Genomic DNA, 115,343 nt, shown 5'->3' with positions numbered 1-115,343 from the left:
ACTAGCCCGGGCAGATATTGTCGATTAGGTTGGAGTTATTTGATAACCGTACCCTGAAAAGTCAGTCAGGAGAACATCGATACGGCTTCTCTGTGCGGACTGAGACTGTTTCCAGAATACGGTCGCTTCAGTGCGTTATCATCGACTCAAAAATGGTACTTAATACCGATAGTTGCCGAGGTATCACTGTAGCTCTTCGTTCCAACCTGATGTGCAAGGTTTGTCCAGAGAGTGAGGGTGTCCGTCACCCGGCCCTCAAGACCCAGTTTCACTTCCCCGACATTGCGACTTCCAGCCTGTTCAACCCTGACGTTGTCCAGCGTGGCATTGACATTCCGGGTGTTGTGCAGCCAATTGACCTCACCGTAAACGGTAAACTGCTTACCCCTGGTTTGCGCATTCAGCGTGTCGTACGAAAGATTCAGACCAAGACGTGTTTGGGTGCCGGCGCTACCGTCAACTCGCGTACCGTTCACTTCCTGATGAGGATCGGCTTTAATGCCACTCCAGATGACCTGTGCCTGCGGGGTGATGAAAAGCGAGCCATTAGCGCTCTGGTGCAGCGGTTGACGATAGCCACTCTCCAGTGAACCGCTCAGACCACTGATGTTATAACTTTCGCTCGCCACTCCATCGCCATTCACCGATGCGCGAAACGCACTGTATTGCAACCAGCTATCGATATACAGGCCGTTGCGGGACTCTGAATTTTGATACCAGGTGGCGTAAGTGCCCACGCTGTAGCCATGGAGGCTATTTTTGGCGTCATAATGTGTTTTTGTGGATTGCGTATTCCCGCGGCTGTAGCCATAACCCGCCATGATGCCTACACCGAGTCTATCCTGTTCGCTGAATTGACCACTCCACAGTTCACCGCCTCCCTGAATGACATAGCTGTTTCCGCGCATCTGCAACTGACCGCTGCCGTCTTGTGATTTACTACGGAACGCCTGTTGCCGTAACCATATACTGGAATCTTGTGCCCGACCTTCACGATCTTTCAGGGTATGGCTGAAAAGACGATTTGCCGCTGCCATGTTGGCGAGATAGGCCCCGGCTTCCGGGCGATAAATTTGCGGTTTCTGCTCGGTTTCCGCAGCGGGCGATGAAGGTGCAACTGGCGTGTCATTGCCCGGTATTTCTGGTGATTCTGGTTCTTCAGGATCGTTGACCGGTATTTCCGGTTCCACAGGGTCCTCTGGCTCTGGTTCTGGAGCCAGTGCAGAGCGCAAATACCAGTCACCCTCATCCTGATGCAGGAAATATTCGTATGCCCCGGCCAGAGCGCGATTTTCAAGCGTAAACAGGCCATCTGATTGCCCGCCCACGCTTATCACTTCTATACCATCTACCGTTGTGGTGCCGGACCCATGGAAATTGTTTACATACAGTCTGGTGGTTCCGGCAGTATCACCTGTCACGACCAGTTTGTCGGTTGCTGAGCTATCATCGCCCAGCGCAGTATTCATGATTAACGTACCGCCACCCAGATAATTTCCGACAGTAATGGTTTTGAAGACGCCGTTCTCCCCAGGTGGAGTAAATGCCAATGTGCCTGTATTCGTCAGGCTCGTAATGTCGGAATCCCCTGTCACATTCCAGCGGCTGGTCTCATCCAGCGCCATACTGTACCCGCGAACAATACGACCGGTCATTGTTGATGAACCATTCAGGGCGATATTCAGCGCCGTGGCATTAGCAGAACGCGAAACCGCATCACCAAAAATGTGCGAATTGTCGTTGGCAGCGACGTTCACCACACCGGACTGGTACGCGCCGTTGTCTTCGACACTGACCGCTGTACCTGCCTCTCCGCCGCTACGTCCCGTCAGCGTCGAGCGGGTTAAATCAAGATTAAGGTCGGTATTAATCGTTCGCACTGCGTAGCCATCCCGGGTTTCAATATGGCTTTCAACCATCGGTAACGCGCTGCTGGAGCTTATTGTCTGGTAGCCGACCAGCAAACCATGACTATTATTACCTGTCATGTTTATGCTGTTCTGATTGAATCTGATATCCGGGCTTCCGCCGAGAAACATCCCCGTCGAGTTATTGCCTGAAACTTGTGCTGTCAGGTTGTCAATATGGGCTGTGGCCTCATAAATATACGCACCAACACTGACGGCCGTAGAGTTATCACCTCTAAGCGTGAGTCGAATATCATTCAGGTAGGTTTTAGACCGGGTATTTTCCACACCGATACTGTCTTTACCATTCATGGTAATATCGATGTCTGTGGCGGTCAGGATTGTTGTCTGGGGTAAACCGCTCCCCCTCTGGGCAGCGATAATCCCGGTTGAGCGGTATCCGTGAGATGTGATATCGATGTTATCCAGTGTCAACTCTGTATTATCTATGACTTGCGCCCCTACGCCGGAGTAACCAAACGTCTCAATGGAAGAATTGGAGAGTGAAGAGGCAACATTTGCAGTTGCATCAATATAAAGTCCATGTGATCCCAGACCGCGTGTGACAATAGTGAGATTGTTCATCGCTGCGGAGACATTTCCGTGAGTGACAGTCACGGCATTTGACTGATAACCTCTTGTTTCAATCGAGAGGTTATTTAATGTGGCTCTGGTTGCAAGATCGCTCGGGGCCAGAGCATTCGAGACGGTAATGGCTGCCGGATTCGGCGGTAATGATGAGCTTGAATCATCCCCGTTATCCAGAACAGTAATCCGACTGTTCTCAATATTCAGCGTGGCGCCGCCGGTGACCTTAATTCCTGTATCATCTAAACCGTAGCTATCTCCACGAATGGTGATATCAGAATCATTGTTTATATCCAGGTGCGAGCCGGTGCCAGTAACCTTCACGCCTCGCCCAGTGGAGACTGTACTGTTGCTGATAACCGCAGATGCACCATTACTTACTTCGCCAAGATAGGCATAACTCCATAGTGATGTATTGGCAATATTTAATAGACTTCCAGCATCCTGAGCCAAAAAAAGCCGATCGTGATAAGAGCCTGACTGTGTGGTTGAAGTCAGACTGGCTGTCGAATTCGACAATCGAATTTCCCCACCTCCATATGCTCTCAAAAGCGTATATGTCGCACCATAAAGCGTACGGTCAGCATAAATCTCCACGTTGTTACCGCTGATGATACCTCCGGTGCGGTAAGCGTCCAGAACAACAGTGGAGGCGGTATTCGTATATTGTCCACCTGGCGTTAAGGTTATTGTCTGGTTCGCGCCAGCCATAACGGTACCATCGTTGACCGCGATAGCCTTCCACGGTGCTAACGCCATCATGATCGTTATAGTAAGCATTTTTATTTTCAGACAATTATTTTCATTATAACTATACATAAGCAACATCCTTTTGCTTCTTCATTAACAATTGATTCAGATAATTACCAAATTGGTTTAATCTTCATCGTTTATGAAAAGAATATCGAGGATGACTTTTTGAGTGCAAATATAAAAATCCGAAAATCAGCGTTGAAGAACAATTTTCATTAGTTACGAGGTGAATGAAATACAGGATAAATAAAAATTCGCTCAATTGGGAATAGAATAATATTATTATCAATAATCCCAGGAGTGCTTTTTTGCTGTTACATTCTGATGTGTAGAAATCCTCTACTATATCCAGCAGATATCATTAATAAGTTATGCTCCATGGGATTGCACTTATCTGGCATAGATAAAAAAGGCCGCTTTCGCGGCCTTCATTTAATTATCAAATCGTTACTTCGCTTTGTTTTCCAGGTTTTCAACCTGGGGCAAACCAGTAGCCGAAGAGGCAGAAAGCAGCCCTGACTGTGCATAGCCGAACAGCTTCTCCCGGGTATCGGTGATGTCCAGGTTACGCATGGTCAACTGCCCAATACGATCGTCCGGTGAGAACACGGAGTCACCTTTCTCCATTGTCAGACGCTCTGGCTTGTAGGTCAGGTTGTCGGACACGGTATTGAGGATCGAATAGTCGTTGCCGCGACGCAGTTCCAGCGTCACTTCACCGGTAATCTGGCTGGCGACCCAACGCTGCAGACTATCACGCAACATCAGCGCCTGAGAGTCGAACCAACGACCCTGATAGAGCAGGCGACCTAACTGACGGCCGTGGGCGTGGTACTGCTCAATGGTGTCTTCGTTGTGGATACCAGTCAGCAGACGCTCATAGGCGATATGCAGCAGCGCCATCCCAGGGGCTTCGTAAATACCGCGGCTTTTGGCTTCAATAATACGGTTTTCAATCTGGTCACTCATTCCCAGTCCGTGACGCCCGCCGATGCGGTTCGCTTCCAGCATCATTTCCACATCGTCACTGAAGGTCTTACCATTCAGCGCGACCGGATGACCCTGTTCGAAGCGAATGGTGACTTCTTCCGCGGCGATCTTCACGTTCTCATCCCAGAACTTCACGCCCATGATTGGGTTGACGATCTTAACGCTTGAGTTCAGAAACTCGAGGTCTTTGGCTTCGTGCGTCGCGCCGAGCATGTTGGAGTCCGTGGAGTAGGCCTTTTCGACGGACATTTTGTAGTCGAAACCGCAGGCGATCATAAACTCAGACATCTCATGACGACCGCCCAGTTCATCGATAAAGTCCGTATCCAGCCACGGTTTGTAGATCTGTAGTTCAGCGTTGGTCAGCAGGCCATAGCGATAGAAACGCTCGATGTCGTTTCCTTTATAGGTACTGCCGTCGCCCCAGATATTGACGCCGTCTTCTTTCATCGCTGCAACCAGCATAGTGCCGGTGACTGCACGACCGAGCGGCGTAGTATTGAAATAGGTGAGCCCGCCAGTGGTGTTATGGAATGCCCCACACTGAATCGCGGCGATACCTTCAGCAACCAGTTGTTTACGGCAGTCGATCAGTCGAGCGTTCTCTGCACCGTATTCCATTGCACGACGAGGGATCTCATCATAGTCCTCCTCGTCTGGCTGACCCAGGTTCGCAGTATATGCATATGGGACAGCCCCTTTTTGTCGCATCCACAGCAGTGCCGCGCTGGTGTCCAGGCCGCCGGAAAAAGCGATACCAATACGTTGACCTACCGGAAGATGCTTGAGAATCGTCGTCATAAAATAAAACCCTGCTTGATAGACTGATGGTGAGATCGGCTTTCTGCTCTCAGTGCATGTTTATGCAAAATAAATGAGTTTTCATTTAATCATCTTTTTACGGAGACAGGAAGAGTTTCGTGTTTATTTCCGTAAATTACGCTGATGACGGCATGTCAGGTTATGTCGTTAACAAGGTTGACACAATGGGGGGGTAATCAATATAATACGCGCAGATTTTACGTCCCGTCCTCGGTACCAAATCCCAGCAGTATTTGCATCTTTTACCCAAAACGAGTAAAATTTGCCACGTTTCAGGCGCGGGGTGGAGCAGCCTGGTAGCTCGTCGGGCTCATAACCCGAAGGTCGTCGGTTCAAATCCGGCCCCCGCAACCACTTTCCCTTAGAGTTCTTTTTCAAATATACTGTGAAGACCATGGCCTTCGTAGCTGGATTTGAAAAAAATTCTTTCGGAAGGTTCTCCAGACCGCAGTTGCGGTTATAGGGTTCAGTTATCTAAAGCCCCGATTTTTCGGGGTTTTTTGTTATCTGACTACAGAATAACTGGGCTTTAGGCCCTTTTTTTATGTCTTGGGGGTGGGCTTGTCCACATTAGAGCAAAAATTAACAGAGATGATTACAGCGCCAGTTGAGGCCTTAGGTTACGAACTGGTCGGCATCGAATTTATTCGCGGTCGCACATCCACACTGCGCATCTATATTGATAGTGAAGATGGCATCAATGTTGATGATTGTGCTGATGTGAGCCACCAGGTGAGCGCAGTTCTGGACGTTGAAGATCCTATTACTGTGGCTTACAACCTGGAAGTCTCCTCACCGGGTCTCGACCGCCCAATGTTCACTGCTGAACACTATGTGCGTTTCCTGGGTGAAGATGTTTCGCTGGTACTCCGCATGGCGGTACAGAACCGCCGTAAATGGCAGGGCGTTATCAAAGCGGTAGATGGTGAAATGATCACCGTCACAGTCGAAGGAAAAGATGAAGTGTTCGCGCTGAGTAATATCCAGAAGGCGAACCTGGTTCCCCACTTTTAACAGTCTGGATGAGGTGAAAAGCCCGCGATGAACAAAGAAATTTTGGCTGTTGTTGAAGCCGTATCCAATGAAAAGGCGCTGCCACGCGAGAAAATTTTTGAAGCGTTGGAAAGTGCGCTGGCTACAGCGACAAAGAAAAAATATGAACAAGAGATTGACGTTCGCGTAGAAATCGATCGTAAAAGCGGTGATTTTGACACTTTCCGTCGTTGGGTGATTGTTGAAGAAGTGACCCAGCCGACGAAAGAAATCACGCTGGAAGCCGCACGTTTTGAAGACGAAAGCCTGAACCTGGGCGATTACGTTGAAGATCAGATTGAATCTGTGACCTTTGACCGTATCACTACCCAGACCGCAAAACAGGTTATCGTACAGAAGGTTCGTGAAGCTGAACGCGCGATGGTTGTTGATCAGTTCCGTGAACACGAAGGTGAAATCATCACCGGCGTGGTGAAGAAAGTGAACCGCGATAATATCTCTTTGGATCTGGGCAGCAATGCTGAAGCGGTGATCCTGCGCGAAGACATGCTGCCGCGTGAAAACTTCCGCCCTGGCGACCGTATTCGTGGCGTTCTTTACTCTGTTCGCCCGGAAGCACGCGGCGCGCAACTGTTCGTGACCCGTTCCAAGCCGGAAATGCTGATTGAACTGTTCCGCATTGAAGTGCCGGAAATTGGCGAAGAAGTGATTGAAATTAAGGCCGCAGCTCGCGATCCGGGTTCCCGTGCGAAAATCGCGGTGAAAACCAACGACAAGCGTATCGACCCGGTCGGCGCGTGTGTTGGTATGCGTGGCGCACGCGTTCAGGCGGTTTCGACCGAGCTGGGCGGCGAGCGCATCGATATCGTCCTGTGGGATGATAACCCGGCGCAGTTCGTGATTAACGCTATGGCACCGGCTGACGTTGCGTCTATCGTGGTGGATGAAGATAAACACACCATGGATATCGCCGTTGAAGCCGGTAACCTGGCGCAAGCAATTGGACGTAATGGTCAGAACGTCCGCCTGGCTTCGCAATTAAGCGGTTGGGAACTCAACGTGATGACCGTTGATGACCTCCAGGCTAAACATCAGGCTGAAGCACATGCCGCGATCGATACCTTCACCAAATATCTCGATATTGATGAAGAGTTCGCCACTGTTCTGGTTGAAGAAGGGTTTGCCACTCTGGAAGAACTGGCCTACGTGCCAATGAAAGAACTGCTGGAAATCGATGGCCTTGATGAGCCGACCGTTGAAGCACTGCGCGAGCGTGCTAAAAACGCACTGACCACTCTGGCACTGGCCCAGGAAGAAAGCCTCGGTGATAACAAGCCGGCTGACGATCTGCTGAATCTGGAAGGATTAGATCGCGATATGGCCTTCAAACTGGCTGCCCGTGGTGTTTGTACGCTGGAAGATCTCGCCGAACAGGGCATTGATGATCTGGCTGATATCGAAGGGTTGACCGACGAAAAAGCCGGTGAGCTGATTATGGCTGCCCGTAATATTTGCTGGTTCGGCGACGAAGCGTAATAAACTGTAGCAGGAAGGAACAGCATGACAGATGTAACCGTAAAAACGCTGGCCGCAGAGATACAGACCTCCGTGGATCGCCTGGTACAGCAATTTGCTGATGCCGGTATCCCGAAGTCTGCTGATGACTCTGTGTCCGCACAAGAAAAACAGACTTTACTGGCGCACCTGAACCGTGAAAATGGTTCTGGCCCGGATAAGCTGACGCTGCAGCGTAAAACGCGTAGCACCCTGAACATTCCAGGTACCGGTGGAAAAAGCAAATCGGTACAAATCGAAGTCCGCAAGAAGCGCACCTTTGTGAAACGTGATCCGCAAGAGGCCGAACGCCTTGCCGCGGAAGAGCAAGCGCAGCGTGAAGCGGAAGAGCAGGCCCGTCGTGAGGCAGAAGAAATGGCCAAACGCGAGGCGCAACAAAAAGCTGACCGTGAGGCCGCAGAACAAGCTAAGCGTGACGCCGCTGATAAAGCGAAACGCGAAGCTGCGGAAAAAGACAAAGTGAGCAATCAACAGACTGACGATATGACCAAAACCGCCCAGGCCGAGAAAGCCCGCCGTGAGAATGAAGCTGCAGAGCTGAAGCGTAAAGCGGAAGAAGAAGCACGCCGCAAGCTTGAAGAAGAAGCGCGCCGCGTAGCGGAAGAAGCTCGCCGTATGGCGGAAGAGAATGCAGGCGTGTGGGCTGAGCAGGAAAAAGTGGAAGAAGATAAGAGCGATTATCATGTCACCACTTCTCAGCACGCTCGCCAGGCCGAAGACGAAAACGATCGTGAAGTGGAAGGCGGTCGTGGCCGTGGCCGCAACACGAAAGCGGCGCGTCCGGCGAAGAAAGGCAACAAACACGCTGAATCCAAAGCCGACCGTGAAGAAGCGCGTGCCGCGGTTCGCGGTGGTAAAGGCGGCAAACAGCGTAAAGGTTCCGCACTGCAGCAGGGCTTCCAGAAGCCAGCGCAGGCTGTTAACCGTGACGTTGTGATTGGCGAAACCATCACCGTTGGCGATCTGGCGAACAAGATGGCGGTTAAAGGCTCTCAGGTCATCAAAGCGATGATGAAGCTGGGTGCAATGGCGACCATCAACCAGGTGATCGACCAGGAAACCGCACAGCTGGTTGCCGAGGAAATGGGCCACAAAGTTATCCTGCGTCGTGAGAACGAGCTGGAAGAAGCCGTAATGAGCGACCGTGATACGGGTGCTGCGGCTGAACCGCGCGCACCGGTGGTGACCATCATGGGTCACGTTGACCACGGTAAAACGTCTCTGCTGGACTACATTCGTTCAACGAAAGTGGCCTCTGGCGAAGCGGGCGGTATTACCCAGCACATCGGTGCTTACCACGTTGAAACCGACAACGGTATGATCACCTTCCTGGACACCCCGGGCCACGCCGCGTTTACCTCCATGCGTGCTCGTGGTGCACAGGCAACGGATATCGTGGTTCTGGTTGTTGCAGCAGACGACGGCGTGATGCCGCAGACCATCGAAGCTATCCAGCACGCGAAAGCGGCGGGTGTGCCGGTTGTGGTTGCAGTAAACAAAATCGATAAGCCGGAAGCCGATCCGGATCGCGTTAAAAACGAACTGTCCCAGTACGGCATTCTGCCGGAAGAGTGGGGCGGTGAGAGCCAGTTCGTCCACGTTTCTGCAAAAGCAGGTACTGGTATCGACGAACTGCTGGATGCGATCCTGCTGCAGGCCGAAGTTCTCGAACTGAAAGCGGTCCGTAAAGGGATGGCGAGCGGTGCGGTTATCGAATCCTTCCTGGATAAAGGTCGTGGTCCGGTTGCTACCGTACTGGTGCGCGAAGGTACGCTGCATAAAGGCGATATCGTACTGTGCGGCTTCGAATACGGTCGCGTTCGTGCGATGCGTAACGAACTGGGTCAGGAAGTTCTGGAAGCAGGTCCGTCCATTCCGGTGGAAATCCTGGGTCTGTCCGGTGTTCCGGCAGCCGGTGACGAAGTGACCGTGGTACGTGACGAGAAGAAAGCACGTGAAGTTGCACTGTATCGTCAGGGCAAATTCCGTGAAGTGAAACTGGCACGTCAGCAGAAATCTAAACTCGAGAACATGTTCGCCAACATGACCGAAGGCGAAGTTCACGAAGTGAACATCGTGCTGAAGGCCGACGTTCAGGGTTCTGTGGAAGCGATCTCCGACTCCTTGCTGAAACTGTCTACCGACGAAGTGAAAGTGAAGATCATCGGTTCTGGTGTCGGTGGTATCACCGAAACCGACGCAACCCTGGCCGCAGCGTCCAACGCGATTCTGGTTGGCTTCAACGTTCGTGCGGATGCCTCTGCGCGTAAAGTGATTGAATCCGAAAGCCTGGATCTGCGCTACTACTCCGTCATCTATAACCTGATCGATGAAGTGAAAGCGGCGATGAGCGGTATGCTGTCTCCGGAACTGAAACAGCAGATCATCGGTCTGGCTGAAGTTCGTGATGTGTTCAAATCACCGAAATTTGGTGCCATCGCGGGCTGTATGGTTACCGAAGGGACGATCAAACGTCACAACCCAATCCGCGTCCTGCGTGACAACGTGGTTATCTACGAAGGCGAGCTGGAATCCCTGCGCCGCTTCAAAGATGACGTTAACGAAGTCCGTAACGGTATGGAATGTGGTATCGGCGTGAAGAACTACAACGACGTTCGCGTTGGCGATATGATCGAAGTGTTCGAGATCATCGAGATTCAACGTACCATCGCATAATCTTCGTCGTCTTTTGGGCCGCCACTGCGTTGGCTACGAGCGTTCACCCCGGTCACATAGTTATATGCTCCGGGGATTCACGCCCTTGTTGCCTTGTTGCAACCCAAAATACTTAGAAGATGGTTTTGCGTAGCCCGGGGAAGCGAAGCGCCACCCGGCAATAATTTTTAAAAGGGGCTTAGGGCCCCTTTTTTGTCTGGAGAATTTATTATGGCGAAAGAATTTGGTCGCCCGCAGCGCGTGGGACAGGAGATGCAAAAAGAGATCGCAATCATCCTGCAGCGCGAAATTAAAGACCCGCGTCTGGGCATGATGACCACCGTTTCCGGTGTCGAAATGTCTCGCGATCTGGCGTATGCCAAAGTGTATGTCACCTTCCTGAATGACAAAGATGAAGACGCTATCAAGGCAGGCATCAAAGCGTTACAGGAAGCGTCCGGCTTCATCCGTAGCCTACTGGGTAAAGCGATGCGACTGCGTATCGTGCCGGAACTGACCTTCTTCTACGATAATTCGCTGGTGGAAGGGATGCGCATGTCCAACCTGGTGACCAACGTGGTTAAACATGACGAAGAACGTCGTGTAAACCCGGACGACAGCAAGGAGGACTAATGAGTCGTCCTCGTCGTCGTGGTCGCGACATTCACGGTGTCCTGCTGCTGGATAAGCCGCAGGGCATGTCCAGCAATGACGTACTGCAAAAAGTTAAACGCATTTATAACGCCAATCGCGCCGGGCATACCGGGGCGCTGGATCCGTTAGCGACCGGCATGCTGCCGATTTGCCTCGGGGAAGCGACCAAGTTTTCGCAGTATCTGCTGGATTCTGACAAGCGTTATCGGGTGATTGCCCGTCTGGGACAGCGTACAGACACGTCCGATGCCGATGGGCAAATCGTACAGGAGCGCCCGGTCGCCTTCACCCCCGAGCAACTGGCGGCCGCGCTGGACACGTTCCGCGGTGATATCGAGCAGGTGCCATCGATGTATTCGGCGCTGAAGTATCAGGGTAAAAAACTGTACGAATACGCGCGTCAGGGCATTGAAGTGCCGCGTGAAGCCCGACCGATTACCGTTTACGAGCTGTTGTTTATCCGTCATGAAGGGGATGAACTGGAGCTGGAAGTGCACTGTTCGAAAGGCACTTATATTCGTACTATTATTGACGATCTGGGTGAGAAGCTGGGATGTGGCGCGCATGTGATCTTCCTGCGTCGTCTGACGGTCAGCAAATATCCGGTGGATCGTATGGTCACGCTGGAGCGTCTGCGTGAAATGGTCGAACAGGCGGAGCAACAGGGGATCCCGGCAGCACAGTTGCTTGATCCGCTGTTGATGCCGATGGACAGTCCGGCATCGGACTACCCTGTCGTTAATTTGCCGCTAACATCATCGGTTTACTTCAAAAACGGTAACCCGGTTCGCACGAACGGCGCCCCGCAGGAAGGGTTAGTCCGTGTCACGGAAGGTGATGACGGTAAATTTATCGGTATGGGCGAGATCGACGACGAAGGTCGCGTGGCGCCTCGCCGATTAGTGGTGGAGTATCCGGCGTAGCACGGGTTCGTCTTGCGATAAGAAGGCGCTACGAGTAGAATACTGCCGCTTAACGTCGCGTGAATTTTTTAACAGTTCACCTGGCGTACACTGGGAACGCTGAATTAGAGATCGGCGTCCTTTCATACTTAATACTTTGGAGTTTTAAAATGTCTCTAAGTACTGAAGCTACAGCTAAAATCGTTTCTGAGTTTGGTCGTGATGCAAACGACACCGGTTCTACCGATGTTCAGGTTGCACTGTTGACTGCACAGATTAACCACCTGCAGGGCCACTTTGCAGAGCACAAAAAAGATCACCACAGCCGTCGTGGTCTGCTGCGCATGGTTTCTCAGCGTCGTAAACTGCTCGACTACCTGAAACGTAAAGATGTTGCACGCTACACCGCGCTGATCGAGCGTCTGGGTCTGCGTCGCTAATTCTTGCGAGTTTCGTAAAAGGGGGCCTTCATGGCCCCTTTTTTCAAGCAGATGGCAGCAATTCACTGGAAACTATTGTATTGTTGCTATGAATGATCTTCCGTTGCAGAGGTTCGCGCGGCTAATGAGAGGCTTTACCCAATTTCGTATGGGTTAGGGTTGTCATTAGTCGCGAGGATGCGCAGAAGATCGGGTATTAACGGCGATTCAGTCTGTGTCGCCAAAAAATTGGAAAGGATATTATTTTGCTTAATCCGATCGTTCGTAAATTCCAGTACGGTCAGCATACCGTTACGCTGGAAACCGGCATGATGGCCCGTCAGGCCACTGCCGCTGTTATGGTTAGCATGGATGACACGGCGGTATTCGTGACCGTTGTCGGCCAGAAAAAAGCGAAGCCGGGTCAGGACTTCTTCCCGCTGACCGTTAACTATCAGGAGCGTACCTACGCTGCTGGCCGCATCCCAGGTAGCTTCTTCCGTCGTGAAGGCCGTCCAAGCGAAGGCGAAACTCTGATCGCGCGTCTGATTGACCGCCCGGTTCGTCCGCTGTTCCCGGAAGGTTTCGTGAACGAAGTTCAGGTTATCGCAACCGTCGTTTCCGTTAACCCGCAGGTTAACCCGGATATCGTCGCGATGATCGGTGCCTCTGCTGCACTGTCTCTGTCTGGTATTCCGTTCAACGGCCCAATCGGTGCGGCACGTGTGGGTTATATCAATGACCAGTACGTACTGAACCCGACTCAGGACGAGCTGAAAGAGAGCAAACTGGATCTGGTCGTTGCCGGTACGGAAGCCGCCGTACTGATGGTTGAATCCGAAGCAGAACTGCTGAGTGAAGACCAGATGCTGGGTGCTGTCGTGTTTGGTCACGAACAGCAGCAGGTGGTTATCAAAGAAATCAACGAACTGGTGAAAGAAGCCGGTAAACCACGTTGGGACTGGCAGCCGGAAGCGGTGAACGAAGCGCTGAACGCGCGCGTTGCAGCCCTGGCAGAATCTCGCCTGAGCGACGCTTACCGTATCACCGACAAACAAGAGCGTTATGCTCAGGTTGACGTGATCAAGTCTGAAACCATCGCAACGCTGGTTGCAGAAGATGAGTCCCTGGACGCTAACGAACTGGGTGAAATCCTGCACGCAATCGAGAAAAACGTGGTGCGTAGCCGTGTACTGGCCGGCGAACCGCGTATTGATGGCCGCGAAAAAGACATGATCCGTGGTCTGGACGTGCGTACTGGCGTACTGCCACGTACCCACGGTTCCGCACTGTTCACTCGTGGCGAAACTCAGGCGCTGGTTACCGCAACCCTGGGTACCACCCGTGATGCGCAGAGCCTCGACGAACTGATGGGCGAGCGTACTGACAACTTCCTGTTCCACTACAACTTCCCTCCGTACTGCGTCGGCGAAACCGGCATGGTCGGTTCTCCGAAGCGTCGTGAAATTGGTCACGGTCGTCTGGCTAAGCGCGGCGTGCTGGCAGTGATGCCGGATCTGGATAAATTCCCGTACACCGTGCGTGTGGTTTCTGAAATCACCGAATCCAACGGTTCTTCTTCCATGGCTTCCGTGTGTGGTGCCTCTCTGGCGCTGATGGACGCAGGCGTGCCGATCAAAGCGGCCGTTGCGGGTATCGCGATGGGTCTGGTGAAAGAAGGCGACAACTACGTTGTTCTGTCTGACATCCTGGGCGACGAAGATCACCTGGGCGATATGGACTTCAAAGTTGCGGGCTCCCGCGACGGTATCTCTGCGCTGCAGATGGATATCAAAATTGAAGGTATCACCAAAGAGATCATGCAGGTTGCTCTGAACCAGGCTAAAGGTGCGCGTCTGCATATCCTGGGCGTGATGGAACAGGCGATTAACGCGCCACGCGGCGACATTTCTCAGTTTGCACCGCGTATCCACACCATTAAGATCAGCCCGGACAAAATCAAAGATGTGATCGGTAAAGGCGGTTCTGTGATCCGTGCGCTGACCGAAGAGACTGGCACCACCATCGAAATCGAAGATGACGGTACCGTGAAAATCGCAGCAACCGACGGTGAAAAAGCGAAATACGCAATTCGCCGTATCGAAGAGATCACCGCAGAAATCGAAGTGGGCCGTATCTACAACGGTAAAGTGACCCGTATCGTTGACTTTGGTGCGTTCGTTGCCATCGGCGGCGGTAAAGAAGGCTTGGTACACATCTCGCAGATCGCAGATAAGCGCGTTGAGAAAGTGACCGATTACCTGCAGATGGGCCAGGAAGTACCGGTTAAAGTTCTGGAAGTTGACCGCCAGGGCCGTGTACGTCTGAGCATTAAAGAAGCAACTGAACAATCTCAGCCTGCCGCCGCACCGGAAGCTCCGGTAAGCGAACAGGGCGAGTAAGGTTGCCATTTGCCCTCCGCCGTTGCGGAGGGCTTTTAACCTGGCAGGACGCCTTGTTAGCAACCGGGGAACAGGACGTTCAATTAATCGTTGTCTTCGGGAGTGGGAAATGAAGCCTTTTTTGCGCTGGTGTTTCGTGGCAACAGCACTCACGCTGGCTGGATGCAGTAACTCCACCTGGCGTAAGAGTGAAGTCCTCGCAGTACCATTGCAACCGACTTTGCAGCAGGAAGTGATTCTGGCACGCATGGAACAAATTCTTGCCAGTCGGGCTTTAACCGATGACGAACGCGCACAGCTTTTATATGAGCGCGGAGTGTTGTATGATAGTCTCGGTCTGAGGGCATTGGCGCGAAATGATTTTTCACAAGCGCTGGCAATCCGACCTGATATGCCTGAAGTATTCAATTACTTAGGCATTTATTTAACGCAGGCAGGCAATTTTGATGCTGCCTATGAAGCGTTTGATTCTGTACTTGAGCTTGATCCAACTTACAACTACGCGCACTTAAATCGCGGTATCGCATTGTATTACGGCGGTCGCGATAAGTTAGCGCAAGATGATCTGCTGGCGTTTTATCAAGACGATCCCAATGATCCTTTCCGCAGCCTGTGGCTTTATCTCGCCGAGCAGAAGCTCGATGAGAAGCAGGCAAAAGTCGCGCTGAAACAGCGCTTCGAGAAATCGGATAAAGAACAATGGGGATGGAACATTGTCGAGTTCTACCTGGGCAACATTAGCGAAGCAACGCTGATGGATAGGCTCAAGGCGGACGCAACGGATAACACCTCGCTCGCTGAGCATCTCAGTGAAACCAACTTCTATTTAGGTAAGTACTACCTAAGTCTGGGGGATTTGGACAACGCTACGGCATTGTTCAAACTGGCGGTGGCTAACAACGTTCATAACTTTGTTGAGCACCGATATGCATTGTTGGAATTATCGCTCCTGGGCCAGGACCAAGATGACCTGGCAGAATCGGACCAGCAATAGCTGACGTACACATCAGCCCGTAATCTTTTTGATTGCCATCACCTTCGCGGGTGAGGGCGTTGTTGTTCGTTAATACACCTACTTTGAGCCGGTTCACACTTTTCAATGAAAATTGCAGATCAATTTCATGATGAGTTATGTAGACTGGCCGCCATTAATTTTGAGGCACACGTACTACATGGCTGAATTCGAAACCACTTTTGCAGATCTGGGCCTGAAGGCTCCTATCCTTGAAGCCCTTAACGATCTGGGTTACGAAAAACCATCTCCAATCCAGGCAGAGTGCATTCCGCATCTGCTGGGCGGTCGCGATGTTCTGGGTATGGCCCAGACCGGTAGCGGCAAAACGGCAGCGTTCTCTTTACCGCTGCTCAACAATCTTGATCCTGAGCTGAAGGCACCTCAGATTCTGGTGCTGGCACCGACCCGCGAACTGGCGGTTCAGGTAGCCGAAGCGATGACGGATTTCTCTAAACACATGCGCGGCGTGAACGTGGTTGCCCTGTACGGCGGCCAGCGTTATGACGTGCAGTTACGCGCCCTGCGTCAAGGGCCGCAGATCGTCGTCGGTACGCCGGGTCGTCTGCTTGATCACTTAAAACGCGGTACCCTGGATTTGTCTCGTCTGAGCGGTTTGGTACTGGACGAAGCCGATGAAATGCTGCGTATGGGCTTCATCGAAGACGTTGAAACCATCATGGCGCAGATCCCGGAAGGTCATCAGACCGCTCTGTTCTCTGCCACCATGCCGGAAGCGATTCGTCGCATTACCCGCCGCTTCATGAAAGAGCCGCAGGAAGTGCGTATTCAGTCCAGCGTCACTACCCGTCCGGACATCAGCCAGAGTTACTGGACTGTCTGGGGCATGCGTAAAAACGAAGCGCTGGTGCGTTTCCTGGAAGCGGAAGATTTTGATGCGGCGATTATCTTCGTTCGTACCAAAAACGCGACTCTGGAAGTGGCTGAAGCGCTGGAGCGTAGCGGCTATAACAGCGCCGCGCTGAACGGCGACATGAACCAGGCGCTGCGTGAGCAGACCCTGGAACGTCTGAAAGACGGTCGTCTGGATATCCTGATTGCAACCGACGTTGCGGCCCGTGGCCTGGACGTTGAGCGTATCAGCCTGGTCGTAAACTACGATATCCCAATGGATTCCGAGTCTTACGTTCACCGTATCGGTCGTACCGGTCGTGCGGGTCGTGCAGGCCGTGCGCTGCTGTTCGTTGAGAACCGCGAGCGTCGTCTGCTGCGTAACATTGAACGCACGATGAAGCTGACCATTCCGGAAGTTGAACTGCCGAACGCTGAACTGTTGGGCAAACGTCGTCTGGAAAAATTTGCGGCTAAAGTACAGCAGCAGCTGGAAAGCAGCGATCTGGATCAGTACCGTGCGCTGTTGGCGAAACTGCAGCCGACGGCCGAAGACGAAGAGCTGGATATCGAAACTCTGGCTGCCGCTCTGCTTAAGATGGCGCAGGGCGAACGTCCGCTGATTCTGCCGCCAGATGCGCCGATGCGTCCGAAGCGTGAGTTCCGCGACCGTGACGATCGTGGTCCGCGTGACCGTAACGATCGTGGCCCGCGTGGCGACCGTGAAGACCGTCCGCGTCGTGAACGTCGTGACGTTGGCGATATGCAGCTGTACCGCATTGAAGTGGGCCGTGATGATGGCGTTGAAGTTCGTCATATTGTTGGCGCGATTGCAAACGAAGGCGACATCAGCAGCCGTTACATTGGTAACATCAAGCTGTTCGCTTCGCACTCCACCATCGAACTGCCGAAAGGTATGCCGGGTGAAGTCCTGCAGCACTTTACGCGCACTCGCATCCTGAACAAGCCGATGAACATGCAGCTGCTGGGCGATGCGCAGCCGCACACTGAACGTCGTGGCGGTGGTCGTAGCTTTGGTGGCGAGCGTCGTGAAGGTGGTCGTGGCTTCGGCGGTGAGCGTCGTGAAGGTGGTCGTGGTGATGGGCGTCGTTTCAGCGGCGAACGTCGCGAAGGTAGCCGTGCACCACGTCGTGAAGAAGGCTCCAGCCGTCGTCGTGACGCGTAAACATCTTGCTTACTGACGTAAAGTAATAGATACAGCCCCGGTAAAACTATCGGGGCTTTTTTTATTTCATTTGTACTATTGTACTGGTACAGTGCAACACATTAAAATGCCGTCACAACATTATTCGCTGGAGAAATCGCTAAATGGCAACACTAACCACCACCCAGACATCACCTTCGCTGCTCGGCGGCGTGGTGATCATCGGCGGCACCATTATCGGCGCAGGGATGTTCTCTCTGCCGGTGGTCATGTCCGGGGCGTGGTTTTTCTGGTCAATGGCGGCGCTGGTCTTTACCTGGTTCTGCATGCTGCATTCCGGTTTGATGATCCTCGAAGCCAACCTCAACTATCGTATCGGTTCAAGCTTCGACACCATCACCAAAGATCTGCTGGGCAAAGGCTGGAACGTCGTCAACGGTATTTCTATTGCCTTCGTGCTCTATATCCTGACCTACGCCTATATTTCGGCGAGCGGTTCGATTTTGCACCATACCTTCAGCGAAATGTCGCTGAAGGTGCCTGCGCGTGCGGCAGGGTTTGGCTTTGCCCTGTTGGTGGCGTTTGTGGTGTGGTTGAGCACCAAAGCGGTGAGTCGCATGACGGCGATCGTGCTGGGTGCGAAAGTCATTACTTTTTTCCTGACCTTCGGCAGTCTGCTCGGGCACGTCACGCCGACCACGCTGTTTAACGTCTCGGAAAGTCACGCCTCTTATACGCCGTACCTGTTGATGACGCTGCCATTCTGTCTGGCGTCCTTTGGTTACCACGGTAACGTCCCGAGCCTGATGAAATACTACGGCAAAGATCCGCGCACTATTGTGAAGTGCCTGGTCTACGGTACGCTGCTGGCGCTGGTGCTCTACTCCGTCTGGTTGCTGGGAACGATGGGAAACATTCCGCGTCCAGAGTTTATCGGTATCGCGCAGAAGGGCGGCAATATTGATGTGTTGGTTCAGGCGCTAAGCGGCGTGCTGAACAGTCGCAGTCTGGACCTGTTGCTGGTGGTGTTCTCCAACTTTGCGGTGGCGAGTTCATTCCTCGGCGTGACGCTGGGACTGTTTGACTATCTGGCGGATCTGTTTGGTTTCGATGATTCGGCGCTGGGGCGCTTCAAAACGGCGCTGCTTACCTTTGTGCCGCCAATCGCCGGTGGGTTGCTGTGGCCGAACGGTTTCCTGTATGCCATTGGTTATGCAGGACTGGCGGCGACCATCTGGGCCGCGATTGTACCGGCGTTGCTGGCACGTAAATCGCGTCAGCGCTTTGGTAGCCCGAAATTCCGTGTCTGGGGTGGTAAGCCGATGATTGTCCTGATTCTGGTTTTTGGTGTCGGTAACGCGCTGGTACATATCCTGTCGAGCTTTAATTTATTGCCTGTGTACCAGTAAGTCTTTTGTGCCGGATGGCGGCTACACCTTATCCGGCCTACGCGATCTCGTAGGCCAGGTAAGTGGAAGCGCCACCGGGCAAAAACTACCCCACCAACTCTTCTTTCACATCCATCGCCAGATCAAACGAGTGCAGACGCGCCTGATGGTCAAAAATCTGCCCGTTAACCATGATCTCGTCCGCCTGGGTTTCACGCAGAATAGACTCCAGTCCGTGGCGTACTTTCGTTTTATCACCCACCAGCGACATGCTCAGCGCCTGTTGCACACCATACTGTTCTGACGGCGACCAGAACTGATCCATATTTTGAATCGGCGCCGGGAGTTGGCCCGTTTCGCCACGCCGCAACTTGACGAAAGCCTGCTGCATCGAGGTGAAAAGATACTCTGCATCACGGTTACTGTCGGCGGCAATGATGTTGATGCACACCATTGCATACGGTTTTTCCAGCCGCGCGGATGGCCGGAACTGCGTGCGGTACAGATGCAGCGCCTGGAACAGCATATCCGGTGCGAAGTGGGAGGCAAAAGCGAACGGCAGGCCAAGCTGTGCGGCTAACTGCGCGCTATAGAGGCTGGAACCTAACAGCCAGACCGGGATCTTCTCGCCGTAGCCAGGCACCGGGCGCACCTGCGGATTTGGATCGCGTGCGTCAAACCAGTCCACCAGCTCAGCGACGTCGCGAGGGAAGTTATCGATATCGCCGCCCATATGGCGACGCAGGGCTCGCATTGTCGGCTGGTCGCTGCCCGGCGCGCGGCCCAGGCCGAGATCAATGCGTCCCGGATAGAGCGTATTCAACGTACCGAACTGCTCGGCAATGACCAGAGGTGAGTGATTGGGAAGCATGACGCCGCCGGAACCGAGGTGCAAAGTCCGGGTGTTGGCGGCCAGATAGCCAATCAGTACCGACGTTGCTGCACTGGCGATACCGGTCATGTTGTGGTGTTCCGCCAGCCAGTAGCGGTGGTAGCCTCGTTTTTCCGCGAGGCGGGCGAGATCCAGCGAGTGCGAGAACGCCTCTTTTGCTGAAGATCCGTCAGGAATCGGTGCCAGATCCAGCACCGAGAAAGGAATGGTTTTGTCAGTCATAACGGCTCACTTTGTTACCAGTTAATCTTTTCATACTGCATTAAAGATTAGTTAATGTTGTTAACAAAGTGAGCTATTTATCAGGACTGCAGTTCGAGACCCGCCAGCCGTTTCCAGTAGCCATTGCAGTCGCTATGCGCGGTAAGCGGCAACGGCGCGTGCCCCGTTTCGTTGGCGCGGAAGGCGTCAAGCATCGCGAATGTCTCGGTTCCCAGCGGTGACAGACGCACAATATCCACCAGCCCCTGCATTGACGTCAGTTCGTTCCCCAGATTGTAGATATAGCCGCTCATGGTCTGAATGCCATTGAGGATGAACACCTGTTGATTCTCCTGGGAGAGCACGTCGCGGCCATTCGGGTACTTGATGCAGCAGGTTTCGCATTCATCTTTCGGCCGGTCTTCCGAACGAGCGGTAAAACAGCGAGCGGAGTAAGCCAGCGGCAGATGCCCGTAGCTCAGAACTTCCACTTCAAACTGCTGGCGAATCCCCAGTTCATCACACTGATTGAGCAGGTTCACCAGCCAGTCGCGGGACAGTTCTACCGGCATGCACCAGCGCACCATTCCGTGTTTGAGCAGCAGGCGCAGCGTGACCGCGTTGTAGCAGTTCAGCGCGTGTCCGGCGACAAACGGGAGTTTGCGGTCGGCGCACATATTCACCACGCCAAGATCGCTGGCCTCCAGCAAAAAGTCGCCGTTTTCGACATAACGCTTCAGCTCATTCAGCTCAGAAGAGGCTTGTACCAGCGCCAGCGTTGAAAGTACCACCTGCTTACCGCTACCGGCGAGCGACTTCGCCATATCCAGCCAGTCGCCGACTTTCGTGGCGCGGCGTTTGCTGCACACCGCTTCGCCAAGATAGATAACATCCGCGCTGCTGGCGGCGGCCTGCTGATAAAAATCTTCCAGCGTCTCTTTCGGCCAGTAATAAAGCACCGGCCCTAAGGAATATTTCATTGCTTTTCTCACTGCCATTTACGGTGATACGCGCCAAGCGTCGTCTGGGTGCCTTCGGACATTGCGCCGAGCGTTTCCATCCACGCGGGCTGCGGCGCATAGTGCTGTGGGTCGGCGATGCAGCGGTCAATCGCCTGACGCCACACTTTCGCCACCTGGCTGACATAGGCCGGGCTGCGCTGACGACCTTCAATTTTCACCGAGGCAATATTCGCCGCCAGTAGTTCCGGCAGCAGTTCCAGCGTGTTCAGGCTGGTTGGTTCTTCCAGTGCGTGGTAACGCTCACCGTCAACCAGGTAACGCCCTTTACACAGCGTCGGATAACCGGCGTTTTCCCCATCCTGATAGCGGTCGATCAACACTTCATTCAGACGAGATTCCAGCCCCTGTGGCGTCTGCTGCCAGCGTACAAAGCGGGCAGGGGAACAGGCGCCTACCGTATTAGGAGATTCACCGGTTAACCAGGACGAGAGATAACAGCGACCTTCCGCCATAATGCATAGACTGCCGAAAGCAAAAACTTCCAGCGGCACCGGCGTCACGCGGGCAAGCTGTTTCACCTGATGAATCGAGAGCACGCGTGGCAGGACGACGCGGGCAACGTCAAAATTGCGATGATAAAAGTTGATCGCTTCTTCATTTGTTGCCGAAGCCTGAACAGAGACATGGCGCTCAATATGCGGATAACGAACTGCGGCATACTCAAGCATCGCGAGATCGGCAAGGATCAGCGCATCCGCACCCAGTTGCGCGGCCATATCCACCGCGCGCTGCCAGCGGGCATAACCATCTGGATGCGCAAAGGTGTTAATGGCGATGTGCAATTTGCGGCGGTGTTGATGGACAAAACTCACCGCTTCCTGCAATTTCTTCTCGGTAAAGTTAAGGCCGGCGAAGTGGCGGGCGTTGGTATCATCTTTAAGCCCGATATAAACAGCATCAGCGCCGTTTTCGATGGCCGCCTTAAGCGCCGGGAGATTTCCGGCAGGGCAGAGCAGCTCCATAATTTATCCTGAAGATTGCGCCGCTTGGGACGCATAATTGTTAACGAACAAGGATTTTAGTTAACCTTGCTGCGACAATTTTTGATTTAAGGCAGTTAAAGTCGTATTGATATCAGTAATAAAGAGGTAGAGATTTCGTACGCAATTGTTGATTTACGCCGCTATGTCGTTTATCTGATATGGCAAAATAGCAGGATAATTGAAACAGGGAGTAAAGCTCGTGTTAGATAAGCTGCGTTCACGCTTAGTACATTTCGGTCCGTCTCTGATGAGTGTGCCAGTTAAACTGACGCCCTTTGCACTGCAACGCCAGGTTCTGCAACAGGTCCTGAGCTGGCAGTTTCGCCAGGCCCTGGCAGACGGTGAACTGGAATTCCTGGAAGGCCGTTGGTTAAGCATTACGGTTCGCGATATCGGCCTGAAGTGGTATACCTCGGTCGAGAATGACAAACTGATCGTCTGCGAGGATGCGCAAGCCGACGTGAGTTTTAGCGCTGATGCCAGCGATCTGTTGATGATCGCCGCACGTAAGCAGGATCCGGATACGCTCTTCTTCCAGCGCCGTCTGGTGATCGAAGGGGATACGGAGTTAGGGTTGTATGTGAAAAACCTGATGGATGCCATTGACCTGGAGCAGATGCCCAAAGCGTTGCGTGTTATGCTGCTGCAACTGGCGGATTTTGTTGAGGCGGGCATGAAATACTCGCCAGAAACCAAACAAACATCGGTAGGTGAACCATGCTGATTCGAGTAGAAATTCCCATTGACGCCCCCGGCATTGATGCCCTGCTGCGTCGTTCATTCGAAAGCGATGCGGAAGCGAAACTGGTTCACGACCTACGTGAAGATGGTTTTCTGACGCTCGGTCTGGTCGCCACCGACGATGAAGGTCAGGTGGTGGGTTATGTGGCATTCAGCCCCGTCGACGTGCAGGGCGAAGATCTGCAGTGGGTTGGTATGGCACCGCTGGCGGTAGACGAAAACTATCGTGGACAAGGTCTGGCCCGCCAACTGGTTTATGAAGGACTGGATTCACTCAATGAATTTGGCTATGCCGCCGTGGTCACCCTGGGCGATCCGGCACTGTACAGCCGTTTTGGTTTCGAACTGGCCGCCCACCACGATCTGCATTGCCGCTGGCCAGGCACGGAAAGTGCGTTCCAGGTGCATCGCTTAGCGGATGATGCATTAAGCGGCGTCACGGGACTGGTCGAGTATCACGATCACTTTAATCGTTTTTAAGCGTCGGGGTTTGCAGATCATGCAGTAATGCTGCAAACCCTTCGCCTTCTGCGACGAGCCGTTCTTTCTGCCGCTTAGTGAGTTTTTTGACCCGGTATTCTGCGCGCAGCGCCAGTGAGCGATCGCCAACCGGCGCGGAAAACGCCAGCGTCAGTTCTCCTTTTCCCCGCAGCGCTTTTGCCCCTTTTCCTTGTTGATGTTGTTGATAGCGGCGCGCTACATCGGTGGTGATCCCGGTGTACAGGGCGTTGTCGGCGGTGCGAATCAGATAGAGATACCAGGGTGTCATCGTGGCCTTCGGCGTGTTACGTTTCTGGCATCCAGTATAAAAGAGAACCAAGATGGAAACACTTACTGCGATCAGTCGTTGGCTGGCGAAACAACACGTTGTGACCTGGTGTGTGCATCGCGAAGGTGAACTGTGGTGTGCAAATGCGTTTTACCTTTTCGACGCCAAAAAGGTCGTTTTTTATGTGCTGACGGAAGAGAAAACGCGTCATGCGCAGATGTCCGGACCGCGTTCACCCGTTGCCGGAACGGTAAATGGGCAACCGAAAACGGTCGCATTGATTCGCGGCGTGCAGTTTAAAGGGGAGATTCGCCAGCTGGTTGGAGAGGAAAGCGACGCGGCGCGACAGGCCTATCTTCGCCGCTTCCCGGTTGCCAGAATGCTGTCCGCGCCGGTATGGGAAATCCGCCTTGATGAACTCAAGTTCACCGACAACACCCTGGGTTTTGGCAAAAAATTAGTGTGGTTACGTCAGTCAGGCACCGAGAATGCGTAAGGCTTCACGATTGAACGCCGGCAGATCGTCAGGGGTACGACTGGTCACCAGTTGGTCTTTATCAACCACCACTTCCTGATCGTAAAATTCTGCACCGGCGTTTTTCACGTCGATAATGATCGGTTTAACGGCGGTCAGTTTACGCCCGCGAATCACATCGGCGCTGATCAGCAACTGTGGTCCGTGACAGATGGCGAAGACCGGTTTACCCGTGTTCACGAAATCGCGCGTAAAGGTGACGAAACGGTCATCACCGCGAAGGTAATCCGGTGAATGGCCGCCAGGTAACAGCAATGCATCGAAATCGGCCGGACGCACTTCATCAATCGCTTTATCAATCGTGACGCTGGCTTCGCCTTTTTTCCCTTTTACGGTTTTATCTGCCTGTTTTTCAATCGTAATAACCTCATGCCCGGCCTGACGAAACTCTGCTGCGGGTGAGGTGAATTCTGAGTCCTCAAACTCGTCAGTGATTAAAACGGCAATCTTCTTACTCATGCTTCCTCCGCTGGATCTGCATTGGATAAGGCAATTTTTCCCTGATGATGGATAATTACCTTGTGAACTACTAAGCCTGGTCGATAGGGCTGAGGGTGCAAGGCGGACAATTCTGGAAAGGAGCGAGGATGAGTCAGGTACTGATTACCGGGGCGACCGGGTTGGTTGGCGGACATTTACTGCGGATGTTGCTTAATGAACCGAAGATCCATTCCATTGCCGCGCCAACGCGACGTCCGCTGGCGGATATGCCTGGCGTCTATAATCCCCACGATCCGCAACTGACCGATGCGCTGGCGCAGGTCACCGATCCTGTCGATATTGTTTTTTGCTGCCTGGGCACGACCCGCCGTGAAGCGGGCAGTAAAGAGGCGTTTATCCATGCCGACTATACGCTGGTGGTCGACACCGCGTTGACCGGTCTCCGCCTGGGGGCGCAGCATATGCTGGTGGTGAGTTCGATGGGGGCCAATGCCCATTCGCCGTTTTTCTATAACCGCGTAAAAGGGGAAATGGAGGAGGCGCTGATTGCGCAAGATTGGCCAACGCTGACGATTGCGCGTCCGTCGATGCTGCTCGGCGATCGGTCAAAGCAGCGGATGAACGAAACCCTGTTTGCACCGTTGTTCCGGTTGCTGCCGGGCAACTGGAAATCGATTGAGGCGCGGGACGTGGCGCGCGCGATGCTGGCGGAAGCGCTTGCGCCTGAACATGACGGGGTAACAATCCTGACATCGTCTCAACTGCGGGAAAAGGCGGCGTCAATATAGCATTTCCAAACATTTCCCAAAGGCGTAGTATTCACCGGCAAAATTATCTAACACTCCCTGGGGAATGCTATGGCTGGTCAGTCTTCGTCTCAGGCGGCAACACCGTTTCAATGGTGGAAACCCGCTCTTTTCTTTCTCGTCGTCATTGTTGGTCTCTGGTATGTGAAATGGCAACCTTACTACGGTAAAGCCTTCACCGCCGCAGAAACACACAGTATCGGAAAATCTATTCTGGCGCAGGCCGATGCGAACCCCTGGCAGGCAGCTTGGGACTATGCGATGGTCTATTTCATTGCGGTCTGGAAGGCAGCGGTATTGGGGGTGATCCTCGGCTCGCTGATTCAGGTTCTGATCCCGCGTGATTGGCTGTTACGCACGCTTGGACAGGCACGTTTTCGCGGCACGCTGTTCGGTACGCTTTTCTCTCTGCCCGGCATGATGTGTACCTGTTGTGCTGCACCGGTGGCGGCGGGGATGCGTCGCCAGCAGGTTTCGATGGGCGGTGCGCTGGCATTCTGGATGGGGAATCCACTGTTAAACCCGGCGACGCTGGTGTTTATGGGCTTTGTCCTTGGCTGGCATTTCGCGGCGATCCGTCTGGTCGCTGGACTGGCGATGGTGCTGGTAGTGGCGACGCTGGTACAAAAATGGGTGAAAGAGCCTCCGCAGACTGAATTGCCGGTGGAAATCACGCAGCCGGACGAGCAGGGCGGGTTCTTTGTTCGCTGGGGTAAAGCGCTATGGATGCTGTTCTGGAGCACCATCCCGGTCTATATTCTGGCAGTGTTGGTACTGGGTGCGGCGCGCGTCTGGCTGTTCCCTCATGCCGATGGCGCTATTGATAACAGCCTGCTGTGGGTGATTGCGCTGGCGGTAGCCGGTTGTCTGTTTGTGATCCCAACTGCCGCAGAAATCCCGATTGTGCAGACCATGATGCTGGCAGGAATGGGAACTGCGCCTGCGCTGGCACTGCTGATGACATTACCCGCCGTCAGCCTGCCGTCGCTGATTATGCTACGTAAAGCGTTTCCGGCAAAAGCGCTGTGGATGACCGGTGCGCTGGTGGCGATTTCGGGTGTGATGGTGGGAAGTATTGCGTTGATATAAAACAGCAATGCCGGGGGCGCTTCGCTTGCCCGGCCTACGGTCGTACATTCTGTAGGCCGGATAAGGCGCTTACGCCGTCATCCGGCACACAACGACTTACTTGATAAACGTAAACGCCGTGGTGACGCGCTTCACGCCGCTGACCCGGCTGGCGATATCCGCCGCGGCTTTGGCTTCACGTTCGGTCACCAGGCCTAACAGGAACACTTCACCGTTTTCGGTTGTCACCTTCACGTTGGAAGATTTAACTTGGTCGCTGGTCAATAACTGAGAGCGTACTTTGGTGGTGATCCAGGTGTCGTTTGAGGCGGTGCCCATACCAATCGGCTCACCCTGACGGATCTCGTTATAGACTTCGGTGGTACCATCGACGCCCATTGCAATCTGTTTGGCGCGTGAGGAGAGCTCGCTATTCGGCGACTGGCCGACCAGCAACACTTTACCTTGATAAGCCGTCACGTTAATTCGCGTTTCTTTCTTGATCTGTGCATCTTTCGACAGCGCACTGTTGACGCGCAGTTCCAGGGTTCCATCGTCCACCTGAGTGCCTACGCTACGTGGATCTGTTGCTGCTTTGGTACCAACGGCGGCGGTTCCGACAACAGCGGCGGCCACACAACCTTGCAACAGCAGAGCAGAAATAAGGACTGCGATTGGCGATAAAGCCTTCATGTGTACTCCTTAATCATCCTGGTGGGGGAAAAGCGTGTTATCGATCAGATCGCACAGGCAGTTTACCGTCAGCATATGCATTTCCTGAATGCGTGCGCTGTGATGCGAAGGGATGCGGATCTCAACATCCTGTGGCCCTAACAGTCCAGCCAGTTCACCCCCGTCATATCCGGTCAATGCCACAATCGTCATGTCTCGCGTGACCGCTGCTTCCACGGCCTTCACGATATCGCGGCTGTTACCGCGCGTCGAGATGGCCAGTAAGACATCACCCGCATGACCCAACGCCCGAACCTGTTTTGCATACACTTCGTCATGCAGGCGGTCGTTGGCAATCGCTGTTAAGACCACATTATCCGTATTTAGTGCAATCGCAGGTAAACTAGGACGTTCTGTTTCAAAACGGTTGATCATGCTGGCAGCAAAATGCTGTGCGTTGGCAGCGGATGTCCCATTACCACAACAGAGAATTTTGTTGCCATTGAGCAGTGAATGAACCAGCGTCATGGCGGCACGAGAGATAGCATCCGGGAGGGCTTCTGCCGCGGCAATTTGCGTTTGAATGCTTTCGGTAAAGCAGACTTTGATTCTGTCTAACACGCTAATCCTTAAGAGCTAATCCATCAGGCTATTTTATTTGCCATTTGGACCTGGGCGGTGCTCCCACTCTTCACGTACGACATGTACGCGCCGGTGGTTCCGCGCTGTCCGTGTCCAAACTGGCTGCAACAATATATGCCCAATGGGTCTGCTCTGAATCTTCAATTATGAGCAGTCGGTAAAGGCATTTCTCAACCACTCAACGTCATTTCCGGTGAAGGCTAACACATCGAACCGGCAATCCACAGTATCAAAACTCCCATTGTGGCGCGCGAGCCACAAACGGGCGGCCTGTAATACTTTGCGTTGCTTGCTGTGCGTCACACTGGCAGCGGCGCCACCGAATGCCGCAGAGCGTCGGTAGCGGACCTCAATAAAGACGGTTGTCTTGCCATCACGCATAATCAGATCAATTTCGCCGCCGCGTTCACGCACGTTGGCGGCGATAAAATGCAGTCCCTTGCGCTCAAGCCAGCGACGCGCGGTGGTTTCCCACGTGTCACCAGTCTGCTTGCTCGTTAACTGGCTGGGACGATCTGCCCTTGCTGGTACTGGAGCCATGATAACTTCCTGTTAATCACACAGTCCTGACTGGCGGTCAGCGCGCCGGTATTCCCATTAATTTCAAAACCCTGCACCTGACGCATCTGGGAGAAATGGTTGGCCAGCGACCAGGCATCGACGCCCATTGCATACATGCGCGCCAGCGAATAGTCGTTATGCACGGCACCGAGTGCCTGCTGCATCAGCGACGGGTTCGCGCCTGCCAGCATTGGGATCTCGCTGTACTGCAGGCCATCCATTTCCAGACGGAAGTCTGGGCCGGCATTCCCTTGCGCGCTGCGTGAGCTGGCGTACAGCGTTGCACCGCTCTGGCTACCGTTGCGCATGGCGATCATAGGCTTGATGAAGGCTATCTCATTCGGGGTTGCCAGAATATAGACGGCGTCCACGCGACCTCCGTTACCGCTGATTTGCGCATCCGTTGGTGGGGCCGGGATGGTTAAATTGCCAATAGTGACGCCAGGTTGAGACGGCGTGCTCGCGGCAACCGGGCTACCGGTTAAGGCAATGCCGGAACCGCCGTTAACGCCCATACGCAGTTCCGCCGTTGAGCCAAATTTCTGCTGCAGCACCGTACCGCCTCCCAGTTTTTGCCACTCCTGGGCAAAGGCGTTAGCAACACGATCGCCAAGCGCGCTACGCGGGATCAGTAGCAGCGGTGACTGTTTACCCTGTTCATGAATATGGCGCGCGGCATCACGCGCTTCATCTTCCGGTGAGAGAGCGAAGTAACAGATGTTTGCCCGACTCTGTACCGATTCCGGCTGGTTAAGCGCCAGTACGTTCAGCGGGGTGTTGCTTTTGACCAGTTCGTCGACATTGTTTTTCAGCAGCGGACCGACCACGATGCTCGCGCCATCCTGCTGAACCTGCGCCAGGATCTGATCGAGCGGTTGGGCGCTGGTATCATAAATTTTCAGTTCTGCGGAAGGATTTGCCGCCGCGCTTGCGGTGGCTGGCTGCGCTGGCGTAGCCTGCGGCGCGCTGACCGGAGCAGGCTGATCGGCCTGCTGTTCGTCGGTCAAATCACTCACTGACGCCTGAGAAGGGCTGGCGACGCCATCTGTCAGCTGCGGCTGCGGGTCTGCTAGCGTTGTGGCCGCAACCGGAGTCGGTTGCGCGGTGGGCTGCGTATCGACCGGTTGCGTGCCGAGATTTTTGGCGGCTTCAAAGCCTTGTTGAATGGTGCGACCAAACACCGCAGCCTGACCATTTAGCGGCAGCAACAGGGCGATTTTGCTAGTGGACGCGGGCTTAAAGCTCTGTACGTTAACCAGTTGGGTTGGCAGCATTTTTGCGCCTGGATTCTGCGGATAGCGTTTTTGCCAGTCGGCAATACCTGCTTTCATCATGTCCGGATCGCTGCGGTTATCAAACCAGACGCGTTGCAGATCCAGCCAGCCCTGCAATACGTTTTCATCGGCATTGATCACCAGAGCCTGGGCCTGCTCTGGCGTCATTGACGACAGCGCCTGCCAGGTGGCGTCGATGTTTTTCTGCTTATCCTTCTCGCTAAGCAGCGGTTCCTGAGCAATCAAGGCGCGCAGCAGTGAGAGTGACGGACGGCCCTGGCTGGCGTCAATCTGCGCCTGCCAGTAACGAGCCTGTTGATTTTGCTCAAAATCAGACGGGGTAAGCTTTTCCAGCAGCGACTGCGCGCCGGTAAAATCTTTCTGTGCCAGTTTGATTTCAACGGCTAACAGCGACTGTTCCCGGCGCTGGGAATCATTCAGATCCTGCGGCAACTGATTAAACAGTTCGATAGCCTGCTGGCTTTTGCCTTCTTTCAGCAGTGCACGAATGGCGAGTAATTGCCAGTTGGTCTTGCTATCATTTGCGCTTTGCTGCATCTGTTGCAGATAAAAGCCGGAATCAGCTTGCGCTGTGCCCTGCATATGGGCAGTGCTCTGATCGGGCGCCTGGGTGCCACAGCCGACGAAAATCAGGGCTGCCAGAACGATGGGCAGACAGCGCGCGGCTTTTAAACGAGAGAATGTTAAGGGTACCATACTGTATCCAGTGATATTTTTTATACGCAATGCTCAATATTAAATCGGCAATACGGACGACACAATGACACAACACGAATCGGCGGAGAATTCTCGCGGCCAACTCTTTATTGTACCTACTCCAATTGGGAATTTGTCTGATATTACCCAGCGTGCGCTCGAAGTGTTACAAGCCGTTGATTTAATTGCCGCGGAAGATACTCGTCATACCGGATTATTATTGCAGCATTTTGCGATTAATGCCCGACTGTTCGCCCTTCACGATCATAACGAACAGCAAAAAGCAGAAACGCTGGTAGCGAAGTTGAAAGAGGGGCAAAACATCGCGCTGGTTTCTGATGCCGGGACGCCGCTGATCAACGATCCGGGTTATCACCTGGTGCGTACCTGTCGTGAGCAAGGCATCCGTGTGGTGCCGTTGCCGGGTCCCTGTGCGGCGATTGCCGCGTTAAGCGCGGCGGGGTTGCCGTCCGACCGCTTCTGCTATGAAGGTTTTTTACCAGCGAAATCAAAGGGACGTCGTGACGCGCTGAAAGCTATTGAAACCGAACCGCGTACGCTGATTTTCTATGAATCCACCCATCGCCTGTTAGACAGTCTGGAAGATATGGTCGCAGTCTGGGGCGAATCCCGTTATGTGGTGCTGGCGCGCGAGCTGACCAAAACCTGGGAGACGATCCACGGCGCACCGGTAGGTGAACTGCTGGCGTGGGTGAAAGAAGATGAGAACCGGCGCAAAGGCGAGATGGTGCTGATTGTGGAGGGGCACAAGGCGCAGGAAGATGACCTGCCCGCCGATGCTTTGCGCACTCTCGCACTCTTACAGACCGAGCTGCCACTAAAAAAAGCGGCAGCGCTGACGGCAGAAATCCACGGCGTGAAGAAGAACGCGCTGTATAAGTACGCGCTGGAGCAGCAGGGGGAGTAAATTCAGCAGACACGCTGCAAAGTTGTAGCGTGTCTGCTGAGATGAGTGGCTACCGATCAGAATAACGCGAGCCATCCAGTAAGCATGTCGTATTGTCATGCAGCCACAAAAACGAGGCCGGAACAGCCGTCGTCACGGTAGCGGTCAGGTATTTTTCGACAGCGGCCTGCTTGCCATCCCCGGCAATCAGCAGCAAAATTTCTTTTGCATTGAGGATCTCCTTCAGTCCCAGCGTGATACCGTGTGTCACCGGACGACCGGCCGTTTTCAGCATGTCATGATGGCGCGTTTGGTCATCAAGCCTGCTGATATGGCAACACGGCTCCAGCGCGGTTCCCGGCTCGTTCAGCCCCAGATGACCATTTTTGCCGATACCCAGTACGCATAAATCAAGGCCACCCCGATGGGCAATCAAATCCGTCACGCGTTCGCACTCTTTCTCATCGATATTTTCCGACTGAAAGCCGATCAACTGTTCCGGGCGCAGGCCAAGCGGTTGTACGATGTGCTGTTGCAGGAACGATTCACAGGTACCCGGTGTGTGTAAGGGAATCCCCACCCATTCATCGAGCTTCACGAAGGTCACGTTTCGGATATCAACTTGATTCTTTTGTATTTTCTCGACAAAGAAACGATAGGTCAGTTCAGGTGTGGCACCGGTCGCCAGGCAAATCGTCGCGTCAGGTTTGTCCTGTATAACCTGAATCAATCGTTCGCTGGCGCGATCGCTGAGCGCATCGTAGTGGTCGCAGTACTGTATGCATTGCATTGGTCAGTCATCCTTTTGACGAGGGGCGCACGTACTGTCGCGCCCCGTTCAGTTTACAAAATGCCGAGTGCGGAAGAGACGATAGAAAGCACGAAGGTGACACCGATTAGCAATACCGGATGTGCTTTTTTCACCCGCAGCAGGTAGTACATCAACAGCGTGTAGCCCATGGGTAAAATGTTCGGGAAGACCTTATCAAAGAAGTCCTTTTGTAGTGCCACATTGTGCGTGCTGTCGATGGCAAAAGAGGTCACGACATTAATATGGACGTAAGACGCGATCAGACCGCCAATCACCGTGATCCCGAGGATGGTTGCCGAGCGGGCGATCATCTGCGAGTTTTCCCTCACCTTATCAATGGCTTTTACCCCAACCGAATAGCCGACGTGAGTCCAGCCGACGCGCAGGAAAAAGATCATCAGATAAACGGCGAAGAACAGAATCGGCCCCAGCAAATTGCCCTGGCTGGCGAAAGAGGAGCAGATCCCCGCCATGATCGGCAGCAAAGTGAACCAGAAAATGGCATCACCAATCCCGGCAATAGGGCCAAACAGCGCCACTTTCAGGCCTTTAATGGTGTCGCGGTTTTCTCCTTTCTCTTCCATGGAGATAAGCAGCCCCATCAGAAAACCGACGAGGTTTGGGTGGGTATTGATAAATTCCAGATGATCTTTCATGGCCGCACTCAGGCCCGGCTTATCATCTTTATAGATTTTTTTCAGAATCGGCAGCATCGCCCAGGTAAAGCCGCCCGCCTGCATCCTTTCATAGTTAAAGCTCGCCTGCAGAAGCGAAGAGCGGAAGCCAAGACGGGTAATGTCTTTTTTACTGATTTCAGATCCCATTGCTGTAATCCTCTTCATCATCATTTTTATGGGCGGCAGGCTGGGGTTGCGCCTGCTGTTTAGCTTTGGCATTGAAAAACTCGTACACGGCGAAGCCCGCGCCGAGGACAGCGACCGGGAGAAGGTTGTTGACCTGGATGTAGCAGACAAAAAGGAAGCCGGCGATCAGATAAGGAATGTACTGTGCTTTGAACATCACGCGCAGCAGCAGACCAAAACCAACGGCAGGCAGAATACCGCCCGCGACTTCAAAACCATGAGTAAGCCAGGCGGGCATGGCTTTCACCAGCGCCTGCATGGCACCCTGCGCCAGATAGGTACACAGAAACGCGATAATCGCGTAAGAGCAGGCGACAATCAGCGTCGTTAGCCAGTTCAGACGGGAAAATGCGCGGGTGTTGGCTTCTTTTGCGCAGTTGTCGGCTCTGGACATAAACAGGGAAAAAGCGGAATAGAAGAACAGAATCACATATTGCATCAGCAGACTGAACGGCAGGCCAAGGCCGATGGCGGTTTTGGCATCCACGCCGGTAGACCAGGCGATCACCGTTGTCATCAATCCTGCCATGATGGGGTTTGGCGGTTGTACGCCGCCGGCGGGCGTCAAACCAGCAAAAGCCAGTTCGGTCAGACCGCCGGTGATCAAACCAATATGAATGTCGCCAAGAATGGCGCCAGTGAGCGTACAGACAATAATTGGTCTGAATAAAAACAAGGCTTCCAGCCAAAAATCGATTCCCAGAAAGAAGACTAGTGCCGCGAGGGATATCCCTTGTAAAAGCGTTATTTCATTCATTGTAAACACCTCATATAAATAAGTCCCTTTACTATGAAAACGTTGGCTTGTTATTTACTCCGGGATCGCTTCTTTTTGATCGCCAGGGACATCCTGAATAAAAATGTTTACGCCATGTTTCTTAATGAACTGCAGATCATTAAGGTCCTGCTCATTGACATAAACTTTACTGCTGATCTGCTTTTTGCCTTCTGAGAAGTGCATATTGCCGACGTTCACGTCGTTAAGCGTGATACCGCCTTCGAGCAGCTTTCTGACTGTTTGCGGGGTGCGGCAAATCAGGAAGATCTTCTGATGCGGCGCTGCTTTACCGATGACATTGATAGTTTTTTCTATAGAGAAGAAGCGGATACCGAAACCGTAGGTTTCTGCGGTGATGCTCATTAATTTCTGCTGAATCTCATCCTGAGCGACATCATCATCCACGACGACCAGCAGATTGGCACCGATCGTTGATGTCCAGGTGACACCCACCTGACCATGCACCAGTCGGTTATCAATACGCGTTAACAGGATATTTGGACTGCTCATACTTAAATCCTCACCATAAAATAATTGAATGACTGAACTTGTTGAAATATATTATTCTTACCGTATCGCATTCATTAATTAATTCAGCGTGATGTAATCTCGTTATTCTCCTCCGCTATTTGGCCAGAAAGCGCTACCTGATATTAATCAGATAGCGCTTTTGTGTAGTGATGATAAAGCCGACTCGCTTACGATAACTCGTGGTCGACTAAAAGTTTATTGGCCGATCCACAGACATTGATTTTACTTCTCACGACTTCTTTCATTGCATCCATACCGACGCGCATGTAGTAGCGCGGATCGTTGCCCTGTGGGTTGTCGGCAAACCACGCTTTCACGGCATCGGCAAAGGCAATTTTCAGTTCAGTGGCGACGTTAACCTTACAGACGCCCAGTTCTATCGTGCGGCGCACGTACTCGTCAGGCACATCGCTCGCGCCATGTAGCACCAGCGGAATATCCACCACTTCACGAATTTCAGCCAGACGCTGGAAATCGATTTTCGGCTTTTTGGTGTACAGGCCGTGCGCGGTACCGATCGCGACGGCAAGGCTGTCGACGCCGGTCAGCTCAACAAAGCGTTTGGCCTCCTGCGGATCGGTCAGAAAGGCGCTTTCTGCGTCAACGCTCATGTCATCTTCGACGCCACCCAGTCGCCCCAGCTCCGCTTCGACGCTGCAATCGCGGGCGTGGCAGAAATCCACCACCGATTTCACCAGCTTCACGTTTTCTTCAAACGGAAAATGGCTACCGTCGATCATGGCGCTGCGCACTCCGGCGTTCACTTTATGGCGAATGTCGTCCAGCGATTCATGATGATCGAGATGCAGCGCCAGCGGCATGCCGTAGGTGGTGGAGTAGGCGGTGCACAGCGCGTAAAGCTCTTCCAGCGCGATATGTTTAAAGGTGCCAGGCGTACCGGCGAGGATCACCGGTGATTGCATTTCGCTACACACTTCGAGGATCGCCTGGATCGTCTCGGCATTATGGATGTTGAAGGCCGGAACGGCGTAGCCTTTTGCCTGGGCATCCTGCAAGAGATACTTCGTGGAAATGATACTCATGATCGGATCCTCTTAAGCCTGCCACGGGTGAATAACGACGCCCTGCACCACGCGGTTGACCGTACCGCTGCGGGAAGGGGTATCCGGCGTATTACCGACTGCAATGGACTGGGTGAGCGCAAAGACCTGGGCATACATCAGGTAGCAGAACGCCAGTTCGGTATCGATGAAATGACGCGCAGACGGCAGCAAAATGTGCGGGCCGGCTTCGATAATGGAATCGCTTTCGGCTGCAATGGCAACAACGCGCATGGCCTGATCATCGCGACGCAGCTCTGCCAGCAGATCGAGATCGTACTGCCGGGTGTAAGGGTGGCTGGAGATATACACCACGATCAGCGTTTCGTTATCCACCAGTGATTTCGGTCCATGACGGAAACCGGTTGGAGAATCGTAAAATGCCGCCAGCTTACCGGCGGTCAGTTCCAGGACTTTCAGGGCCGATTCACGCGCGGCACCCTGCAATCCGCCGCTGCCGAGGTAGACGATCCGTTTCCAGTTTTCATTGCCAAACACGCCGTGGCTGAAATCACCTAGTGAGGACAGGATCGTCTGGCAGCGATCCGCGACGTCGCGGAAGGTCTGGCTGTTGATGAGTTTCGGTGCGAACACCGCCAGGCAACTGGCCATCATGGTGGTAATACTGCTGGTCATCGCAAAACCGCGATCGTGTGTTTCTGCCGGCATCAGCAGAGCAAAAGCGTTATCGCTTGCCACCGCGTTCTGGTACAGGCTGCCCGCTTCATTGCAGGTGATCGAAAGGTGATAGCACTCAGGGACGAACTGGTTTGCCAGTTCCACTGCGGCGACGCTTTCCGGGCTATTGCCGGAACGGGCAAACGAGACCAGCAGCAGCGGATGCGCCGGATTCAGATAATCCATCGGATTGGTGACCAGATCGGTGGTCGGAACGGCGCTGATGTTTTGCCCCGTGTGGCTGGCAAGCCAGGGAGAGATGATCTCGCCAATGAATGCCGAGGTACCTGCCCCGGTCAGCACGATCCGCAGATCGTCTTTACGCAGTAGTGGCGCAAGAAAGTTGTCGATCGTGGTACGTATCGCGTCAATGTTCGTCAGCGATCGGATCCAACTGGCAGGCTGCTGGCGGATCTCTTCTTCAGTCCAGGTTCCGGTGGTTGCCGCTGCAGGGGTATAGGTTTCTGGCATATCGTAAGTCCTTAGTCTTGTGAATTCCACATCAGACGCTGGCAAAATGTCGCTATCTTTCGTTTCGTTTCACTTGTTCACATGATCGATTGATTAAAATCTATAGGAAAGAAATCGAAAGTTCAATGATGCGAAATGAAATAAAACGAAAAGTGTGATCGATTGTACGGAGAGCGTTTTTATCTTATTGATCTGTAATAATTCTCTCTGAAAGTTCTGAGGTGAGGGTTTTCTTAAGCGAAAGGAAAAGAAAGGCCTTACGATTCATGATCGAAGGCCCTGGAGAAAAAAAGGGTCAAAGGGGGAGGCGCTGACCCTGAATCCAGATCTGTTGTAAATGCAGTCCGCCATTGAGAGCGATCATGTTGGCACGTTTGCCCACGGCTAACGATCCTAAGTGGCTGTCGATCCCCAGCAGTTGCGCTGGATGGAGCGAGGCCATATGGATCGCCTCCTCAGGGGCGATTCCTGTCAGTTCAACCATATTGCGCACTGCCGCATCTACCGACAACGTACTGCCTGCCAGGCTACCCGATGCGGTTCGCACGATTCCGCCATGCATGTCGACCTTTTCACCGCACAGCGTGTAGTTTCCGTCGGGCATACCGGCGGCCTGCATCGCATCGGTGATCAGCACCAGCCTCTCTTTGGCACAGCAGCAACAGAGCTTCATGGCGGCCGGATGGACGTGGTGCCCGTCGGCGATGAGCTCCAGCCACGCGCGTGGATCGGTGAGTCCTGCGCCAACCATTCCTGGTTCACGGTGATGGAGTCCGGTCATACCGTTGTAGTAGTGCACAAGTCCGCTCGCGCCTGCGTCAAAGGCGGCCTGGGTTTGCGTCCAACTTGCCGCGCTATGCCCCAGCATCACCCGTATACCCTGTTGCCTGAGATGGTGAATCGCCTGCAAGGCGCCCGGTTTTTCCGGTGCCAGCGCCACCACCCGCAGGGTCTGTCGTGACATGGCGACCAGCTCATCAAGTTCCGTGAGGTCCAGCTCGCGAAACAGCTCCGGGGGATGGGCACCTTTATTCTGCGGCGTGAAGTAGGGCCCTTCCAGATAACTTCCGAGCACCTGGGCGCCAGGCCCGCCGGAATAACAGCGTTGAGCGATGCGCTCCAGCGCGCGGTGAATCGTCTTCAGCGGCGCGGTGACGGTGGTGGGGAGCCAACTGGCAACCCCTTCACGTGCTTTGTGCATCGCCAGCTTGTCCAGTGCGTCCGGTTCATCGTCCATCACATCGACCCCCGCGCCACCGTGGACGTGGGTGTCAATATAAGCGGGACACAGTAGCTCGGCGTCGCGCACGGTGATGCCCGGAGCAATCGGCTCGATGGCCGTGATGATGCCTTCTTCAACGCGCAACTGATGATCGTCCAGCCAGCCCTGCTCGGTGAGCAGGCGTCTGGCACGCAAAACCTGCGTCATATTCCTTCCTCGATGGGGTGCTCCTCGCGACAACGCCCCAGCTCATCGACCAGGCTGGTCAGGCCGCGATGCCCGCACTCCAGCGCCTGCACACGAAATGCTTCGCTGCTGAGTCCTTCGCGATCCAGCACCATCTCCAGCAGCAATTGCAGGTTGGTGCCAGTGATCACTTCCCGGCCTGGTTTCAGCATCGCCAGCGTAGAGGCGACGCGAAACGGCGTGCCGCCAAGCAGGTCGGTCAGGAAAACGATATCTTCCTCGCCGTCCAGTTGTTCAATCGCCTGCTCAAGCTGCGAGGTGAGCAGCGCAGTGGTGGAGGTTTCCGGAAAGTCGATGGCGATAAACTGCGACTGCTCGCCGAGGATCTGTTTCATCGCTTTTTCCATACCGCTGGCAAACCCACCGTGCCCCGTCAAAATAATACCTAACATCGAAGACCTCTTTGCTTTACAGGAAGTGACAGAACTTGCCGACGACGCCCAGTACCACGGTGATACCGATGAGGCGCAGCGGACTCCAGCCGCGACGGACTAACCAGAACATCGTCAGGGTATAGACCAGCGGTAAAAAAGCGGGCATCAGTTTGTCGATAACGTCTGCCTGGAGCTTAACGACCGCATCACCCGCCTTGATTTCGAGCGTGGTATTCAGACGCACATAGGTCGCCACGAGTGCGCCAATGACCGTCATCCCGACGATAGACGCCGCGTGGCCCACTTTCTTCGTATTGGCCTTGATGAGCGGAATGGCGGCGACCCCCATACGATAAGCATAGTGCGCCAGGCCAAAACGCAGACCCAGATGCACCACGTTAAATAACACAATAAAGACCACTGCGCCGAGGATGGAACCCTGCAAGGCCAGACTGGCCCCAATGCCGCCGCAAATAGGCAACAGCGTCAGCCAGAACATCGCATCGCCAATCCCGCCAAGCGGCGCGCCAACGGCAATTTTGGTGCTCTGAATGCTGTTAACGTCCTGTTTTGAGCGCTCCATCGCCAGAATGATGCCAATGACAAACGTCACCAGGAAGGGGTGGGTATTGAAGAAACCCATGTGGCCTTTCATGGCGCGCGCCAGATCACGTTTATTGGTGTGGATCTTTTTCAGCGCAGGCAGCAGCCCGTACAGCCACCCGGAAGCCTGCATACGTTCGTAGTTAAACGACGCCTGCAACAGCATGGAACGCCAGGCCACCCGGTTGATATCTTTTTTGGTCAGCTCTGCGCCAATACTCTGATCTTCATAGATGTTTTCGTTTACGCCGGAAAGTAGCGTTTCGTCGCTGTCGGAAACAGTCGGAAGCGTTTGTTGATTAGATGCCATCTTCGAATTCCTCTTTCTGGGCCGCAGATTGCGTCGGTTCTGGAGATTTACGCAGCAGGTCGATCAGCGCCATGGCCAGTGCCGCAGCGGCGATCGCCAGTACCGGCAGTTTGAGCCAGGCGGCTCCCACGAAGCTGATGATAAAGTAAGGGATATAGACGTTTTTCATCATGATTTTCAGCAGTACGGCAAAGCCGATGGCTGGCATGATGCCGCCTGCGACGCCGAGACCGTCAATCAGCCGTTCCGGCAGAACATCAATGGCCGTTTTCGCGTGCTCTGCACCGAAGTAAATCGGCAGAAACGCACACAGAAAATAGAAAATCCCCAGTGCCAGTAACGCCAGATAGTTGACCCGTTCAATACCGGCGGTGTCGGCATTCGCCGCCATGCGATCGCAGCGGGACATCACCCCGGACATCACGGAGAACAGGAACGTAATCCCCATCTGCACCGCCACGGCAAACGGCACGGCGACGCCCACGGCGACATCCGGTTTCACCCCAGTTGTAATGGCGAACGTCGTACCCACGATAGTGCCGATAATGACGTTTGGCGGTTGCGCGCCTGCCAGTGGTGCGAGTCCCATCCACACCAGTTCTAGCGTACCGCCGGTTAAAATACCGGTATGCAGATCGCCCAGAATCAGGCCGACCAGCGGCCCAAGCACCACCGGGCGGTGCATGTGTGTTAATCCGTTGAACATATCCAGGCCGGCAATAAAGGCGAGGATACCTAATGCAAAAGCCTGTAACAGACTAATTTCCATGGTGAAGGCCTCAGATGAGTTTAAAGAGATCCTGCGCAGGTTCTGTCGGAACGCCCTGAACAAAGCATTCCACCCCGGCGGCTTTCAGGCCGTTAAACGCCGCAATATCGGTCGAGTCGACAGAGACCGTTTTGGCAATCTGTTGTTTGCCATTGGCGTAGTGCATATTGCCGACGTTGATGCGTGTAACAGGCACCCCACCTTCGACCAGTTTGAGGAAATCGGTGGGGGATTTACAGACCAGCAAAATCTTCTGCCGGTCGGCGGCGCGGTGAATGTTGTCGATCACTTTTTGCAGCGACCAGAAGCGCACGGCGATCCCTTCTGCCAGCACCATCTCCATCAGGTTCTGTTGCACAGTGTCTTCTGCCACCTCATCGTTGGCGACCAGGACCAGATTTGCCCCCGCAAATCCGACCCACTGCACCCCGACCTGACCATGAATGAGTCTTTCGTCGATACGGCTGAGTACAATATTTGGCATAGCGTGTTCCTCTTTTTTGTTATCCGTTTTGGGACGTTACGCCCTGGCAGGCGGCATGGTACTGCTGCAGTATGTCCTGAATATGGTTGATGATGAGTTCTCGCGGTGTGGCATTGAGATCTCCCTCGCGCACTTTCACGTACTGCAAAGGTAAATACTGGCTAATGAGCGGCAGGGGAATCGGCTCATCCGCCAGATTGCGCACCAGTCGTTCAAACGCCTCATCAATCTGGCTGTCTGGCCAGTAGTAACGAACACGATCGGAATAGCTGTAGCCCCGCGCCAGACGGCGGGTATTGCCATCGCCGTGGTAGTGGCTCTGCCAGTATTCCGGACGATCGAGCATGACGCTCTCAAGGACATGACGCAGGTCGGAACAGGCTTTTGCCGGGAGTAACTCTTCTTCAATGGCGGCCAGCGAGAACAGCGCTTCGCGCAGGGCGAAGGTCAGGGCCGGGCCGACTTTCAGGATGGCAAAGTGATCTTTCACTAACTGGCGCAGCGACTGCGGCGTCTGGTAGTCCGTGGAGTGCGCCTCAAAAACCAGCGTGTCATACGCTTCCACCATCTTGCTTAACGCGACGGCTTTTTGTGGTTGATAATCAATGATGTGGGTATGGTCGAACTCAACGCCGGGTTGTACCACCAGCGCGATGATACGGGGCCAGATGGCATTGAGTCCCTGCTTTTCAAAGGCGTGACGATGGGCTTCCAGTGTCGCTCGTGCGGCCTCAGGCGTGGTGACAGCCAGTTCGGTGAGCGTCTCATGGGCTCCGCCCGGTACCGGCACTTCAGTGCCAATCACATAAACCAGATCAGACTCGCCAAAATGAGCAATGCAGGTCTCTTCGGCAATCTTCGCCAGGCGCGCGGCACGTTCCGCGACGATGGCATCGGTCAATGGCACGGGATCGCCCTGGCAGGACATGCTGCAATCAAGGTGGATTTTTTTGAATCCGGCGGCGACATAGCTTCTGATCAGTTCGTCGGCATTGGTCATTGCCGGTTCTGCGGCCAGGTTTTGCCAACGATTAGGGCCGAGGTGGTCGCCCCCCAGAATCAGTTGCTCCTGAGGGAAATTAAGTGAGTCGGCCAATTGGCAGACAAAATGGCGAAAATCGGCTGGGGTCATGCCCGTGTAACCGCCAAACTGGTCAACCTGATTTGAGGTTGCTTCAATCAGCAGCGGCGAGTGATTTGCCTGTGCGTAACGTATTGCGGATTCCAGCACCAACGGATGCGCGGAACAAACGGCGTAAATTCCGTTTGTCTTACCTCGTTTATGCTGTTCCACCATATCAGTCAGATGTTTCACTTTCCTCTCCAGGTCAGATAACTGCGACATACAATCTTTCGTTTTGTTTCACTTGATACTGCATCATGGTCTTATAAAAATAAAACGAAAGATAATAGTTTTCCGATCTGTTTCACAAAAGAAACATAATGAAAGCATTCAGCGGGATTTTTTGCCCTTCAGGTCGACTTTTTTCGGCTTGCATTCCGATAAAAGAAAGGCGTTAATAGGCGAAACGAAATGAAACGAAAGAATTAGCCAAAGGATTTCTTATGAGCAATACCGATGCTTCTGGAGACAAGCGGGTGTCAGGCACCAGCGAAAGGCGTGAGCAAATTATCCAGCGGTTGCGGCAGCAAGGAAGCGTACAGGTGAACGATCTTTCGGGATTGTTTGGCGTTTCCACGGTGACGATCCGCAACGATCTGGCGTTCCTGGAAAAGCAGGGGATCGCCGTTCGCGCCTATGGCGGCGCATTGATTTGCGACAGTAATACGCCAGGTGCGGAGCCTTCCGTCGAAGATAAAAGCTCACTGAACACGGCGGTGAAACGCAGTATCGCCAAAGCGGCTGTGGAGTTGATCAAACCGGGTCACCGCGTGATCCTGGACTCCGGTACCACGACCTATGAGATTGCGCGCCTGATGCGTCAGCATAGCGATGTGATTGCAATGACCAACGGGATGAACGTCGCCAATGCCTTACTGGAAGCAGACGGCGTGGAATTGTTGATGACCGGTGGTCATCTGCGCCGTCAGTCGCAGTCGTTTTATGGCGACCAGGCCGAGCAGTCGTTGCAGAATTATCACTTCGATATGCTGTTTCTGGGCGTCGACGCCATTGATTTAGAGCGAGGCGTCAGTACTCATAACGAAGACGAAGCCCGGCTAAATCGCCGGATGTGTGAAGTGGCGGAACGGATTATCGTGGTCACTGACTCCAGTAAATTTAACCGCTCGAGCCTGCATAAAATTATTGATACCCAACGTATTCACACCATCATCGTCGATGAAGGCATCCCGGAAGAGAGCCTGAAGGAGTTTCATCGCAGTGGCGTTGAGGTCATTATCGTCCAGGCGGCGTCGTGAAAATCACAAAAATGTGATGTCCTTCAATTAAGCAAAAAGAAAAATGTCAGCGGGTTTTTGCCGAACCCGCTTTCGTTTTTTCACTGATTTTTCGTCTCCTTCTCCCGCTCACCTGTCCTGCACGCTTTTCGATCTTTCGCATTTTTCATTTTCGGTTTAGATAAAACGAAAGAAAAACAGGCTTTTTTGCCAAAATCCGCGCTGCGGACGTGTTCACAAATTCGCCTTAAGTCTTCTGATTTAATATATTAAAAAGAAAACGAAAGCGATAAATCGCTAAAACATAACAATATGCAATGGAGCAAAAGCAATGCTGGATAATTTAAGACGTCGCGAGCAAATCATCGATCTGTTATGCGATCAAGGTAGTGTTCGTGTCGAACCCCTGAGCGTGCATTTCGGCGTCTCAAGCGTCACTATCCGCAATGACTTACGTTATCTCGAGCAGAAAGGCTGCGTCATGCGTTCTTATGGCGGCGCCGTATTAAATCAACACTTTGCCCTCGATCGCCCCTTACAGGATAAAGACCGGCTGAACCGCGATGTGAAATCGCGGATTGCCGAAAAAGCGGCCAGTTTTGTCAAAGATGGCGACACGTTGATTCTCGATTCTGGCTCGACCACCACGCTTATTCCTCCGTTGCTTAAAAGTCGTCGCGATCTGGTGGTGATGACCAATGCGCTGAACATTGCCTGGGAACTCGCCAATTTTGAACGGGTGGATGTCATGATATTAGGGGGAAATGTCAGGCAAAGCGTTTACTCGCTGTATGGTCCTTCAGCGGAACATCAGCTCAGACAGTATCGGTTTGATAAGCTCTTTTTGGGCGTTGATGGATTTTGTCTGGAAGCCGGGATCACCACGCCGCATCCAGGGGAAGCGCACCTTAACCAGGTGATGTGTCAGGTAGCGCAGGAGGTTACGGTCGTCGCGGATTCCAGCAAGTTCGGCCGCAAAAGTTTTTGCATGATCAGTGAAATCAGCGGTATTGACCGGGTGATTACCGACAGTGGTATTCCGGAGCATTATCAACAGGCGCTCAGCCAGATGGGGGTGGATGTCGTTATCGTGGATGAATAAGAGAGAACGCCGGCAAAAGCGTGTTTTGCCGGCGATCGCTTAGTGCATCAGTGCATCCTGTTCGACCAGCAGCAAGGCGGCACCGCGTACGCCGCTGGATGCGCCATGCACGGCCGGGAAGACATTCGCGGGGGCGAGCCCCGGGAAGAGATAGCGCGACATGGCGCCGGGCAGTAAGGTGTAAATTTCCTCAATGTTAGAGACGCCGCCGCCCAGAACAAAGGCGTCGACATCCAGAATGAGCTGCAACTGCGCCAGCGTACAGCCCAGCATATCAATCCACGCCTCAACCGTGGCGACGGCGCTGGCGTTGCCATGACGGTAATTTTCCAGCAGCGTCTCCATTTTGAGCTGTTCCCCGCTAAAGTGCTTATGCAGCCAGAGTAAACCGGGGCCGGACTGGTAGCGCTCCAGACAGCCCTGTAAGCCGCAGCCGCACGTGATCTCCGGCAGGTTATAGCGGCGCATAAAGGTGGCGGGTAGCGGTAAATGCCCAAACTCGCTGGCCATCCGGTTGCGCCCACGATAGAGCTGCCCGTCGATCACCAGTCCTCCGCCCATGCCGGTGCCAATAATGGCGCCAAAGATTCGCGAGAACTGACGGGCCTGCTGGGTATGCGCCTCTGACAGCGCGAAGCAGCAGCAGTCATTGTCCAGGGCCACCGAGCGGTTGAGTCGGTGCGCCAGATCGTCCATCACCTGCCGTCCGGTCAGACAGGGGACGTTCGACGACAGCAGCTTTCCGGTATGTCTGTCCATCAATCCAGGCATGCCAATGCCGATTTTGCCCTGCATTCCCGTAGCCCAGTCGGCGGTATCGATGAGCGAGGTAAAGGTCGAGAGAAAGAGTTCGTAATCCTGAACCGGCGTGGCTACGCGCTTGCGCCAGCAAACCTGCATTTCCTTATCAAAGGCGACAATTTCAGTTTTTGTGCCGCCAATATCAACACCGTAAAACATGCCACATCTCCTCGAATTTCACAGTGTAACCAGACAGTTTTCCTTGCGAGCGCGCTCTGCGGCAAAGACCATTAAGTGACTTTCCAGCGATTCATCCGGGCCGGAGAGAATCATACTTTGATCGCCCGCCATCACGGCGTGAATAAAGCGATCCATCAGATAGTAATCCCCGCCGCCGTGGCCTCCCATTTGGGTCTGCGTGCCTGCGGCGATCTCGTCGATCGTGTAGAGCGTCTCGCTGTCCGTCAGAAAATCAAACACCCGGATCTGCTCGCCATCGCCCTCGAGATAGCCTTTCGTACCGAAAAGACGCGTCTTTCGATCTTCCATACGGGTAAAGGCGGTCATGGTGAACGTCACGGTTTGCTGATGCGCGAAACGCAAGTTGACCACCTGATGATCCACTACGTCGTTATCACAGCGATAAACGCAGCGGCCATACGGACCTTCGCGCAGCGCCTGACGGACATTTTCCTCGGTGGGATCCGCCGTCAGCACGCGACGGAAATGTGGCGTGCATTTGTGATCCTCGCCGAGATAAATTTTGCAGGCTGACCAGGGGCAGCTCGCCTCAACCTGGCAATCCAGGCAGCGGTCGGCGGCACCCTCCGGCTGGTTCTCCTTTACGAAATGGCTCAGGTTGCCAAATGAGGTCACATCCTGACAGCGATCGCCTATGATGTAGCGGATCCAGTCCATATCGTGGCAGGATTTCTGTAACAGCATAAACGACGATTCCGCTTCGTTACGCCAGTTGCCGCGAACGAAAGAGTGCGCCTGGTGCCAGTAACCCACCGGCTCAAGATGCTGCATGCTGACGATATCGCCAATCACCCCGCTGTCGAGCAGGGACTTGAGTTTTTGCGTATAGCGGGTGTAGCGCAGAACGTGGGCGACACCCAATAAGACGTTGTTGCGCTTCACCGCAGCGATGATGGTGCGGCACTCTTCCGGCGTGGGAGCGATCGGTTTTTCCAGCAAAATATGATAGCCGAGGTCGGCAAACGCGACGGCAGGCTCTTTGTGCATCGTATCCTGAGTACAAATCAGTACGACATCTGCCATTCGTGGGCGGGCCGCCGCCTCTTTCCAGTCGCGAAAGATGTTTTCCTGCTCAATTTGATGCTGAGCGACAAACTGTTGGCGATACGCCTCTCTGGGTTCCGCCACGCCGACCACCTGCATGCGGTCCGGATGCTCAAGCGCGTAGCGAGAATAGATTTCGCCACGCGCGCCTGCGCCCACCACTAACACGGTCACTTTCTTTGCACACATATAAACCTCTCATTTTGCCCTTGCCTGCGTTCGCGTTGTTCTGCGTGGCGGGGCATTAAAAAAACAAACTGGATTGCTTGCACCTGATGATGACGTTCGCGACTTCAGGCACTGGCTAAATTTTCTTCATTCTGCTTATCGAATAAAAAGGCGGCTTCAAGATTGAATTTCACCCTGATCGATTCGCCGGGCAGCGGACTCCAGTCCGGTGACGAATTGACTCGCAGGATCATTTGCTGTGCACCGATATCGAAATGCAGGAGATCTTCATTGCCCATTCTTTCCACGTTGGTGATCCGGGCGTCGAAAGCCGCAGGATCGTTGTGCTGCGCCAACTGAATCGCCTCCGGACGAATGCCAAACCAGACGCTGTCGTGCGGATAATCCGTCAGTTGGGAGATCAGTCGTGCGGTTAAGGGCAAGGTCAGCGCGTCATTCAGACGCAGTCCGTGCGTGTGCGGGTCGAGCCCCAGAAGATGGATATTCATTGCCGGGTTACCAATGAAACCCGCCACGAATTTATTCTTTGGCTGATGGTAGATATTGCCCGGCGTGTCGACCTGCATGATCCGTCCACCGTTGAGTACGCAAATGCGGTCACCCATGGTCATCGCTTCAATCTGATCGTGTGTGACATACACCATTGTCGCGTTCACGCCTTCGTGACGCAGTTGGCGGTGAAGTTCCGTCAGGCGCACGCGCATTGACATGCGCAGTTTGGCGTCGAGATTGGACAACGGCTCATCAAACAAAAACACCTCAGGCTTACGCACAATGGCTCTGCCGACGGCAACGCGCTGGCACTGACCCCCTGAAAGTTGACCCGGTTTTTTGTCGAGTAGCGTTTCGATTTCCAGTTTGCGCGCGGCTTCCCGCACGCGAACATCTATCTCCTGCTTGTCCATTTTGCCCTGCAGGCTGAAGGCCATATTTTTGTAGATCGTCATGTGGGGATAGAGGGCGTAGTTTTGAAAAACCATCGCCACGCCACGTTCTTTTGGCAGCAGGTCGTTGACGCACCGTTCGCCAATGGAAATATGACCATGAGTAATCTCTTCCAGACCGGCGATCATGCGCAGTAACGTTGATTTGGCACAGCCGGATGGCCCGACAAAAACCATAAATTCGCCATCGTGAATTTCAAGGTCAACGCCATGAATCGCCTGAAAGCCATTCGGATAGATTTTGCCTACTGACTGTAATTGAATGCCTGACATAATAATGCCCCTTATCCTTTAATTCCGGCACCGGCGATGCCACGAATGAAATAGCGCTGGAAGAAAATATAAAGTAACAACATGGGGATAATCGCGAGCAACGCTCCCGCCATGAGCATGGGATACTCCACCCCGGCGCGACCGGAGAGCGAGGCCAGACCCACCGGCAGCGTCATTTTGTCCATTGAGGTATTGACGATGAGCGGCCACATTAAGTTATTCCAGCTCCACAACCCGTTAATAATGACGCAGGCGATAAGTCCCGGTTTAATCAGCGGCAGCATGATTTTGAAAAAGATCGTTAAATGGTTATAACCATCCATAATGGCCGCTTCTTCCAGCTCTTTCGGTACGGAAAGAAAAAACTGGCGCAATAAAAAGGCGCTATAAATACTGAATAATCCCGGCAGCACCAGGCCTGGAATGGAGTTCAGCAGACCTATTTTCTCGATCGTTAAAAACTGCGGGATCAAAAAGATCTGTCCGGGAACCATCAGAATCGAAATGCAGAGCATAAAGAGGAGATCGCGCCCTTTAAAACGCAGGCGGGAGAAACCATACGCCGCCATCGCGGCAATCAGCGTCTGTAAGATGACGATAACCAGCGTGGAAACGATCGAGTTAAAATAAAAGCTACCAAACGGCATCTCATGCAAGATTTTATCGTACGCCTGAAACCCCGGATTGGCGGGCAGCAGGATCGGCGGAAAGGCAATACTTTCCGCCTGGGTTTTAAACGAGGTGATGATCATCCAGAGAAAGGGAACCACCGTGACCAGCGTCGCCAGGATCATCAGGCCATAAATCAGCCATTTTTCACGTTTTGTCATGAACATAGTGGTTGCCTTACTGTGCTTTAAGCCGTTTGCCTATCCATATCTGCAGCAGGGTCAGTACCATCGTGATAACGAAAATCACCACGGCAATCGCGGAGGCGTACCCTTTTTCATGGTAGATAAAGGCGTATTTATAAAAGAGATAAGCGATGGTCATGGTCTGATCGTCCACCATGGAAGAACTGCCAAACAGCAGATACACCACATCGAATATTTGCAGCGTTTCGATAAACGAAATCACCAGAACAAAGAACAGCGTCGGGATCATTAACGGCAGGGTAATCGACCAGAAGCCGCGCAGTTTACTGATGCCATCCAGGGACATGGCTTCATAAATCTGCTTCGGGATCCCCTGCAATCCGGCGAGCAGAATGATCATCTTCAGAGCGATAGCCGACCAGATAATAACCAGTGAGGCGCTCAGACGGACAATATCCGGATCGGATAACCAACCAATGGCGGGAATATCGAAATAAGCCAGGATCTGATTGAGTAAACCGAAATTACGGTTCATCAACCACTGCCAGACCATCGCAATGGCGGCAGGCATCGTAACGGCCGGAAGAAATAACAGCGTACGGAACAGCCACTGACCGCGAATCGCCTGGTTTAAACCAATCGCCAGCAGTAAAGACAGGACCGTGATCACCGGCACACAAATAAAAACATAGGCCAGCGTATTCACTATCGCCGAACGGAATTCATCATCGCTGAATAAATTAATGTAATTATCCAGACTGATTGTCGTCCAGATCTGAAACTCGCCCAGATCGGTAAAACTGTAAAATACGTTCTGGAAGAATGGCGTAAAGTAAAAAATAACTAATCCTGCCAACAGCGGCAGAATCATTATCCACCCCCAGAAACGTTCTTCTTTTTCCAGTCGGGTCAGGGAATTTTTATTGGGTTCCCTGGCCGATAACGGCGGGGATGCCGCTTCATCTGAATAGCTCATACAGACTCCGGGATGCTCACTTTACAAACAATAAATGGGTTAACGCAGGAGAGGTGAGAGGGAGCAAGGCTCCCTCACGATTATTTCTGCATTTCACGCTCAACGCGTTTGGCGACACCCGGCATAACCTGTTGCGGATCATTTCCCATCCAGACTTTTTTCAGCCCGTCGTTGAGAATGCTATTCCATTTCGCGGTATTTGAACCGGCGGTGGGATATTTATGAGAAAACGCCAGTGAATCGATATAGGCGGAAACATCAACATCCTTAAAGCCTTCCGCCCATGCTTTAGCGACTTTCTGATTGGCCGGAATCACCACTTTGCCCGCTGCCAGCGTTTGCTGCGCATGTTCTGAGCTCATGAATTCAATGAATTTCCAGGCGGCCTCTTTATGCTGGCTTTTGGCAGACATGGCGAATGCCAGGCTATGAGAGACGCCAGCCTGTTCTGCCATTTTGGGCATCGGAACGACGCCGACATGATCGTTAATCAGTTCGTTCTGCGAGAACGGCAGCGCCCACCACGAGCCCGCGTAGATCATCGCCACCCGATTGGACTGGAAGACATCGGCGGCTTTCATTTCGCCTGGCGGCTGGAGCAATCCTGCCTTCAGCATTCCCTGAACGTCGCGATACATGGCAATCGCGTTGTCGCTGGCAACGTCCGTTTTACCCTCAGGCAGGACAATCTGAGTACCGGCCTGCAGCAGCAGGTTAAAGTAGCTGTCCTGACCGCTGCCGAGATCCATCGCCAACGGATAAGAATGCTGATCCAGCTTTTTACGTAACTGTTCTGATTTCTGTTTTAAATCGTCCCACGTCCAGTTTTTATCGGGATAGGTTACGCCAGCCTGATCAAACATTTTTTTGTTATACCACACGGCAATCGCGTCGATATCCCGTGGAATAGCGTATTGTTGAGACTGGTACTGATAAGCATCGACAGAGCTTTTCACGAAATCATCAAGATGTGGTGATGATGTGTCTTTTAAATAAGGAGTCAGTGGTTCCAGCATGCCGTTTTTAACGTACTGCTGAAAATTCGGCATATTCATCCAGAATACATCCGGCGCCACATTTCCCCCGACCGCTGAACTGAGTTTTATGAAATATTGGTCATAGGGCGTTAGTTCAATTTCAACTTTTACACCGGGGTTATTTTTTTCAAATTCATTAACCAGTTGCTGTTCGCCGGGAAGTTGATTTCGATCCCATAGCGTGTAGCGTAATTTAACGGGTTTTTCTGTCGTCTGGCCTTCAGCACTGGCGGCAACCGGTGCGGCCAGTAAACAGGAAAAAAGGCATGCCAGGGCGACATTATTTTTATTCAAGGTATACATAACTTCCCTCTTTATTCGGGTCAGAATGTCGGTGAGGTAAATTACAGAAGCCATTGAATCTTGTGTTTAACAAAGGGGAAAGTCAAAGGGGGAAAAATGAGCGAATTATCGCATTAAAACACCCCGGCTTTTCGGTAGGTTTCTCTTTTATCAAAACGAAAAGAGAGCGAAAAGGGAGGCCTCAGGCATTGTTCTTTCTTTCAACAGGTTAGGATTTTTCTACCGACGAAAAGCGAAAAAGGGCGGGTGAAAAATTAACCTTCAAAACTGCGAGCATTATCACCTTATCTTTCACGGACAGGAAAGAAAAACGGGGATTATTCCCCGTTTTCTCGGTTGCTTTCGTTTCGAAAATATCAGGTCACTGGTGCCGGGTTAAAGACGGCCAACTGATTGTGCAATCCCCATTGATCGGAGAAGGTTTTCTTACGGCCACTGGCGACATCAAGAATAAATTCGAACAGCTTCTGACCAACTTCCTCAATGGTCTCTTCACCCGTGGCGATGGTGCCTGCATTGATATCCATCAAATCGTACCAACGCTTTGCCAGTTCGGTACGGGTCGCCATCTTAATCACCGGCACGGCCATCAGGCCATAGGGGGTACCGCGACCCGTGGTGAACACCTGGACGGTGATCCCGGACGCGACCTGCTGCGTGCCGCAGACAAAATCGCTGGCGGGCGTTGCGGCATAAATCAGACCGCGTTTGGTCGGGCGCTGGCCTGGGGAGAGCACTTCGACAATCGCGCTTTTACCGGATTTCGCAATGGAGCCCAGCGCTTTTTCCACCACATTCGCCAGCCCCCCTTTTTTGTTACCCGGAGAGGGGTTAGCGCTGCGATCGGTTTTCCCCATATCGAGATAGTTGTCGTACCAGGCCATCTCTTCCAGCAGACGTTTACCCACCGCTTCGTTGATGGTGCGCGGCGTCAACAGATGGATCGCATCACGCACTTCGGTGACTTCGGAAAACATTACCGTAGCGCCGCAGCGTACCAGCAGGTCAGAGGCGTAGCCCACTGCCGGGTTTGCCGTCACGCCGGAAAACGCATCGCTGCCGCCGCACTGCATGCCGACAACCAGTTCAGAGGCCGGGCAGGTTTCGCGCTGGCGCAGATTCAGTTTAACCAGATGGCGCTCAGCGACCTGCAGGATATCATCGACCATGGAACGGAAGCCCACATGCTTTTCGTCCTGAAGGCTGACGATGCTGGCGCTGTCGACCGGAATACTTTGCACATCGTCAGTACCTTCCAGTAAACGTTCCGGCTGCAGTTTTTCACAGCCCAGGCCAATGACCATCACTTCGCCGCCAAAGTTTGGGTTCAGCGAGATGTTATGGATGGTGCGGATCGGCACCACAGCTGCCGGCGCGTTAATTGCCACGCCGCAACCGTACAGGTGGTTAAGTCCGACCACACCATCGACGTTCGGGTATTTAGGCAGCAGATCGCGCTCAATGATTTTGACGACATAATCCACCACACCCGCCACACAGTGCACGCTGGTGGTGATGCCGAGCAGATTCTTGGTGCCTACGCTACCATCAGCGTTGCGGTAGCCTTCAAAGGTATAGCCTTCCAGCGGCGGCAGCGGTTCCGGAACTTTGGTCGCCAGTGGCAGCGTGTTCAACGGCGGCGCTGTCGGTAGCTCAACCATGGATTCATCAATCCAGCTTCCGCGCGGAATGTCGCGCACGGCGTAGCCGATCACTTCACCGTAACGTATGATTTCACCATGAACCGGAATATCCACCAGCGCGACTTTATGTCCCTGTGGAATATGTTCAATCAGCTCCAGTCCATCCGGGAATCGCGTCCCGGTTTTCAAACCATTGTCATTAACAATGATCGCCACATTATCTGTTTCGTGGACCTTTATATAAAATGCGCTCGGCGATTCTTGTCTGATGTCGATGTTGGCCATTGTCCAGTATTCTCCAACCGGGGTGATAATAATATAGAAAGATTCTGCGAATCTGATTATTAAAATAAGGAAGACCTGTCGTGAAATAAGGATGTCAGGAGTTCAAAAATAAGAATGTGATCCAGATCACTCGTTATGGTGAAAGCCCGGCTATCAGGGGCGGTAAAGCGTAAATATGTGCATCAGCGCCCAGCGTTATGTGCATTTGCTCAAGATATTATTTGTAATTAGCATCGTTAATGAGCATCTGCACAATGCGTAATGCTCTCTGCCTGATTATACTGAATCACGAAATGAGTATCTGTATTTATTAATAAGCGATAGCGTCTGTCATCAATAAATAATAATAAATGTGTCTGCTTAAGTGCCTGAGGTAAATAAAATGATCCTGGATACCGTTGTAGAAAAAAAGAAAGGTACGCATACCCGCTATTTAATTCTGCTGATAATTTTTATTGTTACAGCGGTTAACTACGCGGACCGGGCGACGCTATCCATTGCCGGTACCGAAGTCGCCAAAGAGTTGCAGCTGAGTGCTGTGTCAATGGGCTACATCTTCTCTGCCTTTGGCTGGGCATACCTGCTGATGCAAATTCCCGGCGGCTGGCTGCTCGATAAGTTTGGTTCGAAAAAAGTGTACACCTGGAGCCTGTTTTTCTGGTCGCTGTTCACCTTCCTGCAAGGCTTCGTGGATATGTTCCCGCTGGCCTGGGCCGGGGTTTCCATGTTCTTTATGCGCTTTATGTTGGGTTTCTCGGAAGCGCCTTCGTTCCCGGCAAACGCCCGTATTGTTGCGGCCTGGTTCCCGACCAAAGAGCGTGGAACCGCGTCGGCAATCTTTAACTCTGCTCAGTATTTTTCACTGGCACTGTTCTCGCCGCTGCTGGGCTGGTTGACCTTTGCCTGGGGCTGGGAGCACGTCTTCACTGTGATGGGCGTGATTGGATTTGTCCTGACGGCGCTGTGGGTCAAACTGATTCATAACCCCACCGATCACCCGCGGATGTCCGCAGAAGAGTTGAAGTTCATCTCTGAAAACGGTGCGGTCGTGGATATGGACCACAAAAAACCGGGCAGCGCCGTGGCAAGTGGTCCAAAACTGCATTACATCAAGCAGTTATTGACCAACCGCATGATGCTTGGCGTGTTCTTTGGACAGTATTTCATCAACACGATCACCTGGTTCTTCCTGACCTGGTTCCCGATTTATCTGGTTCAGGAAAAAGGAATGTCGATCCTGAAAGTGGGTCTGGTGGCTTCGATTCCGGCGCTATGTGGTTTCGCTGGCGGCGTACTGGGCGGCGTGTTCTCGGACTATCTGATTAAGCGCGGTTTTTCTATCACCGTTGCGCGTAAGCTGCCAATTGTGCTGGGAATGCTGCTGGCTTCCACCATCATTTTGTGCAACTACACCGACAACACCGCGCTGGTGGTGACGCTGATGGCGCTGGCCTTCTTTGGTAAAGGATTTGGCGCACTGGGCTGGCCGGTGATTTCGGACACCGCGCCGAAAGAGATTGTGGGCCTGTGTGGCGGGGTATTTAACGTCTTTGGCAACGTGGCATCTATCGTAACGCCACTGGTTATCGGTTACCTGGTAAGTGAACTGCATTCCTTCAACGCCGCGCTGGTATTCGTTGGCTGTTCCGCTCTGATGGCAATGGTGTGTTACCTGTTTATTGTCGGTGACATTAAACGTATGGAACTGCAGAAATAATTAACGGTTAAGTGACAAGGTAAAAGTGATGAATAACGACATCTTCCCGAACAAGTTCAAAGCAGCGCTGGCTGCGCATCAGATTCAGATTGGTTGCTGGTCAGCGCTGGCAAGCCCCATCAGTACCGAAGTCTTAGGACTGGCGGGCTTCGACTGGCTGGTGTTGGATGGCGAGCATGCGCCAAATGATGTCTCCACCTTTATTCCACAACTGATGGCGTTGAAAGGCAGTTCCAGCGCGCCAGTGGTGCGTGTACCGACCAATGAGCCGGTGATTATTAAACGTCTGCTGGATATCGGTTTTTACAACTTTCTGATTCCGTTTGTTGAAACAGAAGAAGAGGCAGTGAACGCCGTTGCGTCGACGCGCTATCCGCCTGAAGGGATCCGTGGCGTGTCCGTATCGCATCGCGCCAACATGTTTGGCACCGTCCCGGATTACTTCGCGCAGTCCAACAAAAACATCACCATCATTGTGCAGATTGAGAGCCAGCAGGGCGTGGATAACGTCGATGCTATCGCCGCCACCGAAGGTGTCGACGGTATTTTCGTTGGTCCAAGCGATCTGGCTGCGGCGTTAGGCCACCTCGGCAATGCCTCTCATCCTGAGGTGCAGAAAGCCATTCAGCACATCTTTGCCCGGGCGAAAGCGCACGGCAAACCGAGCGGCATTCTGGCACCGGTTGATGCCGACGCCCGTCGCTATCTGGAATGGGGGGCCACGTTTGTTGCTGTCGGCAGCGACCTGGGCGTGTTCCGTTCCGCCACGCAGAAACTGGCTGATTCCTTTAAGAAATAACCACCACCGAAACAAGAGAGATAATTGATATGACGATGAAAGTTGGTTTTATTGGCCTGGGTATCATGGGTAAACCAATGAGTAAAAACCTCCTGAAAGCAGGTTACTCGCTGGTGGTTTCTGACCGTAATCCTGAAGCGATCGCTGACGTTATCGCGGCAGGTGCAGAAACCGCGTCTAACGCCAAAGCGATTGCTGAGCAGTGTGATGTGATCATCACCATGCTGCCAAACTCTCCGCATGTGAAAGAGGTTGCGCTGGGCGAAGGCGGCATTATCGAAGGGGCGAAACCGGGGACGGTGCTGATCGATATGAGCTCCATCGCGCCGCTGGCGAGCCGTGAGATCAGCGACGCGCTGAAAGCTAAGGGCATCGATATGCTGGACGCGCCGGTGAGCGGCGGTGAGCCGAAGGCGATCGACGGCACGTTGTCGGTGATGGTTGGCGGCGACAAAGCGATTTTCGATAAATACTACGATCTGCTGAAAGCGATGGCGGGGTCTGTTGTTCATACCGGTGATATCGGGGCGGGGAACGTCACCAAACTGGCGAACCAGGTGATTGTGGCGCTGAACATTGCCGCGATGTCTGAAGCGCTGACCCTGGCAACCAAAGCCGGCGTAAACCCGGATCTGGTTTATCAGGCGATCCGTGGTGGTCTGGCAGGCAGCACCGTCCTGGATGCGAAAGCGCCGATGGTGATGGATCGTAACTTCAAGCCGGGTTTCCGTATCGATCTGCACATTAAAGATCTGGCAAACGCGCTGGATACGTCTCACGGTGTTGGTGCTCAGCTTCCGCTGACCGCGGCTGTTATGGAGATGATGCAGGCGCTGCGTGCTGATGGCCTGGGAACCGCCGACCACAGTGCTCTGGCATGCTATTACGAAAAACTGGCGAAAGTGGAAGTCACTCGCTAATGACCTTGCGCCCGGATGGCGTATCGCGATCCGGGCCTGGATTGTAGGCCGGATAAGTAAAGCGCCATCCGGCGTTGTGCAGTAACAGGCGATCATCATGAAAATCGTAATTGCCCCAGACTCTTATAAAGAAAGCCTTTCTGCTACTGAGGTAGCGCAGGCGATAGAAAAAGGATTTCGGGAAATTTTCCCCGATGCGCAGTATGTTTCCGTTCCGGTCGCCGATGGGGGTGAGGGGACGGTTGAAGCCATGATTGCCGCCACACACGGTTCTGCACATTCCGCTCTGGTGACCGGACCGCTGGGTGAAAAAGTGAATGCCAACTGGGGCATGTCAGGCGATGGAAAGACCGCGTTTATTGAAATGGCGGCCGCCAGCGGACTGGCGCTGGTCCCCCCCGAAAAACGTAACCCCCTGATTACCACTTCGCGCGGCACCGGGGAGCTTATTTTGCAGGCGCTGGACAGTGGGGCGAGCAATATTATTATCGGCATTGGCGGGAGCGCGACCAATGACGGCGGTGCCGGGATGGTTCAGGCGCTGGGCGCGAAGCTGTGTGATGCCAACGGAACTGAAATTGGCTACGGCGGCGGTAGTCTGAACACTCTCAATACCATTGATGTGTCTGGTCTGGATCCGCGCATTAAACATTGTGCTATTCGCGTTGCTTGTGATGTGACCAATCCGCTGGTGGGCGAACAGGGAGCTTCTCGGATCTTTGGCCCGCAAAAAGGGGCGACGGAACCGCTGATCCTCGAACTGGACCGCAATCTGGCTCACTACGCGGATATTATTAAAAAATCACTGGGTGTGGATGTGAAAAACGTCCCAGGCGCAGGTGCGGCGGGCGGCATGGGGGCAGCGCTGATGGCATTCCTCGGCGCGGAGTTGAAAAGCGGGATTGAGATCGTCACCCAGGCGCTTAATCTGGAAGAGCATATTCACGACTGTACGCTGGTTGTTACCGGTGAAGGGCGCATCGACAGCCAGAGCATTCACGGCAAAGTGCCGGTGGGCGTGGCTAACGTGGCGAAGAAATACCACAAGCCGGTGATTGGCATTGCGGGCAGTCTGACGCGGGATGTCGGCGTGGTGCATCAATATGGTATCGATGCTGTATTCAGCGTATTGACCAGTATTGGCACGCTGGAAGAGGCCTTTCGCGGCGCATTTGACAACATTTACCGGGCGTCGCGAAACATTGCGGCGACGCTGGCGGTGGGAATGCGCAGTGCAGGGTGACAAGGGCGTGCAAACCCTCTATACTGCGCGCCGAAGCTGACCAGACAGTCGCCGCTTCGTCGTCGTCCCTTTCGGGGGAGACAGGCGGAGGGGAGGAAAGTCCGGGCTCCATAGGGCAGGGTGCCAGGTAACGCCTGGGGGGGAAACCCACGACCAGTGCAACAGAGAGCAAACCGCCGATGGCCCACGCAAGTGGGATCAGGTAAGGGTGAAAGGGTGCGGTAAGAGCGCACCGCGCGGCTGGTAACAGTCCGTGGCACGGTAAACTCCACCCGGAGCAAGGCCAAATAGGGGTTCATAAGGTACGGCCCGTACTGAACCCGGGTAGGCTGCTTGAGCCAGTGAGCGATTGCTGGCCTAGATGAATGACTGTCCACGACAGAACCCGGCTTATCGGTCAGCTTCACCACTTTAAGAACCCCGCCACCAGGCGGGGTTTTGCTTTGTAGATAATGTAGATGAATGACTGTCCACGACGCTACACCTGAAAGAAAGCGGCTTATCGGTCAGCTTCACCACTTTCATGTAGAAACCCGCTTCGGCGGGTTTTTGCTTTGCAGATGATGTAGATGAATGACTGTCCACGACGCTATACCTGGAAGAAAGCGGCTTACCGGTCATGACGCTTCGCTTATCAGGCCTGTGAACGGTGAAGGGGAACGGGGACCTGTAGGGCGGATAAGATACGTCGCATCGCCATCCGGCAGCGTTCTGGAACCTGCGGCTATTAAGAAATTTCTTGTTATGTGACAGCCAACACAAAACGCTACTTTCTATGAATATCTCGATAGAAACAAAAAGCAATCGATCGACTTCACAAAATTACGCGCTACAAAAACAGAGAAACTCAGTGTTAATATATTGTTGTGAATGATAATTGTTTGTGTGTATATATTTAATTATTGATAAATTCAATGTTTATTTATAAACAAACAGGGCTAAAAAATGTGATGTATAACATTATTTAATCCAATTTATGTTTTAAACATAATTAAATTTGAGGGATTGCGCATTAAATTTAATGAACAAATTGACCATTAACTGCACGATAATTGCTTGAAATATCGTCATTCCTCATTTTTAGATATGAGGGGAAAATAACGCGTGTTATCGCCATAAAATATTGTTATCCCCCCCTATTTTTTTGACAAAAATCAGACTAAAGTGACATGATGTTTATATAACTAATTGAATGTAAAAGGTTTATTTATTTACAAATAACCACTTGAAATATAGGTGAAGGCAATTTGTGAGTAGTCGCACATATCCTGCTTCATGTAATTTGTTACACTTCACGCCGTCAACAAGGTTATTAACGCAGGTCGATATGAATACGTTTGCTCTCCCAAAAACACAGCAGTTGGTGGTCTTTCAGGAAGTAATCAGAAGCGGTTCTATCGGTTCTGCGGCAAAAGAGTTAGGGTTAACTCAGCCAGCTGTTAGTAAAATTATTAACGATATTGAAGCTTATTTTGGCGTTGAGTTGGTGGTTCGCAAAAATACCGGCGTCACCTTAACTCAGGCTGGGCAGGTTTTACTCTCATGGTCCGAATCCATCACCCGTGAGATGAAGAACATGGTGAATGAGATGAACAGCATGACCGACAACACGGTGGTTGATATCTCATTCGGGTTTCCTTCGCTGATTGGCTTTACCTTTATGTCCGATATGATCCAGAAGTTCAAAGAGGTCTACCCAAAATCACAGGTCTCCATGTATGAGGCGCAACTCTCCTCATTCCTGCCGGCGATCCGCGACGGGCGACTGGACTTTGCGATTGGTACGCTCAGCGATGAAATGAAATTGCAGGATCTGCACGTCGAACCGCTTTTTGAGTCGGAGTTCGTGCTGGTGGCGAATAAGTCCCGAACATGCACCGGCACCACCACACTGGAATCGTTGCAGAACGAACAGTGGGTGTTGCCACAAACGAATATGGGCTACTACAGCGAACTCCTCACCACCCTGCAAAGAAATGGCATTAGCATCGAAAACATCGTTAAAACCGACTCCGTTGTGACCATTTACAATCTTGTTCTCAATGCTAATTTTCTGACAGTGATTCCGTGCGATATGGCCGCACCCTTTGGTTCGAACCAGTTTATTACTCTCCCTGTGGAAGAATCGTTACCCATTGCTCGCTATGCCGCAATATGGTCAAAAAACTATCGTATTAAAAAAGCCGCATCGGTTTTGGTTGAATTAGCCAAAGAGTATTCATCTTATAAAGGTTGCAGACGAAAGCAATTAATTGAAATTAACTAACCGATTAAATTTAATTTAATCCTCAATTCATACCATCGTTCTTAATATTAGACGTTGGTTACGGCTATCTATTACTTTACTATCAGGTAAGAGGTTACAATGCACATTACTTACGATCTCCCGGTTGCCATTGAAGATATCCTCGAAGCAAAAAAACGACTGGCGGGGAAAATATATAAAACAGGCATGCCTCGCTCAAACTATTTTAGTGAGCGCTGCAAAGGGGAAATTTTCCTTAAGTTTGAAAACATGCAGCGTACCGGCTCATTTAAAATTCGTGGCGCATTTAACAAACTCAGTTCATTGACGGATGCGGAAAAACGTAAAGGCGTTGTCGCTTGTTCAGCGGGTAACCACGCTCAAGGGGTTTCTCTCTCCTGCGCGATGCTGGGTATTGATGGCAAAGTGGTGATGCCGAAGGGGGCGCCGAAATCGAAAGTGGCCGCCACCTGTGACTACTCGGCGGAAGTAGTGCTGCACGGCGATAACTTCAACGACACTATCGCCAAAGTCAGTGAGATTGTCGAAATGGAAGGGCGTATTTTTATCCCGCCTTATGACGATCCGAAAGTGATTGCCGGCCAGGGTACTATCGGTCTGGAAATTATGGAAGACCTGTATGACGTCGATAACGTGATTGTTCCTATCGGCGGCGGCGGTTTAATCGCCGGTATTGCTATTGCCATTAAATCTATTAACCCGACCATTAAAGTGATTGGTGTGCAGTCTGAAAACGTACACGGCATGGCGGCGTCTTATCAGGCTGGAGAAATAACCACGCACCGAACGACCGGCACCCTGGCGGATGGTTGTGATGTTTCCCGCCCGGGTAAATTAACTTACGAAATTGTGCGTGAATTAGTGGATGACATTGTCCTGGTCAGCGAAGACGAAATTCGTAACAGCATGATTGCTTTAATTCAACGCAACAAAGTGGTGACAGAAGGTGCTGGTGCACTGGCATGTGCTGCTTTATTAAGCGGGAAATTAGATGCCTATATCCAGAACAGAAAAACGGTCAGCATTATTTCTGGCGGCAATATCGATCTTTCTCGTGTATCGCAAATTACGGGTTTAGCAGACGCGTAAATCCGGCTATTAATCTCTTCGTTGAGGATAGGATATGAGTACTTCTGACAGCATTGTATCCAGCCAGACAAAACAGTCGTCCTGGCGTAAATCAGACACCACCTGGACACTAGGTTTATTTGGTACAGCCATCGGCGCCGGGGTGTTGTTCTTCCCCATCCGCGCAGGATTTGGCGGCTTAATCCCCATTCTTTTGATGTTGGTACTGGCGTACCCCATCGCTTTTTATTGCCACCGTGCGCTGGCGCGTCTGTGTCTGTCCGGGTCAAACCCGTCCGGCAACATCACGGAAACGGTTGAAGAGCACTTTGGTAAGACGGGCGGCGTGGTCATCACGTTCCTCTATTTCTTCGCGATTTGTCCGCTGCTGTGGATTTATGGCGTCACCATTACCAACACGTTCATGACGTTCTGGGAAAACCAGTTACAGTTGCCGGCGCTGAACCGTGGTTTTGTGGCGCTGTTCCTGCTGCTGCTGATGGCGTTCGTTATCTGGTTTGGTAAGGATCTGATGGTTAAAGTGATGAGCTACCTGGTATGGCCGTTCATTGCCAGCCTGGTGCTGATCTCGCTGTCGCTGATCCCTTACTGGAACTCTGCGGTGATCGACCAGGTCGATATCAGTAATATCGCCTTAACCGGTCACGATGGCATTCTGGTCACCGTGTGGCTGGGGATTTCCATCATGGTGTTCTCGTTCAACTTCTCGCCGATCGTTTCGTCTTTCGTGGTCTCTAAACGTGAAGAATACGAGAAAGATTTTGGCCGTGAATACACCGAGCAGAAATGTTCTCAGATCATCTCTCGCGCCAGCATGCTGATGGTCGCTGTGGTTATGTTCTTCGCCTTTAGCTGCCTGTTCACGCTCTCTCCGGCAAACATGGCAGATGCGAAAGCACAGAACATTCCGGTACTGTCTTATCTGGCAAACCACTTCGCTTCCCTGTCCGGAACGAAGTCGACTTTCGCCATCGTGCTGGAATATGGCGCCTCGATTATTGCGCTGGTTGCCATCTTCAAATCCTTCTTCGGTCACTACCTGGGCACGCTGGAAGGGCTGAATGGTCTGGTGCTGAAGTTCGGTTACAAAGGCGATAAAACGAAGGTTTCCTCCGGCAAGCTCAACACCATCAGCATGATCTTCATCATGGGGTCCACCTGGATTGTGGCTTACGCCAACCCGAACATTCTGGACCTGATTGAAGCGATGGGCGCGCCGATTATTGCCTCACTGCTGTGCCTGCTGCCGATGTATGCCATTCGTAAGGCACCGTCACTGGCGAAATATCGCGGTCGTCTGGATAACGTGTTTGTCACCGTCATCGGTCTGCTGACCATTCTGAACATCGTGTACAAACTGTTTTAATCCTTAAGCTCAGGATGAGCGGAGTAGTGAAATGAATGAGTTTCCGATAGTTCTGGTTATTAATTGTGGATCGTCTTCAATTAAGTTTTCAGTACTGGATGCAAATAACTGCGACGTATTAATGGCAGGCATTGCGGATGGTATTAACTCGGAAAATGCGTTCTTATCGGTAAATGGAGGTGAGCCAGTGACGCTGGCTCACCACAGCTACGAAGGCGCATTAAAGGCGATTGCGTTTGAACTGGAAAAACGTAATTTAAATGACAGCGTGGCCTTAATTGGCCACCGTATTGCCCACGGCGGAAATATTTTTACCGAGTCAGCAATTATTACTGATGAGGTCATTGACAATATTCGCCGTGTTTCACCACTGGCACCATTACATAATTACGCCAATCTGAGCGGGATTGAATCCGCACAGCATCTGTTCCCCGGCGTCACGCAGGTGGCGGTGTTTGATACCAGCTTCCATCAGACCATGGCACCAGAAGCTTACCTGTATGGCCTGCCGTGGAAGTATTTCGAAGAGCTGGGCGTGCGGCGTTACGGCTTCCACGGAACGTCGCACCGCTATGTTTCTCAACGCGCGCATGAACTGCTTGCGCTGTCTGAACAGGACTCCGGCCTGGTGATTGCCCACCTCGGCAACGGTGCGTCAATTTGTGCCGTCCGTAATGGTCACAGCGTCGACACGTCAATGGGGATGACGCCGCTGGAAGGGCTGATGATGGGCACGCGTAGCGGCGACGTGGACTTCGGCGCGATGGCGTGGGTCGCCAGTGAAACCCAACAGACTCTGAGCGATCTGGAGCGGGTAGTGAACAAAGAGTCCGGTCTGCTCGGGATTTCTGGCCTGTCGTCCGACTTAAGGGTGCTGGAAAAAGCCTGGCATGAAGGACACGAGCGCGCACAGCTGGCAATTAAAACCTTTGTTCACCGCATTGCCCGTCATATTGCCGGACATGCCGCTTCGTTACACCGTCTGGACGGCATTATTTTCACTGGCGGTATTGGTGAGAACTCAGTATTAATTCGTCGTCTGGTGGTTGAGCATCTGACGGTATTGGGAGTGAATATCGACAGCGACCGAAATAACCTGTCGAATTCTCATGGCGAGCGCATTATTTCCACCCCTGATGCCCGGGTTATTTGCGCCGTAATACCGACGAACGAAGAAAAAATGATTGCGCTCGATGCGATTCAATTAGGCCGCATTAACGCAGCCGTGGAATACGCCTAATTTATTTGTTGTTCTGTAGAGAGATTATTTTTCATGAAGGTAGATATCGATACCAGCGATATGCTGTATGCCGAAGCATGGCTTGGCTTTAAAGGTACGGACTGGAAAGAAGAAATTAATGTCCGTGATTTTATTCAGCACAACTATACGCCTTATGAAGGGGATGAATCCTTCCTTGCTGATGCAACGCCTGCCACTACGGCATTGTGGGAAAAGGTGATGGCGGGCATTCGTATCGAAAACGCGACCCATGCGCCGGTCGATTTCGATACCAATATTGCGACCACGATTACTGCGCACGATGCGGGTTACATTGAGCAGGAACTGGAGAAGATTGTCGGCCTGCAAACGGATAAACCGCTGAAACGTGCGCTGCATCCGTTTGGCGGCGTCAACATGATCAAAAGTTCGTTCGATGCTTATGGTCGTGAGATGGATCCGAACTTCGAGTACCTGTTCACCGAACTGCGTAAAACCCACAACCAGGGCGTTTTTGACGTCTATTCTCCGGACATGCTGCGCTGCCGTAAATCCGGTGTGTTGACCGGTTTGCCGGACGGTTATGGTCGTGGGCGCATTATCGGTGATTATCGTCGCGTGGCGCTGTACGGCATCCGCTATCTGGTGCGTGAGCGTGAGCTGCAGTTCGCCGATCTCCAGTCAAATCTGGAGTGGGGACAGAATCTGGAAGCCACGATTCGCCTGCGTGAAGAGCTGGCGGAGCACCGTCGCGCGTTGCTGCAAATGCAGGAGATGGCGGCGAAATATGGCTGTGATATCTCTCGCCCGGCGCGTAATGCGCAGGAGGCGGTACAGTGGGTCTACTTTGCCTATCTGGCGGCGGTGAAATCGCAAAACGGCGGCGCGATGTCGCTGGGCCGCACCGCATCGTTCCTCGATATCTATATTGAGCGCGATTTCAATGCCGGTATCCTGACAGAGCAACAGGCGCAGGAGTTGATCGACCACTTCATCATGAAGATCCGGATGGTGCGTTTCCTGCGTACGCCGGAGTTTGACACGCTGTTCTCCGGCGATCCGATCTGGGCGACCGAAGTGATCGGCGGGATGGGGTTGGATGGTCGCACGCTGGTGACCAAAAACTCCTTCCGCTATCTGCATACGCTGCACACGATGGGACCGGCACCGGAGCCAAACCTCACCGTGCTGTGGTCAGAAGCGTTGCCAGTCGCGTTTAAAAAGTATGCCGCACAGGTCTCTATCGTCACCTCGTCACTGCAATATGAAAACGACGATCTGATGCGGACCGACTTTAACAGCGACGACTATGCGATCGCCTGCTGCGTGAGTCCGATGGTTATCGGTAAGCAGATGCAGTTCTTCGGGGCGCGCGCCAATCTTGCCAAAACGCTGCTGTACGCAATCAACGGTGGGGTGGATGAGAAGCTGAAAATCCAGGTGGGGCCGAAAACCGCGCCGTTGCTGGACGACGTGCTGGACTACGACACGGTGATGGACAGTCTGGACCACTTTATGGACTGGCTGGCGGTGCAGTACATCAGCGCACTGAACATCATCCATTACATGCACGATAAGTACAGTTACGAAGCGTCGCTGATGGCGCTGCACGATCGTGACGTCTATCGCACGATGGCGTGCGGGATTGCCGGACTGTCGGTAGCGGCGGATTCGCTCTCTGCAATTAAGTACGCGACGGTGAAACCGGTTCGCGACCATAACGGGCTGGCGGTCGATTTCGTGATTGAAGGGGAATATCCACAGTACGGCAATAACGATGAGCGCGTGGATAGCATTGCCTGCGATCTGGTTGAACGCTTTATGAAGAAAATTAAAGTGTTGCCGACCTACCGGAACGCGGTACCGACGCAGTCGATTCTGACTATTACCTCCAACGTGGTGTACGGACAGAAAACCGGTAACACGCCGGACGGTCGTCGCGCGGGGACGCCATTTGCGCCGGGCGCTAACCCGATGCACGGGCGTGACCGTAAAGGCGCTGTCGCCTCGCTGACTTCCGTGGCGAAACTGCCGTTCACTTACGCGAAGGACGGGATTTCGTACACCTTCTCGATTGTGCCTGCGGCACTCGGCAAAGAGGATCCGGTGCGAAAAACCAACCTGGTCGGGCTGCTGGATGGTTACTTCCACCATGAAGCGAACGTGGAAGGCGGTCAGCACCTGAACGTTAACGTAATGAACAAGGAGATGTTACTGGATGCCATTGAACATCCAGAAAACTATCCGAACCTGACGATCCGCGTCTCCGGCTACGCTGTGCGCTTCAACGCGCTCACCCGTGAGCAGCAGCAGGACGTCATTTCGCGTACTTTCACCCAGGCGATGTAACGTTATCGGGGCGGTCTGCGGGTCGCCCCGATTCACTATGCGTATGAAAACCTGGTCTCCACTGAACGAGTCCGAGGGTGTAGAAATGATTAGCGCATTCGATATTTTCAAACCTGGCATTGGTCCTTCCAGCTCTCATACCGTAGGGCCGATGAATGCAGGAAAACGGTTTATCGATCAACTGGTCAGCAGTGGAAGCTTATCGCGCACGACGCGCATGTCGGTTGATCTGTATGGTTCACTGGCGCTGACCGGAAAAGGCCACGCGACCGATACCGCCATTATGATGGGGCTGGCCGGAAACTCGCCGCAAAGCGTCAACATTGACGCCATCCCCGCGTTTATTGACGAGGTGACCCGTACCGGCCGCTTGCCGGTTGCTGAAGGTACACATGTCGTCGATTTCCCGGTTACCGATAGCATTGTTTTTCATGGTGAAACGCTGCCAAGGCACGAGAACGGAATGCGGATCACCGCCTGGGAAAACCAGGAAACGCTGCTGTGTAAAACCTACTACTCGATTGGCGGCGGGTTTATCGTGGATGAAGAGCGCTTTGGTCAGGCGCATGACGTGGAAGCGCCGGTCCCTTATGATTTTCATTCCGCCAGCGAACTGCTGAAACTGTGCGAACGCAATGGCCTTTCAGTCTCCGGGCTGATGATGCAAAACGAACTGGCGCTGCGCAGCAAGGCGGAGATTGATGCCGGATTTGCTCAGATCTGGGAAGTGATGCACGCTGGCATAGAACGCGGGATGAATACCGAAGGCGTCTTACCCGGCCCGTTGAATGTACCGCGCCGCGCGGTGGCGTTACGCCGTCTGCTGGTCTCCAGTGACAGTCTCTCCAGCGACCCGATGAACGTCATCGACTGGATCAACATGTTTGCTCTCGCAGTCAGTGAGGAGAACGCGGCGGGCGGACGCGTGGTGACCGCGCCCACCAACGGGGCATGCGGCATTATTCCAGCCGTTCTGGCCTATTACGATAAATTCCGTCGTCCGCTGAATGCCAACTCCATTGCCCGCTATCTGCTGGCGGCAGGGGCCATTGGGGCATTGTACAAAATGAATGCGTCAATTTCCGGGGCGGAAGTTGGCTGTCAGGGGGAGATCGGCGTGGCCAGTTCCATGGCGGCGGCGGGGTTGACCGAACTGCTGGGCGGTAGCCCGGCGCAGGTTTGCATCGCGGCGGAAATTGCCATGGAGCACAACCTCGGCTTAACCTGCGACCCGGTTGCCGGGCAGGTGCAGATCCCGTGTATTGAGCGCAATGCGATCAACGCAGTCAAGGCGGTCAACGCCGCACGTATGGCGCTGCGCCGCACCTCCGAACCGCGTGTCTCGCTGGATAAAGTCATCGAAACGATGTACGAGACGGGTAAGGACATGAACGATAAGTACCGCGAAACATCACGCGGTGGTTTAGCGATCAAAGTGGTGTGCAGTTAGCGAACGCCAGAAAGCTTGCCCGATAAACCTGCGTCATCGGGCATTTTATCCATTGTCAGCCATCTAAAAGCACACGTCGGTGTGCTTTTTTGTTGTGATCTTCTTCAAATTTAGAAAAAAATGACACGTTATTCTTTTTAAGTAGGAAGATTTTCTTAACCAATAGAAAATATCAGGGTTATTTTGTGACGTTTTTCTCTGCGCCTGAGCGTATCCTTTTTTTCATTCTAATGACTCGCCTGCAAACCCCGTACCGCGTATCGCCTTGATGCGGCACGACAAAAATTAAAAATATACCCTACATAATGAGCGAGAATTTTATGGAAACGGCAACGAACAACAGCGTAGTGCTCGACGCCAGCGCCCCGGCGCGCCGGGCGGGAATGACGGAAAGCGAATGGCGGGAAGCGATTAAATTCGACAGCATCGACACCGGCTGGGTCATTATGAGTATCGGGATGGCGATTGGCGCGGGGATTGTTTTTCTCCCGGTGCAGGTCGGTTTGATGGGGCTGTGGGTCTTTTTGCTCTCATCGGTCATCGGTTATCCCGCCATGTATCTGTTCCAGCGTCTGTTTATTAACACGCTGGCGGAATCCCCGGAGTGCAAAGATTATCCCAGCGTCATCAGTGGGTATCTGGGGAAAAACTGGGGCATCCTGTTAGGCGCACTGTATTTTGTGATGCTGGTTATCTGGATGTTTGTCTATTCCACCGCAATCACCAACGACAGCGCCTCCTATTTGCATACTTTTGGTGTGACAGAGGGACTGTTATCCGATAACCCGTTCTATGGTCTGGTGCTGATTTGCATCCTGGTCGCCATCTCCTCACGCGGCGAAAAGCTGCTGTTCAAAATTTCTACCGGCATGGTGCTGACCAAACTGCTGGTCGTGGCGGCACTGGGCGTATCGATGGTTGGGATGTGGCACTTATACAACATTGGCGCGCTGCCGCCGATGGCGCTGTTGGTGAAGAATGCGATTATCACGCTGCCGTTTACCCTGACCTCAATCCTGTTTATCCAGACCCTGAGCCCGATGGTGATTTCCTACCGTTCCCGTGAGAAATCCGTTGAGGTGGCGCGTCATAAAGCGCTACGTGCCATGAATATTGCCTTCGGCATTTTGTTTGTCACCGTGTTCTTCTATGCCGTCTCCTTTACGCTGGCAATGGGACACGACGAAGCGGTTAAAGCCTATGAGCAGAATATCTCCGCGTTGGCGATTGCTGCACAGTTCATCAGCGGCGCGGGCGCCGGTTGGGTGAAAGTTGTGAGTGTCATCCTGAATATTTTCGCCGTGATGACCGCGTTCTTTGGCGTCTATCTCGGCTTTCGCGAAGCCACGCAGGGGATTGCGATGAACATTCTGCGCCGCAAACTGCCGGCTGAGAAGATCAATGAAACGCTGGTACAGCGCGGCATCATGGTGTTTGCCATTTTACTGGCCTGGAGCGCTATTGTGCTTAACGCACCGGTTCTGAGCTTTACGTCGATTTGTAGCCCTATTTTCGGCATGGTGGGATGTTTGATCCCCGCCTGGCTGGTCTACAAAGTACCTGCATTGCACAAATACAAAGGGGTGTCGCTGTATCTGATTATCGTCACCGGTTTGCTGCTGTGCGTATCTCCGTTCCTGGCTTTTTCCTGATTTATCCTGAAGGTTGTTGTTATGTCTGAGACTATAAAAAATCCGTTGTGGCAGCGTTTCATCCGCGCAGTACAGGAAGAGGTGAAACCTGCGCTGGGCTGTACGGAACCGGTTTCTCTGGCGCTGGCGGCCGCGGTTGCGGCCTCTGAACTGCATGGCGCGGTGGAGCGAATCGATGCCTGGGTCTCGCCCAATCTGATGAAAAACGGACTGGGGGTGACGGTGCCGGGAACCGGTATGGTTGGGCTGCCCATCGCTGCCGCGCTGGGAGCACTGGGCGGGAATGCGAATGCCGGACTGGAGGTGCTGAAGGATGCCTCCGCGCAAGCCATTGCCGATGCGAAGGCGATGCTGAAAGCGGGCAAGGTGTCGGTGATGTTGCAGCAACCCTGTGATGATATCCTGTTTTCTCGCGCGAAGGTCTATAGCCATGACGGCTGGGCGTGCGTCACCATTGTCGGCGGTCATACTCACATTGTGCGGATCGAAACCGATACCGGCGTGAAGTTTACTCAGCAAGCGAACGCGGACGATGAGGCGCAGGAATCGCCGCTCTCGGTACTTTCTGAGACCACGCTGGAAGAGATTCTGGCATTTGTGAATACCGTACCGTTCGACGCTATTCGTTTTATTCTCGACGCCGCCCGACTCAACGGCGCGCTGTCACAAGAGGGGCTGCGCGCAACCTGGGGGCTGCATATCGGTGCGACGCTGCAAAAGCAGTGCGCACGCGGTCTGCTGGCAAACGATCTTTCGACGGCGATCCTTATCCGAACCAGCGCGGCGTCGGATGCGCGTATGGGCGGCGCGACGCTGCCTGCCATGAGTAACTCCGGCTCCGGCAATCAGGGGATCACCGCTACGGTACCGGTGATGGTGGTGGCCGAGCACTTTGGCGCCGATGAGGAGAAACTGGCGCGTGCGCTGATGCTTTCCCATCTGAGTGCGATCTACATACACCATCAGCTCCCGCGTCTGTCGGCGCTGTGTGCCGCGACGACCGCCGCGATGGGGGCAGCGGCAGGGATGGCCTGGCTGGTGGACGAAGGGCGCTACAGCACGATCTCGATGGCGATCAGCAGCATGATTGGCGATGTCAGCGGAATGATTTGCGATGGGGCATCTAACAGTTGCGCGATGAAGGTCTCCACCAGTGCTTCTGCGGCGTGGAAGGCGGTGCTGATGGCGTTGGACGATACGGCGGTTACGGGTAACGAAGGGATTGTGGCGCACGACGTGGAGCAGTCTATTGCCAACCTGTGCGCGTTGGCGTGTCATTCCATGCAGCAAACGGACAAACAGATTATCGAGATCATGGCCCATAAAGCGCATTAAGTGAAGGGCTGACTGCCTGAAGGCGCGACGCTATCCGGCCTACGAATATGTAGGCCGGATAATGCGCTTGCGCAGTCATCCGGCAATGAGGTTCAGGCGGCAGCTTCTTCCTCGGACAGACGAACTTCGGCGTCTGCGACAATCGCTTCCAGCTCGGTCAGCATCGCCTCGTAGTCAAACGCGCGGGGCGCGGTGTTGGTTTCTGCCGTTGCCACTTTCCCTGTCGGGGCCTGTTTTTTTGCTTTCTTACTCATACACCACTCCGGTTACCGATTACACCGGCAAATCTATCAGCAAAGCGCGTAACGGCGTATCGGCAACGAGCGTTATGTTAGCTTCGTCACGAATAAAGGCTCCGTCGCCACAGGTCAGCGCTTCACGCGCTTCATCGTGAGTGACGGCGTGAAAGGTGCCATGAATGGACTGCAAATAAGCGCGCGGGCCATGAAGCTGAAAACTCAGCGACTCGCCCTGATCCAGCTCAATATGGTGTACCCACGCCTGCTGGCGCAGCTGTAGACTGCCGTTCTCACCATCGGGTGAGGCGATCAGTTGCTGTTTAACTTTCGTCAGTTTTGTCTTCTGCACCAGAGCATTCTCGCGTTCAGGACAGGCGTCGAGCCACAATTGCATACGCGTAAGCGGTTTGTCTTTGCTGATATTATGTTCGCTGTAGCTGATACCCGGCTGCGCCGCGAGCAGCAACGCTTCACCCGCCTGGGCCTGCACGTGGTTGCCTTCACTGTCACGATACTCTGCAACGCCTTCAAGAATCAGATTGAGCACGTCCACCTTTGGCCAGGTGCGCGGCTGGAAGGACGCGCCGGGTGCCAGTACTTCCTGATTGAGCACGCGCAGCGATGCGTAGCCCAGCAGTTTCGGGTCGAAATAGTGTCCAAAGGAGAAGGTATAACGGGCCTGCAGCCAGCCGTAGTCTGCTTGTCCGCATTGTTTGGCTGTTCGTGTAGTAATCATAGTTCTTGACCTCTCTTTACTTCCTTTTATGTTAAGGGGCTGGACGCTGCATTGTTAGCCAGATATTCTGCCCGGTATGTTCAAATTTCCTGAATGAGAACGATATGGCCAAAGAAAGGGCATTAACGCTTGAGGCATTACGCGTAATGGACGCGATAGATCGCCGCGGTAGCTTCGCCGCTGCGGCGGATGAGCTGGGACGCGTGCCGTCTGCACTCAGTTACACCATGCAGAAGCTGGAAGAGGAACTGGATGTCGTGCTATTTGACCGCTCCGGACACCGCACAAAATTCACCAACGTTGGGCGTATGCTGCTGGAAAGAGGGCGTGTGCTGCTGGAGGCGGCAGATAAGCTCACCACAGACGCTGAGGCGCTGGCGCGAGGGTGGGAGACGCATCTGACTATTGTGACCGAGGCGCTGGTGCCGACCCCGGCCTTCTTCCCGCTGATCGACAAACTGGCTGTTAAAGCCAATACGCAGCTTTCAGTGATCACCGAGGTGCTGGCGGGGGCGTGGGAACGCCTGGAACAGGGCCGGGCGGATATTGTAGTGGCACCGGACATGCACTTTCGTTCATCGTCAGAAATTAACTCCCGCAAGCTGTATACCCTGATGAACGTTTATGTTGCCGCGCCGGATCACCCGATTCATCAGGAGCCGGAACCGCTGTCGGAAGTGACGCGGGTGAAGTATCGCGGCGTAGCGGTCGCGGATACCGCGCGTGAACGTCCGGTATTAACCGTGCAACTGCTGGATAAGCAAGCGCGCCTCACCGTCAGCACCATCGAAGATAAGCGTCAGGCGTTACTAGCAGGATTAGGGGTGGCGACGATGCCGTATCCGCTGGTGGAACAGGATATTGCAGAAGGACGGCTGCGCGTGGTCAGCCCGGAATCGACCAGCGAGATTGACATCATTATGGCCTGGCGGCGAGACAGTATGGGAGAAGCAAAGGCCTGGTGCCTCCGTGAAATACCCAAACTCTTTATGAAAAAATAACGCGTTGCGGATGACTGATATCGGGGCAAAAAGATTGCCCCGAAAAAGGATTAATTAATCTCGTTTTGCTTAGGATCGGCACCAAAACGGTTAGCACCGGCAGTACCGTTCTGACACAGGAATACAATAATAACGATTGTTCCGATAATCGGAATCAGGCTGAGCAGCAACCACCAGCCGGAGCGCTCGGTATCGTGTAAACGACGGATCGCCACCGCAATGCTCGGCAGCAGAATGCCAAGGCTATAAATAATTGAGATATAGGGTGTTTCCATGCCGATTACAGCCTGAATAACATTCAGGACTGCACAGATGATCATGTTGATTAACGCAAACATCCAGTACTCTTTTCGACGTGCGCGACCGCTGAAACCGGTATAATTTTTTATTACACTCAAATACCAATTCATATAACATCCTTATTAATTAAAAGAGGGCAAAATATAGCATGGTATTTTATGAAGGTCATTTGCATTCTAATTAATTAAGAAAATCTCAGGAAAAATATATCTATTATTAATAGTTTTAAGAAATATGTTTTGAATCTGAATCAGTATCCGGGCGCTAACCAGAACAACAGGTTAGCGTAAATAAAAGGATCAAGGCAGCGGGTAACGCTGCCTTTTCACTTTCTCAGGGGAGAGATTTTGGATCAGGTCCGAAGCGGTTTTCGCCGGGCGTGCCGTCCTGACAGTTAAAAATGAGGATCACCAGCCAGCCGATGACGGGGATCAGTAACAACAACAGCCACCAGGCCGATCGATCGGTGTCGTGCAGACGTCGAAACTGAACTGCCCACCAGGGTAAAAAGACGAGAATTCCGTAAATTGTTGTCAGAATGCCTTCTCCTCCGGCACGCTGCCAGCCCAGGAGTTTATCCAGTACGCCGAGAACGAATGTCAGAATGACGTTGACCAGAATAAACATCCAGTACTCTTTCCGCCGGGCGCGTCCGCCAAAGCCGATATAATTTCTTAAAACCTTTAAGTACCAATCCATTTTTACCTCAATCGTGTGTCAATCACTTGTTTTTAAAGCAATCAAAGAAAGAATAGTTGCGAATGATGAGAGGGTAAATATTTGAAGGGTAAATTGAGCAGGCACCCTGAAGGGTGCCTGGGTTCACTTGGCGAAACGGCTGTCACGCCCGTGTGGTTCTTTGAGGTCTTGCCACGGGCCAATGGAGATAATGCCTGTCGGGTTAATCGTCTTATGGCTGCGAAAATAGTGGTGGCGAATATGGTCAAAATTGACCGTTTCCGCGATGCCTGGCATCTGATAAATATCGCGCAGGAAACCATACAGATTGAGATAGTCGCTGATGCGATGCTTGTCGCATTTGAAATGCGTGACATACACCGGATCAAAGCGGATGAGTGTTGTCCACAGGCGAATATCAGCCTCTGTAAGCCGATTACCTGTCAGATAGCGATGCTGACCGAGGATCTGCTCCAGCCGCGCCAGCGCGGTAAAGACGTTTTCTACCGCGTCATCATAGGCTTGCTGACTGGTAGCGAAGCCCGCTTTATAGACGCCATTGTTAACGTTGTCATAAATCCAGCCGTTCAGTTCGTCGATCTTGTTGCGCAGTTCTGGGGGATAGTAGTCCCCGGCTTTTGCCCCTTGCGCATCGAACGCCGTATTGAACATGCGAATGATTTCAGCAGATTCATTACTGACAATCGTATGGTTCTTTTTATCCCACAAAACAGGCACGGTGACGCGGCCGCTGTAATGGGGATCGGCGTGCAGGTAAAGCTGATACAGAAATTCGTGCTGATATAAGGTATCGCCTGTGGCCGCCGGAAAATCATCGTCAAAGGTCCAGCCGTTTTCCAGCATCAGTGGATTTACGACCGAGACGGAGATAAACGGCTCCAGACCCTTGAGCTTACGCAGGATTAACGTACGGTGCGCCCACGGACAGGCGAGAGAAACATACAGGTGATAGCGGTCTTTTTCTGCCGCAAAACCGCCTTCGCCGGAAGGACCCGGCGCGCCATCCGCCGTGAGCCAGTTGCGGAATGCCGATACCGAACGTTGAAATTTGCCCCCGGTGGATTTGGTATCATACCAGGTATCATGCCAGACGCCGTCGATCAGTTGTCCCATGTTTTTTCCCTCAGATAGCAAAAACGAGGAGAAAATCCCCTCGTTCTTTTTCATTCATTATAGAGCGCTTACCACTTTTTGTTCAGTACACGGTCGAGACTGAATGCGCCCGGACCGGTGATGCCGAGCAGCAGGAAGCCGCCAGCGATGGTCAGGTTTTTCATGAACATCAGTGAGTTCACGCCTTCCGCAAAGTTGCTGTGGAAGATAAACGCGGTCAGCAGTGTAAAGCCTGCGGTAAACAGCGCGGTGGTACGGGTCAGGAAACCGAACAGAATCGCCAGGCCGCCGCCGAACTCAAGCAAAATGGTCAGTGGCAGCAGGAATCCCGGAACGCCCATCGCTTCCATATACTGTTGGGTACCTGCGTAACCGGTGATTTTTCCCCAACCTGCGGTAATAAACAGGATTGGCATCAGAATACGCGCTACCAGTACACCAACATCTTCTAATTTTTTCATTCTTCTCTCCAGGAACTACACAGACTGCTGAGTTTGTTTTTTGGGTGCAATTTCGCGGCGTTCCGCGTCATTGCTGTCGATGGAGAGAATCATAAGCGTGAAGAATGAGAATTGTTAGCAAGGAAAACTGTCAATATTTTTCAAAAAATTTGATTTTGTAGTGGGGTGATATTGTGGATGGGTAAGCGAAGCGCTCCTGGTACCGTTGCCGGATGGCGGCTACGCCTTATTCGGCCTACCTATTGAATGTGAGAGTCGGATAAGCGAAGCACCCTCAGGCAACGGTTGAGCGCAGCGTCTTTTTAGCCAGTCGCCAGACGCTCCACACGCCAAACCCGCGCTTTGCCCAACGCACGAGCAGGTTAGGGTGGCGAATCGTCCAGACGGCCATCACACTGCTGCCGACCAGCGCCCAGGAGCGCAAACTCAGTAGGGTGTTCCAGCCACGATCGTAAGCGCCCGTGGCTTCCAGCCAGTCACGACGACTGGCTGAAAGATCCAGCCGTTGCTGTTGGATCTCACGAAGCAGTCGGGCCTTACGTTGTTCACGTTCGACTTTACCGCTCACGGCTCTCCTCCTCGAGCAATTGCCGGTCATTTGCCAGTTCATGGCGCGTATGGCGTAACAATGTGGAGCGCCGCGCTTTTCGCAGCGTCCATATCCCGCCAATCAGCGCCAGTGCCAGCAGCACGACCGTGGTGGCAATCATCGCATTGAGCCGATACTGCGGGTCAACGGCCCAGATGACTAACACCATCAGGCTCATCAAACCAAATGCAGCGAAGAGCATGGTGAGTCCCAACATCAGCAGAAGCTGAAAAAGGTTCGCCTTTTCTTCTTCAAGCTCGACGACGGCCAGACGTAACCGCGTTTCCACCATCTCAACGAGAAGAGTGACAATCCGCTGCCCGATACCCAGAACGCTTTTCCCGGGCCCTTGCGCGTGATGAGGATCCGCCATCATTAACGACGCGTCAGCAGAACGCCCAGCACGACGCCCACGGCCGCACCAATCCCGACGCCGGTCCACGGATTTTCGCGCACATAGTCGTCAGCACGCGCAGCGGCTTCACGAGTCTGTTTAGCAATGGCATCACCCGTTTCACCGAGGCGATAGCGGCTCTCTTTAAGCGCGCGCTCGGCTTTGCTGCGGATCTTACTCAACTCTTCTTTCGATTTATCACCAGAGGAGTTCAGCACCTCTTCCAGCGTATCGGCCAGGGATTTCAACTCAGCGCGCAGATGTTCCGATGTGTTTTCTTTCGACATAGTTTTCTCCAGGTGAGTAAGTGGTACTGATACTTAGTAGTCGCGAGCTTCGAGCTCTTTCAGTTCCGCTCGCGCTTCAGCCAGTTTACGCTCGCGTTTGGCAATTTTGTCCGCATCGCCTTTTTGCTTCGCTTCGGCGAGGTCGCGCTGACGTTCGGCGATCTCTTCTTTCTGCTCAGCAATTTTTTCCTGATGATCGGCACGCAGCTTGCTGTCAGTACAGTGGGCCCTGACTTCGCTGAGCGCTTTTTTTAGCCCATTGATGCGATTCTGGTTATTGTGCTTCTCGGCGTAGCTGATCTCCCGTTGAATATCCTGCTCTTTTTGCTGGCAAAGCGTGTTAGCGTAGCTGCCAGCACTGAGAGCGAAAAGGGAGATAGCGAAAGCGATGCGGTATTTCATTCTTGAACCTTCCATTGTGACTCGTCCCCATGAATTCAGGAACGATGATCCAGTGATAAAGCGACAGGGTGACCCCATCGCCTCATTAATCATAGACATTAATCGCAGAAATCACCAAAGTGGGTGATATGATTCGGATTCCTGGAGATTACCCTACCCGATGTGGCGTATCGCGTAAACGTGACAACCACTGGACGGCCTGATTGTTATCATCCTGCTGGGCAATGATGTAGCCGCGCGGCAGCGTTTTGTCGAGCACCGCTTTGGCGGCGGCACTCTGGGCGCTGGAATCGAAAGTGATGAGCAGAGTGTCGTTCTTTGGTGTAATGCTTTTAAAACGAATGCCGTTAGCGTCGAGGTGATGCCAGATCGAGAAGCCGTCCGGCATGCTGGCCCCCTGGTGGACGGCGCGGATCGCCAGCGTGGATTCTTGCTGACGAACCGTTGACCAGACCAACAGCATGGCGCTCAACGTCAGCAGAAACGCGGTGCTCCAGGCCAGTTGTTTAAGGGTTATACGCGGTTTCAGCATCCCTTACCCTCGATTCCCGTATTTCTTTTTCCACAGGACGACCAGTGAACCGCCCAGGCCAAAAACCAGTAGCACGACGGGTAACAGCATCAGGCATGACATCAGTTGATCTTCATACTTCAGAAACACCGGCGTTTTCCCCAGCAGATAACCCAGGCTGGTTAAAATCAGCACCCACAGCAAGCCACTCATCCAGTTGAAAAATTGAAAGCGGGCATTATTCAGGCCGGATAAGCCAGCGATGGTCGGCAGCAAGGTACGAACAAACGCGATAAAACGACCAATCAGCAGGGCGGAAAGACCATGCTTATGGAATAAATGGTGAGCGCGTTGATGATAGTGGGCTGGCAGGTGCGATAACCAGTTTTGTACGATGCGGGTATTGCCCAGCCATCGGCCCTGAATATAGCTGAGCCAGCAACCGAGGCTTGCGGCTGCGGTCAGCAACAGAATGGTTTGCGGAAAGCCCATGGCGCCTTTGGCAATCAGAACACCCACTAACACCAACAAACTGTCGCCAGGTAAAAAGGCGGCTGGCAGCAACCCGTTCTCCAGAAACAGAATCATAAATAAAACAAAATACAGCATGCCAATCATGGAAGGATTGGCCAGTGTTTCAAAATCCTGCGCCCAGAGGGCATGCAGTAATTGAGTCAAAAGTTCCATTCAGTATTCCAGGTCGAATTGGTTAACGTCACGCCGGGTTAAACAGTTTGCTACGCCGCATCATTGTTAGTGTTTTACATGGTGTGCGGACGGCGCAAAGCCGCGGCCTGAACTATTCCCTGTTAAAAGTTATGAAGTAAGCAAGCACTGACAAACATAAATTCGAATTGCATCTAATTGTAACAAAGGTCAACGTAGTCCGTTATAGAAATTACACGTCCTTGAAATGTGATTTTGCTGATCGCAGGAGAGGGTGGCGAGAGGATTTACACAGGCTGACACTTTATACCTTTCGCTTACTGACAGGCGCAACGGCGCGCCTGTCGAATCAAGAACGTTTATTTTGTCGCGTTAGCCGCCGTATCGAGATGAACGACCGGATTTTCGGCAAACAGATAACGGTCGGCATTAAATTCAAAATCGTCGCTGGTTTCATTGAACAGCATGATTTTTGTGTTCTCGAGATGCTGCCACATCGCCAGTTTTGCCGCATGCGGGTCTTTGCGGATCAGTGCCTTCAGGATTTGATCGTGGTCGTCGCACCAGTTATCGACGGTACGCGCATCAATATGTTCGTGCAGTTTCTTCCAGTACGGGTTGTGACTGCGCTGAGTCCACATTTTTTCCACGATAGCGGCCAGTGCGGAGTTCTGCGTGGCTAACGCGACCTGAATGTGGAATTGCAGGTCCCATTCGGAGTCGCGGAAACATTTTTCGTTGCGCGCCTGTTCCTGGATCGTCATCAGTTTCATGATGTCCTGCTTGGTGACCTGGGTGGCGGCAAACTCTGCAATATTGCTTTCGATAAGCTGACGCGCCTGGAGTAATTCAAAAGGACCGTAGTTGGCAAACTCCAGCGACTCGTCGGTGACCTGCTGGTGGCGCGGTTGGTTGGAAATCACATGAATCCCGGACCCCTTACGGACCTCAACATACCCTTCGACTTCCAGCATGATGATGGCTTCACGAACCACGGTACGGCTGACATTTTTTTCATCGGCAATAAAACGCTCTGCAGGCAATTTATCACCCACCAGGTAAACGCCCTGTTCGATGCGCTCTTTTAAATCAGCAGCAAGTTGTTGATACAAACGTCGTGGTTCGGTGATTTCCATATGCACTCCAGGCATGATACGGCAGACTGTATTTGTTATACCACTTTCGCGAGTTTGGCTCTATACGCAGAAACGAAAAAGCCGCCTGCGGGTGCCAGCAGGCGGCTGAGATTGCTTATGCGTTATCCGTCGGCAGGCTAACTTTGCGCTGCCGGTTCATCAAACTGCGGGCCAGAATCAACTTCATTGGCCGGTTTGTTTTGCAGCACGGTCCAGATAACCAGCGCGCCCAACAGGTCGAACACGGCCAGTACTGCGAACAGCGGGCTGAAGCCAATGGTGTCTGCCAGCGCACCGACCACCAGGGCGAACAGCGTACTCGCCAGCCAGGCAGACATCCCGGTCAGACCGTTCGCCGTGGCCACTTCGTTACGTCCAAAGACATCAGAAGAGAGTGTAATCAGCGCACCGGACAGGGCCTGGTGAGCAAAACCACCAATACACAGCAGCATAATGGCGATGTACGGGCTGGTGAACAGACCGATCATCCCTGGGCCAATCATCAGCACAGCACCCAGCGTAACGACCATTTTTCGTGAGACAATCAGGTTGACGCCAAACCAGCGCTGGAACAGCGGCGGCAGGTAACCCCCCACGATGCAACCGAGGTCAGCAAACAGCATCGGCATCCAGGCGAACATTGCAATTTCTTTCAGGTTAAAGCCATAGACTTTGAACATGAACAGCGGGATCCAGGCGTTAAACGTCCCCCAGGCCGGTTCTGCCAGAAAACGCGGCAGGGCGATACCCCAGAACTGGCGGTTACGCAGGATCTGCACGAGTGACATTTTCTTTTTGGTGCTGTTTTTGTGCTGCGCTTCCTGGCCATTAATAATGTAGTCGCGCTCTTCGTCCGTCAGTTTTTTCTGATCACGCGGATGCTTATAGAAGATAAGCCAGGACATGGCCCAGATGAAGCTCAGGGCACCAGAGATAATGAACGCCATCTGCCAGCTGTGCATCACGATCGCCCAGACAACCAACGGCGGGGCAATCATCGCACCGATAGAGGAGCCGACGTTAAAGTAGCCGACCGCAATGGAGCGTTCTTTCGCCGGGAACCATTCGGAACTGGCTTTCAGCCCCGCCGGGATCATCGCGGCTTCTGCCGCACCGACCGCGCCGCGCGCCAGCGCCAGGCCCCCCCAGCTTCCTGCCAATGCGGTTGCGCCACAGAAAACGGCCCATAACACGGCAAACATTGCATAGCCTATTTTGGTGCCCAGTATATCCAGCACATAGCCGGCAACAGGTTGCATGACAGTGTAAGCAGCAGAATAGGCTGCGATGATATAGGAGTACTGTTGGGTGGAGATGTGCAACTCTTCCATCAGAGTTGGCGCAGCTGCCGCCACAGTGTTACGCGTCAGGTAACCCAGCACGGTGCCAAGCGTCACCAGCGCAATCATGTACCAACGTAACCCTTTAATTTTACGCATGTAAAACCTCATCGTTTTGTTATTTCCGCAAAGATCGCGGTCATCTTCCTGCCTGTGGCAGAGGATGCTGTTTACGACGGGGTAACCAAAAAAAGCCGGTACGCCCGAACGTTGCCATAAATAAATTTTGCTAATTCGGTTTCCGTACCGGTCAATCCGATGATGAATCATCGGTAACTATGCATTCCGTCGGCTTATGTATCGCGACGGCAGAAAGATAACTTGTCATACAACTTTAAAAGGTGAGTGCCATCACAAAAGTATGAATCTTAGCGTGGTTATTATTTCGATTAGGCGATGCCAGAGCTGGCGCGGCTTGAGGCGATGTTTACCACTTCGAGGGTAAACAATTTGTCGGTATTTATTGATCTATCTCACGAAAATATCTACAGGTTATGGAAATTGGTGTGATAACTTTGTCAGCATCGCTACATAAGCAATCAGACGCACTCGTTGAGAGGAAGACGATAATGACCCCGTTTATGACAGAAGATTTTCTACTTGATACTGAATTTGCCCGCCGTCTGTATCATGATTATGCGAAAGACCAGCCTATCTTCGATTACCATTGCCATCTGCCGCCACAGCAAATCGCCGAAGACTACCGGTTCAAGAATCTGTATGACATCTGGCTGAAAGGCGACCATTACAAATGGCGCGCGATGCGCACTAACGGTGTCGCTGAGCGCCTGTGTACCGGCGACGCTTCCGACCGCGAGAAGTTTGACGCGTGGGCGGCGACGGTTCCGCATACGATCGGCAACCCGTTATACCACTGGACGCACCTTGAACTGCGTCGCCCATTCGGCGTGACAGGTAAGCTGCTTTCTCCGTCGACGGCGGACGAAATCTGGAATCAGTGCAACGAACTGCTGGCGCAGGATGAATTCTCCGCACGCGGCATCATGCAGCAGATGAACGTGAAAATGGTCGGCACGACTGACGATCCGATCGATTCGCTAGAGCATCACGCAACGGTCGCAAAAGACAGCAGCTTCTCCGTGAAAGTTTTGCCAAGCTGGCGTCCGGATAAAGCCTTCAATATTGAGCAGGCGACCTTCAACGATTACATGGCAAAACTGGGTGAAGTGTCGGACACCGACATTCGCCGCTTTACCGATCTGCAAAGCGCGCTGACCAAACGTCTGGATCATTTTGCGGCGCACGGCTGCAAAGTTTCCGACCACGCGCTGGATGTGGTGCTGTTCGCAGAGTCCAGCGACGCTGAACTGGATAGCATTCTGGCACGTCGCCTGGCAGGCGAGACGCTGAACGAACATGAAGTGGCGCAGTTCAAAACGGCTGTGCTGGTGTTCCTGGGGGCGGAATATGCGCGTCGCGGTTGGGTACAGCAATACCATATTGGCGCCCTGCGCAATAACAACCTGCGCCAGTTCAAACTGCTGGGGCCGGATGTGGGCTTTGACTCCATCAACGACCGTCCGATGGCGGAAGAGTTATCAAAACTGCTCAGCAAACAGAATGAAGAAAACCTGTTGCCGAAAACCATTCTCTACTGCCTGAACCCGCGCGATAACGAGGTGCTGGGCACCATGATCGGCAACTTCCAGGGGGAAGGGATGCCGGGCAAAATGCAGTTCGGTTCCGGCTGGTGGTTCAACGATCAGAAAGACGGCATGGAACGTCAGATGACGCAACTGGCGCAATTGGGTCTGTTAAGCCGCTTTGTCGGCATGCTGACCGACAGCCGCAGCTTCCTGTCTTATACCCGTCACGAATACTTCCGTCGCATTCTCTGCCAGATGATTGGCCGCTGGGTGCAGGCCGGTGAAGCCCCGGCAGATAGTCAACTGCTGGGCGAGATGGTGAAAAACATTTGCTTTAACAATGCGCGTGATTACTTCGCCATTGAACTGAACTAAGGTCCGGGGTTGATATGCAATACATCAAAATCCATGTGCAGGATAACGTTGCGGTCGCGCTGGCTGATTTGGCGCAGGGAACGGAAGTCACTGTGGACAACCACACCGTAACGCTTCGCCAGGATATTGCTCGCGGACATAAATTTGCGCTGAGTGACATCAGGAAAGGGGCGTACGTAATTAAGTATGGTCAGCCTATCGGCCATGCTTTGACGGACATTGCGGCGGGTGAACATATTCACGCCCACAATACTCGCACCAATCTGAGCGATTTGGATGAGTATCGCTATCAACCCGATTTTCAGGATCTTCCTGCGCAACCGGCGGACCGCGACGTGCAGATTTATCGTCGCGCTAATGGGGACGTCGGGGTACGAAACGAACTCTGGATCCTGCCAACCGTTGGCTGCGTCAACGGGATTGCGCGCCAGATCCAGAGCCGTTTTCTGAAAGAGACGAATGATGCAGAGGGCACTGACGGTGTCTTCCTGTTCAGCCACACCTACGGCTGCTCGCAGCTTGGCGACGATCACATCAACACCCGCACCATGCTGCAAAACATGGTCCGTCATCCGAACGCCGGCGCGGTGCTGGTGATTGGCCTGGGATGTGAAAACAACCAGGTCGATGCCTTCCGCGAAACGCTGGGCGACTTCAATCCTGAGCGTGTGCACTTTATGATTTGTCAGCATCAGGACGATGAAGTGGAGGCGGGACTTGAGTATCTTCATCAGCTTTATGACGTGATGCGCCACGACAAACGCGAGCTGGGGAAACTGAGCGAGCTGAAGTTTGGTCTGGAGTGTGGTGGTTCAGACGGGCTTTCCGGGATTACCGCGAACCCGATGCTTGGTCGCTTCTCTGACTACATGATTGCCAACGGCGGCACCACCGTACTGACCGAAGTGCCGGAGATGTTCGGGGCGGAGCAATTGCTGATGAGTCACTGTCGCGACGAAGAAACGTTCGGCAAACTGGTCACCATGGTCAATGACTTCAAGCAGTATTTTATCGCCCACAATCAGCCGATTTACGAAAACCCTTCGCCGGGTAACAAAGCCGGTGGGATCACTACGCTGGAAGACAAGTCGTTGGGCTGCACGCAGAAAGCGGGTTCCAGTCAGGTGGTTGACGTGCTGCGCTACGGCGAGCGTTTGAAAACCCACGGTCTGAATCTGCTGAGCGCGCCGGGTAATGATGCGGTTGCCACCAGTGCGCTGGCGGGTGCCGGTTGTCACATGGTGTTGTTCAGCACCGGTCGCGGTACTCCTTACGGCGGATTTGTGCCGACGGTGAAAATTGCCACCAACAGCGAACTGGCGGCGAAGAAAAAGCACTGGATCGACTTTGATGCGGGCCAGTTGATCCACGGCAAAGCGATGCCGCAACTGCTGAATGAGTTCATTGATATCATCGTCGATTTCGCCAACGGTAAGCAGACCTGCAACGAACGCAATGATTTCCGCGAACTGGCTATCTTTAAAAGCGGCGTAACGTTGTAAAAAGTGCCGAATGACGGCAAAACGCCTTATCAGGCCTACGCTGGCAGGCCTGATAAGCGCAGCGCCATCAGGCATTGTTAATGGAGTTGATGTCGTTTATGACCGCGTATTGGCTGGCTCAGGGCGTCGGTGTGCTCGCGTTTCTGATTGGCATTACGACGTTTTTCAACCGCGATGAGCGCCGCTTCCGACTCCAGCTTGCCGTCTATAGCGCCACGATAGGCGTACACTTCTTTCTGATGGGCGCCTGGCCCGCCGGGATGAGCGCGGAACTCAATACCGTGCGTACTCTGGTGTCGATGCGCACCCGCAAACTGTGGGTGATGGCGCTGTTCATTATCCTCACCCTGGTGCTAGGGCTGGCGAAACTACAGCATGCGATGGAAATTCTGCCCATCATCGGCACGCTCGCCAGTACCTGGGCGCTGTTCCGCTGTAAAGGATTAACGGTGCGCTGCGTGATGTGGTGTGCGACTGCCTGTTGGGTGGTACACAACTTCTGGCTGGGATCGATCGGCGGAACGCTGATTGAAGGCAGTTTTCTGGTGATGAACGGGCTGAACATTATTCGTTTCTGGCGTATGAAACGCCGGGGAATCGATCCATTCAAAATTGAGAAAAGCGTACAGGAAGAGACCCCTTCCGCCAGATGACGGAAGGGTTTAAGGCTTAGCTACGCAGCGCGTTATTCGCCAGACGTTCGTCTTCAGCCTGGCAGGCTGCCGCGGTAAACAGGACGTCAGTGGAGGAGTTCAGCGCCGTCTCACAGGAATCCTGCAGCACGCCGATGATAAAGCCGACAGCAACCACCTGCATGGCGATATCGTTCGGGATACCAAACATATTACAGGCCAGCGGGATCAGCAGCAGCGAGCCACCTGCAACACCGGATGCGCCGCAGGCGCACAGTGAGGCGACCACGCTCAACAGCAGCGCGGTGGGCAGATCCACCGGAACGCCCAGCGTATGCACCGCTGCCAGCGTTAACACCGTAATGGTGATCGCCGCGCCCGCCATATTGATGGTGGCGCCCAGCGGAATAGAAACGGAATAGGTATCGCGATCCAGATTCAGTTTTTCACACAGCGCCATATTCACCGGAATATTCGCTGCTGAACTGCGGGTGAAGAAAGCATAAACGCCGCTTTCACGCAGGCAGGCAAAAACCAGCGGATACGGATTGCGACGAATTTTCCAGAATACCAGCAGTGGGTTGATCACCAGCGCGACCAGCGCCATACAGCCGACCAGCACAACCAGCAGTTGCGCGTAGCCCCACAGCGTGGAGAAGCCGGTGGTGGCGAGGGTCGATGCGACAAGACCAAAAATACCAATCGGGGCAAAGCGGATCACCAGTTTCACCATAAAGGTCACGGCGTTCGACATATCATTGACCAGATTTTTGGTGGTGTCGTTGCCGTGACGCAGGGCAAAACCAAGGCCGACCGCCCACACCAGGATGCCGATATAGTTGGCATTCAGCAGCGCATCAATAGGGTTAGAGACCATGCTCATTAGCAGGCCACGCAGTACTTCTACAATGCCTGACGGCGGCACGATATCATGCGAACTGGTGACCAGATGCAACGTTGAAGGGAAGGCGAAGCTGAAGACTACCGCGGCGAGCGCCGCAGAAAACGTCCCCAACAGATAGAGAAACAGAATCGGGCGAATGCTGGTTTTTTGCCCGTGCTGATGGTTGGCGATCGACGCCATCACCAGCATCAGAACCAGAATCGGGGCGACGGCTTTTAACGCACCGACGAACAATGTGCCGAGCAAGCCAACGGCAATGGCTGCCGGTTTTGAAATCCATGCCAGTATGATCCCCAGTACGAGACCTACCAAAATTTGTTTAACCAGGCTTCCTTGAGCCAAACGCTGTAGCAGCCCCGATGAACGTTGCGTAGTCATTTCTTGATCCTTACAGTGTGTTGTTGCTCATCCTTCGCGCGTTCTATGGACGCCGCTTTCCGGATGTAACAAAGTGTTTGCCTGGTTGAGTATAAGGAAAGATAACGCTTCGGGAAGCGAAATATGCTGGATTTCATGCTGCGGTCATGTTTTGTAACTTGGTGTTAACAGTATTGTGACATGTTCTACAAAAAGCAGAGGCCAGATTATCTATTGGCCGGGGACGCGCTAGCGTCGCCCGGCACGACAGAATTACGCCTGTTGTTTCTTATCATGCTGGTAGTTGACCCAGGCGTTGATCAGTAACGTCACGACCAGGATGCCAAATACCACGCCGAGCGAAATCGCAATCGGGATATGGTAGAAGTCGACGATCAGCATCTTTATACCGATAAACACCAGGATCACCGCCAGACCGTATTTCAGCATAGAGAACCGCTCTGCAACTCCCGACAGCAGGAAGTACATGGCACGCAGGCCCAGGATCGCGAACAGGTTAGAGGTCAGAACGATGAACGGGTCAGTCGTAACAGCAAAAATAGCCGGAATACTGTCGACCGCAAAAATAACGTCGCTCAGTTCCACCAGGATCAGCACCAGCAGCAGCGGCGTGGCATACAGCAGACCCTTTTTACGCACGAAGAAATGTTCGTTCTCGATAGTATCCGTCATGCGCAGATGTCCGCGCAGCCAGCGCACCAGAGGCTTATCGCCAATGCCGGCGTCATCTTCTTTCGCCAGCGCCATTTTTACCCCGGTAAACAGCAGGAAAGCGCCAAACACATACAGCATCCATTCGAACTGCGTAATCAGCCAGGTACCAGCAAAAATCATTATCGTACGTAGTACGATGGCACCCAGCACGCCGTAGACCAGTACCCGACGTTGCAGGGCAGGCGGCACTGAGAAGTAGCTGAACAACATCAGCCAGACAAAGACGTTATCGACGGCGAGGGATTTTTCGATCAGATAACCCGTGAGGAACGCCAGCGCCTGCGGATCGGCGACGGCGCGGCCTTCGGTTTGTACCAGGTACCACCAGAATGCAGCGTTAAACAGTAGCGAGAGCGTGACCCAGACTAGGGACCAGGCAGCCGCTTGCTTCATGGTCATCGTATGTACGCCACGACGCCCCTGCAAAAAGAGGTCGATAGCCAGCATGATCACCACAACAACAGCGAATCCGCCCCATAACAACGGTGTGCCGACAGTATTCATCATCATTCCTTACACATAAAAAAAACGGCCAACGTCGGAAGACGTCAGCCGCTGCTTTTTATGCATAGACCTCGCCTTCCGGCAAGGTCTCACTTACAACAAAAAAAGAATGCGTTAGCGCATTCCTTTGTCGTTGCCCGGTGACCGGATGTGGTTTTTCACACATCGTAATGACGATCGACCGACAATGAAGTTACTCCCCTTTGCAGGTAACAAAATATGACAGGCCACGCATTCCGTCAATGGCCTGTAACATCTGTTTTACAATGTTTTACGCAGTCGCTGCGCGGCTGGCATTGTCTGCCGGGAAGATGACGCCGGTCTGGCGACGAATCTCGGTTAACAGTTTTGCCGTGATGCGACTGTTGGACAATCCAGGGTGATTCACTTCATTGGCGTCCACCAGTGCTGCAAACGCCTGTGCCTCATACAGCATAGTATTGATGTGCTGCGGTTGGGTAAGATCCTGGGTTTTCCCGCCGCGCGGAACAAAACAAACCTTCTGGCATTCGGAGATTTTTTCGATCACCAGCGATCCGGCTTCGCCCTGAATTTCACTGTCGACAACGGAATCACTCACTTTGGAATGCTGGAGGGTGACGCTGAAATCACCGTAGTCCATCACCACCACGCCGTGGGCATCGACACCGCTCTCCAGCAGACTGGCAGAGGCCTGTACGCTGTGCGGTTCGCCCCATAGCGCCACGGCGGAAGCCAGGCAGTAGAAGCCAATGTCCATGATCGAGCCATTGGAGAAGGCTGGGTTAAAGGTGTTCGGGTTTTCGCCGTCAAGATAGCGCTGATAGCGCGACGAATACTGACAGTAATTGAGGAACGCTTTGCGCATTTTACCGACTTTCGGCAGCGATTGTTGTAACAGCAGGAAGTTAGGCAGACTGGCGGTTTTAAACGCTTCGTAAAGCACCACTTGATTTTCCCGCGCACAGGCGATGGCGGCTTCGACTTCGGCCAGATTCGACGCCAGTGGCTTCTCACAGATCACATGCTTTTTATAGCTCAGAAACAGTTGGGTCTGGGGAAAGTGCAGCGAGTTCGGGCTGGCAATGTACACGGCGTCAATCGCCTCGCTTTGCGCCATCGCATCCAGCGAGGTAAACAGATGCTCGACGAGGTAATCATTGGCGAAGGTTTGCGCCTGTTCGAGGCTGCGGGAATAGACTGCGGTTAACTTATATTTGCCGGTCTCATGGGCGGCATCCACAAACTGGCGGGTGATCCAGTTTGTGCCAATCACTGCGAAACGTATCATAAATGCCTTCAGGCTCCATAAAGGGATTTTGTCGTCAATTTAGCACGCCTTTATGACAAAGCCAGTGCGCTACTGCGCAGTTTCCTTTAACGACAACTGCGTCAACCAGAGGCGGGTATCAAATTCCAACTGGTGATAGTGCGGTTCCATGTGACAGCAAAGCTGATAAAACGCCTTGTTGTGCTCCTTTTCCTTCAGATGCGCCAGTTCGTGGACGACGATCATTCGCAAAAAGGGTTCCGGCGCGTTGCGAAACACGGTGGCGACGCGGATCTCGGCTTTCGCTTTCAGCTTGCCGCCTTGTACGCGAGAGACCGCTGTGTGCAGGCCGAGCGCATTCTTCAGCACGTGGATCTTATTGTCATACATCACTTTGTTGATCGGCGGGGCGTTACGCAGAAATTGATTTTTCAGATCCTGGGTGTATTGCCAGAGCGCTTTATCCGTCGCGAAATCATGCGTTCCCGGATAGCGCTTTTCCAGCACCGCGCCCAGCCGTTGCTCGGCAATCAGCGTGCGCACCTGAGAAAGCAGGTGCTCCGGGTAGCCCTGGAGGTAAGTTAATTGGCTCATCGTCACCCATGCAAATCATAAAAAGTGTATACTCACGCACCCTTTTACGGGATACGCCGAAATTTTACCATTCAGGAGGGCCGATGAGCCACACAGACAACGGTTTCCGTTCACTGACACTAAAACGTTTCCCGGAAACGGACGACGTTAACCCACTGTTGGCGTGGGAAGCGGCCGATGATTATCTGCTGCAACAGGTGGACGATACGGAGATTCGCGGCCCGGTGCTGATCCTGAATGATACCTTCGGTGCGCTGAGCTGTGCGCTGGCGGAGCAGTCGCCGTACAGCATTGGTGATTCGTATTTAAGCGAACTGGCAACGCGGGAAAACCTGCGCCATAACGACCTCGCGGAGTCCAGCGTCAAGTTTCTCGACAGCACGGCAGAGTACCCGCAGGCGCCGGACGTGGTGCTGATCAAAGTGCCGAAAACGCTGGCACTGCTGGAGCAACAGTTGCGCGCGCTGCGAAAAGTGGTGACCCCGCAAACCCGTATCATTGCTGGCGCGAAGGCGCGGGATATCCATAACTCCACGCTGGAGCTGTTTGAGAAAGTGCTCGGTCCAACGACTACCACGCTGGCGTGGAAAAAGGCGCGTCTCATCAATTGCACCTTCAGCGAGCCGGCTCTGGCTGATGCGCCGGAAACGCTGAGCTGGAAACTGGAAGGCACCGACTGGACCATCCATAACCATGCCAACGTCTTCTCCCGCACCGGGCTGGATATTGGCGCACGTTTCTTTATGCAGCACCTGCCAGAGAATCTGGAAGGGGAGATTGTCGATCTCGGCTGTGGCAACGGGGTAATTGGTCTGACGCTGCTGGAAAAAAATCCGCAGGCGAGCGTGGTGTTTGTCGATGAATCCCCAATGGCGGTGGCGTCCAGCCGTCTGAATGTGGAAACTAACCTGCCTGAAGCCATCGATCGCTGTGAGTTTATGATTAACAACGCGCTGTCCGGGGTTGAGCCTTTTCGCTTTAACGCCGTACTGTGCAACCCGCCGTTCCATCAGAAGCATGCACTGACGGATAACATTGCCTGGGAAATGTTCCACCACGCCCGTCGCTGCCTGAAGATCAACGGCGAGCTGTATATCGTCGCCAACCGTCACCTCGACTATTTCCACAAGCTGAAGAAGATCTTCGGCAACTGCGCCACCGTTGCGACCAACAATAAGTTTGTGGTGCTCAAAGCGGTGAAAGTCGGCCGCCGTCGCTAAGCGAACTGCCCATGCCCGGCACGCACAATGTGACCGGGCAATGAATTAAATTCCCAGCGCCAGACGGGTGCCCTGGGCAATGGCCCGGCGGGCATCCAGTTCCAACGCTACATCACAGCCGCCGATTAAGTGCACCGTTTTTCCCGCCGCATGCAGCGGTTCTGCCAGCTCACGTCGCGGCTCTTGACCCGCACAAATAATGACGTTATCGACTTCCAGCGTCTGCGCTTCACCACCGATCAACACGTGCAGACCGGTGTCGTCGATCTTCTGATAGCTGACTGCCGGGATCATCTTCACACCGCGTGAAAGCAACGTGGTGCGATGGATCCAACCGGTGGTTTTTCCCAGTCCCTCGCCGGGTTTGCTGGCCTTACGCTGGAGCATCACAATCTGACGCGGGCTGCGAGCCAGATGCGGGCCTTCCGGACGTAATCCGCCGGCCTGTTGCAGGCTGGTGTCGATACCCCATTCCACACAGAAATCGGCAATGTTCTGGCTGGTGGGTTCGCCGGGCTGACTCAGGTACATTGCGGTATCAAAGCCGATCCCGCCGCAGCCAACGATCGCCACCCGATTCCCCACCGGGGTTTTGTCACGCAGGACATCGAGGTAGGTTAAAACCTTCGGATGATCGATGCCGTCGATCGGCGGCCTGCGCGGCTCGATCCCGCTGGCGAGGATCACCTCATCGAATGCCTGCAGATCGTCTGCTGCAACATAATGATTGAGTTTCAGGGTGACGCCGGTGACGTCAATCATCCGACGGTAATAGCGGAGCGTTTCATAAAACTCCTCTTTACCGGGGATCTGTTTGGCAATATTGAACTGCCCGCCGATCTCGCCCAGCGCATCAAAGAGGGTGACATGATGACCGCGTGCCGCCGCATTGATAGCAAAGGCAAGACCCGCCGGGCCCGCGCCGACGACAGCCAGATTTTTTATTGTGGAAGCCGGAACAACAGGCATTTTGGTTTCATGGCAGGCGCGGGGATTCACCAGGCACGACGTGATTTTGCCGACGAAGATCTGATCCAGGCACGCCTGATTACAGCCGATGCAGGTGTTAATTTCATCAGCACGCCCCGATTGCGCTTTCGACAGCAGTTCGGCATCCGCGAGAAACGGGCGCGCCATCGACACCATATCGGCATCACCACGCGCCAGAATTTCATCGGCAACCTGCGGATCGTTAATCCGGTTAGTGGTGACCAGTGGCAGCGAAACGTGCCCTTTCAGCTTACGCGTTACCCAACTGAAGGCGCCGCGCGGTACCGGCGTGGCGATGGTGGGAATGCGCGTTTCATGCCAGCCAATTCCGGTGTTGATGAGCGTTGCGCCTGCGGCTTCAATGGCCTGCGCCAGTTGCACTGTTTCTGCAAAAGTGCCGCCTTTATCCACCAGATCAAGCATCGACAGGCGGTAGATAATAATAAAGTCGTTCCCCACCCGCTGACGCACCGCACGTACCACTTCAATGGCAAAGCGCATACGATTGGTATAATCACCGCCCCATTCATCGTCGCGCTGATTAGTGCGCAGGGCGAGAAACTCGTTAATCAGGTACCCTTCCGAGCCCATGACCTCCACGCCGTCGTAACCCGCCTCCCGTGCCAGTTGGGCACAGTGCGCGAAGTCTTCTATCAGTTGCAGAATTTCTTCGTGGCTCAGTGCGTGCGGGGTAAACCGGTTGATGGGGGCCTGAATTGCGGAAGGGGCTACCAGTTGTGGTTGATAGCTGTAGCGCCCGGTATGCAGGATCTGTAGCGCTATTTTCCCGCCTTCACGATGAACCGCGTCGGTGATGATGCGGTGATGCGGCACCTCACGGGCGTCATTGAGCGTCGCGCCGCCTTCCATCGTGACGCCAGACGACGCGGGGGCGATGCCACCCGTGACAATCAGTGCGACGCCGTGCCGGGCTCGCTCGGCATAGAAAGCGGCCAGGCGTTCCGCGCCATCAGGATACTCTTCAAGTCCCGTGTGCATTGAACCCATCAGCACGCGGTTTTTAAGCCGAGTAAAACCAAGATCAAGCGGGGCGAACAGCGACGGATAGCGCATAAGATTGTCCAGTATGTAAAATTATTGTTATGTGGTCGGATGAGTGTCTAATTTAGTCGTCGGCAGGGAAAAGGGAAAAGGGGAATGCGATGATTGTGATGGGATTCAAAAAATGCCCCCGGGCAGGGGGCATTTGTTCACAGGCCAGAATGGTGTTTCATCACCCGGCAAGCTGTTTACACCTCTTCTATGCTCACCCGCAGCGCCGCCAGCGCTTTACGCGTGGCTTTCAGCACTTGCTCACACTGCTCAATGGTCAGCGTTAACGGCGGTTCGATGCGGATCGTTTTCGAGTTGTTGAGCGTTCCGGCAACCAGGACCCGCTGGCGGAACATCTCGCTGGCGAAACTGTAGCCGGTTTCATTGTCGACAAACTCGATTGCCATCAGCATCCCTTTCCCGCGGGCGTCCTGCACCAGGTCAGGGAACTCTCGCGCCAGTTGGCGAAAACCGTCCAGCAGGATATCGCCTTTCTGTTCCGCTTGTGCCGGTAAGTTCTGCTCCAGCAGCACATTGATGGTGGCCAGCGCGGCCGCACAGGCCAGCGGATTGCCACCGAAAGTGGTGGTGTGCAGGAAGGGGTTATCAAACAGTACCGAGAAGACCTCTTCGGTGGCGATCGTCGCGCCAATCGGCATCACGCCGCCGCCCAGCGCTTTTGCCAGGCAGAGAATGTCGGGCTGCACGTTCTCATGCTCGCAGGCAAACATCTTGCCGGTACGCCCCATGCCGGTCTGGACTTCATCAAGGATCATCAGCGCGCCAAATTCGTCGCAGAGTTTACGTACGGCGGTGAGATAACCCTGCGGTGGCAGGATCACGCCGCCTTCACCCTGGATAGGCTCCAGAATCACCGCAGCCACATCATCTCCGGTTTTTTTGCACTCGCTGAGCGCGGTACGCATGGCCTCAATATTGCCGAACGGCACATGACGGAAGCCCGGCAGCAGCGGCATAAACGGCTTGCGGAACGTCGATTTGGCGGTGGCGGACAGCGCGCCCAACGACTTACCGTGAAACGCGCCGCTGGTGGCGATAAAGGTAAATTTGCCGCGTGGTGACTGATACGCCTTCGCCAGTTTCAGCGCCGCTTCGACCGATTCGGTACCACTGTTGCTAAAGAAGCTGTATTTGAGTTTTCCGGGCGCCAGGGCAGCAAGGGTTTTTGCCAGCATGGCCCGCAGTGGGTCAAGCAGTTCCTGACTATGCAGAGGTTGTTTCGCGAGTTGATTCTGTACGGCGGAAACCACAACTGGATTACGGTGCCCCACGTTGAAAATTCCAAAACCTCCCAGGCAGTCGACAAACTCCTGTCCCTGGGTGTCGACAAGCGTGTTCAGACTTCCCGCTTGCCACTCTACGGCTCCGTAATCCCCGCCGGCGGTAACAGATTTGCGATACTCTAAAAATCCCGGATTGACATGCTCTTTGAAGTAATCAATCACCTCTCGGTTAAGTGCTTTCATCTCCTCATGATCAAGCGTTCGCTTCTCAATGAGATTCAGTGCGTGCGCACTACAGGCCAAAGCCGATGCGCTGGAAGGTAACCTGTTCAAAATATGCTCCCGGAGATCGCGTATCACATGATACCGATTTAAGTATTGCAGGGATTGCGCCATCCCGGCGGCGCTGATGAAAATCGGGATAAACACCAGGGAGAACTGTTATTGCGCAACATTTAATCTCATTTGTTAACAATTGCTGGGTTTTTGTGCAAAATGAAGACCGTGCGAGATCGGCGTCAGAAGGGGCGATTGCGCAGAAATAGTGCAAAATTTGCGCGATAACAGTGCGCGACCCACAGTGTGATTTTATAGTTTCAACGTGAAAGTATTTTAAATCAATCAATTAGAATTCGTACAAAATATGAGGTTTAATCGCAAATTGCGATCTAAATCAAATTTAACATCTAAAGATAAATCTGTTAGCGCCGAAATAACATCTGACAAGAAGTTAACAACCAGATAACTTGCACAGGACGCGACTATGTCTTCTCAGCTCTACGTTACCCAGCAAAATACACCGCTGGATGACGATACGACCCTCATGTCGACAACCGATCTCTACAGCTACATCACGCACGCCAACGATACGTTCGTCAATATTAGCGGTTACTCACTCAATGAATTGCTGGCGCAACCGCACAACCTGGTGCGTCACCCGGACATGCCGAAAGCAGCCTTTGCTGACATGTGGTACACCCTGCAGCAGGGTGAACCCTGGAGCGGCATCGTCAAGAATCGCCGTAAAAATGGCGATCACTATTGGGTCCGGGCGAACGCGGTACCGATGGTGCGCGAGGGGAACGTGACGGGGTACATGTCAATTCGCACCCGCGCGACGGATGCGGAGATCGCCACGGTTGAGCCGCTTTACAAGGCGCTCAATGAAGGTCGTTGTCGACGCCGGATCCACAAAGGACTGGTGGTGCGTAAAGGATGGCTCGGGAAACTACCGGCAATGCCGGTGCGTTGGCGGGTCCGCAGCGTGATGGCGCTGATCTACGTGGTATTGGCGGCGGTGCTACACCTGTCTGGTGCGCCATGGCTTGCACAACTGATGTGTGTGCTGGTGATGCTACTGGGTACAGCGGCGTTTGAGTGGCAGATTGTTCGTCCGATTGAGAACGTCGCGAAGCAGGCGCTGAAGGTAGCGACCGGTGAGCGAAACAGCGTGGCGCATCTGAATCGCAGTGATGAACTGGGGTTGACGCTACGCGCTGTCGGGCAACTTGGTCTGATGTGTCGCTGGCTAATTAACGACGTTTCAAGCCAGGTGTCGAGCGTCAGAAACGGCAGCGAAGCCTTAGCGAAAGGCAACGACGATCTGAATAAGCATACGCGTCAGACGGTCGATAACGTCCAGCAGACGGTGACCACCATGAATCAAATGGCGGCGTCGGTAAAACAAAACTCCGAAACCGCATCCGCCGCCGATAAGTTGTCGATTGCCGCCAGTAGCGCGGCGGCACAGGGCGGTGAAGCAATGGACACCGTGATTAAAACCATGGATGACATCGCCAACAGCACGCAGCGCATTGGCACCATCACCACGCTGATTAACGACATCGCTTTCCAGACCAATATTCTGGCGTTGAACGCCGCAGTTGAAGCGGCCAGGGCGGGTGAGCAAGGCAAAGGGTTTGCCGTCGTGGCGGGTGAAGTGCGCCATCTGGCCAGCCGCAGCGCCAGCGCGGCGAATGATATTCGTAAGCTAATCGATGCCAGTGCGGATAAAGTGCAGTCGGGTTCTCAGCAGGTCCACGCCGCGGGACGTACGATGGATGATATTGTCTCTCAGGTACAAAACGTCACTCAGTTGATTGCGCAGATCAGCCATTCAACGCTTGAACAGTCCGACGGATTGACCAGTCTGACGCGTGCGGTAGGCGAACTTAACGACATCACGCAGAAGAACGCCGAGTTGGTTGAAGAGAGCGCGCAGGTGTCCGCCATGGTTAAACACCGTGCCAGCCGTCTGGCGGATGCCGTGACGGTGTTGCACTAATCCTTTCTTTTATCCGCATCAACGCTTACCGGTAATGGTAAGCGTCATTGTAATAATAATGTTAATAACATATTAAATATTACCACCTACGGGTGGTTTTTTTATTTTATTCGTATCTTTTCATTTCTGTCTTTGGGCTATTTGGACATCATAAAAAATCGTTTATATAACGATCGGTCTGCCTTTATTCATCGTCAAAAACTATTTTCCGGCAGTTATTGATAATAAAAAGCGATCAATATCATAAAGTTAGTGAGTTTGTTACCGATAAAGGAATCTGTCTGAAGAAAAACTATCTCCAGGGAGAATATATGTTTTTGCGTAACATGAAGATCCGCTCAAAATTATTTATCGCGTTTGGATTGTTTATTGTACTGATGATGGTGAGTTCAGGCCTTTCATTATTTAGCCTGGACCGCGCCAACAGCGGTATGCAAAACATCATTACCAATGACTATCCCATCACGGTAAAAGCCAACAAGCTCATCGATCATTTTCAGGATTTTGTCAGCACGCAGCAGTTGATGCTGATGGACGAAGAGGGGCGGTGGACCCAGACGTCCCAGAAAAAGCTCGACACCATTAGCCAGCAGATTACGGTGTTGCTGGATGAACTGGACGCTGCGCCGCTAAATGCCGAATCGAAAAAGGTCATCGCCGGGATCCGCGACGTGCGCGAGCAATATCTCGCCTCCCGATTCCGCATTTTGCAGGCACTGCAAAACCATAACCGACAGGCGGCAATGCAGGAGATGATGACCACGACGGTCAATGTACAGCAGGCCTATAAAGAGAAAGTTCAGGCACTGATCGCCATTGAAGATACGCAGATGTTGCATGCTGGCGCGCAGGTGGAAAGCGACTTTACCGCGAACCGGGCGTTGCTTATCGCGCTGGCGCTCATCGGTATTGCCGCGGGTTGTATGATGGGTTGGTATATCGTGCGTTCCATCACCCGGCCACTGAATGAAGCGGTGCAGTTTGCCGAAGCGATTGCCGAGGGCGACCTGACCCGCAATATCCTCACCACGCAGAAAGATGAGACCGGCGAACTGCTGCATGCGCTGATGGTAATGAAAACTCGCCTGCTGGAGATCGTCCAGGAAGTCCAGGACGGGTCGGAGAATATCTCCAGCGCGGCAGCGCAGATCGTCGCCGGGAACCAGGATTTGGCTGCACGTACCGAAGAACAGGCGAGCTCCGTTGAGCAGACCGCCGCGTCAATGGAGCAGATCACCGCCACGGTAAAAAACACGGCCGAACATACCGGAGAAGCGACGAAGCTCTCTGCGGGGGCGGCGACCGTTGTGAAGAACAATGGCGAGATGATGAATCAGGTAACGCAAAAAATGCGGGTGATTAATGAAACATCTAACCGCATGTCGGACATCATCAACCTGATTGACTCCATTGCATTCCAGACCAATATTCTGGCGCTTAATGCGGCTGTTGAAGCCGCGCGAGCCGGTGAGCATGGCCGTGGGTTTGCCGTGGTGGCAGGGGAAGTACGCCAGTTGGCGCAAAAGAGCGCATCTTCTGCCAGCGAGATCCGCCATCTGATTGAGGATTCCACCGGTCAGACCCAGGAAGGGATGCAACTGGTCGAGAAGGCTAACGGCTTGATAAACGGCATGGTCAACAACGTCGAGGAGATGGATGTGATCCTGCGGGAGATCGGCCAGGCCAGTCGTGAGCAAACCGAGGGGATTTCGCAGATCAACAGCGCGATTGGCCTGATTGACGCCACCACCCAGCAGAACTCCTGTCTGGTCGAGGAGTCCGTTGCGGCAGCGGCGTCACTGAATGAGCAGGCGTTACACTTAAAAGAGATGGTGAAAGTGTTCCGTGTTCGTGACGGCGACGCCTTGCCTGCTTAATCAAGCTGAGTGATTTCCAGCGCCGCACGGTCGATCACGCCAATGATCTTTTTTAACTGTGCGTCGCTGATGTCACCCTGATTCACTCTCAGATCCAGCACTGCCTTGAAGTTTTCCAGCGCTCGTTTCATCTGCGGATTCTTACGCAGTTCAAAGCCGACATTGCGTGCGTTGACGCGTTCCTGAATGTGGCCGAGATGTTCACGATTCTCTTCCAGCCATTGTGCGCCGGTGTCAGTGAGAGTGATTTTTTTACGCCCCCCATCCTCTTCGCTAACCGCAATAAAGGCCTGATCCTGGAGGAAATCCAGCGTTGGGTAGATCACGCCAGGACTCGGCGTATAGTTGCCTTGCGTCAGATTCTCGATAGCTTTGATTAGCTCATAACCGTGGCTGGCTTCGCGGGAGAGAATATCCAGAATCACCAGACGCAGCTCCCCATGGCCAAAAAAGCGCTGACGCCGTCCACCACCGCCACCTCTACCGTGACGATGTTCGCAACCGCCGTGATGATGCCCTTCGCCTTTACAGCAACCTTCATGATGATGTCGCATGATAATCTCCTTTTGTTTAGATATATCTAATTTATATCTAAAATGAAGATTTTGACAAGGGTAGTGTTGATGATTTTACTAATCCTATGAATTTAAATGATAAATATTTAAAGGCAGTAACACTGCAGACGCTATCAAAAAATGACTTGCAATTCTGGCTATTAACAATCATTATCATTTGAAAACTGTATTTAGATATATCTGATTATCACACGAAGGTCAAAAATGATGGATAAAACTTCACGTTACCCTCAGCGCGTGCGCAATGAACTGCGCTTTCGCGAACTTACCGTTTTGCGCGTAGAACGCATCGGGACGGGTTTTCAGCGTATTGTCCTCGGTGGCGATGCGCTGGACGGCTTTAACTCGCGCGGCTTTGACGACCATAGCAAGGTGTTTTTCCCGCAACCCGGCAGCCGGTTTGTTCCGCCAACCGTAACGGAGGAAGGGATTGTCTGGGGCGAGGGCGTGCGTCCGGCTTCTCGCGATTACACACCGTTGTACGATGAAGCCCGTCATGAGCTGGCACTGGATTTCTTTATTCACGACGGCGGTGTGGCGAGCCGTTGGGCTATGAAAGCGCGCGAAGGCGATACGCTAACCATCGGCGGACCACGTGGTTCGCTGGTAGTGCCGGAAGACTATGCTTACCAGCTCTATGTTTGTGATGAGTCCGGTATGCCAGCGTTGCGGCGTCGTCTTGAGGCACTGAGTCGCTTACCGGTAAAACCGACGGTGAGCGCGCTGGTGAGCGTCGCCGATCCGGCATATCAGGATTACCTCGCGCATCTGGGCGATTTTTCCATTGAATGGCTGGGACACGATGAGCAGGCGGTTGCCGCACGACTGGCGCAGATTGACGTGCCGACAGAAGATTATTTCATCTGGATCACCGGGGAAGGGAAGGTGGTGAAAAACCTTAGCCAACGCTTTGAGCAGGAACCGTTTGATCAGCAGTTAGTCCGTGTGGCGGCGTACTGGCACAACAAGTAAAGTGAGCGCCGTCGGGACAATGAAATTTAATGATTTCTTTGAGGCTGAAATCGGTTTAAGGTCATAGAGTAGTCTTGTGTTTTACATGGTAAATTTTAAGGATAAAAGTATGCCTGCAGTCATTGATAAAGCATTAGATTTCATCAACGGTATGAATACCTCGGCCTCATCTCCAGAACCTATGGATGAAAGCACGGCGAAAGGAATTTTGAAATATTTGAAAGAGCTGGGCTGCCCTGCAAGTGCGTCGGATATCGTTGCGCGTGGTGAGCGGGAGGGGTGGAACCCTGGATTTACGCAAAAACTGGTTAAGTGGGCTGAGAAGTTTGAAGCCGGTGAACGGGTTTTGATCAGAGACCCTGAATATTTTTCATTGTACATGCGTGAGCAGCTTCAGGAACTGGTCGAAGTTGAGCGCGCGTGAAGCCAACAACCTGCCTTGATGCTCTTGCCAGCCAGGGAAGAGCATCCCTTTCGGTTACCGTTGGTGGCAGAATAGTGTTTCACATTGATAGTTTCGGTAAGTAGTTTCTCTTGCGGCATTTGTCGTTAACGTTATCATGACAGAAATAAAACTAACAACATAAAACGATTAATTTTATAAGCTTTTTGGACCTGTTTTTTACTATTTTTCTTATTGGTGTTATCTTTATACTCTATTATAATAAATTATTTTAAACGATACACTTTTGTATTAATAACATTGATGAGATTTATGTATGTATGCATTGACCCCTCTGCGTCTACTGGAAGTAAACTCATCTTTAATATGGCACTGGCCGTATTTGCAAAATGTAATTAATATGATGAAACGAGACGGTTTTAATGGTCTTGTTATTCATCAGCAAGATTTATTCGCGTTATTGACTTCTCCATCTGACTATTGTCAAAATGGAAAAGAAAATTTGATATGTGAACAGCAGGAGAAACTGCTATACCTCCAAAGGTTATGCCGTATCTGTAACGGAAATGGCATACGAATCTGGTTACAGGGCGAGGCATTTCCATCTGGGGGAAAACTTCAGGAAAAATTTCCGGAATATGCATTAATTGAAAATACCCATGCAGATGAAGCTTTCTGGAAAAAATTCTATCAATTAAAAATCGCTGAATCTTTAAGTCAGCTGCCTGCTATAGATGGTGTTATTGTCACTCTTCCTAAACATCTTCCTTATCGGGCCAATTGGTCATCGACACTTCCTTATCTTTATCAAATACTACGTAGTCTTGGGAAAAAACTAGTGTTGCGAGACTATATGGATGATGAGTCTGCATCATGGCAGCTTCTTAATGCATTGCAGGTGCTTCCCGGAGATGTACGTGTTTCGCTGAAAGCGGTTCCTGACGGCTATCGTCCCGGATTTGCCACGAATCCACTTCTGATGCAACTGGAAGACAAAATCAAATGGATTGAATTTGATTTATGGGGTCTGGAATATGGCTGGACGCTGCTACCCTGTTATTTACTGGAGGAGATCAAGGGGCGCCTCAGTTGGGTTGAAAATATGTCAGGCGATCGCCTGGAGGCGGTCTCTGGTCGCTTAAGCTGGGAGTGGATATCCAATAGTTCTCTTATCAATTCGGTCAACTCGATAAATTTACACGGTCTGGCAATGTTTGGCCGTGAAGTGGGGATGTCAGAAAAGCAGGCATTTCACTGCTGGCTTACCGATATGCTTGAGCACAAAGTCGATAACGCTGAGCTGGATGCATTCCATCAACTCTATATCAGCAGCCATGAGTGGATGACAAAAACCCCTTACATACTGGGGCATGTTTTGCATCATTACAGTCAGGTGCCAAAGACATATCAGCAGGCCGTCAAACTTTTACAACTTCATTCCCGGCGTTCAGATGATTTTTCTCTTTCAACACTTTTTCCACCAGACGATCCCGACACCGGGCTTGAACAATATCAACTGATGTTACTGGAAAAACAGCGCGCCCTTTTTCTGGCACAAAATACACGTAGTCAACTCCATTTTCTTTTACAGCAGACCCCTCTTCCTGACGGTAAAAGGGAGTTATTCAAACGTGTCTGGGATAGAGTGCTATGGTATACCGATTTATTTTCTGACGTTGCGAAGGGCGTTGCGATGAAACTCATCCTGGAACGCTATGGCAATCGTCGTGGCGTTTCTGACTTTGAACTCGATAAGCCAATACACAGCCTTCGCCAGCTGGCAAACCGTCTCGGCGAATGGCTGGATAAGGAAGAGCAACAGCAACCTCATTATCTGGCAATGCTCTTTGATCCCGCCAGGTTGTTATCCCTGGCGGATAGTCTCCAGCATGATTAGTCAGATGACGACCCGGCTTTATTGAGATTTTCATAAAAATCCCGCAGAACATAAAACGCGGCTTTGCGTGTTTTCTTATCTGCGGTAATCAGGCCTTTACAGTTGAACCCTTGCTGCCAGGGGTTTTGTCGACGCTCTGTTCGATAGTCATACAGCAGCCATGGGGTAAAGCCACGAACGTAAGTGAGTTTTGGCAGATATTCGGTTTGTTTACGATAAACATCGGCCATATATTGCTCAGAGAAGGGACCGGTTTTAGGGGCGTCTTCGCTGAGAACGCCTTCCGCGCCGGTTTCGGTGATGACCACGGGTTTTGTGGGTGATGAGTTCTTTCCAAGCACAATTAAGTCATCAAAATTCTCTTCATACCATCCGTAGTATTCATTTAACCCGATGATATCGAGGTATTCTGTCAGCCTGTCTTCAATCTTCATTTTTGCGTGGTTGACGAGGCAGGCTGCCGAAATAAGACGACTGGGATCAGCATCACGTGCCGCATTCACTAACGATGTCATGAAGCTTAAACGTTCATCCGTATCCGCATTCTCATTGCCAACGGACCAGATAATGACGCTGGCACGGTTACGATCACGCAGAATAAGTTCCATCAGCTGGTTATGCGCATCCCGCTGTGTCGACAGATTCGTAAAATCGACTGCCCAATAGTTGGGAATTTCTTCCCACAGCATGATTCCTTCTTCATCCGCAATGCGTGCCGCCAGTTCATGATGAGGATAATGCGCCAGCCGCATATAGTTGCAGTTCAGTGCCTTCGCATCACGAAAGCGCTGGCGAATATCATCCTCACTGGTGACTTTCCCCATGAATAAATCATCTTCATGGCAGTTCACACCGCGCAGATAAATGGATTTTCCATTCAGCCGAATATCGGTACCCACCACCTCAATCTGGCGAAATCCGACATCATCTTCGACACTGTCGCGCCCAAGCATAGCCCTGACTTTATAGCGTTTAGGATTTTCGGGTGACCATAACTCTGGACTTACGGATAAAATAACTTCAGCCTGACCGTCAACGACAGGCAATATCTGATTAATCCCAAGTTCAGGGATCATAAGGGTAACGTCAGCCGCAGGCCCGTCAACCGCGACGCGCGCAGCAATCCTGTTATAGTTGCCATCCGGAACAAGATAGATAAACAGATCGTGAATATAGCTTCGCGGTGTTCGGATAAGCTCTATCTCACGATAAATACCCCCATAGTTAAACCAGTCATTATTTCGTAATGGAAGGCGGTCCGTTGTCCGGGTGTTATTCACACAGATCATTAATACGTTGTTTCCGGCTTTTAAGTTTGCGCTTAACTCAGCACAGAAAGGCGTCGAACCACCATAGTGGTTACCGATAAACTCATGGTTAAGAAATATTTTGCAATCGTAATTCGCTGCACCTATCCGTAGAAATACACGCTCATCCGGATCCCGCTTCGCATACTCGATTTCACGGGTATACCATGCGCTGCCTTCATAATAAAACCATTTATCCTTCAACATTTGCCAGCAGCTGGGTACAGGAACCGTCTGACCAGAATAGGGATCATAATCGTAAGGATCCTTACGCGTTTCAGCATCCTGCTTTTGCATCAAGAACCATTTTTGCCTTAACCCCGTATCATGCAGATCAAGAGTGAAGTGCCAGTCACCCGCCAGGCTTTCCCGTTGACGCCCACCGCTAAAGATGAGTGTGCGATAGTTAAGATTTTGCACATTATAAGCGCGATCGTAGTGTTCGTTATGCAGACATTCGACCGCATTATCTGCCAGGTCAGATTTTTCTAACATCGCCATTCCTCGTGAAGAAAAGTTGGGGGGAGAATAGCGGATCTGAACGACCGCCAGATCAAAGAAGAAAACATTCGAAGGTGTGCAGATATTGAATAAATAGCAATTGTGATGTAGCTCAAAAAACATCAAATTTAATCGTGATTAACCTCACATTCCCTTTCGTGCTGAAGTGTTCCTCATCACATTAGCCAGCTAAAAAGGTGACTTTGCTTGCAAATAAAAACCGAATGAACGTTAAGATCTCAGTTTCCTTTTTGAGTATTGCCTGTCCCGGTCTAAAGATACTTACACTGTAGCGGCGAGAAAGATTCATATTCTGTAGAGCACAGACATGGAGAGGTAATAAGATGAGCCAGCTACAACACAGTATTAGCGAACAAGCAACAAAGCCTCAATTAAACAGAAGTCGATACCGATGGACAATTTGCGCATTGCTTTTTTTCTCGGTCACTATTAATAACCTTGATCGCTCTATCCTGGGGTTGTTAGCCCCCATGCTACAAAAAGATATCGGCTGGACAGAAATCGAATATGGCAATATTGTCACTGCCTTCCAGGCAGCCTATGCCGTGGGTTTATTAATCTGCGGCAGAATTGTCGATCTGTATGGCGCTCGCCTTATATTGCCCGTTGCTCTGGCAATATGGAGCCTGGCCGCCATGGCTCATGGTGCAGTGAGTACTGTTACAGGGTTTATTTATGCAAGGATTTTTCTGGGCGTTGGCGAAAGCGCTAACTTTCCGTCAGCGGTAAAGGTTGCTGCTGAATGGTTCCCCAGGAGAGAGCGCGCTTTTGCGACCGGTATTTTCAACTCCGGTTCAAACGTCGGGAATATTTTCGCCCCCATTATTATTCCATGGATTGCATTACAGTGGGGCTGGCGTGAAGCTTTTGTAGTGACCGGCGCAGTCGGTTTTATATGGATTGTTTTCTGGCTGTTCTTATACGGAAAACCAGAAAAAGCAAAAAAAGTGAATAAGGAGGAACTGGAGTGGATCCATCAGGATGAAATGTCTGAACCCACACCAGCAGCATGCAAAGTGAGCTGGATTGGGTTATTAAAGTATCGCCAGACCTGGGCATTTGCGATGTGCAAATTCCTGACCGACCCGATTTTCTGGTTCTTCCTGTTCTGGTTGCCTAAATGGTTACACGACAGTCGCGGTATTGATATGGCGCACATGGCGACACCATTGGTTCTGATCAATATACTGGCGACCATTGGCGGACTCGCCGGTGGATACTTGCCTGCATGGTTGATCAACCATGGAATAGCCGTCAACAACGCACGTAAATTAACACTACTGCTGTGCGCTATTTGTGTATTGCCAATCTTGCTGGTCTCTACCGCGTCTAATTTGTGGGTCGCCGTTATTTTAATTGGTATTGCGGTTGCCGCCCATCAGGGATGGTCAGTCAATCTCTATACCAGTGTTTCTGATATGTTCCCGAAAGAAGCCGTTGGCGCTGTTGTCGGTATTGGTTGCCTGATTGGCTCAATAGGTTCAATACTCTTTGCACAAGCTACCGGGCATATTTTGCAGGCGACAGGGAGTTATTGGTCAATATTCCTGATGGGTGGTTTTGCTTATCTGTTAGGTTTTGTCATTATGCATGTTTTAACACCGACAATGTCGGCAGCAAAATTTAAATAATTATCAACCTTCAGAACAACGATTAATCCTGAATACAGGTTATTTTATGAAATTAACAGACTGTCTTTTACAAGAACGTATTCTGCAGGCTAAAGAGAACAGTATTAACTGGCTCAATAGCATGAGCGTCGCCGGGATGACGCCTGGCGTATTGCGTGTCAGCGATTATCATCAGCCAGAAAAATGGCCGCAAATGTTATTATCAGGAACCTATGATGGAACTATGGCCCGCGCATTATTAGGGGATAATATAGAGGAAAAGGAATTACTGGCTGACTGGATTTTAAGTCACCAACAGGATGATGGTTATTTCCTTCTACCGGGTATGCAGTGGGATGAAACATGGAAACGCCCGGATATCGAAGAAACACGTCAGTATATGCGTTTCCATGCAACAAATTATTGTATGGGGGCATTGGAGGTTCTGGAACAGTTAGACAGGCTTGAACTGCCCTTTTTAGCGCCCTTTCTCGATCCCCTGGTTTTCCGGGCATGGTTAGGCCAGCGCGATATGCGCGATCCGTGGCTTGAAGGAAACAATATCGTTAACCTTGGCAGTTTCCTGCTTCTCGAAAAGCAGCGTCACCCGGAGGGGCCTGCAAGCCAGCGCTTGCAGGATATGATCGGTTGGCACAACCAGCAGAGCGAGCCCTACTCCGGATTCTGGGGGCCAGGACAGCAATTCAGTCAGGAAGCATTGCTGTTCGCACTTTGTGGTGCAACGCATAACCTGCATATTTTTTATGCGCTTGACGAGACAATTCCTCATTTCAACCAGTCGATGAGTCGTTGTCTGGAACAACCCGTGGCAATACGCAGTAGCTGTATTGATGTTGATATTATCGATATTCTGGCGCATGGGTATTCGCGCTGTCCCCATCGTCAGGATGAAATTGAATACTGGCTACGTAATATGTTGGTCAAACTTCTCGATATCCAGAATGCGGATGGCGGCTTCCCTGACACACTTGTTGGTGAACGGGGATACGATGGTTGGGTTAAAGGCTATAAAGAACCACAGGGGTTAAGTAATACCTTCGCGACCTGGTTCCGATGGATTGCTATCGCGATGATTGCCGACGTTTTATGGCCAGAGTGGCAGCCATGGCGTTTCAGAAAAACCATTGGAATTGGTTACTTTAAATATCAGGTTGGTAAGATCGTTTAATATGTCTGCTGAATATCTGGATATAGAAAAGTGTTAAATAACCCAGCATCCGTTCGTCTGTTGATGAGGATAGGGCAAAATACCCATGCGCAGGGCTGTTTCTCACTAATGTCGCCCCAGCAACGGAAAGTCGTTCTGGGCGGCGATTCAGGCCCAACCATCGCTTTCGGATATTGCTAAAGTTGCTGTTGGCGAGCATTTTCAAAATTTCGCGTTTAATACCGTAGGTCTCGCCTTTCCCAACTCTATTTTTGTAAAACGAAAAAGGAGTCAGACGATTTCTCATCTAACTCCTTGTTTTGTCTGGTGGCCCCTGTTGGGTTTGAACCAACGACCAAGCGATTATGAGTCATAAAATTGGCATGTTTTTAATTGTTCGTCATTGTCTCTATTTGTATTTTTAATTGTCTATAATCAATCAGTTATGAAGTTATTTTTGTTTCTGATTGGTTCTCTCATTTCCCCATTGTACTATCCTTACCTGACCCGTTACCTGACCCGAAATGGGCATCGGGTCAGGTAACGCATATTCTTAGAAAGGTAAACTTATGGCCGCTAATCTTACCGAGACTGCTATACGTGGATTGAAGACAAAAAGCACGGCGTACTACGTGTGGAGCAACAGCGCTCAACGTGGTACTGGCAGGCTTGGCGTTAAGGTTCAGCCTTCAGGCAGCAAAGTTTTTTATTTCCGTTACTACGTTGAGAAAGGGAAGAAAGAAAAGTTCATCCAGTTGGGCATCTGGCCTGAGATGAAACTGGTGACGGCCAATGAGCTGGCGAAAAAATATGGAGCCTGGCTTGTTGAAGGAAAAGAGCCGCAGCAAGAGCTTGAGCAACAGCGCCTGGCCGAACAGCACATCATGCAGATCCATCGCTCGCAGGGCTCGTTTAAAGAGCTGGTACATGGCTACGTTAACAAGATGAAGCTCGACAATAAGCGGACCTGGGCCGATGTACTGAAGCGTCTTGAAAAAGAGTGCTATTCAGTCATTCCTCGAGAGACCAAAGCGAAGGATGTCACGCCATTACAGATCAAAACCATCCTCTCAGGCATTATCCAGCGAGATGCGGTGGTCCATGCGAACCGAATTCGTTCCTACCTGATGGCGGCATTTAACTATGGGCTTAAAGCCGATAACGATCCGATGAATACCAGCGTGGGCATTACGTTCGGGCTTGAAGTTAATCCGGTATCGGCCATACCGAAGCAGTCCTCTGCGGAGAAAGTGGGTGATACATGGTTAATGCTGGAAGAGCTGCGTTTTGTCATGGAGCAGTTCGCTCAGGCAACTAACGTTGGGCCGTTGATGCAGCACCTTATCCGCTTCTGCGTTTATGCTGGCGGGCAGCGACCGTTTGAAATGATTGCCAGCCAATGGAGCGCGATTGACTGGCAGCAAAAGACGTTACTGGTCATAGCCGATGTATCGAAAAACAAACGGGAGCACCTGATCCCATTGACTGAATCGGCATTAAGTGAATTAGCCTCAGTGAAAGAACTGACTAAGGAAAGTAACAGCCCCTATATCTTCCCGCTCTCGACCAACGGCGAACGACCGGTACGTACCGATAGCCTGGCCCGTTCCATCATGTATTTCCGGGCTTTTAATCCTAAGTTTAAAGTTTTCACAGCGCGAGATTTACGTCGCACATGTAAAACGCTGATGGGGGAGGCGGGGATCAGCAAAGAGATCCGCGACCGTATCCAGAATCACGCTTTGAATGACGTCAGCTCGAAACACTATGATCGTTATGATTACTTGCCTGAAAAGCGCAGGGCGCTTGAGATCTGGGAAGATAGGGTCAACAACTATCAGCGACAGCAGGAAAACAACGTTGTGAACTTGTTTGGACGGAGGTAAGAGCTTGGCAAAATATGAGCTTAATTCAGTAGAAGAGCGGTATCAACCGGGCTCTGGAGACCTGGTGCTGGCTAATAAGTTAGGGATCACAGATGAAGAGGAAATGGAGGCGCTGGAATCTGGCCTGCTGCTGATGCTTTATGAACAGCTATTTATCGAAGGCCAGCCGCCTGCGGCGCTGGCTTTTGAGCACATCAGTGGGTGGCATCGCCAATGGCTGGGGAATGTGTATGACTGGGCGGGGAGGCTGCGTAATGCCAACCTGACTAAGGATGGCTTTCAGTTTGCGGCTGCCGACAGGATTCCGCTTCTTCTTGATGGTTTTGAGAAGCAGTTTCTCGCTCGGTCGGGTGAGCTTAAATCTCTGGCTCGTTCGGGGCTGGTTAGTTATCTGGCTGAATGCCACGTGGAATTTATTTTGATCCACCCATTCAGAGAAGGTAACGGGCGTCTGTCGCGGCTGCTTTGCGATGTGCTCTCGGTTCTTGCGGGAAAAGGCTTGCTGGATTACAGCTTATGGGATGAACACAAGACGTTTTACTTCAAGGCAATACAGGCAGGCGTATCAGGGAACTACAGCCCTATGATGCAACTGGTGAGCGACATCTTGCCAGATTAACGGGCGAGGCCAACGGCCTTCGCCTGTGCCTGATTTTTTTTGAGTTGCTGCTCAATTTTTTGCACAGAAACACCGGTTTCTATCGCGGTCGAGCTGGCAACGGCGCGGAGGATTTTTGCTTTGGTCACTTGAGATGATGTATGTTTTCTCATGAAAAATTTCCTTATAGCTGCTGCTAGAATTGTAGGTGTTTGGGGATAGATTAGTCCAGTTAATTTCACATTGTGTATCGTAATTTATTTTGGTGGTAAGCTATTTATTGATTCTATAAGGATAAAAAATGTTTGATAAGCCTGATTTTACAAGAGAAAGTTTTGAAGAGCTACTGAGGATAAATAATGATTTAAGAAGGGAAAACAATAATCTTTTAGGTGATATAAAAAATTATCATAAAGATAAGGAAAACTTCCTTGTTGATAAAGAAAATTTTATCAAAGACATTGAAATGTTTAGAACCGAAAATAACGAACTAAAAAAAGAGTTATCAAATAATGAAAAAAAATTTAAAAATAACAATGGTGATACTAAAATCAGATCGCCAGCATTAAATGCAATTTATCTTCTTAGCAAAGAGTGTTATCCAGAATACAAATTTACTGCAAAGGATTTTGTTAAAAAATTAGACTCTCTCGCAAAGTCACATGATATTGTCTACTCCTTCCAGTTAAAGACTGTTGAGGGCTGGTGTACAGAATTCAAAAAAATGGATACTAAACAGTAAACTCTTTTTATCTGAGAGTTATTTATATACTCGTAATTCTCAGATCATATGTGAGAGTTTTATTTTATGAAGGGTGTTTTAAGCTATCCCCCTTCAATGATTCTCTTATTCTCCAGCATGAATCCCTCAAATATCACTTTTGTAATATATGGTTTTCTGAGTACACACTCCCTCAGTCATAGCAAGATATCCCTTAATAAGGGAAAAGTAATAATTTATTAAGTAGCTGATGATTATGTGTTTTTTGACCGCAATCCTTAATGAGCATCGTGGATGTTGCGCATGCTTCCTGGCACGAGCATGATAATTTCACGCTATCAACAAGGAAACTCAAATGATGCCTTTTAAGTTAACTAATGAACAACGTATCAAAGTCTTAAGAGATTATGGTGAAACTTGCGATCGATTAGTACGAGAAAAAGAACGGCAATATATTACCTCTATTTCTCGCTCAACAGCGTGGAAACTGGAACAGTCTGGTAAGTTTCCACCGCGTAAGTCCATTGGTCTGAAATCCTGTGGGTGGTTGCTTAGTGACCTGCTCTATTGGATCAATGAGCGTTAGTATCGATGTGTTTTTTACATTTATTTTTTTGTTTTTTTTGAGTGCCCCGTGTTCATCCTGCTATTTCTGCCATTAATAGCGGCATAGCGATGTGAGGGGAATCATTTTAAACGTTAATGAATAAGAGGTATCTATGCTGTGTGGTCGTCCTTTCCCTGTGCATGTGTTCCCGCAGATCATCAGAAATGCGGTTTATGAAGTGGAACAGCATACGCAGGCTCCCCAGGCTTTGATTGCTGCATCGGTATTGGGGGTTATTTCGCTAGCCTGCCAGAACCGGATTGATGTGTGCCGACTGAATAATCTGCGCAGCCCGGTATCACTTTTTTTACTGACACTGGCGGAATCTGGAGAACGCAAAAGCACGGTGGACAAACTGCTGATGAAACCATTATATCAACTGGAAGAAGAATGGTTTGAAAAATATACCCAGGACATGATTATCTGGCGGAATGAGGAAATGGCTTTTAATGTTGAAAAGAAAGCCCTGATGTCGAAACTGAAATCAGATATTCGTCGTAATAAAGATCACTCTGCAACGAGCGAACGTCTGAAAGCGCTACTGGTGGCGTCCCCGAAAGCACCGGTCAGGTTAAGGCAGATATACAACGATGCCACACCTGCGGCGATGAAAGACTCTCTCTGTGGACGCTGGCGGTCCATCGGGCTTATGTCTGATGAAGCTGGCACCATTTTTAACGGCTACGCGCTAAATGAACTGCCTTTCATCAATAAAATGTGGGATGGTGCAATGTTTCCCGTGGAAAGAAAAAGCGAGCCAGGTAAATTAATCAAAGATGCCAGAATGACGCTGGGGCTGATGATTCAGCCTGATGTGTTTAAAAAAGGGTATTTGGAACGAAAAGGCGATGCCGCGAAAGGGATCGGATTCTTCGCCCGATGTCTGATATGTCAACCTGGTTCAACACAGGGCTACAGGCAAATTACCAGTCCGGTTGTCTCAAGTGAGCATCTACCGGTATTTCATCAACGACTTATAGACATTGTTAACGAGAGCATTGCCAGAAATGAGGAAAATGAGCGTCAGTGTCTGCGTTTCTCTCCCGAAGCAGAAAAACGCTGGCTCGAATTTTATAACAAAGTCGAGTCAGAAATGGGGCTGATTGGCCTCCTGTCTGATTTTAAGGATTATGCTTCTAAAATGGCGGAGAATATGGCGAGGATCGCTGCACTGCTGCATTACTTTAACGGTGATGAAGGAGATATATCCCTTACTGCCGTGGAAGCCGCAGTAGATATAATCGCCTGGTATGTGGATGAGTATGTGAGAATTTTCTCTAAACCCCAGACGTTACTGCTGGTAAGTTCAGAAGCAGACGAGCTTTACTCGTGGATAAAAGATTATTGCTACAGGTGTGTGGTGCCGTATATCAGGAAGACAACCATCCTGCAATATGGTCCGAACCGGTTCAGGAACCGGAGTAAAGTGAATGAACTGCTCAGTACACTTTATTCGCAAAACAAAATACGGGCAGAGAAAAGAGGGAAAACTATTTTCATACAACCTGTCGATGGTTTTATATAACGAACAGAGAAAAGACAAGACGGAATAATCACTTTATTAAAGAGTCATTACTGTAACTAATTACAGAGTAACTTTTAATCAGTCATCACAGGCTGGGGCTGCCTTCGTCTCAATTTTAGATGTTGGATAGGTATTATAATGGCATTACATCCCCTTACTACTGTATTAACCAGTAAGAGTAGTAATCAGATCAGTATGTCCGTACTAAGATCTGATACCAGTATATACCGACAACAGTGAGCAAGAATAGTCCTGCCTGTATGGCATCCCTATAGGGTCTGCTATAGACCGTAGGACCAACTACAGGTATATATTATGAAAACATATCAAGGTACTCATGGAGTACATATCCTCGAATATCAGATCAAGATCAATAAATTATTATGTTATTTGACTAACCGTTACCCCAGGTTAACGGTGGTACGAGTTGATCTCCATTATCCGAAGATAGTTGATAGCGGTGACAATATTTGTTGCTTCCCTAATCTGGAACCAGGGGTGATATCCCGGATGCGTGAGTCCCTCAGAGCTAAGCTGGAGGCTGACCGTACCCGTAAGGTGCGTGAGGATAAACGCATTTACCGTTGCCCTTTATTTATTATATGGGCGAAAGAGTATTCTGAGTCAGGCAAATGCCACTACCACATTTGCTTGTTGTTCAACAAAGACGCTTACTACCACCTCGGAGATTACGATCAGGACGATAATCTGAGAGGGATGATCACAGGAGCCTGGTACAGTGCCCTGAGATTGGAGAGAGACGATCACCCTGGTCTGGTCCATTTTCCTGAAAACTGTAAGTACGTGCTGGATACCAATAATGCTGACTTCCAGCATAACTACCAAGCGCTGTTAACCCGACTGGATTACCTCACCAAAGTCGAAAGCAAAGTTTTTGGTGAAGGGGATCGTAACTTCGGCTGCAGCCAAATCGAACTGTAAGTCGGTAATGGCCTTCTCAGTGAGAAGGCCATATTTGTATTGCATCAACCAATTACTGAAATGCAGTTTCGTTACGCAATTTTCTATAGATTACTGATAGTCATCAGCAAGTCCGCTACTAAATAACGTTTCTGCATTTTCAGCATTCGCAACAGCATCCTGCACATCCTGCCGTTTCAAATCTAACACCCGTAATTTACCTTTTACTTCGGCGACGGATTCGATTCGTCTATAAGCATCAGGATGGTGTTCGGCATATAGCGCCAGTCCTTTCAGTTTAGGCAAGGCATCAGCCAGATGCAGGCCATGTGGATCTACCAGGTCCACAATCATTTCGCCATCCTGTTCGGCAAAGAATAGGAAATCGGGACGAACAATCTTGTACTGTTCAGCTTCAACATAAGCGATTCCCAGTGACGACTGCCCTGTGTACTGTGGATTACGATACCAGAAAGCAAATCCTTCACGTTTGGTTTCGATCTCAAAAACCTTGGTTTCCCAATGGTTCAACAGAGCCGGATAGTTCCCGCTTTCGTCACACAACAAATGGTGTTTCCAGACTGGAAGGTCAGCTTCCTTTTCACCTTCACGCACCCTGGTCATTTCAAACTTGTTCGCCGGCCTGACCAGATCCACATCCTGCGGTTCGGTACTCATTTCGACGATTTGACGATAGGCCTCTTTACGCTCATCTTTCAACGACTTGATTTGCGGTGTGTACTCGGCCAGCCACGCCTTCGCCAGTCTATCGGCCTCGCCATCGAAGTAATCCTGCACCTCCATCACTAGCCCTAGGCCAGCAACGGTTACACGAGCTTCCATGATTGCTTCTAGGTATTCCTCTGCATCCTCTTCTCGATCCGCGACCTTATCGGCCAGATATTCCACATAGGTACGTGAAACATCCGGGCTGAAGATTCGGGCTGCACGCCGGTAGGCGTCATCAATCACCGCTACGTCCGCCTCCTCCCAGAACTCGTTGAAGGTCATTGCTTTGTTCTTCAGGCTGGCAACCACCGCTTTACCATCTACAACGAGCACTGCATTGCGCTTGTTTTTAATTTTTTCAGCATTTTCTGTCTGGAACCTGTCCAGGACAGCGTGCAAAGCAGCATGGGCTTTCCCAACTGCCCCATCAAGAATGCCGTCATCAACCAGTTCCTGTGCCAGTGCGGTCAGACGTCTGGCGGGTCTGGCTCCTTTCTGTGGTCGGGTTTGCGAAGGTAGCGCTTCAAATGCTTCCCATACGGCAGTTGAAGCAGCCGGGTTAGGTTTCATCTCCACAGGGTTAACCAGGATGCGTCCGCTTGGAGGAGAGGTATCATCGCCCTTAAACAAGGTATTGACGACATCTCTCACGGTATTGGTATTAAACTTGGGCAACAGGCATTCTACAGAGTTTAAACGCTCATTACCCGGAATACGTCTCGCCAATGGGGTACGCACCATACGCCCCAACAATTGCGTAATATGCGTCCTGTGGCTGGCTGCGCGGAAGGAAACCATCACTTCGGCACGTGGGCAATCCCAGCCAGTGCTGATGGCATCTTTAGCAATCAGTACTCGCATCCAGGTTGATTCCTGCACCCGCTGCGGTTCAATATAAGGCACCTGATGTTGGCCGAAACGTTGTGTGGTGTGTTCACCGAAGACATGAGCAACACTGTCAATGGACAATTCAGGATAACGGGAGAATAACGTATCCAGCCAACGCCCCACCTCATTCGGGTCAGGCGTATTAGGTACCTGGAATACCATTAGCGGCACTACTTCGCGCACGGTTTCCTGCTGTCTTGCGTACTCTGCCCAGGCATCGGTCACTTCCCATCCTTTAGTAGGTATTTTTTCAATACGTTCGCCGCGCGCACCCGCGCGTAGCCATAGCAACGGCGCAATGCGAACAAAGGCCAAGTTGTGGCTAACCGACTTCTCAGCTTCGTAGGTCAGAGTGAAAAACTCGGCATTTTCCTCAAAACCGTCAGACATTGGGAACTCGTCTGTAAACCTATAATTGCCCTTAATCGGTTGTTCATTCGGCGTTTTGCCTGTGATAGCAGCTTGTACACGTGGTTTGGTGATATAATCACAGATCCCCCACTTTTCCCAATCAGGATCTCCAGGCCTTAAGCCCTGTTCGCGCAATTTTTTCTGTTCGTCGGCAGCGACTTCGTTGTTAGTGACGGAGATGCACTGGCGACGACCACCACCTCCGCCGCGACCGTGGCGGCGTCCGCACCCTGTTCGTGGTGATGTTCCTGGTGACAGCCTGCGTGGCGATGCTCTTCACTTTTGCAGCAGCCTGCATGGTGCTCACTGTGGCGGCTTTCGTGGTGATGTCCTTCACCCTTGCAGCAGCCTTCGTGTTGGTGCTCTGTATGTTTACAGTGATGTAGCCCCCTGAAACACCAGACAGTAGCTGTATCTCCAGATAAGAGATAGGCTTGAATATATGTCTAACACTAACGCCAATTTTGAGATGACCGGGATCCTGTTAGGGCAAGAAGTCCGTAAACGTAAAACTCCTCAGGAGAAGATCGCCATTATCCAGCAGACGATGGAGCCGGGCATGAATGTCTCCCATGTCGCCCGCCTGCATGGCATCCAGCCCAGCCTGCTGTTTAAGTGGAAGAAGCAATATCAGGAAGGCAGCCTCACCGCCGTTGCGGCCGGAGAAGAAGTTGTTCCAGCTTCTGAGCTTACTGCTGCTCTGAAGCAGGTCCGGGAGCTTCAGCGCCTGCTGGGCAAGAAGACGATGGAAGTTGAGATCCTGAAAGAAGCCGTGGAGTACGCTCAGTCGCGAAAATGGATAGCGCACGCGCCCTTGTTGCCAAAGGACGGGGAATAGCCCTGGTCAGCCGCACCATGGGCGTGTCGCGTGCGCAGCTGTCACTGCGAATTAACCGTTCTGCCGACTGGCAGGACAGGCGCTGTAACCGGCGTGATGACGAAGCAGACGCTGAAATACTGTCAGAGATCCTCGATATCATCAGCGATATGCCCAGTTACGGCTATCGCCGTGTGTGGGGCATCCTGCGTACGCAACGCCGTACAGAGGGACTGCCCCCCGTGAACGCCAAACGGCTTTACCGGCTTATGAGTGAGCATAATCTGCTGTTACTGCATGACAAACCAGAGCGGTCGAAGCGTGAACATAAGGGCAAAATCGCGGTGGCAGAAAGCGATATGCGCTGGTGTTCAGATGGCTTCGAGTTCGGCTGCGACAACGGTGAGAAGCTGCGGGTCACGTTCGCGCTGGACTGCTGCGACAGAGAAGCCATAGACTGGGCAGCGAGCACAGGAGGCTACGACAGTTCGACGGTGCAGGATGTGATGCTGAGGTCGGTGGAAAAGCGCTTCGGCGACGGGCTGCCGACCACACCGGTTCAATGGCTGACGGATAACGGTTCAGCATATACCGCGCATGAAACGCGGAGGTTCGCCAGAGAGCTGAATCTGGAGCCGTGTACAACAGCGGTGAGCAGCCCGCAGAGCAATGGCATGGCCGAACGATTCGTGAAGACGATGAAGGAAGACTATATCGCGTTCATGCCAAAACCAGATGTGAGAACAGCCCTGCGAAACCTTGCAGCAGCGTTCACACATTACAATGAAAACCACCCGCACAGCGCGCTGGGATATCACTCCCCGAGGGAATATCGGCGGCAGCGGACATCGTTAACTTAAGATACAAAAGCTGTCCGGAGATGGCGGGTCAAGATCA

General features: G+C 52.2%; 105 protein-coding genes, 1 tRNA gene, 1 other RNA gene and 1 pseudogene. 52 read left to right on the top strand and 56 right to left on the bottom strand.

From position 1 onward, the window contains the following. Positions 1 to 146: 146 nt before the first annotated feature. Both OGW13_RS08685 and argG read right to left on the bottom strand, forming a co-directional pair. Positions 147 to 3,323, bottom strand: coding sequence for an autotransporter outer membrane beta-barrel domain-containing protein (locus tag OGW13_RS08685; protein ID WP_287115907.1), 3,177 nt, complete (start codon positions 3,321 to 3,323; stop codon positions 147 to 149). A gap of 372 nt (positions 3,324 to 3,695) precedes the next feature. Continuing rightward, the gene (gene argG, locus OGW13_RS08680) at positions 3,696 to 5,039 is read right to left on the bottom strand and encodes an argininosuccinate synthase (protein WP_044255923.1); all 1,344 of its coding nucleotides are present in this window, start codon (positions 5,037 to 5,039) and stop codon (positions 3,696 to 3,698) included. A 298-nt stretch (positions 5,040 to 5,337) separates the two neighbouring features. Between argG and OGW13_RS08675 the strand changes: the two genes are divergently transcribed. From OGW13_RS08675 to mtr, 12 genes are all read left to right on the top strand, one after another. Then, a tRNA-Met gene (locus OGW13_RS08675) sits at positions 5,338 to 5,414 on the top strand. A gap of 207 nt (positions 5,415 to 5,621) precedes the next feature. Next, positions 5,622 to 6,074, top strand: a complete 453-nt coding sequence (rimP, locus tag OGW13_RS08670) for a ribosome maturation factor RimP (protein WP_150547131.1) — start codon at positions 5,622 to 5,624, stop codon at positions 6,072 to 6,074. A 27-nt stretch (positions 6,075 to 6,101) separates the two neighbouring features. Next, a complete protein-coding gene (gene nusA / locus OGW13_RS08665) occupies positions 6,102 to 7,589 on the top strand; it encodes a transcription termination factor NusA (RefSeq protein ID WP_042325113.1) in 1,488 nt (495 codons plus the stop codon). A 24-nt stretch (positions 7,590 to 7,613) separates the two neighbouring features. Then, positions 7,614 to 10,304, top strand: a complete 2,691-nt coding sequence (infB, locus tag OGW13_RS08660; protein ID WP_042998284.1) for a translation initiation factor IF-2 — start codon at positions 7,614 to 7,616, stop codon at positions 10,302 to 10,304. Positions 10,305 to 10,514: 210 nt separating this feature from the next. Next, positions 10,515 to 10,916 carry a 30S ribosome-binding factor RbfA gene (rbfA, locus tag OGW13_RS08655; protein WP_042998283.1) on the top strand — a complete coding sequence of 134 codons (402 nt, stop codon included), beginning with the start codon at positions 10,515 to 10,517 and terminating at the stop codon, positions 10,914 to 10,916. Beyond that, a complete protein-coding gene (gene truB, locus OGW13_RS08650) occupies positions 10,916 to 11,860 on the top strand; it encodes a tRNA pseudouridine(55) synthase TruB (protein WP_090050699.1) in 945 nt (314 codons plus the stop codon). The genes rbfA and truB overlap by 1 nt, the downstream gene beginning before the upstream one ends. Positions 11,861 to 12,009: 149 nt before the next feature. Further along, positions 12,010 to 12,279, top strand: coding sequence for a 30S ribosomal protein S15 (gene rpsO, locus OGW13_RS08645; RefSeq protein ID WP_000059465.1), 270 nt, complete (start codon positions 12,010 to 12,012; stop codon positions 12,277 to 12,279). Positions 12,280 to 12,524: 245 nt separating this feature from the next. Further along, entirely contained in the window at positions 12,525 to 14,660 is a 2,136-nt protein-coding gene (gene pnp / locus OGW13_RS08640) for a polyribonucleotide nucleotidyltransferase (protein ID WP_042998281.1), read from the top strand. A gap of 109 nt (positions 14,661 to 14,769) precedes the next feature. Beyond that, positions 14,770 to 15,654, top strand: a complete 885-nt coding sequence (nlpI, locus tag OGW13_RS08635; protein WP_042998280.1) for a lipoprotein NlpI — start codon at positions 14,770 to 14,772, stop codon at positions 15,652 to 15,654. A gap of 105 nt (positions 15,655 to 15,759) precedes the next feature. Next, positions 15,760 to 15,840: a protein YrbN gene (gene yrbN, locus OGW13_RS08630; RefSeq protein WP_010723222.1), complete on the top strand. Its 81-nt coding sequence runs from the start codon at positions 15,760 to 15,762 to the stop codon at positions 15,838 to 15,840. Next, the gene (gene deaD, locus OGW13_RS08625) at positions 15,833 to 17,710 is read left to right on the top strand and encodes an ATP-dependent RNA helicase DeaD (RefSeq protein WP_042998279.1); all 1,878 of its coding nucleotides are present in this window, start codon (positions 15,833 to 15,835) and stop codon (positions 17,708 to 17,710) included. The genes yrbN and deaD overlap by 8 nt, the downstream gene beginning before the upstream one ends. A 143-nt stretch (positions 17,711 to 17,853) precedes the next feature. Then, positions 17,854 to 19,098 (top strand): tryptophan permease, encoded by a 1,245-nt coding sequence (gene mtr / locus OGW13_RS08620; protein WP_287115903.1) that lies wholly within the window; start codon positions 17,854 to 17,856, stop codon positions 19,096 to 19,098. An 85-nt stretch (positions 19,099 to 19,183) separates the two neighbouring features. Here mtr and OGW13_RS08615 read toward each other — a convergent pair whose 3' ends face one another. The 3 genes from OGW13_RS08615 to ubiU all read right to left on the bottom strand — a co-directional run bounded on the left by OGW13_RS08615 (position 19,184) and on the right by ubiU (position 22,154). Further along, on the bottom strand, positions 19,184 to 20,191 hold the full coding sequence (locus OGW13_RS08615; protein ID WP_044255915.1) for a luciferase-like monooxygenase: 1,008 nt from the start codon (positions 20,189 to 20,191) through the stop codon (positions 19,184 to 19,186). 80 nt (positions 20,192 to 20,271) lie between these two features. After that, on the bottom strand, positions 20,272 to 21,150 hold the full coding sequence (locus tag OGW13_RS08610; RefSeq protein ID WP_433913834.1) for a U32 family peptidase: 879 nt from the start codon (positions 21,148 to 21,150) through the stop codon (positions 20,272 to 20,274). Positions 21,151 to 21,158: 8 nt separating this feature from the next. Next, positions 21,159 to 22,154 (bottom strand): ubiquinone anaerobic biosynthesis protein UbiU, encoded by a 996-nt coding sequence (gene ubiU, locus OGW13_RS08605; RefSeq protein WP_287115901.1) that lies wholly within the window; start codon positions 22,152 to 22,154, stop codon positions 21,159 to 21,161. A 220-nt stretch (positions 22,155 to 22,374) separates the two neighbouring features. Between ubiU and ubiT the strand changes: the two genes are divergently transcribed. Together ubiT and OGW13_RS08595 are read left to right on the top strand one after the other, a co-directional pair. Further along, positions 22,375 to 22,899 carry a ubiquinone anaerobic biosynthesis accessory factor UbiT gene (ubiT, locus tag OGW13_RS08600; protein WP_042998274.1) on the top strand — a complete coding sequence of 175 codons (525 nt, stop codon included), beginning with the start codon at positions 22,375 to 22,377 and terminating at the stop codon, positions 22,897 to 22,899. After that, entirely contained in the window at positions 22,893 to 23,396 is a 504-nt protein-coding gene (locus OGW13_RS08595; protein WP_042998273.1) for a GNAT family N-acetyltransferase, read from the top strand. The genes ubiT and OGW13_RS08595 overlap by 7 nt, the downstream gene beginning before the upstream one ends. On the opposite strand, the gene OGW13_RS08590 is transcribed toward OGW13_RS08595, so the two are convergent. Continuing rightward, positions 23,383 to 23,685, bottom strand: coding sequence for a GIY-YIG nuclease family protein (locus OGW13_RS08590; protein WP_044255912.1), 303 nt, complete (start codon positions 23,683 to 23,685; stop codon positions 23,383 to 23,385). The two genes, OGW13_RS08595 and OGW13_RS08590, sit on opposite strands and share 14 nt — an antisense overlap. Positions 23,686 to 23,737: 52 nt before the next feature. Here OGW13_RS08590 and OGW13_RS08585 point away from each other — a divergent pair, with 52 nt between their 5' ends. Continuing rightward, the gene (locus OGW13_RS08585; protein ID WP_287115899.1) at positions 23,738 to 24,181 is read left to right on the top strand and encodes a YhbP family protein; all 444 of its coding nucleotides are present in this window, start codon (positions 23,738 to 23,740) and stop codon (positions 24,179 to 24,181) included. Here OGW13_RS08585 and yhbO read toward each other — a convergent pair. Beyond that, on the bottom strand, positions 24,161 to 24,679 hold the full coding sequence (gene yhbO, locus OGW13_RS08580; protein WP_287115898.1) for a protein/nucleic acid deglycase: 519 nt from the start codon (positions 24,677 to 24,679) through the stop codon (positions 24,161 to 24,163). The genes OGW13_RS08585 and yhbO overlap by 21 nt on opposite strands. Positions 24,680 to 24,807: 128 nt before the next feature. Between yhbO and OGW13_RS08575 the strand changes: the two genes are divergently transcribed. Together OGW13_RS08575 and OGW13_RS08570 are read left to right on the top strand one after the other, a co-directional pair. Further along, positions 24,808 to 25,449: an NAD(P)H-binding protein gene (locus tag OGW13_RS08575; RefSeq protein ID WP_044255906.1), complete on the top strand. Its 642-nt coding sequence runs from the start codon at positions 24,808 to 24,810 to the stop codon at positions 25,447 to 25,449. Between the two features lie 69 nt (positions 25,450 to 25,518). Continuing rightward, positions 25,519 to 26,556 carry a permease gene (locus tag OGW13_RS08570; RefSeq protein WP_044255902.1) on the top strand — a complete coding sequence of 346 codons (1,038 nt, stop codon included), beginning with the start codon at positions 25,519 to 25,521 and terminating at the stop codon, positions 26,554 to 26,556. 96 nt (positions 26,557 to 26,652) lie between these two features. Here OGW13_RS08570 and dolP read toward each other — a convergent pair whose 3' ends face one another. The 4 genes from dolP to OGW13_RS08550 all read right to left on the bottom strand — a co-directional run bounded on the left by dolP (position 26,653) and on the right by OGW13_RS08550 (position 30,401). After that, entirely contained in the window at positions 26,653 to 27,228 is a 576-nt protein-coding gene (dolP, locus tag OGW13_RS08565) for a division/outer membrane stress-associated lipid-binding lipoprotein (RefSeq protein WP_042998268.1), read from the bottom strand. Between the two features lie 9 nt (positions 27,229 to 27,237). After that, positions 27,238 to 27,828 carry a DnaA initiator-associating protein DiaA gene (gene diaA, locus OGW13_RS08560; RefSeq protein WP_023246631.1) on the bottom strand — a complete coding sequence of 197 codons (591 nt, stop codon included), beginning with the start codon at positions 27,826 to 27,828 and terminating at the stop codon, positions 27,238 to 27,240. Positions 27,829 to 27,993: 165 nt separating this feature from the next. Beyond that, entirely contained in the window at positions 27,994 to 28,389 is a 396-nt protein-coding gene (locus OGW13_RS08555) for a YraN family protein (RefSeq protein ID WP_058587528.1), read from the bottom strand. Further along, a complete protein-coding gene (locus tag OGW13_RS08550; RefSeq protein WP_287115895.1) occupies positions 28,347 to 30,401 on the bottom strand; it encodes a penicillin-binding protein activator in 2,055 nt (684 codons plus the stop codon). The genes OGW13_RS08555 and OGW13_RS08550 overlap by 43 nt, the downstream gene beginning before the upstream one ends. A gap of 64 nt (positions 30,402 to 30,465) precedes the next feature. Here OGW13_RS08550 and rsmI point away from each other — a divergent pair, with 64 nt between their 5' ends. Continuing rightward, positions 30,466 to 31,329 (top strand): 16S rRNA (cytidine(1402)-2'-O)-methyltransferase, encoded by an 864-nt coding sequence (rsmI, locus tag OGW13_RS08545; protein WP_042998265.1) that lies wholly within the window; start codon positions 30,466 to 30,468, stop codon positions 31,327 to 31,329. Positions 31,330 to 31,378: 49 nt separating this feature from the next. On the opposite strand, the gene OGW13_RS08540 is transcribed toward rsmI, so the two are convergent. The 12 genes from OGW13_RS08540 to kbaZ form a co-directional block, all read right to left on the bottom strand. Continuing rightward, a complete protein-coding gene (locus OGW13_RS08540; protein ID WP_054176903.1) occupies positions 31,379 to 32,098 on the bottom strand; it encodes a galactosamine-6-phosphate isomerase in 720 nt (239 codons plus the stop codon). Between the two features lie 53 nt (positions 32,099 to 32,151). After that, entirely contained in the window at positions 32,152 to 32,943 is a 792-nt protein-coding gene (agaD, locus tag OGW13_RS08535; protein ID WP_042998263.1) for a PTS galactosamine transporter subunit IID, read from the bottom strand. Further along, on the bottom strand, positions 32,933 to 33,739 hold the full coding sequence (gene agaC, locus OGW13_RS08530) for a PTS galactosamine transporter subunit IIC (protein WP_042998262.1): 807 nt from the start codon (positions 33,737 to 33,739) through the stop codon (positions 32,933 to 32,935). Before agaC ends, agaD begins: the two co-directional genes overlap by 11 nt. A gap of 54 nt (positions 33,740 to 33,793) precedes the next feature. Beyond that, positions 33,794 to 34,270 (bottom strand): PTS galactosamine transporter subunit IIB, encoded by a 477-nt coding sequence (gene agaB, locus OGW13_RS08525; RefSeq protein WP_042998261.1) that lies wholly within the window; start codon positions 34,268 to 34,270, stop codon positions 33,794 to 33,796. A gap of 188 nt (positions 34,271 to 34,458) precedes the next feature. After that, positions 34,459 to 35,334, bottom strand: coding sequence for a tagatose-bisphosphate aldolase subunit KbaY (kbaY, locus tag OGW13_RS08520; RefSeq protein WP_044267500.1), 876 nt, complete (start codon positions 35,332 to 35,334; stop codon positions 34,459 to 34,461). 12 nt (positions 35,335 to 35,346) lie between these two features. Beyond that, the gene (locus OGW13_RS08515; protein ID WP_104445737.1) at positions 35,347 to 36,501 is read right to left on the bottom strand and encodes an AgaS family sugar isomerase; all 1,155 of its coding nucleotides are present in this window, start codon (positions 36,499 to 36,501) and stop codon (positions 35,347 to 35,349) included. A gap of 295 nt (positions 36,502 to 36,796) precedes the next feature. Continuing rightward, positions 36,797 to 37,930 carry an N-acetylglucosamine-6-phosphate deacetylase gene (gene nagA, locus OGW13_RS08510; RefSeq protein ID WP_287115891.1) on the bottom strand — a complete coding sequence of 378 codons (1,134 nt, stop codon included), beginning with the start codon at positions 37,928 to 37,930 and terminating at the stop codon, positions 36,797 to 36,799. After that, on the bottom strand, positions 37,927 to 38,361 hold the full coding sequence (gene agaF, locus OGW13_RS08505; protein ID WP_042325173.1) for a PTS galactosamine/N-acetylgalactosamine transporter subunit IIA: 435 nt from the start codon (positions 38,359 to 38,361) through the stop codon (positions 37,927 to 37,929). The genes nagA and agaF overlap by 4 nt, the downstream gene beginning before the upstream one ends. Before the next feature lie 16 nt (positions 38,362 to 38,377). After that, positions 38,378 to 39,256 (bottom strand): PTS N-acetylgalactosamine transporter subunit IID, encoded by an 879-nt coding sequence (gene agaE / locus OGW13_RS08500; RefSeq protein ID WP_044267503.1) that lies wholly within the window; start codon positions 39,254 to 39,256, stop codon positions 38,378 to 38,380. Then, positions 39,246 to 40,025: a PTS N-acetylgalactosamine transporter subunit IIC gene (gene agaW / locus OGW13_RS08495; RefSeq protein ID WP_287115889.1), complete on the bottom strand. Its 780-nt coding sequence runs from the start codon at positions 40,023 to 40,025 to the stop codon at positions 39,246 to 39,248. The genes agaE and agaW overlap by 11 nt, the downstream gene beginning before the upstream one ends. A 10-nt stretch (positions 40,026 to 40,035) precedes the next feature. Then, positions 40,036 to 40,509 carry a PTS N-acetylgalactosamine transporter subunit IIB gene (agaV, locus tag OGW13_RS08490; RefSeq protein WP_042998255.1) on the bottom strand — a complete coding sequence of 158 codons (474 nt, stop codon included), beginning with the start codon at positions 40,507 to 40,509 and terminating at the stop codon, positions 40,036 to 40,038. 19 nt (positions 40,510 to 40,528) lie between these two features. After that, positions 40,529 to 41,854 (bottom strand): tagatose-bisphosphate aldolase subunit KbaZ, encoded by a 1,326-nt coding sequence (gene kbaZ, locus OGW13_RS08485; RefSeq protein ID WP_044255870.1) that lies wholly within the window; start codon positions 41,852 to 41,854, stop codon positions 40,529 to 40,531. Between the two features lie 221 nt (positions 41,855 to 42,075). On the opposite strand from kbaZ, the gene OGW13_RS08480 reads away from it, so the two are divergent. Beyond that, a complete protein-coding gene (locus OGW13_RS08480) occupies positions 42,076 to 42,891 on the top strand; it encodes a DeoR family transcriptional regulator (protein ID WP_042998254.1) in 816 nt (271 codons plus the stop codon). Between the two features lie 310 nt (positions 42,892 to 43,201). Further along, positions 43,202 to 43,972 (top strand): transcriptional repressor AgaR, encoded by a 771-nt coding sequence (agaR, locus tag OGW13_RS08475; RefSeq protein ID WP_287115888.1) that lies wholly within the window; start codon positions 43,202 to 43,204, stop codon positions 43,970 to 43,972. A 39-nt stretch (positions 43,973 to 44,011) separates the two neighbouring features. On the opposite strand, the gene OGW13_RS08470 is transcribed toward agaR, so the two are convergent. The 7 genes from OGW13_RS08470 to garD form a co-directional block, all read right to left on the bottom strand. Next, on the bottom strand, positions 44,012 to 44,932 hold the full coding sequence (locus tag OGW13_RS08470) for an ROK family protein (protein ID WP_042998252.1): 921 nt from the start codon (positions 44,930 to 44,932) through the stop codon (positions 44,012 to 44,014). Between the two features lie 18 nt (positions 44,933 to 44,950). Further along, entirely contained in the window at positions 44,951 to 46,207 is a 1,257-nt protein-coding gene (locus tag OGW13_RS08465; protein WP_287115886.1) for a Gfo/Idh/MocA family protein, read from the bottom strand. A 104-nt stretch (positions 46,208 to 46,311) separates the two neighbouring features. Next, positions 46,312 to 47,424 (bottom strand): ABC transporter ATP-binding protein, encoded by a 1,113-nt coding sequence (locus OGW13_RS08460; RefSeq protein WP_287115884.1) that lies wholly within the window; start codon positions 47,422 to 47,424, stop codon positions 46,312 to 46,314. Positions 47,425 to 47,435: 11 nt separating this feature from the next. Beyond that, positions 47,436 to 48,260, bottom strand: coding sequence for a carbohydrate ABC transporter permease (locus OGW13_RS08455; protein ID WP_080343276.1), 825 nt, complete (start codon positions 48,258 to 48,260; stop codon positions 47,436 to 47,438). Positions 48,261 to 48,270: 10 nt separating this feature from the next. Beyond that, the gene (locus OGW13_RS08450) at positions 48,271 to 49,215 is read right to left on the bottom strand and encodes a carbohydrate ABC transporter permease (RefSeq protein ID WP_044255861.1); all 945 of its coding nucleotides are present in this window, start codon (positions 49,213 to 49,215) and stop codon (positions 48,271 to 48,273) included. An 80-nt stretch (positions 49,216 to 49,295) separates the two neighbouring features. Continuing rightward, positions 49,296 to 50,555 carry an ABC transporter substrate-binding protein gene (locus OGW13_RS08445; protein ID WP_054176910.1) on the bottom strand — a complete coding sequence of 420 codons (1,260 nt, stop codon included), beginning with the start codon at positions 50,553 to 50,555 and terminating at the stop codon, positions 49,296 to 49,298. 356 nt (positions 50,556 to 50,911) lie between these two features. Beyond that, positions 50,912 to 52,483: a galactarate dehydratase gene (garD, locus tag OGW13_RS08440; protein ID WP_090050691.1), complete on the bottom strand. Its 1,572-nt coding sequence runs from the start codon at positions 52,481 to 52,483 to the stop codon at positions 50,912 to 50,914. A gap of 382 nt (positions 52,484 to 52,865) precedes the next feature. Here garD and garP point away from each other — a divergent pair, with 382 nt between their 5' ends. The 13 genes from garP to OGW13_RS08375 all read left to right on the top strand — a co-directional run bounded on the left by garP (position 52,866) and on the right by OGW13_RS08375 (position 69,888). Then, complete coding sequence (garP, locus tag OGW13_RS08435; protein ID WP_044267514.1) at positions 52,866 to 54,200, top strand: galactarate/glucarate/glycerate transporter GarP; 1,335 nt, start codon at positions 52,866 to 52,868, stop codon at positions 54,198 to 54,200. A 28-nt stretch (positions 54,201 to 54,228) separates the two neighbouring features. Then, positions 54,229 to 54,999 (top strand): 2-dehydro-3-deoxyglucarate aldolase, encoded by a 771-nt coding sequence (garL, locus tag OGW13_RS08430; protein ID WP_042998245.1) that lies wholly within the window; start codon positions 54,229 to 54,231, stop codon positions 54,997 to 54,999. A 29-nt stretch (positions 55,000 to 55,028) separates the two neighbouring features. After that, positions 55,029 to 55,919, top strand: a complete 891-nt coding sequence (garR, locus tag OGW13_RS08425) for a 2-hydroxy-3-oxopropionate reductase (protein WP_042325204.1) — start codon at positions 55,029 to 55,031, stop codon at positions 55,917 to 55,919. A 97-nt stretch (positions 55,920 to 56,016) separates the two neighbouring features. Further along, complete coding sequence (garK, locus tag OGW13_RS08420; RefSeq protein ID WP_042998244.1) at positions 56,017 to 57,162, top strand: glycerate 2-kinase; 1,146 nt, start codon at positions 56,017 to 56,019, stop codon at positions 57,160 to 57,162. Between the two features lie 32 nt (positions 57,163 to 57,194). Then, positions 57,195 to 57,571, top strand: an RNA gene (gene rnpB, locus OGW13_RS08415) — RNase P RNA component class A. A 918-nt stretch (positions 57,572 to 58,489) separates the two neighbouring features. Further along, the gene (gene tdcA, locus OGW13_RS08410; protein ID WP_044255844.1) at positions 58,490 to 59,428 is read left to right on the top strand and encodes a transcriptional regulator TdcA; all 939 of its coding nucleotides are present in this window, start codon (positions 58,490 to 58,492) and stop codon (positions 59,426 to 59,428) included. 99 nt (positions 59,429 to 59,527) lie between these two features. Then, positions 59,528 to 60,517, top strand: a complete 990-nt coding sequence (tdcB, locus tag OGW13_RS08405; RefSeq protein WP_042998242.1) for a bifunctional threonine ammonia-lyase/L-serine ammonia-lyase TdcB — start codon at positions 59,528 to 59,530, stop codon at positions 60,515 to 60,517. 34 nt (positions 60,518 to 60,551) lie between these two features. Beyond that, positions 60,552 to 61,883: a threonine/serine transporter TdcC gene (tdcC, locus tag OGW13_RS08400; protein ID WP_042998241.1), complete on the top strand. Its 1,332-nt coding sequence runs from the start codon at positions 60,552 to 60,554 to the stop codon at positions 61,881 to 61,883. A gap of 31 nt (positions 61,884 to 61,914) precedes the next feature. After that, positions 61,915 to 63,123: a propionate kinase gene (tdcD, locus tag OGW13_RS08395; protein ID WP_042998240.1), complete on the top strand. Its 1,209-nt coding sequence runs from the start codon at positions 61,915 to 61,917 to the stop codon at positions 63,121 to 63,123. A 33-nt stretch (positions 63,124 to 63,156) separates the two neighbouring features. Beyond that, a complete protein-coding gene (tdcE, locus tag OGW13_RS08390) occupies positions 63,157 to 65,451 on the top strand; it encodes a 2-ketobutyrate formate-lyase/pyruvate formate-lyase (RefSeq protein ID WP_099433664.1) in 2,295 nt (764 codons plus the stop codon). Positions 65,452 to 65,536: 85 nt separating this feature from the next. Next, complete coding sequence (gene tdcG, locus OGW13_RS08385) at positions 65,537 to 66,901, top strand: L-serine ammonia-lyase (protein WP_109739813.1); 1,365 nt, start codon at positions 65,537 to 65,539, stop codon at positions 66,899 to 66,901. Between the two features lie 320 nt (positions 66,902 to 67,221). Continuing rightward, positions 67,222 to 68,553 (top strand): SLC5/6 family protein, encoded by a 1,332-nt coding sequence (locus OGW13_RS08380; RefSeq protein WP_042998237.1) that lies wholly within the window; start codon positions 67,222 to 67,224, stop codon positions 68,551 to 68,553. A gap of 21 nt (positions 68,554 to 68,574) precedes the next feature. Beyond that, positions 68,575 to 69,888 carry an L-cysteine desulfidase family protein gene (locus OGW13_RS08375; protein ID WP_044255832.1) on the top strand — a complete coding sequence of 438 codons (1,314 nt, stop codon included), beginning with the start codon at positions 68,575 to 68,577 and terminating at the stop codon, positions 69,886 to 69,888. Positions 69,889 to 69,980: 92 nt separating this feature from the next. On the opposite strand, the gene OGW13_RS08370 is transcribed toward OGW13_RS08375, so the two are convergent. Both OGW13_RS08370 and OGW13_RS08365 read right to left on the bottom strand, forming a co-directional pair. Next, the gene (locus tag OGW13_RS08370; protein ID WP_164566090.1) at positions 69,981 to 70,142 is read right to left on the bottom strand and encodes a protein YhaL; all 162 of its coding nucleotides are present in this window, start codon (positions 70,140 to 70,142) and stop codon (positions 69,981 to 69,983) included. A 19-nt stretch (positions 70,143 to 70,161) separates the two neighbouring features. Continuing rightward, complete coding sequence (locus tag OGW13_RS08365) at positions 70,162 to 70,863, bottom strand: pirin family protein (protein WP_042998235.1); 702 nt, start codon at positions 70,861 to 70,863, stop codon at positions 70,162 to 70,164. A gap of 104 nt (positions 70,864 to 70,967) precedes the next feature. On the opposite strand from OGW13_RS08365, the gene yhaJ reads away from it, so the two are divergent. Further along, positions 70,968 to 71,864: a DNA-binding transcriptional regulator YhaJ gene (yhaJ, locus tag OGW13_RS08360; protein WP_044255829.1), complete on the top strand. Its 897-nt coding sequence runs from the start codon at positions 70,968 to 70,970 to the stop codon at positions 71,862 to 71,864. A gap of 50 nt (positions 71,865 to 71,914) precedes the next feature. On the opposite strand, the gene OGW13_RS08355 is transcribed toward yhaJ, so the two are convergent. The 12 genes from OGW13_RS08355 to exuT all read right to left on the bottom strand — a co-directional run bounded on the left by OGW13_RS08355 (position 71,915) and on the right by exuT (position 79,861). Continuing rightward, positions 71,915 to 72,274 (bottom strand): DUF805 domain-containing protein, encoded by a 360-nt coding sequence (locus OGW13_RS08355; protein ID WP_044255826.1) that lies wholly within the window; start codon positions 72,272 to 72,274, stop codon positions 71,915 to 71,917. 223 nt (positions 72,275 to 72,497) lie between these two features. Then, positions 72,498 to 72,863 carry a DUF805 domain-containing protein gene (locus tag OGW13_RS08350; RefSeq protein WP_044255823.1) on the bottom strand — a complete coding sequence of 122 codons (366 nt, stop codon included), beginning with the start codon at positions 72,861 to 72,863 and terminating at the stop codon, positions 72,498 to 72,500. 123 nt (positions 72,864 to 72,986) lie between these two features. Further along, positions 72,987 to 73,976 carry a glutathione S-transferase family protein gene (locus tag OGW13_RS08345; protein WP_042998231.1) on the bottom strand — a complete coding sequence of 330 codons (990 nt, stop codon included), beginning with the start codon at positions 73,974 to 73,976 and terminating at the stop codon, positions 72,987 to 72,989. Positions 73,977 to 74,044: 68 nt separating this feature from the next. Continuing rightward, positions 74,045 to 74,437, bottom strand: a complete 393-nt coding sequence (locus OGW13_RS08340) for a DoxX family protein (protein WP_042998230.1) — start codon at positions 74,435 to 74,437, stop codon at positions 74,045 to 74,047. A gap of 274 nt (positions 74,438 to 74,711) precedes the next feature. Continuing rightward, positions 74,712 to 75,005, bottom strand: a complete 294-nt coding sequence (locus OGW13_RS08335; RefSeq protein ID WP_042998229.1) for a YqjK-like family protein — start codon at positions 75,003 to 75,005, stop codon at positions 74,712 to 74,714. Further along, positions 74,995 to 75,399, bottom strand: a complete 405-nt coding sequence (locus tag OGW13_RS08330) for a phage holin family protein (protein ID WP_043001753.1) — start codon at positions 75,397 to 75,399, stop codon at positions 74,995 to 74,997. Before OGW13_RS08330 ends, OGW13_RS08335 begins: the two co-directional genes overlap by 11 nt. A gap of 2 nt (positions 75,400 to 75,401) precedes the next feature. Beyond that, positions 75,402 to 75,707, bottom strand: a complete 306-nt coding sequence (locus OGW13_RS08325) for an ElaB/YgaM/YqjD family protein (RefSeq protein ID WP_042998228.1) — start codon at positions 75,705 to 75,707, stop codon at positions 75,402 to 75,404. A gap of 33 nt (positions 75,708 to 75,740) precedes the next feature. Then, entirely contained in the window at positions 75,741 to 76,109 is a 369-nt protein-coding gene (locus OGW13_RS08320; protein ID WP_042998227.1) for a DUF1090 domain-containing protein, read from the bottom strand. A gap of 148 nt (positions 76,110 to 76,257) precedes the next feature. Then, entirely contained in the window at positions 76,258 to 76,641 is a 384-nt protein-coding gene (gene mzrA / locus OGW13_RS08315) for an EnvZ/OmpR regulon moderator MzrA (protein ID WP_042998226.1), read from the bottom strand. Positions 76,642 to 76,644: 3 nt separating this feature from the next. Continuing rightward, positions 76,645 to 77,307 (bottom strand): DedA family general envelope maintenance protein YqjA, encoded by a 663-nt coding sequence (gene yqjA / locus OGW13_RS08310; RefSeq protein WP_042998225.1) that lies wholly within the window; start codon positions 77,305 to 77,307, stop codon positions 76,645 to 76,647. A 338-nt stretch (positions 77,308 to 77,645) separates the two neighbouring features. Then, entirely contained in the window at positions 77,646 to 78,422 is a 777-nt protein-coding gene (exuR, locus tag OGW13_RS08305) for a transcriptional regulator ExuR (RefSeq protein ID WP_042998224.1), read from the bottom strand. Between the two features lie 137 nt (positions 78,423 to 78,559). After that, a complete protein-coding gene (gene exuT, locus OGW13_RS08300; RefSeq protein ID WP_287115881.1) occupies positions 78,560 to 79,861 on the bottom strand; it encodes a hexuronate transporter ExuT in 1,302 nt (433 codons plus the stop codon). 470 nt (positions 79,862 to 80,331) lie between these two features. On the opposite strand from exuT, the gene uxaC reads away from it, so the two are divergent. From uxaC to OGW13_RS08285, 3 genes are all read left to right on the top strand, one after another. Next, positions 80,332 to 81,744, top strand: coding sequence for a glucuronate isomerase (uxaC, locus tag OGW13_RS08295; RefSeq protein WP_044328005.1), 1,413 nt, complete (start codon positions 80,332 to 80,334; stop codon positions 81,742 to 81,744). Between the two features lie 14 nt (positions 81,745 to 81,758). Next, on the top strand, positions 81,759 to 83,246 hold the full coding sequence (locus OGW13_RS08290) for a UxaA family hydrolase (protein ID WP_287115879.1): 1,488 nt from the start codon (positions 81,759 to 81,761) through the stop codon (positions 83,244 to 83,246). Positions 83,247 to 83,344: 98 nt separating this feature from the next. Next, the gene (locus tag OGW13_RS08285) at positions 83,345 to 83,899 is read left to right on the top strand and encodes a YgjV family protein (RefSeq protein ID WP_046487516.1); all 555 of its coding nucleotides are present in this window, start codon (positions 83,345 to 83,347) and stop codon (positions 83,897 to 83,899) included. 16 nt (positions 83,900 to 83,915) lie between these two features. On the opposite strand, the gene sstT is transcribed toward OGW13_RS08285, so the two are convergent. The 4 genes from sstT to OGW13_RS08265 all read right to left on the bottom strand — a co-directional run bounded on the left by sstT (position 83,916) and on the right by OGW13_RS08265 (position 88,221). Next, the gene (gene sstT / locus OGW13_RS08280) at positions 83,916 to 85,160 is read right to left on the bottom strand and encodes a serine/threonine transporter SstT (RefSeq protein WP_042998220.1); all 1,245 of its coding nucleotides are present in this window, start codon (positions 85,158 to 85,160) and stop codon (positions 83,916 to 83,918) included. A 252-nt stretch (positions 85,161 to 85,412) separates the two neighbouring features. Beyond that, the gene (locus OGW13_RS08275; protein ID WP_042998219.1) at positions 85,413 to 86,378 is read right to left on the bottom strand and encodes a TerC family protein; all 966 of its coding nucleotides are present in this window, start codon (positions 86,376 to 86,378) and stop codon (positions 85,413 to 85,415) included. 271 nt (positions 86,379 to 86,649) lie between these two features. After that, complete coding sequence (locus tag OGW13_RS08270; RefSeq protein WP_099433663.1) at positions 86,650 to 87,648, bottom strand: Gfo/Idh/MocA family protein; 999 nt, start codon at positions 87,646 to 87,648, stop codon at positions 86,650 to 86,652. A 69-nt stretch (positions 87,649 to 87,717) separates the two neighbouring features. Then, on the bottom strand, positions 87,718 to 88,221 hold the full coding sequence (locus OGW13_RS08265) for a M48 metallopeptidase family protein (RefSeq protein ID WP_044255814.1): 504 nt from the start codon (positions 88,219 to 88,221) through the stop codon (positions 87,718 to 87,720). A gap of 83 nt (positions 88,222 to 88,304) precedes the next feature. Here OGW13_RS08265 and rlmG point away from each other — a divergent pair, with 83 nt between their 5' ends. After that, positions 88,305 to 89,441: a 23S rRNA (guanine(1835)-N(2))-methyltransferase RlmG gene (gene rlmG / locus OGW13_RS08260; protein ID WP_044255811.1), complete on the top strand. Its 1,137-nt coding sequence runs from the start codon at positions 88,305 to 88,307 to the stop codon at positions 89,439 to 89,441. A 45-nt stretch (positions 89,442 to 89,486) separates the two neighbouring features. On the opposite strand, the gene OGW13_RS08255 is transcribed toward rlmG, so the two are convergent. Beyond that, entirely contained in the window at positions 89,487 to 91,505 is a 2,019-nt protein-coding gene (locus OGW13_RS08255) for an oxidoreductase (protein WP_287115875.1), read from the bottom strand. Positions 91,506 to 91,681: 176 nt separating this feature from the next. After that, positions 91,682 to 93,061: a putrescine aminotransferase gene (gene ygjG, locus OGW13_RS08250; protein ID WP_172961315.1), complete on the bottom strand. Its 1,380-nt coding sequence runs from the start codon at positions 93,059 to 93,061 to the stop codon at positions 91,682 to 91,684. A 430-nt stretch (positions 93,062 to 93,491) separates the two neighbouring features. On the opposite strand from ygjG, the gene OGW13_RS08245 reads away from it, so the two are divergent. Then, the gene (locus OGW13_RS08245; protein WP_042998213.1) at positions 93,492 to 95,012 is read left to right on the top strand and encodes a methyl-accepting chemotaxis protein; all 1,521 of its coding nucleotides are present in this window, start codon (positions 93,492 to 93,494) and stop codon (positions 95,010 to 95,012) included. A 311-nt stretch (positions 95,013 to 95,323) separates the two neighbouring features. Beyond that, on the top strand, positions 95,324 to 96,889 hold the full coding sequence (locus tag OGW13_RS08240; protein WP_287115873.1) for a methyl-accepting chemotaxis protein: 1,566 nt from the start codon (positions 95,324 to 95,326) through the stop codon (positions 96,887 to 96,889). Here the strand turns inward: OGW13_RS08240 and OGW13_RS08235 are convergent. Then, positions 96,886 to 97,443 carry a PadR family transcriptional regulator gene (locus OGW13_RS08235; RefSeq protein WP_042998211.1) on the bottom strand — a complete coding sequence of 186 codons (558 nt, stop codon included), beginning with the start codon at positions 97,441 to 97,443 and terminating at the stop codon, positions 96,886 to 96,888. The genes OGW13_RS08240 and OGW13_RS08235 overlap by 4 nt on opposite strands. 228 nt (positions 97,444 to 97,671) lie before the next feature. Here OGW13_RS08235 and OGW13_RS08230 point away from each other — a divergent pair, with 228 nt between their 5' ends. The 3 genes from OGW13_RS08230 to OGW13_RS08220 all read left to right on the top strand — a co-directional run bounded on the left by OGW13_RS08230 (position 97,672) and on the right by OGW13_RS08220 (position 100,736). Continuing rightward, positions 97,672 to 98,436, top strand: a complete 765-nt coding sequence (locus OGW13_RS08230) for a siderophore-interacting protein (RefSeq protein WP_287115971.1) — start codon at positions 97,672 to 97,674, stop codon at positions 98,434 to 98,436. Positions 98,437 to 98,521: 85 nt separating this feature from the next. Beyond that, positions 98,522 to 98,860, top strand: a complete 339-nt coding sequence (locus OGW13_RS08225; RefSeq protein WP_071888470.1) for a DUF1889 family protein — start codon at positions 98,522 to 98,524, stop codon at positions 98,858 to 98,860. Between the two features lie 379 nt (positions 98,861 to 99,239). Continuing rightward, the gene (locus OGW13_RS08220; protein ID WP_287115870.1) at positions 99,240 to 100,736 is read left to right on the top strand and encodes a hypothetical protein; all 1,497 of its coding nucleotides are present in this window, start codon (positions 99,240 to 99,242) and stop codon (positions 100,734 to 100,736) included. On the opposite strand, the gene OGW13_RS08215 is transcribed toward OGW13_RS08220, so the two are convergent. Continuing rightward, positions 100,733 to 102,538 carry a glycoside hydrolase family 2 protein gene (locus tag OGW13_RS08215; RefSeq protein WP_054177283.1) on the bottom strand — a complete coding sequence of 602 codons (1,806 nt, stop codon included), beginning with the start codon at positions 102,536 to 102,538 and terminating at the stop codon, positions 100,733 to 100,735. The genes OGW13_RS08220 and OGW13_RS08215 overlap by 4 nt on opposite strands. A 350-nt stretch (positions 102,539 to 102,888) precedes the next feature. Here OGW13_RS08215 and OGW13_RS08210 point away from each other — a divergent pair, with 350 nt between their 5' ends. Then, positions 102,889 to 104,196: an MFS transporter gene (locus OGW13_RS08210; RefSeq protein ID WP_051642263.1), complete on the top strand. Its 1,308-nt coding sequence runs from the start codon at positions 102,889 to 102,891 to the stop codon at positions 104,194 to 104,196. A gap of 46 nt (positions 104,197 to 104,242) precedes the next feature. After that, on the top strand, positions 104,243 to 105,364 hold the full coding sequence (locus OGW13_RS08205) for a hypothetical protein (protein WP_054177285.1): 1,122 nt from the start codon (positions 104,243 to 104,245) through the stop codon (positions 105,362 to 105,364). Here OGW13_RS08205 and OGW13_RS08200 read toward each other — a convergent pair. Beyond that, positions 105,336 to 105,650 carry a hypothetical protein gene (locus OGW13_RS08200; protein WP_125339409.1) on the bottom strand — a complete coding sequence of 105 codons (315 nt, stop codon included), beginning with the start codon at positions 105,648 to 105,650 and terminating at the stop codon, positions 105,336 to 105,338. The genes OGW13_RS08205 and OGW13_RS08200 overlap by 29 nt on opposite strands. A gap of 262 nt (positions 105,651 to 105,912) precedes the next feature. Here OGW13_RS08200 and OGW13_RS08195 point away from each other — a divergent pair, with 262 nt between their 5' ends. Both OGW13_RS08195 and OGW13_RS08190 read left to right on the top strand, forming a co-directional pair. Further along, positions 105,913 to 107,229: a tyrosine-type recombinase/integrase gene (locus tag OGW13_RS08195; RefSeq protein WP_103856840.1), complete on the top strand. Its 1,317-nt coding sequence runs from the start codon at positions 105,913 to 105,915 to the stop codon at positions 107,227 to 107,229. A gap of 4 nt (positions 107,230 to 107,233) precedes the next feature. After that, positions 107,234 to 107,848: a Fic/DOC family protein gene (locus tag OGW13_RS08190; protein ID WP_174329971.1), complete on the top strand. Its 615-nt coding sequence runs from the start codon at positions 107,234 to 107,236 to the stop codon at positions 107,846 to 107,848. Here OGW13_RS08190 and OGW13_RS08185 read toward each other — a convergent pair. Next, the gene (locus OGW13_RS08185; RefSeq protein ID WP_100247371.1) at positions 107,845 to 108,000 is read right to left on the bottom strand and encodes a hypothetical protein; all 156 of its coding nucleotides are present in this window, start codon (positions 107,998 to 108,000) and stop codon (positions 107,845 to 107,847) included. The genes OGW13_RS08190 and OGW13_RS08185 overlap by 4 nt on opposite strands. A gap of 128 nt (positions 108,001 to 108,128) precedes the next feature. Here OGW13_RS08185 and OGW13_RS08180 point away from each other — a divergent pair, with 128 nt between their 5' ends. From OGW13_RS08180 to OGW13_RS08165, 4 genes are all read left to right on the top strand, one after another. Beyond that, on the top strand, positions 108,129 to 108,569 hold the full coding sequence (locus OGW13_RS08180; protein WP_061548332.1) for a hypothetical protein: 441 nt from the start codon (positions 108,129 to 108,131) through the stop codon (positions 108,567 to 108,569). Between the two features lie 334 nt (positions 108,570 to 108,903). Further along, positions 108,904 to 109,134 carry a helix-turn-helix transcriptional regulator gene (locus OGW13_RS08175; protein WP_080950027.1) on the top strand — a complete coding sequence of 77 codons (231 nt, stop codon included), beginning with the start codon at positions 108,904 to 108,906 and terminating at the stop codon, positions 109,132 to 109,134. A 133-nt stretch (positions 109,135 to 109,267) separates the two neighbouring features. Continuing rightward, positions 109,268 to 110,680: a YfjI family protein gene (locus OGW13_RS08170; RefSeq protein ID WP_284237749.1), complete on the top strand. Its 1,413-nt coding sequence runs from the start codon at positions 109,268 to 109,270 to the stop codon at positions 110,678 to 110,680. A gap of 315 nt (positions 110,681 to 110,995) precedes the next feature. After that, the gene (locus OGW13_RS08165) at positions 110,996 to 111,622 is read left to right on the top strand and encodes an inovirus Gp2 family protein (protein WP_061548331.1); all 627 of its coding nucleotides are present in this window, start codon (positions 110,996 to 110,998) and stop codon (positions 111,620 to 111,622) included. A 90-nt stretch (positions 111,623 to 111,712) separates the two neighbouring features. On the opposite strand, the gene OGW13_RS08160 is transcribed toward OGW13_RS08165, so the two are convergent. Together OGW13_RS08160 and OGW13_RS25835 are read right to left on the bottom strand one after the other, a co-directional pair. Next, positions 111,713 to 113,608 carry a hypothetical protein gene (locus OGW13_RS08160; protein ID WP_225622131.1) on the bottom strand — a complete coding sequence of 632 codons (1,896 nt, stop codon included), beginning with the start codon at positions 113,606 to 113,608 and terminating at the stop codon, positions 111,713 to 111,715. Between the two features lie 204 nt (positions 113,609 to 113,812). Further along, positions 113,813 to 114,069 (bottom strand): annotated as a pseudogene (locus tag OGW13_RS25835) (hypothetical protein); the annotation flags it as partial. A 29-nt stretch (positions 114,070 to 114,098) separates the two neighbouring features. On the opposite strand from OGW13_RS25835, the gene OGW13_RS08155 reads away from it, so the two are divergent. Beyond that, positions 114,099 to 115,306, top strand: a protein-coding gene (locus OGW13_RS08155; RefSeq protein WP_109455549.1) for an IS3 family transposase whose coding sequence is annotated in 2 segments (ribosomal slippage) — positions 114,099 to 114,420 and positions 114,420 to 115,306 — 1,209 coding nt in all. Because the reading frame shifts where the segments join, the coding sequence is not laid out codon by codon here. Positions 115,307 to 115,343: the final 37 nt, after the last annotated feature.

The sequence above is a fragment of the Citrobacter sp. Ca225 genome (assembly GCF_030337175.1).
GTDB lineage: Bacteria > Pseudomonadota > Gammaproteobacteria > Enterobacterales > Enterobacteriaceae > Citrobacter_A > Citrobacter_A amalonaticus.
This window is presented reverse-complemented; position numbering and strand designations above follow the sequence as displayed.

Bases quoted from the DNA above. Each gene is read 5' to 3' on its own strand.
- OGW13_RS08685 (WP_287115907.1), bottom strand. From the start codon at position 3,323: ATGTTGCTTATGTATAGTTATAATGAAAATAATTGTCTGAAAATAAAA.
- argG (WP_044255923.1), bottom strand. From the start codon at position 5,039: ATGACGACGATTCTCAAGCATCTTCCGGTAGGTCAACGTATTGGTATC.
- nusA (WP_042325113.1), top strand. From the start codon at position 6,102: ATGAACAAAGAAATTTTGGCTGTTGTTGAAGCCGTATCCAATGAAAAG.
- infB (WP_042998284.1), top strand. From the start codon at position 7,614: ATGACAGATGTAACCGTAAAAACGCTGGCCGCAGAGATACAGACCTCC.
- rbfA (WP_042998283.1), top strand. From the start codon at position 10,515: ATGGCGAAAGAATTTGGTCGCCCGCAGCGCGTGGGACAGGAGATGCAA.
- truB (WP_090050699.1), top strand. From the start codon at position 10,916: ATGAGTCGTCCTCGTCGTCGTGGTCGCGACATTCACGGTGTCCTGCTG.
- rpsO (WP_000059465.1), top strand. From the start codon at position 12,010: ATGTCTCTAAGTACTGAAGCTACAGCTAAAATCGTTTCTGAGTTTGGT.
- nlpI (WP_042998280.1), top strand. From the start codon at position 14,770: ATGAAGCCTTTTTTGCGCTGGTGTTTCGTGGCAACAGCACTCACGCTG.
- yrbN (WP_010723222.1), top strand. From the start codon at position 15,760: ATGAAAATTGCAGATCAATTTCATGATGAGTTATGTAGACTGGCCGCC.
- deaD (WP_042998279.1), top strand. From the start codon at position 15,833: ATGGCTGAATTCGAAACCACTTTTGCAGATCTGGGCCTGAAGGCTCCT.
- mtr (WP_287115903.1), top strand. From the start codon at position 17,854: ATGGCAACACTAACCACCACCCAGACATCACCTTCGCTGCTCGGCGGC.
- OGW13_RS08615 (WP_044255915.1), bottom strand. From the start codon at position 20,191: ATGACTGACAAAACCATTCCTTTCTCGGTGCTGGATCTGGCACCGATT.
- OGW13_RS08610 (WP_433913834.1), bottom strand. From the start codon at position 21,150: ATGAAATATTCCTTAGGGCCGGTGCTTTATTACTGGCCGAAAGAGACG.
- ubiU (WP_287115901.1), bottom strand. From the start codon at position 22,154: ATGGAGCTGCTCTGCCCTGCCGGAAATCTCCCGGCGCTTAAGGCGGCC.
- OGW13_RS08595 (WP_042998273.1), top strand. From the start codon at position 22,893: ATGCTGATTCGAGTAGAAATTCCCATTGACGCCCCCGGCATTGATGCC.
- OGW13_RS08590 (WP_044255912.1), bottom strand. From the start codon at position 23,685: ATGACACCCTGGTATCTCTATCTGATTCGCACCGCCGACAACGCCCTG.
- OGW13_RS08585 (WP_287115899.1), top strand. From the start codon at position 23,738: ATGGAAACACTTACTGCGATCAGTCGTTGGCTGGCGAAACAACACGTT.
- yhbO (WP_287115898.1), bottom strand. From the start codon at position 24,679: ATGAGTAAGAAGATTGCCGTTTTAATCACTGACGAGTTTGAGGACTCA.
- OGW13_RS08575 (WP_044255906.1), top strand. From the start codon at position 24,808: ATGAGTCAGGTACTGATTACCGGGGCGACCGGGTTGGTTGGCGGACAT.
- OGW13_RS08570 (WP_044255902.1), top strand. From the start codon at position 25,519: ATGGCTGGTCAGTCTTCGTCTCAGGCGGCAACACCGTTTCAATGGTGG.
- dolP (WP_042998268.1), bottom strand. From the start codon at position 27,228: ATGAAGGCTTTATCGCCAATCGCAGTCCTTATTTCTGCTCTGCTGTTG.
- OGW13_RS08555 (WP_058587528.1), bottom strand. From the start codon at position 28,389: ATGGCTCCAGTACCAGCAAGGGCAGATCGTCCCAGCCAGTTAACGAGC.
- OGW13_RS08550 (WP_287115895.1), bottom strand. From the start codon at position 30,401: ATGGTACCCTTAACATTCTCTCGTTTAAAAGCCGCGCGCTGTCTGCCC.
- rsmI (WP_042998265.1), top strand. From the start codon at position 30,466: ATGACACAACACGAATCGGCGGAGAATTCTCGCGGCCAACTCTTTATT.
- OGW13_RS08540 (WP_054176903.1), bottom strand. From the start codon at position 32,098: ATGCAATGCATACAGTACTGCGACCACTACGATGCGCTCAGCGATCGC.
- agaD (WP_042998263.1), bottom strand. From the start codon at position 32,943: ATGGGATCTGAAATCAGTAAAAAAGACATTACCCGTCTTGGCTTCCGC.
- agaC (WP_042998262.1), bottom strand. From the start codon at position 33,739: ATGAATGAAATAACGCTTTTACAAGGGATATCCCTCGCGGCACTAGTC.
- agaB (WP_042998261.1), bottom strand. From the start codon at position 34,270: ATGAGCAGTCCAAATATCCTGTTAACGCGTATTGATAACCGACTGGTG.
- kbaY (WP_044267500.1), bottom strand. From the start codon at position 35,334: ATGAGTATCATTTCCACGAAGTATCTCTTGCAGGATGCCCAGGCAAAA.
- OGW13_RS08515 (WP_104445737.1), bottom strand. From the start codon at position 36,501: ATGCCAGAAACCTATACCCCTGCAGCGGCAACCACCGGAACCTGGACT.
- nagA (WP_287115891.1), bottom strand. From the start codon at position 37,930: ATGACGCAGGTTTTGCGTGCCAGACGCCTGCTCACCGAGCAGGGCTGG.
- agaF (WP_042325173.1), bottom strand. From the start codon at position 38,361: ATGTTAGGTATTATTTTGACGGGGCACGGTGGGTTTGCCAGCGGTATG.
- agaE (WP_044267503.1), bottom strand. From the start codon at position 39,256: ATGGCATCTAATCAACAAACGCTTCCGACTGTTTCCGACAGCGACGAA.
- agaW (WP_287115889.1), bottom strand. From the start codon at position 40,025: ATGGAAATTAGTCTGTTACAGGCTTTTGCATTAGGTATCCTCGCCTTT.
- agaV (WP_042998255.1), bottom strand. From the start codon at position 40,509: ATGCCAAATATTGTACTCAGCCGTATCGACGAAAGACTCATTCATGGT.
- kbaZ (WP_044255870.1), bottom strand. From the start codon at position 41,854: ATGTCGCAGTTATCTGACCTGGAGAGGAAAGTGAAACATCTGACTGAT.
- OGW13_RS08480 (WP_042998254.1), top strand. From the start codon at position 42,076: ATGAGCAATACCGATGCTTCTGGAGACAAGCGGGTGTCAGGCACCAGC.
- agaR (WP_287115888.1), top strand. From the start codon at position 43,202: ATGCTGGATAATTTAAGACGTCGCGAGCAAATCATCGATCTGTTATGC.
- OGW13_RS08470 (WP_042998252.1), bottom strand. From the start codon at position 44,932: ATGTTTTACGGTGTTGATATTGGCGGCACAAAAACTGAAATTGTCGCC.
- OGW13_RS08465 (WP_287115886.1), bottom strand. From the start codon at position 46,207: ATGTGTGCAAAGAAAGTGACCGTGTTAGTGGTGGGCGCAGGCGCGCGT.
- OGW13_RS08460 (WP_287115884.1), bottom strand. From the start codon at position 47,424: ATGTCAGGCATTCAATTACAGTCAGTAGGCAAAATCTATCCGAATGGC.
- OGW13_RS08455 (WP_080343276.1), bottom strand. From the start codon at position 48,260: ATGTTCATGACAAAACGTGAAAAATGGCTGATTTATGGCCTGATGATC.
- OGW13_RS08450 (WP_044255861.1), bottom strand. From the start codon at position 49,215: ATGAGCTATTCAGATGAAGCGGCATCCCCGCCGTTATCGGCCAGGGAA.
- OGW13_RS08445 (WP_054176910.1), bottom strand. From the start codon at position 50,555: ATGTATACCTTGAATAAAAATAATGTCGCCCTGGCATGCCTTTTTTCC.
- garD (WP_090050691.1), bottom strand. From the start codon at position 52,483: ATGGCCAACATCGACATCAGACAAGAATCGCCGAGCGCATTTTATATA.
- garP (WP_044267514.1), top strand. From the start codon at position 52,866: ATGATCCTGGATACCGTTGTAGAAAAAAAGAAAGGTACGCATACCCGC.
- garL (WP_042998245.1), top strand. From the start codon at position 54,229: ATGAATAACGACATCTTCCCGAACAAGTTCAAAGCAGCGCTGGCTGCG.
- garR (WP_042325204.1), top strand. From the start codon at position 55,029: ATGACGATGAAAGTTGGTTTTATTGGCCTGGGTATCATGGGTAAACCA.
- garK (WP_042998244.1), top strand. From the start codon at position 56,017: ATGAAAATCGTAATTGCCCCAGACTCTTATAAAGAAAGCCTTTCTGCT.
- tdcA (WP_044255844.1), top strand. From the start codon at position 58,490: ATGAATACGTTTGCTCTCCCAAAAACACAGCAGTTGGTGGTCTTTCAG.
- tdcB (WP_042998242.1), top strand. From the start codon at position 59,528: ATGCACATTACTTACGATCTCCCGGTTGCCATTGAAGATATCCTCGAA.
- tdcC (WP_042998241.1), top strand. From the start codon at position 60,552: ATGAGTACTTCTGACAGCATTGTATCCAGCCAGACAAAACAGTCGTCC.
- tdcD (WP_042998240.1), top strand. From the start codon at position 61,915: ATGAATGAGTTTCCGATAGTTCTGGTTATTAATTGTGGATCGTCTTCA.
- tdcE (WP_099433664.1), top strand. From the start codon at position 63,157: ATGAAGGTAGATATCGATACCAGCGATATGCTGTATGCCGAAGCATGG.
- tdcG (WP_109739813.1), top strand. From the start codon at position 65,537: ATGATTAGCGCATTCGATATTTTCAAACCTGGCATTGGTCCTTCCAGC.
- OGW13_RS08380 (WP_042998237.1), top strand. From the start codon at position 67,222: ATGGAAACGGCAACGAACAACAGCGTAGTGCTCGACGCCAGCGCCCCG.
- OGW13_RS08375 (WP_044255832.1), top strand. From the start codon at position 68,575: ATGTCTGAGACTATAAAAAATCCGTTGTGGCAGCGTTTCATCCGCGCA.
- OGW13_RS08370 (WP_164566090.1), bottom strand. From the start codon at position 70,142: ATGAGTAAGAAAGCAAAAAAACAGGCCCCGACAGGGAAAGTGGCAACG.
- OGW13_RS08365 (WP_042998235.1), bottom strand. From the start codon at position 70,863: ATGATTACTACACGAACAGCCAAACAATGCGGACAAGCAGACTACGGC.
- yhaJ (WP_044255829.1), top strand. From the start codon at position 70,968: ATGGCCAAAGAAAGGGCATTAACGCTTGAGGCATTACGCGTAATGGAC.
- OGW13_RS08355 (WP_044255826.1), bottom strand. From the start codon at position 72,274: ATGAATTGGTATTTGAGTGTAATAAAAAATTATACCGGTTTCAGCGGT.
- OGW13_RS08350 (WP_044255823.1), bottom strand. From the start codon at position 72,863: ATGGATTGGTACTTAAAGGTTTTAAGAAATTATATCGGCTTTGGCGGA.
- OGW13_RS08345 (WP_042998231.1), bottom strand. From the start codon at position 73,976: ATGGGACAACTGATCGACGGCGTCTGGCATGATACCTGGTATGATACC.
- OGW13_RS08340 (WP_042998230.1), bottom strand. From the start codon at position 74,437: ATGAAAAAATTAGAAGATGTTGGTGTACTGGTAGCGCGTATTCTGATG.
- OGW13_RS08330 (WP_043001753.1), bottom strand. From the start codon at position 75,399: ATGGCGGATCCTCATCACGCGCAAGGGCCCGGGAAAAGCGTTCTGGGT.
- OGW13_RS08325 (WP_042998228.1), bottom strand. From the start codon at position 75,707: ATGTCGAAAGAAAACACATCGGAACATCTGCGCGCTGAGTTGAAATCC.
- OGW13_RS08320 (WP_042998227.1), bottom strand. From the start codon at position 76,109: ATGAAATACCGCATCGCTTTCGCTATCTCCCTTTTCGCTCTCAGTGCT.
- mzrA (WP_042998226.1), bottom strand. From the start codon at position 76,641: ATGCTGAAACCGCGTATAACCCTTAAACAACTGGCCTGGAGCACCGCG.
- yqjA (WP_042998225.1), bottom strand. From the start codon at position 77,307: ATGGAACTTTTGACTCAATTACTGCATGCCCTCTGGGCGCAGGATTTT.
- exuR (WP_042998224.1), bottom strand. From the start codon at position 78,422: ATGGAAATCACCGAACCACGACGTTTGTATCAACAACTTGCTGCTGAT.
- exuT (WP_287115881.1), bottom strand. From the start codon at position 79,861: ATGCGTAAAATTAAAGGGTTACGTTGGTACATGATTGCGCTGGTGACG.
- uxaC (WP_044328005.1), top strand. From the start codon at position 80,332: ATGACCCCGTTTATGACAGAAGATTTTCTACTTGATACTGAATTTGCC.
- OGW13_RS08290 (WP_287115879.1), top strand. From the start codon at position 81,759: ATGCAATACATCAAAATCCATGTGCAGGATAACGTTGCGGTCGCGCTG.
- OGW13_RS08285 (WP_046487516.1), top strand. From the start codon at position 83,345: ATGACCGCGTATTGGCTGGCTCAGGGCGTCGGTGTGCTCGCGTTTCTG.
- sstT (WP_042998220.1), bottom strand. From the start codon at position 85,160: ATGACTACGCAACGTTCATCGGGGCTGCTACAGCGTTTGGCTCAAGGA.
- OGW13_RS08275 (WP_042998219.1), bottom strand. From the start codon at position 86,378: ATGAATACTGTCGGCACACCGTTGTTATGGGGCGGATTCGCTGTTGTT.
- OGW13_RS08270 (WP_099433663.1), bottom strand. From the start codon at position 87,648: ATGATACGTTTCGCAGTGATTGGCACAAACTGGATCACCCGCCAGTTT.
- OGW13_RS08265 (WP_044255814.1), bottom strand. From the start codon at position 88,221: ATGAGCCAATTAACTTACCTCCAGGGCTACCCGGAGCACCTGCTTTCT.
- rlmG (WP_044255811.1), top strand. From the start codon at position 88,305: ATGAGCCACACAGACAACGGTTTCCGTTCACTGACACTAAAACGTTTC.
- OGW13_RS08255 (WP_287115875.1), bottom strand. From the start codon at position 91,505: ATGCGCTATCCGTCGCTGTTCGCCCCGCTTGATCTTGGTTTTACTCGG.
- OGW13_RS08245 (WP_042998213.1), top strand. From the start codon at position 93,492: ATGTCTTCTCAGCTCTACGTTACCCAGCAAAATACACCGCTGGATGAC.
- OGW13_RS08240 (WP_287115873.1), top strand. From the start codon at position 95,324: ATGTTTTTGCGTAACATGAAGATCCGCTCAAAATTATTTATCGCGTTT.
- OGW13_RS08235 (WP_042998211.1), bottom strand. From the start codon at position 97,443: ATGCGACATCATCATGAAGGTTGCTGTAAAGGCGAAGGGCATCATCAC.
- OGW13_RS08230 (WP_287115971.1), top strand. From the start codon at position 97,672: ATGGATAAAACTTCACGTTACCCTCAGCGCGTGCGCAATGAACTGCGC.
- OGW13_RS08225 (WP_071888470.1), top strand. From the start codon at position 98,522: ATGGTAAATTTTAAGGATAAAAGTATGCCTGCAGTCATTGATAAAGCA.
- OGW13_RS08220 (WP_287115870.1), top strand. From the start codon at position 99,240: ATGATGAAACGAGACGGTTTTAATGGTCTTGTTATTCATCAGCAAGAT.
- OGW13_RS08215 (WP_054177283.1), bottom strand. From the start codon at position 102,538: ATGTTAGAAAAATCTGACCTGGCAGATAATGCGGTCGAATGTCTGCAT.
- OGW13_RS08210 (WP_051642263.1), top strand. From the start codon at position 102,889: ATGAGCCAGCTACAACACAGTATTAGCGAACAAGCAACAAAGCCTCAA.
- OGW13_RS08205 (WP_054177285.1), top strand. From the start codon at position 104,243: ATGAAATTAACAGACTGTCTTTTACAAGAACGTATTCTGCAGGCTAAA.
- OGW13_RS08200 (WP_125339409.1), bottom strand. From the start codon at position 105,650: ATGAGAAATCGTCTGACTCCTTTTTCGTTTTACAAAAATAGAGTTGGG.
- OGW13_RS08195 (WP_103856840.1), top strand. From the start codon at position 105,913: ATGGCCGCTAATCTTACCGAGACTGCTATACGTGGATTGAAGACAAAA.
- OGW13_RS08185 (WP_100247371.1), bottom strand. From the start codon at position 108,000: ATGAGAAAACATACATCATCTCAAGTGACCAAAGCAAAAATCCTCCGC.
- OGW13_RS08180 (WP_061548332.1), top strand. From the start codon at position 108,129: ATGTTTGATAAGCCTGATTTTACAAGAGAAAGTTTTGAAGAGCTACTG.
- OGW13_RS08175 (WP_080950027.1), top strand. From the start codon at position 108,904: ATGATGCCTTTTAAGTTAACTAATGAACAACGTATCAAAGTCTTAAGA.
- OGW13_RS08170 (WP_284237749.1), top strand. From the start codon at position 109,268: ATGCTGTGTGGTCGTCCTTTCCCTGTGCATGTGTTCCCGCAGATCATC.
- OGW13_RS08165 (WP_061548331.1), top strand. From the start codon at position 110,996: ATGAAAACATATCAAGGTACTCATGGAGTACATATCCTCGAATATCAG.
- OGW13_RS08160 (WP_225622131.1), bottom strand. From the start codon at position 113,608: ATGTCTGACGGTTTTGAGGAAAATGCCGAGTTTTTCACTCTGACCTAC.